The organism is Streptomyces sp. NPDC052301 (assembly GCF_044593395.1).
Classification (GTDB): domain Bacteria; phylum Actinomycetota; class Actinomycetes; order Streptomycetales; family Streptomycetaceae; genus Streptomyces.
On sequence record NZ_JBIUBE010000008.1, the window covers coordinates 1 to 113,777 of the forward strand.

The 113,777-nt window shown below is 70.2% G+C and carries 103 protein-coding genes and 3 pseudogenes (1 of these 106 running past the window's edge); 61 read left to right on the plus strand and 45 right to left on the minus strand.

The window, feature by feature from the left end:
- Positions 1-381: hypothetical protein (locus tag ACIHEJ_RS22795; RefSeq protein WP_400138316.1), on the minus strand; the 381-nt coding region annotated here is incomplete at its 3' end.
- Positions 382-822: 441 nt separating this feature from the next.
- On the opposite strand from ACIHEJ_RS22795, the gene rfbB reads away from it, so the two are divergent.
- The gene (rfbB, locus tag ACIHEJ_RS22800) at positions 823-1,797 is read left to right on the plus strand and encodes a dTDP-glucose 4,6-dehydratase (RefSeq protein ID WP_400138317.1); all 975 of its coding nucleotides are present in this window, start codon (positions 823-825) and stop codon (positions 1,795-1,797) included.
- Complete coding sequence (rfbD, locus tag ACIHEJ_RS22805) at positions 1,794-2,711, plus strand: dTDP-4-dehydrorhamnose reductase (protein ID WP_400138318.1); 918 nt, start codon at positions 1,794-1,796, stop codon at positions 2,709-2,711. Before rfbB ends, rfbD begins: the two co-directional genes overlap by 4 nt.
- Before the next feature lie 90 nt (positions 2,712-2,801).
- Here rfbD and ACIHEJ_RS22810 read toward each other — a convergent pair whose 3' ends face one another.
- From ACIHEJ_RS22810 to ACIHEJ_RS22820, 3 genes are all read right to left on the minus strand, one after another.
- Positions 2,802-4,076 (minus strand): glycosyltransferase, encoded by a 1,275-nt coding sequence (locus ACIHEJ_RS22810; protein ID WP_400138319.1) that lies wholly within the window; start codon positions 4,074-4,076, stop codon positions 2,802-2,804.
- Complete coding sequence (locus ACIHEJ_RS22815; RefSeq protein ID WP_400138320.1) at positions 4,073-4,648, minus strand: tetratricopeptide repeat protein; 576 nt, start codon at positions 4,646-4,648, stop codon at positions 4,073-4,075. The genes ACIHEJ_RS22810 and ACIHEJ_RS22815 overlap by 4 nt, the downstream gene beginning before the upstream one ends.
- A gap of 290 nt (positions 4,649-4,938) precedes the next feature.
- The gene (locus tag ACIHEJ_RS22820) at positions 4,939-6,150 is read right to left on the minus strand and encodes a pyridoxal phosphate-dependent aminotransferase (RefSeq protein ID WP_400138321.1); all 1,212 of its coding nucleotides are present in this window, start codon (positions 6,148-6,150) and stop codon (positions 4,939-4,941) included.
- A 205-nt stretch (positions 6,151-6,355) separates the two neighbouring features.
- Here ACIHEJ_RS22820 and ACIHEJ_RS22825 point away from each other — a divergent pair, with 205 nt between their 5' ends.
- Entirely contained in the window at positions 6,356-7,042 is a 687-nt protein-coding gene (locus tag ACIHEJ_RS22825; protein WP_400138322.1) for a hypothetical protein, read from the plus strand.
- Between the two features lie 204 nt (positions 7,043-7,246).
- On the plus strand, positions 7,247-8,080 hold the full coding sequence (locus ACIHEJ_RS22830; RefSeq protein WP_400138323.1) for a trypsin-like serine peptidase: 834 nt from the start codon (positions 7,247-7,249) through the stop codon (positions 8,078-8,080).
- 6 nt (positions 8,081-8,086) lie between these two features.
- Here ACIHEJ_RS22830 and ACIHEJ_RS22835 read toward each other — a convergent pair whose 3' ends face one another.
- Positions 8,087-9,697, minus strand: coding sequence for an amidohydrolase family protein (locus tag ACIHEJ_RS22835; protein WP_400138324.1), 1,611 nt, complete (start codon positions 9,695-9,697; stop codon positions 8,087-8,089).
- Positions 9,698-9,705: 8 nt separating this feature from the next.
- Positions 9,706-10,977 carry an alanine racemase gene (locus tag ACIHEJ_RS22840; protein ID WP_400138325.1) on the minus strand — a complete coding sequence of 424 codons (1,272 nt, stop codon included), beginning with the start codon at positions 10,975-10,977 and terminating at the stop codon, positions 9,706-9,708.
- 164 nt (positions 10,978-11,141) lie between these two features.
- On the opposite strand from ACIHEJ_RS22840, the gene ACIHEJ_RS22845 reads away from it, so the two are divergent.
- From ACIHEJ_RS22845 to ACIHEJ_RS22865, 5 genes and pseudogenes are all read left to right on the plus strand, one after another.
- Positions 11,142-12,293: a sugar kinase gene (locus ACIHEJ_RS22845; protein WP_400138326.1), complete on the plus strand. Its 1,152-nt coding sequence runs from the start codon at positions 11,142-11,144 to the stop codon at positions 12,291-12,293.
- Entirely contained in the window at positions 12,290-13,054 is a 765-nt protein-coding gene (locus ACIHEJ_RS22850) for an IclR family transcriptional regulator (RefSeq protein ID WP_400138327.1), read from the plus strand. The genes ACIHEJ_RS22845 and ACIHEJ_RS22850 overlap by 4 nt, the downstream gene beginning before the upstream one ends.
- Complete coding sequence (locus tag ACIHEJ_RS22855) at positions 13,051-13,461, plus strand: RidA family protein (protein ID WP_400138328.1); 411 nt, start codon at positions 13,051-13,053, stop codon at positions 13,459-13,461. The genes ACIHEJ_RS22850 and ACIHEJ_RS22855 overlap by 4 nt, the downstream gene beginning before the upstream one ends.
- Before the next feature lie 59 nt (positions 13,462-13,520).
- Positions 13,521-13,928 (plus strand): annotated as a pseudogene (locus ACIHEJ_RS22860) (DUF401 family protein); the annotation flags it as partial.
- 73 nt (positions 13,929-14,001) lie between these two features.
- On the plus strand, positions 14,002-14,553 hold the full coding sequence (locus ACIHEJ_RS22865; RefSeq protein ID WP_400138329.1) for a hypothetical protein: 552 nt from the start codon (positions 14,002-14,004) through the stop codon (positions 14,551-14,553).
- Positions 14,554-14,571: 18 nt separating this feature from the next.
- Here ACIHEJ_RS22865 and ACIHEJ_RS22870 read toward each other — a convergent pair whose 3' ends face one another.
- Genes ACIHEJ_RS22870 through ACIHEJ_RS22880 form a run of 3 tightly spaced genes read right to left on the minus strand, consistent with a single transcriptional unit; the run spans position 14,572 to position 16,130 of the window.
- Positions 14,572-15,009 (minus strand): hypothetical protein, encoded by a 438-nt coding sequence (locus ACIHEJ_RS22870; RefSeq protein WP_400138330.1) that lies wholly within the window; start codon positions 15,007-15,009, stop codon positions 14,572-14,574.
- 57 nt (positions 15,010-15,066) lie between these two features.
- Entirely contained in the window at positions 15,067-15,270 is a 204-nt protein-coding gene (locus ACIHEJ_RS22875; protein ID WP_400138331.1) for a DUF397 domain-containing protein, read from the minus strand.
- Positions 15,271-15,278: 8 nt separating this feature from the next.
- Positions 15,279-16,130: a helix-turn-helix transcriptional regulator gene (locus ACIHEJ_RS22880; protein ID WP_400138332.1), complete on the minus strand. Its 852-nt coding sequence runs from the start codon at positions 16,128-16,130 to the stop codon at positions 15,279-15,281.
- A gap of 191 nt (positions 16,131-16,321) precedes the next feature.
- On the opposite strand from ACIHEJ_RS22880, the gene ACIHEJ_RS22885 reads away from it, so the two are divergent.
- Positions 16,322-16,738 carry an ATP-binding protein gene (locus ACIHEJ_RS22885; RefSeq protein WP_400138333.1) on the plus strand — a complete coding sequence of 139 codons (417 nt, stop codon included), beginning with the start codon at positions 16,322-16,324 and terminating at the stop codon, positions 16,736-16,738.
- A gap of 32 nt (positions 16,739-16,770) precedes the next feature.
- Positions 16,771-17,561 (plus strand): annotated as a pseudogene (locus tag ACIHEJ_RS22890) (hypothetical protein).
- Between the two features lie 544 nt (positions 17,562-18,105).
- On the opposite strand, the gene ACIHEJ_RS22895 reads toward ACIHEJ_RS22890, so the two are convergent.
- The 5 genes from ACIHEJ_RS22895 to ACIHEJ_RS22915 form a co-directional block, all read right to left on the minus strand.
- Positions 18,106-18,537, minus strand: a complete 432-nt coding sequence (locus tag ACIHEJ_RS22895; protein WP_400138334.1) for an SMI1/KNR4 family protein — start codon at positions 18,535-18,537, stop codon at positions 18,106-18,108.
- A 26-nt stretch (positions 18,538-18,563) separates the two neighbouring features.
- Positions 18,564-23,285 carry a putative T7SS-secreted protein gene (locus ACIHEJ_RS22900; RefSeq protein ID WP_400138335.1) on the minus strand — a complete coding sequence of 1,574 codons (4,722 nt, stop codon included), beginning with the start codon at positions 23,283-23,285 and terminating at the stop codon, positions 18,564-18,566.
- Positions 23,285-23,923, minus strand: a complete 639-nt coding sequence (locus ACIHEJ_RS22905; protein ID WP_400138336.1) for a hypothetical protein — start codon at positions 23,921-23,923, stop codon at positions 23,285-23,287. The genes ACIHEJ_RS22900 and ACIHEJ_RS22905 overlap by 1 nt, the downstream gene beginning before the upstream one ends.
- Complete coding sequence (locus ACIHEJ_RS22910; protein WP_400138337.1) at positions 23,920-24,405, minus strand: hypothetical protein; 486 nt, start codon at positions 24,403-24,405, stop codon at positions 23,920-23,922. Before ACIHEJ_RS22910 ends, ACIHEJ_RS22905 begins: the two co-directional genes overlap by 4 nt.
- Before the next feature lie 193 nt (positions 24,406-24,598).
- Positions 24,599-26,317 (minus strand): chitinase, encoded by a 1,719-nt coding sequence (locus tag ACIHEJ_RS22915; RefSeq protein WP_400138338.1) that lies wholly within the window; start codon positions 26,315-26,317, stop codon positions 24,599-24,601.
- 340 nt (positions 26,318-26,657) lie between these two features.
- Between ACIHEJ_RS22915 and ACIHEJ_RS22920 the strand changes: the two genes are divergently transcribed.
- The 14 genes from ACIHEJ_RS22920 to ACIHEJ_RS22985 all read left to right on the plus strand — a co-directional run bounded on the left by ACIHEJ_RS22920 (position 26,658) and on the right by ACIHEJ_RS22985 (position 37,913).
- Entirely contained in the window at positions 26,658-27,485 is an 828-nt protein-coding gene (locus ACIHEJ_RS22920; protein ID WP_400138861.1) for a hypothetical protein, read from the plus strand.
- 61 nt (positions 27,486-27,546) lie between these two features.
- A complete protein-coding gene (cpaB, locus tag ACIHEJ_RS22925) occupies positions 27,547-28,254 on the plus strand; it encodes a Flp pilus assembly protein CpaB (RefSeq protein WP_400138339.1) in 708 nt (235 codons plus the stop codon).
- Between the two features lie 12 nt (positions 28,255-28,266).
- Positions 28,267-29,502, plus strand: coding sequence for a CpaE family protein (locus ACIHEJ_RS22930; RefSeq protein ID WP_400138340.1), 1,236 nt, complete (start codon positions 28,267-28,269; stop codon positions 29,500-29,502).
- A gap of 7 nt (positions 29,503-29,509) precedes the next feature.
- Positions 29,510-29,890: a TadE family protein gene (locus ACIHEJ_RS22935; RefSeq protein ID WP_400138341.1), complete on the plus strand. Its 381-nt coding sequence runs from the start codon at positions 29,510-29,512 to the stop codon at positions 29,888-29,890.
- Position 29,891: 1 nt separating this feature from the next.
- Complete coding sequence (locus ACIHEJ_RS22940; RefSeq protein ID WP_400138342.1) at positions 29,892-30,269, plus strand: TadE/TadG family type IV pilus assembly protein; 378 nt, start codon at positions 29,892-29,894, stop codon at positions 30,267-30,269.
- Positions 30,270-30,287: 18 nt separating this feature from the next.
- Positions 30,288-31,625 carry a CpaF family protein gene (locus tag ACIHEJ_RS22945; protein ID WP_400138343.1) on the plus strand — a complete coding sequence of 446 codons (1,338 nt, stop codon included), beginning with the start codon at positions 30,288-30,290 and terminating at the stop codon, positions 31,623-31,625.
- A 7-nt stretch (positions 31,626-31,632) separates the two neighbouring features.
- Entirely contained in the window at positions 31,633-32,577 is a 945-nt protein-coding gene (locus tag ACIHEJ_RS22950) for a type II secretion system F family protein (RefSeq protein ID WP_400138344.1), read from the plus strand.
- A gap of 7 nt (positions 32,578-32,584) precedes the next feature.
- Positions 32,585-33,472: a DUF5936 domain-containing protein gene (locus ACIHEJ_RS22955; protein WP_400138345.1), complete on the plus strand. Its 888-nt coding sequence runs from the start codon at positions 32,585-32,587 to the stop codon at positions 33,470-33,472.
- Positions 33,473-33,569: 97 nt separating this feature from the next.
- Positions 33,570-34,997: a sensor histidine kinase gene (locus tag ACIHEJ_RS22960; RefSeq protein WP_400138862.1), complete on the plus strand. Its 1,428-nt coding sequence runs from the start codon at positions 33,570-33,572 to the stop codon at positions 34,995-34,997.
- A gap of 12 nt (positions 34,998-35,009) precedes the next feature.
- Entirely contained in the window at positions 35,010-35,756 is a 747-nt protein-coding gene (locus tag ACIHEJ_RS22965) for a response regulator (protein ID WP_400138346.1), read from the plus strand.
- 125 nt (positions 35,757-35,881) lie between these two features.
- The gene (locus ACIHEJ_RS22970; protein ID WP_363217471.1) at positions 35,882-36,079 is read left to right on the plus strand and encodes a hypothetical protein; all 198 of its coding nucleotides are present in this window, start codon (positions 35,882-35,884) and stop codon (positions 36,077-36,079) included.
- Positions 36,076-36,660: a pilus assembly protein TadG-related protein gene (locus ACIHEJ_RS22975; protein WP_400138863.1), complete on the plus strand. Its 585-nt coding sequence runs from the start codon at positions 36,076-36,078 to the stop codon at positions 36,658-36,660. The genes ACIHEJ_RS22970 and ACIHEJ_RS22975 overlap by 4 nt, the downstream gene beginning before the upstream one ends.
- A gap of 34 nt (positions 36,661-36,694) precedes the next feature.
- Positions 36,695-37,276, plus strand: coding sequence for a hypothetical protein (locus ACIHEJ_RS22980; protein WP_400138347.1), 582 nt, complete (start codon positions 36,695-36,697; stop codon positions 37,274-37,276).
- A gap of 13 nt (positions 37,277-37,289) precedes the next feature.
- Positions 37,290-37,913 (plus strand): OmpA family protein, encoded by a 624-nt coding sequence (locus tag ACIHEJ_RS22985; protein ID WP_400138348.1) that lies wholly within the window; start codon positions 37,290-37,292, stop codon positions 37,911-37,913.
- Between the two features lie 4 nt (positions 37,914-37,917).
- Here ACIHEJ_RS22985 and ACIHEJ_RS22990 read toward each other — a convergent pair whose 3' ends face one another.
- Together ACIHEJ_RS22990 and ACIHEJ_RS22995 are read right to left on the minus strand one after the other, a co-directional pair.
- Positions 37,918-38,331 (minus strand): DUF3224 domain-containing protein, encoded by a 414-nt coding sequence (locus ACIHEJ_RS22990; protein WP_400138349.1) that lies wholly within the window; start codon positions 38,329-38,331, stop codon positions 37,918-37,920.
- A gap of 9 nt (positions 38,332-38,340) precedes the next feature.
- Positions 38,341-38,739 carry a DUF192 domain-containing protein gene (locus ACIHEJ_RS22995; protein WP_400138350.1) on the minus strand — a complete coding sequence of 133 codons (399 nt, stop codon included), beginning with the start codon at positions 38,737-38,739 and terminating at the stop codon, positions 38,341-38,343.
- Positions 38,740-38,778: 39 nt separating this feature from the next.
- Between ACIHEJ_RS22995 and ACIHEJ_RS23000 the strand changes: the two genes are divergently transcribed.
- The 6 genes from ACIHEJ_RS23000 (at position 38,779) to ACIHEJ_RS23025 (ending at position 46,678) form a co-directional block, all read left to right on the plus strand.
- Positions 38,779-39,687: an LLM class flavin-dependent oxidoreductase gene (locus ACIHEJ_RS23000; RefSeq protein WP_400138864.1), complete on the plus strand. Its 909-nt coding sequence runs from the start codon at positions 38,779-38,781 to the stop codon at positions 39,685-39,687.
- Positions 39,688-40,219: 532 nt separating this feature from the next.
- Positions 40,220-41,005: a methyltransferase domain-containing protein gene (locus ACIHEJ_RS23005; protein WP_400138351.1), complete on the plus strand. Its 786-nt coding sequence runs from the start codon at positions 40,220-40,222 to the stop codon at positions 41,003-41,005.
- A gap of 660 nt (positions 41,006-41,665) precedes the next feature.
- Positions 41,666-42,439 carry an isoprenyl transferase gene (locus ACIHEJ_RS23010; RefSeq protein WP_400138352.1) on the plus strand — a complete coding sequence of 258 codons (774 nt, stop codon included), beginning with the start codon at positions 41,666-41,668 and terminating at the stop codon, positions 42,437-42,439.
- A 351-nt stretch (positions 42,440-42,790) separates the two neighbouring features.
- Positions 42,791-44,116, plus strand: a complete 1,326-nt coding sequence (locus ACIHEJ_RS23015) for a PhoH family protein (protein WP_400138353.1) — start codon at positions 42,791-42,793, stop codon at positions 44,114-44,116.
- Between the two features lie 398 nt (positions 44,117-44,514).
- Positions 44,515-45,213 carry a transglycosylase SLT domain-containing protein gene (locus tag ACIHEJ_RS23020; RefSeq protein ID WP_400138354.1) on the plus strand — a complete coding sequence of 233 codons (699 nt, stop codon included), beginning with the start codon at positions 44,515-44,517 and terminating at the stop codon, positions 45,211-45,213.
- 139 nt (positions 45,214-45,352) lie between these two features.
- Positions 45,353-46,678, plus strand: coding sequence for an AI-2E family transporter (locus tag ACIHEJ_RS23025; protein WP_400138355.1), 1,326 nt, complete (start codon positions 45,353-45,355; stop codon positions 46,676-46,678).
- A 22-nt stretch (positions 46,679-46,700) separates the two neighbouring features.
- Here the strand turns inward: ACIHEJ_RS23025 and ACIHEJ_RS23030 are convergent, their stop codons facing one another.
- Complete coding sequence (locus tag ACIHEJ_RS23030) at positions 46,701-47,234, minus strand: alkyl hydroperoxide reductase (protein ID WP_400138356.1); 534 nt, start codon at positions 47,232-47,234, stop codon at positions 46,701-46,703.
- A gap of 3 nt (positions 47,235-47,237) precedes the next feature.
- Positions 47,238-47,792 (minus strand): peroxiredoxin, encoded by a 555-nt coding sequence (locus tag ACIHEJ_RS23035; protein ID WP_400138357.1) that lies wholly within the window; start codon positions 47,790-47,792, stop codon positions 47,238-47,240.
- Between the two features lie 139 nt (positions 47,793-47,931).
- Between ACIHEJ_RS23035 and ACIHEJ_RS23040 the strand changes: the two genes are divergently transcribed.
- Complete coding sequence (locus ACIHEJ_RS23040) at positions 47,932-48,870, plus strand: LysR substrate-binding domain-containing protein (RefSeq protein ID WP_400138865.1); 939 nt, start codon at positions 47,932-47,934, stop codon at positions 48,868-48,870.
- An 8-nt stretch (positions 48,871-48,878) separates the two neighbouring features.
- Here the strand turns inward: ACIHEJ_RS23040 and ACIHEJ_RS23045 are convergent, their stop codons facing one another.
- The 5 genes from ACIHEJ_RS23045 to ACIHEJ_RS23065 all read right to left on the minus strand — a co-directional run bounded on the left by ACIHEJ_RS23045 (position 48,879) and on the right by ACIHEJ_RS23065 (position 53,705).
- Complete coding sequence (locus ACIHEJ_RS23045; RefSeq protein WP_400138358.1) at positions 48,879-51,224, minus strand: ABC transporter permease; 2,346 nt, start codon at positions 51,222-51,224, stop codon at positions 48,879-48,881.
- Positions 51,221-51,910, minus strand: a complete 690-nt coding sequence (locus tag ACIHEJ_RS23050) for an ABC transporter ATP-binding protein (RefSeq protein WP_400138359.1) — start codon at positions 51,908-51,910, stop codon at positions 51,221-51,223. Before ACIHEJ_RS23050 ends, ACIHEJ_RS23045 begins: the two co-directional genes overlap by 4 nt.
- Positions 51,907-52,431, minus strand: a complete 525-nt coding sequence (locus tag ACIHEJ_RS23055; protein WP_400138360.1) for a PadR family transcriptional regulator — start codon at positions 52,429-52,431, stop codon at positions 51,907-51,909. The genes ACIHEJ_RS23050 and ACIHEJ_RS23055 overlap by 4 nt, the downstream gene beginning before the upstream one ends.
- Positions 52,432-52,542: 111 nt before the next feature.
- Complete coding sequence (locus ACIHEJ_RS23060) at positions 52,543-52,773, minus strand: hypothetical protein (protein WP_400138361.1); 231 nt, start codon at positions 52,771-52,773, stop codon at positions 52,543-52,545.
- Positions 52,770-53,705, minus strand: a complete 936-nt coding sequence (locus ACIHEJ_RS23065; RefSeq protein WP_400138362.1) for an SPFH domain-containing protein — start codon at positions 53,703-53,705, stop codon at positions 52,770-52,772. Before ACIHEJ_RS23065 ends, ACIHEJ_RS23060 begins: the two co-directional genes overlap by 4 nt.
- 232 nt (positions 53,706-53,937) lie before the next feature.
- Here ACIHEJ_RS23065 and ACIHEJ_RS23070 point away from each other — a divergent pair, with 232 nt between their 5' ends.
- Positions 53,938-56,265, plus strand: coding sequence for a transglycosylase domain-containing protein (locus ACIHEJ_RS23070; RefSeq protein ID WP_400138363.1), 2,328 nt, complete (start codon positions 53,938-53,940; stop codon positions 56,263-56,265).
- A 60-nt stretch (positions 56,266-56,325) separates the two neighbouring features.
- Here the strand turns inward: ACIHEJ_RS23070 and ACIHEJ_RS23075 are convergent, their stop codons facing one another.
- The 3 genes from ACIHEJ_RS23075 to ACIHEJ_RS23085 form a co-directional block, all read right to left on the minus strand.
- On the minus strand, positions 56,326-58,440 hold the full coding sequence (locus tag ACIHEJ_RS23075) for a SpoIIE family protein phosphatase (protein ID WP_400138364.1): 2,115 nt from the start codon (positions 58,438-58,440) through the stop codon (positions 56,326-56,328).
- 295 nt (positions 58,441-58,735) lie between these two features.
- Complete coding sequence (locus tag ACIHEJ_RS23080; RefSeq protein WP_400138365.1) at positions 58,736-59,425, minus strand: DUF402 domain-containing protein; 690 nt, start codon at positions 59,423-59,425, stop codon at positions 58,736-58,738.
- A gap of 84 nt (positions 59,426-59,509) precedes the next feature.
- A complete protein-coding gene (locus ACIHEJ_RS23085) occupies positions 59,510-60,895 on the minus strand; it encodes a class II fumarate hydratase (protein WP_400138366.1) in 1,386 nt (461 codons plus the stop codon).
- A gap of 80 nt (positions 60,896-60,975) precedes the next feature.
- On the opposite strand from ACIHEJ_RS23085, the gene ACIHEJ_RS23090 reads away from it, so the two are divergent.
- Positions 60,976-61,680 (plus strand): nucleotidyltransferase domain-containing protein, encoded by a 705-nt coding sequence (locus ACIHEJ_RS23090; protein ID WP_400138367.1) that lies wholly within the window; start codon positions 60,976-60,978, stop codon positions 61,678-61,680.
- Between the two features lie 204 nt (positions 61,681-61,884).
- Here ACIHEJ_RS23090 and ACIHEJ_RS23095 read toward each other — a convergent pair whose 3' ends face one another.
- On the minus strand, positions 61,885-63,579 hold the full coding sequence (locus ACIHEJ_RS23095) for a fumarate hydratase (protein WP_400138368.1): 1,695 nt from the start codon (positions 63,577-63,579) through the stop codon (positions 61,885-61,887).
- A gap of 168 nt (positions 63,580-63,747) precedes the next feature.
- Between ACIHEJ_RS23095 and ACIHEJ_RS23100 the strand changes: the two genes are divergently transcribed.
- On the plus strand, positions 63,748-64,479 hold the full coding sequence (locus ACIHEJ_RS23100; protein ID WP_400138369.1) for a DUF1707 domain-containing protein: 732 nt from the start codon (positions 63,748-63,750) through the stop codon (positions 64,477-64,479).
- Positions 64,480-64,653: 174 nt separating this feature from the next.
- Entirely contained in the window at positions 64,654-65,028 is a 375-nt protein-coding gene (locus tag ACIHEJ_RS23105) for a WhiB family transcriptional regulator (RefSeq protein ID WP_400138370.1), read from the plus strand.
- Between the two features lie 97 nt (positions 65,029-65,125).
- On the opposite strand, the gene glpX is transcribed toward ACIHEJ_RS23105, so the two are convergent.
- The gene (gene glpX / locus ACIHEJ_RS23110; protein WP_400138371.1) at positions 65,126-66,160 is read right to left on the minus strand and encodes a class II fructose-bisphosphatase; all 1,035 of its coding nucleotides are present in this window, start codon (positions 66,158-66,160) and stop codon (positions 65,126-65,128) included.
- 127 nt (positions 66,161-66,287) lie between these two features.
- Here glpX and ACIHEJ_RS23115 point away from each other — a divergent pair, with 127 nt between their 5' ends.
- Positions 66,288-66,815 (plus strand): DUF4245 domain-containing protein, encoded by a 528-nt coding sequence (locus ACIHEJ_RS23115; protein ID WP_400138372.1) that lies wholly within the window; start codon positions 66,288-66,290, stop codon positions 66,813-66,815.
- A gap of 58 nt (positions 66,816-66,873) precedes the next feature.
- On the opposite strand, the gene ACIHEJ_RS23120 is transcribed toward ACIHEJ_RS23115, so the two are convergent.
- From ACIHEJ_RS23120 to ACIHEJ_RS23135, 4 genes and pseudogenes are all read right to left on the minus strand, one after another.
- On the minus strand, positions 66,874-67,464 hold the full coding sequence (locus tag ACIHEJ_RS23120; RefSeq protein WP_400138373.1) for a malonic semialdehyde reductase: 591 nt from the start codon (positions 67,462-67,464) through the stop codon (positions 66,874-66,876).
- A gap of 143 nt (positions 67,465-67,607) precedes the next feature.
- Entirely contained in the window at positions 67,608-67,835 is a 228-nt protein-coding gene (locus ACIHEJ_RS23125; protein WP_400138374.1) for an exodeoxyribonuclease VII small subunit, read from the minus strand.
- Positions 67,832-69,040, minus strand: a complete 1,209-nt coding sequence (gene xseA / locus ACIHEJ_RS23130) for an exodeoxyribonuclease VII large subunit (protein WP_400138375.1) — start codon at positions 69,038-69,040, stop codon at positions 67,832-67,834. Before xseA ends, ACIHEJ_RS23125 begins: the two co-directional genes overlap by 4 nt.
- Positions 69,041-69,131: 91 nt before the next feature.
- A pseudogene (locus ACIHEJ_RS23135) lies at positions 69,132-69,524 on the minus strand (amino acid permease); the annotation flags it as partial.
- Positions 69,525-69,589: 65 nt separating this feature from the next.
- On the opposite strand from ACIHEJ_RS23135, the gene ACIHEJ_RS23140 reads away from it, so the two are divergent.
- Both ACIHEJ_RS23140 and ppgK read left to right on the plus strand, forming a co-directional pair.
- Positions 69,590-70,615, plus strand: coding sequence for a 4-hydroxy-3-methylbut-2-enyl diphosphate reductase (locus tag ACIHEJ_RS23140; RefSeq protein ID WP_400138376.1), 1,026 nt, complete (start codon positions 69,590-69,592; stop codon positions 70,613-70,615).
- 29 nt (positions 70,616-70,644) lie between these two features.
- A complete protein-coding gene (ppgK, locus tag ACIHEJ_RS23145; protein WP_400138377.1) occupies positions 70,645-71,397 on the plus strand; it encodes a polyphosphate--glucose phosphotransferase in 753 nt (250 codons plus the stop codon).
- Between the two features lie 39 nt (positions 71,398-71,436).
- Here the strand turns inward: ppgK and ACIHEJ_RS23150 are convergent, their stop codons facing one another.
- On the minus strand, positions 71,437-71,817 hold the full coding sequence (locus ACIHEJ_RS23150; RefSeq protein WP_400138378.1) for a DUF6542 domain-containing protein: 381 nt from the start codon (positions 71,815-71,817) through the stop codon (positions 71,437-71,439).
- Between the two features lie 408 nt (positions 71,818-72,225).
- On the opposite strand from ACIHEJ_RS23150, the gene ychF reads away from it, so the two are divergent.
- From ychF to ACIHEJ_RS23185, 7 genes are all read left to right on the plus strand, one after another.
- The gene (gene ychF / locus ACIHEJ_RS23155) at positions 72,226-73,314 is read left to right on the plus strand and encodes a redox-regulated ATPase YchF (RefSeq protein ID WP_400138379.1); all 1,089 of its coding nucleotides are present in this window, start codon (positions 72,226-72,228) and stop codon (positions 73,312-73,314) included.
- Positions 73,315-73,670: 356 nt separating this feature from the next.
- On the plus strand, positions 73,671-74,066 hold the full coding sequence (locus ACIHEJ_RS23160; RefSeq protein ID WP_400138380.1) for a DUF4190 domain-containing protein: 396 nt from the start codon (positions 73,671-73,673) through the stop codon (positions 74,064-74,066).
- A gap of 146 nt (positions 74,067-74,212) precedes the next feature.
- Positions 74,213-74,965 (plus strand): GntR family transcriptional regulator, encoded by a 753-nt coding sequence (locus tag ACIHEJ_RS23165; RefSeq protein WP_400138381.1) that lies wholly within the window; start codon positions 74,213-74,215, stop codon positions 74,963-74,965.
- 387 nt (positions 74,966-75,352) lie between these two features.
- Positions 75,353-75,544 (plus strand): SPOR domain-containing protein, encoded by a 192-nt coding sequence (locus tag ACIHEJ_RS23170; RefSeq protein WP_400138382.1) that lies wholly within the window; start codon positions 75,353-75,355, stop codon positions 75,542-75,544.
- Between the two features lie 30 nt (positions 75,545-75,574).
- A complete protein-coding gene (locus ACIHEJ_RS23175) occupies positions 75,575-76,003 on the plus strand; it encodes a (deoxy)nucleoside triphosphate pyrophosphohydrolase (RefSeq protein ID WP_400138383.1) in 429 nt (142 codons plus the stop codon).
- Between the two features lie 100 nt (positions 76,004-76,103).
- Positions 76,104-76,538 carry an ATP-binding protein gene (locus ACIHEJ_RS23180; protein ID WP_400138384.1) on the plus strand — a complete coding sequence of 145 codons (435 nt, stop codon included), beginning with the start codon at positions 76,104-76,106 and terminating at the stop codon, positions 76,536-76,538.
- Positions 76,539-76,717: 179 nt separating this feature from the next.
- Complete coding sequence (locus ACIHEJ_RS23185) at positions 76,718-79,306, plus strand: SpoIIE family protein phosphatase (RefSeq protein WP_400138385.1); 2,589 nt, start codon at positions 76,718-76,720, stop codon at positions 79,304-79,306.
- A 34-nt stretch (positions 79,307-79,340) separates the two neighbouring features.
- Here ACIHEJ_RS23185 and ACIHEJ_RS23190 read toward each other — a convergent pair whose 3' ends face one another.
- Positions 79,341-80,924 carry a hypothetical protein gene (locus ACIHEJ_RS23190; RefSeq protein WP_400138386.1) on the minus strand — a complete coding sequence of 528 codons (1,584 nt, stop codon included), beginning with the start codon at positions 80,922-80,924 and terminating at the stop codon, positions 79,341-79,343.
- 79 nt (positions 80,925-81,003) lie between these two features.
- Between ACIHEJ_RS23190 and ACIHEJ_RS23195 the strand changes: the two genes are divergently transcribed.
- Genes ACIHEJ_RS23195 through ACIHEJ_RS23205 form a run of 3 tightly spaced genes read left to right on the plus strand, consistent with a single transcriptional unit; the run spans position 81,004 to position 83,430 of the window.
- Complete coding sequence (locus ACIHEJ_RS23195; protein ID WP_400138387.1) at positions 81,004-82,104, plus strand: hypothetical protein; 1,101 nt, start codon at positions 81,004-81,006, stop codon at positions 82,102-82,104.
- Between the two features lie 28 nt (positions 82,105-82,132).
- Positions 82,133-83,110, plus strand: a complete 978-nt coding sequence (locus ACIHEJ_RS23200; protein ID WP_400138388.1) for a phosphotransferase family protein — start codon at positions 82,133-82,135, stop codon at positions 83,108-83,110.
- 5 nt (positions 83,111-83,115) lie between these two features.
- On the plus strand, positions 83,116-83,430 hold the full coding sequence (locus ACIHEJ_RS23205; protein ID WP_400138389.1) for a hypothetical protein: 315 nt from the start codon (positions 83,116-83,118) through the stop codon (positions 83,428-83,430).
- Here the strand turns inward: ACIHEJ_RS23205 and ACIHEJ_RS23210 are convergent.
- From ACIHEJ_RS23210 to ACIHEJ_RS23225, 4 genes are read right to left on the minus strand one after another with little or no spacing between them, the layout of a single operon-like run.
- Positions 83,411-84,181 carry a succinate dehydrogenase/fumarate reductase iron-sulfur subunit gene (locus tag ACIHEJ_RS23210; protein WP_400138390.1) on the minus strand — a complete coding sequence of 257 codons (771 nt, stop codon included), beginning with the start codon at positions 84,179-84,181 and terminating at the stop codon, positions 83,411-83,413. The two genes, ACIHEJ_RS23205 and ACIHEJ_RS23210, sit on opposite strands and share 20 nt — an antisense overlap.
- Positions 84,178-86,133, minus strand: a complete 1,956-nt coding sequence (locus ACIHEJ_RS23215; RefSeq protein WP_400138391.1) for a fumarate reductase/succinate dehydrogenase flavoprotein subunit — start codon at positions 86,131-86,133, stop codon at positions 84,178-84,180. The genes ACIHEJ_RS23210 and ACIHEJ_RS23215 overlap by 4 nt, the downstream gene beginning before the upstream one ends.
- A 23-nt stretch (positions 86,134-86,156) precedes the next feature.
- Positions 86,157-86,978, minus strand: a complete 822-nt coding sequence (locus ACIHEJ_RS23220; RefSeq protein ID WP_400138392.1) for a hypothetical protein — start codon at positions 86,976-86,978, stop codon at positions 86,157-86,159.
- A gap of 46 nt (positions 86,979-87,024) precedes the next feature.
- On the minus strand, positions 87,025-87,315 hold the full coding sequence (locus tag ACIHEJ_RS23225) for a hypothetical protein (protein WP_400138393.1): 291 nt from the start codon (positions 87,313-87,315) through the stop codon (positions 87,025-87,027).
- 314 nt (positions 87,316-87,629) lie between these two features.
- Here ACIHEJ_RS23225 and ACIHEJ_RS23230 point away from each other — a divergent pair, with 314 nt between their 5' ends.
- The 7 genes from ACIHEJ_RS23230 to ACIHEJ_RS23260 all read left to right on the plus strand — a co-directional run bounded on the left by ACIHEJ_RS23230 (position 87,630) and on the right by ACIHEJ_RS23260 (position 98,517).
- Positions 87,630-89,807, plus strand: coding sequence for an ABC transporter family substrate-binding protein (locus ACIHEJ_RS23230; RefSeq protein ID WP_400138394.1), 2,178 nt, complete (start codon positions 87,630-87,632; stop codon positions 89,805-89,807).
- A 139-nt stretch (positions 89,808-89,946) separates the two neighbouring features.
- Entirely contained in the window at positions 89,947-91,854 is a 1,908-nt protein-coding gene (typA, locus tag ACIHEJ_RS23235; protein WP_400138395.1) for a translational GTPase TypA, read from the plus strand.
- Positions 91,855-92,258: 404 nt separating this feature from the next.
- Positions 92,259-93,293: an ABC transporter permease gene (locus ACIHEJ_RS23240; protein WP_400138396.1), complete on the plus strand. Its 1,035-nt coding sequence runs from the start codon at positions 92,259-92,261 to the stop codon at positions 93,291-93,293.
- Positions 93,294-93,431: 138 nt separating this feature from the next.
- On the plus strand, positions 93,432-95,240 hold the full coding sequence (locus tag ACIHEJ_RS23245; protein WP_400138397.1) for an ABC transporter substrate-binding protein: 1,809 nt from the start codon (positions 93,432-93,434) through the stop codon (positions 95,238-95,240).
- Positions 95,241-95,327: 87 nt separating this feature from the next.
- The gene (locus ACIHEJ_RS23250; RefSeq protein ID WP_400138398.1) at positions 95,328-96,308 is read left to right on the plus strand and encodes an ABC transporter permease; all 981 of its coding nucleotides are present in this window, start codon (positions 95,328-95,330) and stop codon (positions 96,306-96,308) included.
- Positions 96,309-96,318: 10 nt separating this feature from the next.
- Positions 96,319-97,383: an ABC transporter ATP-binding protein gene (locus ACIHEJ_RS23255; RefSeq protein WP_400138399.1), complete on the plus strand. Its 1,065-nt coding sequence runs from the start codon at positions 96,319-96,321 to the stop codon at positions 97,381-97,383.
- Positions 97,384-97,395: 12 nt separating this feature from the next.
- Positions 97,396-98,517, plus strand: a complete 1,122-nt coding sequence (locus ACIHEJ_RS23260) for an ABC transporter ATP-binding protein (protein WP_400138400.1) — start codon at positions 97,396-97,398, stop codon at positions 98,515-98,517.
- A 105-nt stretch (positions 98,518-98,622) separates the two neighbouring features.
- Here the strand turns inward: ACIHEJ_RS23260 and ACIHEJ_RS23265 are convergent, their stop codons facing one another.
- From ACIHEJ_RS23265 to ACIHEJ_RS23290, 6 genes are all read right to left on the minus strand, one after another.
- Complete coding sequence (locus tag ACIHEJ_RS23265; protein WP_400138401.1) at positions 98,623-99,363, minus strand: class I SAM-dependent methyltransferase; 741 nt, start codon at positions 99,361-99,363, stop codon at positions 98,623-98,625.
- Between the two features lie 231 nt (positions 99,364-99,594).
- Entirely contained in the window at positions 99,595-100,638 is a 1,044-nt protein-coding gene (locus tag ACIHEJ_RS23270; protein WP_400138402.1) for an ABC transporter ATP-binding protein, read from the minus strand.
- A gap of 26 nt (positions 100,639-100,664) precedes the next feature.
- A complete protein-coding gene (locus tag ACIHEJ_RS23275; protein ID WP_400138403.1) occupies positions 100,665-101,690 on the minus strand; it encodes an ABC transporter ATP-binding protein in 1,026 nt (341 codons plus the stop codon).
- Between the two features lie 9 nt (positions 101,691-101,699).
- On the minus strand, positions 101,700-102,680 hold the full coding sequence (locus ACIHEJ_RS23280) for an ABC transporter permease (RefSeq protein WP_400138404.1): 981 nt from the start codon (positions 102,678-102,680) through the stop codon (positions 101,700-101,702).
- Positions 102,681-102,762: 82 nt separating this feature from the next.
- Entirely contained in the window at positions 102,763-104,544 is a 1,782-nt protein-coding gene (locus ACIHEJ_RS23285) for an ABC transporter substrate-binding protein (RefSeq protein WP_400138405.1), read from the minus strand.
- Between the two features lie 74 nt (positions 104,545-104,618).
- Positions 104,619-105,647: an ABC transporter permease gene (locus ACIHEJ_RS23290; protein ID WP_400138406.1), complete on the minus strand. Its 1,029-nt coding sequence runs from the start codon at positions 105,645-105,647 to the stop codon at positions 104,619-104,621.
- A 466-nt stretch (positions 105,648-106,113) separates the two neighbouring features.
- On the opposite strand from ACIHEJ_RS23290, the gene ACIHEJ_RS23295 reads away from it, so the two are divergent.
- The 5 genes from ACIHEJ_RS23295 to ACIHEJ_RS23315 are packed head-to-tail and all read left to right on the plus strand — an operon-like array spanning position 106,114 to position 111,677.
- The gene (locus tag ACIHEJ_RS23295) at positions 106,114-107,739 is read left to right on the plus strand and encodes an ABC transporter substrate-binding protein (protein ID WP_400138407.1); all 1,626 of its coding nucleotides are present in this window, start codon (positions 106,114-106,116) and stop codon (positions 107,737-107,739) included.
- Positions 107,740-107,744: 5 nt separating this feature from the next.
- Positions 107,745-108,665 (plus strand): ABC transporter permease, encoded by a 921-nt coding sequence (locus tag ACIHEJ_RS23300; protein ID WP_400138408.1) that lies wholly within the window; start codon positions 107,745-107,747, stop codon positions 108,663-108,665.
- The gene (locus ACIHEJ_RS23305) at positions 108,658-109,638 is read left to right on the plus strand and encodes an ABC transporter permease (protein ID WP_400138409.1); all 981 of its coding nucleotides are present in this window, start codon (positions 108,658-108,660) and stop codon (positions 109,636-109,638) included. The genes ACIHEJ_RS23300 and ACIHEJ_RS23305 overlap by 8 nt, the downstream gene beginning before the upstream one ends.
- A gap of 4 nt (positions 109,639-109,642) precedes the next feature.
- Positions 109,643-110,626, plus strand: coding sequence for an ABC transporter ATP-binding protein (locus ACIHEJ_RS23310; RefSeq protein ID WP_400138410.1), 984 nt, complete (start codon positions 109,643-109,645; stop codon positions 110,624-110,626).
- A complete protein-coding gene (locus tag ACIHEJ_RS23315; protein ID WP_400138411.1) occupies positions 110,610-111,677 on the plus strand; it encodes an ABC transporter ATP-binding protein in 1,068 nt (355 codons plus the stop codon). Before ACIHEJ_RS23310 ends, ACIHEJ_RS23315 begins: the two co-directional genes overlap by 17 nt.
- Before the next feature lie 148 nt (positions 111,678-111,825).
- On the opposite strand, the gene ACIHEJ_RS23320 is transcribed toward ACIHEJ_RS23315, so the two are convergent.
- Positions 111,826-113,777, minus strand: partial view of a prolyl oligopeptidase family serine peptidase gene (locus ACIHEJ_RS23320; protein WP_400138412.1) — the 3' portion only. 175 nt of this gene lie beyond the right edge of the window; the window shows 1,952 of its 2,127 coding nt (coding positions 176-2,127); its start codon lies off the right edge, out of view — the gene reads right to left on this strand; the stop codon is at positions 111,826-111,828.

The following is a 113,777-nucleotide window of genomic DNA, read 5'->3' on the forward strand; positions in this document are numbered from 1 at the left end:
GCCGGTCCGCAGGGCTTCCAGGGTGACATCGGCGCCCAGGGTCCGCAGGGTGCGCTGGGTGCGCAGGGTGTCGCCGGTCCGCAGGGCTTCCAGGGTGACATCGGCGCCCAGGGTCCGCAGGGTGCGCTGGGTGCGCAGGGTGTCGCCGGTCCGCAGGGCTTCCAGGGTGACATCGGCGCCCAGGGTCCGCAGGGTGCGCTGGGTGCGCAGGGTGTCGCCGGTCCGCAGGGCTTCCAGGGTGACATCGGCGCCCAGGGTCCGCAGGGTGCGCTGGGTGCGCAGGGTGTCGCCGGTCCGCAGGGCTTCCAGGGCGATGTCGGTGCGCAGGGTGTTCAGGGTGCGCTGGGTGCACAGGGTGTCGCCGGTCCGCAGGGCGCGCAAGGTGCTCAGGGCGCGGTAGCCACCACCGTCGTGGCCGGGGCCCCGGGAATCACGTCGACGGCGATCTGCCCCGCGGGCCAATCGGCACTGGGCGGCGGTTACCAGGCCGCTGCCGGCTCCGCCGCGAGCGAGAACGAGCCGATGGGCACCACGGGGTGGCAGGCCACCAGCCACGACGGCACTGTTCTCACGGCCGTCGTGATCTGCAGCCCGTGACCGGCTGCTCGGCCGCTGCATGAGCGACGGTGCCCCGAGGCCTCGCCCCGGGGCACCGTCCGCGTTCGGTCCCGCCGAGCTGCCTTCCACGACATGGACCTGAATCAGGCCAGCCTGCATGAAAGACGCACCGGCCTTGAGTAGCGTGAGGAATGCGTTCCGGACGACCGGCACACTCCGGCTCAGAACGCTGAGCAGTAAAGCCGGTAATAAAATCGGAGAAGTATGCGTATCCTAGTGACCGGCGGTGCCGGATTCATCGGATCTGAATATGTCCGCCAGCGGTTGGCATCCGATCCGACGGCCCGGATCACCGTTCTCGACAAACTCACGTATTCCGGGGTCGAAGCCAACCTCGCGCCGGTGTCGGAACACCCCGGTTACTCCTTCGTTCAGGGCGACATTTGTGACCCCGAAATCGTCGATCAGGTGATGGCGGGCCAGGACGTGGTGGTGCATTTCGCCGCCGAGTCGCACGTGGACCGGTCGATCGATGGCGCCGGCCCCTTCGTTCGTACGAATGTGCTGGGCACCCAGGTGCTCCTGGACACGGCCTGCCGCCACCGCGTCGGCCGGTTCGTCCAGGTGTCCACCGACGAGGTGTACGGCTCGATCGCGGAAGGCTCGTGGAACGAGGAATGGCCGCTCGCGCCCAACTCCCCGTACTCCGCCTCGAAGGCCGGATCCGACCTGCTGGCGCTCTCCTACCACCGCACCCATGGCCTGGACGTGGTGATCACCCGCTGTACCAACAACTACGGGCCATACCAGTTCCCCGAGAAGCTCATCCCGCTCTTCATCACCAATCTGCTCGACGGGAAGACCGTCCCCCTCTACGGGGATGGCCGCAACATCCGTGACTGGCTGCACGTCTCCGACCACTGCCGGGGCATCGACCTGGTGCTGCACGGTGGCACGTCCGGGGAGATCTACCACATCGGCGGCGGGACCGAGCTGAGCAACCACAAGCTCACCGGTCTGTTGCTGGACGCGGTCGGCGTGGGCTGGGACCGGGTCGAGCGGGTGGCCGACCGCAAGGGGCACGACCTGCGCTACTCGCTGGACGACGGCAAGATCCGCGAACAACTCGGTTACGCTCCGCAGGTCTACTTCGCCGAAGGCCTGGCCGGCACGGTCGCCTGGTATCGCGCGCACCGCTCGTGGTGGGAGCCGCTCAAGGAGAAGGCCGCGCTGCGATGAGCGCCGAATGGCTGGTGACCGGAGCGCGCGGGCTGCTCGGGCAGGACGTGCTGGCCGAACTCGCCACCCACCCGGACATCGTGGTCACCGCACCGAGCCGAGACCAGCTGGACATCACCGATCCGGCCGCCGTGCGCGCGGCCGTCAAGGGCCACCGCGTGGTCGTCAACTGCGCCGCCTGGACGGATGTCGACGGCGCCGAGGGATCCGAGGCGGCGGCCACGGCCGTGAACGGCACAGGCGCAGGGAACGTGGCACGAGCCTGCGCGGACAGCGGCGCGCTGCTGCTGCACGTCTCCACCGACTACGTGTTCCCCGGCGACAGTCGCCGCCCCTACCCCGAGGACGCCCCGACGAGGCCTGTCAACGCGTACGGGCGCAGCAAACTCGCGGGGGAGCGGGCCGTCTCCGCACTGCTGCCGTGCACCGGCTACCTCGTGCGCACCGCCTGGCTCTACGGTGCGCACGGCCGCAACTTCGTGGCGACCATGCTCGAACTCGCCGCCCGGCGCGAGACGCTGGACGTGGTCGCCGACCAGCACGGACAGCCGACCTGGTCCCGCGCGCTCGCCCGGCAACTGGTCGTCCTCGGCCGTGCGGCCCTGGCAGGGCGGGCACCCGCCGGCGTCTACCACGGCACGGGCGTCGGCCAGACGACGTGGTACGGACTGGCCCGGGAGACCTTCCGCCTCGCCGGCCTGGACCCGGAGCGGATCCGTCCGGTCGGCTCGGAGAAGTTTCCGCGCCCCGCCGCCCGCCCGGCGTTCGGGGTCCTCGGCCACGACAACTGGGCCCGCTGCGGACTCGCACCGCCGGCACGTTGGGACGACCAGCTGACCACGGCCCTCGCCGAGCCTCCCTTCGCCGCTCTGTCCGCCGCGGCGCGCATGAACAGCGCGCGTCTGCGGGTGTGACAGGGCTCTGACCAGCGGCAGTACGGTCTCCCCACACCGAAGCGCCCTGCGGGACCTGACGGCCCGCAGGGCGCTCTTCCATGAGGAGCCCTAGACCAGCAGCGGTCCTCCGCACCGCTCGGCGCCCTCCTTCATCGCGATGAGGTTGGCGACGACGTAGGAGATGTTGTTCTGGGAGTGCCACTCGGTCGGGAAGTAGGTGACCAGCCGCGACGACTGGAACTTGGCCCGGATCTCCGGCACGAAGGTCCGGTACTGGTTGTCCGTGTAGTACCAGAACGAGTTCTCGTTGTAGAAGGCGACGTGGGTCGGGTCCTGGTACGCGCCGCGGCCGTCGGAGCTGGGCGTCATGGTGAGGAGCATGCCGCCCGGGGCCAGCAGCCGGTACAGTTCGTTGATCAGCGGCACCTTCGCGGGCACGTGCTCCAGGAAGTCCACCGCCCGCATCAGGCCGACGGAGTTGTCCGGCAGGTCCAGCTTGTCGGGCAGGGTCGCGACGATGTCGACGCCGTCTCCCGCGTACTGGTCCACGCCCAGATAGCCCGGCGGCTTCCGGTGGGCCGCGCCCAGATCCAGCGCCATCAGTCCGCGCCGGTGCGTCCAGGCGAGAGCGTTGGCCTCGATGTACTTGTCGTACAGGGCGACCGTCTCGCGCTGGATGTGCGCGTTGATCTGGGGGTCGCGCTGGGTGTTCGCGGGGTGCATCCGCTGCAGGTACAGACAGCGCGGGATGTGGTGGAAGTCGCCGAGGTGGAACAGCCGGCACATCAGGTCCTGGTCGTCCAGTACCGTGCGCGTGGCGTCGTACCCGCCGGCCTTCTCGTAGCTCTCCCTGCGGAAGGCCCGGACGTGGTTCGGCGCGTACCAGATGTAGGAGACGTTGTGGGGCGTGGGCTCCATGGAGATCGCCTGGAGCAGCTTGCGGCCGTCGACGCGCACGTCCTCGTACTTCCAGCCGTACGTCTCGTTGAAGCGGCTGTCGTCCCGCTTGCCGTCCTCGGTGATCTGTGCCGTGTTGCTGTAGGCGAAGACGGCCTCGGGATGTGCGTCGAACGCCTTGGCCAGCTCCGCCAGGCACGCCCTCGCCAAGAGGTCGTCGTGGTCGAGTTCGACGAGGATCTCGCCGCGTGCCAGCTCGCAGGCCCTGCGTTTGGCCGCCCCGACGCCGCGGACGTTGTCCGCGATCTCCACCCTGACCCGGTCGTCGTGCCGCTCCGGGCGCCACCGGGCGCCACTGTTGAGCAGCACGACCCACTCCCAGTCCGCAAAGGTCTGTGATTGCAGGGACTTGAGACACTCATCGAGAAAGCGGGGCTGGTGGCTGGGGGTGAAGACGGAGATTCTGGGTGTTGCAGTCGACGTCATCTGGCACCTGCCTGGCTCGATGTCGGTGAAGGGCTTACGTCGTCCCGGTACGGCTCCGGCACCTGGGAGTGCAGCGAAGGGTCGGCCGCGACCGCGCGGCGGAACTCGTCCTCGGCCTCGTCCTCACGCTTCTTGCTCGCCAGGATGAAACCGAGTTGGAGATGGGCCGTGGCGGCCTTGGGGGTGGAGGCGATGGCACGCTTCAGGAGTCCGGCGGCCCGGTCGGGGTCGCTCGACTTCAGCAGGACCGCCTCGTTGTAGAGGGCCGAGGCGTAGGTGCGGTCGATCTGCAGCGCCTTGTCGTAAGCCTTGATCGCTTCAGCGGTCCTGCCCTGCTGGTATGCGACGACCCCCAGGTCGTACCACGCGACCTTGTTGTGCGGATCAAGTGCCAGCACCTGCTGGTAGGTTCGGCCGGCTCCGGCGAAATCGTGGTACTGCGCCTGCAGATTGGCTGCCCTCAAAAGCGCGTCAACCTGTTGGGGCTTGGCGGGCGCCGACGCGCCTTTGGTCGCCGGGGCCGAGTGGGCCAGTATCGTCCAGACGGTCACTCCGGTGACAAGCGTTGCCATTCCGGCCAGTCCTGCCCACAAATTCCTACGTTTCACTTTGTCACATTTCGCGGATCGTGAGGGACGGTTGGATGGGGCTGATCTCACCCTCATCCAGGCCGACGTTACGAGTCCGCTGCCGTTGACACGGCCATTCGGTAGGCACTTTGAGTTGTGGACCACTCGAATGTACGCAGGAGAAATGTTTTTCTGGCCGGGGTCGATTCCGTAACCCCGAGTGGTGGCCGGTCATTGAGCACCCGGCTCGGCAATTCTGGGGGGTTGCTCGTCAATTCACCCGTCGGTGCTTCTCATGGCTGGTTGTAGCCGTCCAGGAAGTTCCCGATCCGGGTGATCGCGTCCCTGAGGTCCCCGGCCGACGGCAGCGTCACGACGCGGAAGTGGTCCGGCTCGGCCCAGTTGAAGCCGGTGCCGTGGACGACCATGATCTTCTCCTGGCGCAGCAGGTCCAGGACCATCCGCCGGTCGTCCCTGATCTTGAAGACCTTGGGGTCCAGGCGCGGGAAGAGGTACAGCGCGCCCTTGGGCCGTACGCAGCTCACGCCCGGGATCTGCGTCAGCAGCTCGTAGGCGGTGTCCAGCTGCTCCTTCAGCCGGCCGCCCGGCAGCACCAGGTCGTTGATCGTCTGCCGTCCGCTGAGCGCGGCCACGACTCCGTGCTGGCCCGGCATGTTGGCGCACAGCCGCATGTTGGCCAGGATCGTCAGGCCCTCGATGTAGGAGTCGGCGTGGGCGCGCGGGCCGGAGACCGACATCCAGCCGACGCGGTAGCCGGCCACCCGGTACGCCTTCGACATGCCGTTGAAGGTGAGGGTGAGCAGGTCGGGGGCGACCTTCGCGGTCGGGGTGTGCGTGGCACCGTCGTAGAGGATCTTGTCGTAGATCTCGTCGGAGCAGACCAGCAGGTTGTGCCGGCGGGCGATGTCGGTCAGCCCCTTGACCATCGCCTCGTCGTAGACCGCGCCCGTGGGGTTGTTCGGGTTGATGATGACGATGGCCTTGGTGCGGTCGGTGACCTTGCGCTCGACGTCGGCGAGGTCGGGCATCCAGTCCGACTGCTCGTCGCAGCGGTAGTGCACGGCCGTACCACCGGAGAGGGAGACGGCGGCGGTCCACAGCGGGTAGTCGGGGGCGGGTACGAGGACCTCGTCGCCGTCGTCGAGCAGGGCCTGCATGGCCATCACGATCAGCTCGGAGACGCCGTTGCCGATGAAGACGTGCTCGACGTCCGTCTCGATGCCGAGGGTCTGGTTGTGCATGACGACCGCGCGGCGGGCGGCCAGCAGGCCCTTGGCGTCGCCGTAGCCGTGTGCGCTGGAGACGTTGCGGAGGATGTCCTCCAGGATCTCCGGGGGGCACTCGAAGCCGAAGGCGGCGGGGTTGCCGGTGTTCAGCTTGAGGATGCGGTGGCCCGCCGCCTCAAGCCGCATGGCCTCCTCGAGAACCGGGCCCCGGATCTCGTAACAGACGTTGGCGAGCTTGGTCGACTGGATCACCTGCATGTCGTGAGCTTACGACCCGGCCCCGGGTCCTGTGTCGTGTTTTCCGCCACGTGAGACACGGAGGTTTGCCCGGATATCGCCGTGGGCTGTCTCAGGAGTCGCTCGCCTCCCTAGAATGCGGTGCCGCTCCGCTGGGGGCGGGGCCGTGGGGCGGCGGATTCCGGAACGGTGAAAGGGGCGGACGGGGATGCACAGGGGGGCGGACATGAACAGTGCCGGCATGCCCGGCGAGAGCCCGGACGGGGAGCCCCAGGTACCCCCGAACGTGTACCTCCCGCAGTCGCCACCGGCGCCGTCGTACGCGGAGTACACCGATCCCGCCGCCGCCCACGGCTGGCAGAACGCGTACGACGAGACGCGCGAGCTACCCCCGCTGACCGAGTTGACCGACGAGTCGCCGCCCGGCGAGGGGCGGGCCGCACGCCGGCGCGCCGAGCGGCGCACCGGCGGCCGCCGCCGGGTGACCGTCGTCGCCGGGGTGCTGGGGGCGGCCGGTGCGGCCGCGGTGCTCGCCGTGCTGGCGGGCGGCTCGGATTCCCCCGCCCCCGACGGGCCGGGCCGGGCCGGCGGCAAACGCGTCGCCGTCGACGACTCCGCCTCCGCGAGTGCCGGCACGGACGCCGGCTCCCCGTCCGCGTCCGCCCCGCCGGCCGCCGGCTCCCCCTCGGTCGCGCCCGGCGCGCCCACGTCCCCGGCCGTCCAGGCGTCCCGGACGGGATCGACCGGTACTGCGTCGGCCTCGGCCGGTGCCACGGACCCCACGACGTCCCAGCCGCCCGCACCCACGGGCACCGCGAGCGGCCCGACGGCCTCCGTGTCCTCCGCGTCCTCCACGACCGGCGCCCCGGGCGGCTGGGGCCACGGCCACGGGGGCGGCAGGGGTCACCACTGACCGGTGCCCGCCGGGGCCGCGCCGACCCTGAGGGACATCAGGCCGGTCGACCGGCCGGTGCGCCGTGTCCCCGCGCACAGGGAAACCCCTACGACCTGAGCCCGCGTCTTGTTCCGACCCCTCCGTCATGCCGACAATGCGCATGACAAACGAGCGGGCGGCCGGAACTCTCCGGTCGCCCAAGTCGTCAGAGGGGACCCCCACATGAACAAGCCTCTCCTTGCCGCCCTCTCCTGCCTGGCCATGGCCGGGCTGGGCGCGACCCCGGCCGTCGCCGCACCGCACACCGCCAAGGCCGCCGCGGTCACCGTCAACTTCGCCGGCACCGTCTCGCTCAGCAACTGCTCCGGATCCGTCATCCGCTTCCCCAACTCCGCGGACACCGACCCGGCCCTCGTCCTGACCAACGGCCACTGCCTGGAGACCGGCTTCCCCGAGCCCGGCGAGGTCATCACCGGCCAGTCCTCCAGCCGTAGCTTCGGCCTGCTGAACGCCTCCGGCAGCAGGGTCGCCACCCTGCGCGCCAACCAGGTCGTCTACTCGACCATGACGGACACGGACGTCACCATCTACCGGCTGACCACCACATACGCGCAGATCAAGAGCGCGTACGGGATCAGCCCGCTCACCGTGAACGACACCCACCCCACCGCCGGCACCGCCATCAAGGTCGTCTCCGGTTACTGGAAGCGCACCTACAGCTGCAACGTCGACGGGTTCGTGTACCGCCTGAAGGAGGGCGACTGGACCTGGAAGGACTCGCTCCGCTACACCTCCTCCTGCAACACGATCGGCGGCACGTCGGGCTCCCCGGTCATCGACACCACCACCGGCAAGGTCGTCGCCGTCAACAACACCGGCAACGAGGACGGCGAGCGGTGCACCGAGAACAACCCCTGCGAGGTGGACGAGAACGGCAACGTCACCGTCCGCCAGGGCATCAACTACGCCGAGGAGACCTACCAGATCCCGGCCTGCTTCACGACCGGCAACAAGCTGAACCTCAGCGCCTCCGGCTGCGTCCTGCCGAAGCCGTAGGGGCGCTCACACCGGGGTACGGCGCACCGACCGGCCCGCGAGCACGTCCGTGCGCCTGCCGTTCTCGATGACGAACCGGCCGTCGACCAGGACGTGCGGGATCCCGGTCGGCAGCCTGCGGGGCTCGGCGAAGGTCGCGCCGGGCGCCACCGTCTCCGGGTCGAACAGCACCAGGTCGGCCCGGTACCCCTCGCGCACCAGCCCGCGGTCCGGCAGACGCAGCCGGGCCGCGGGCCGCGAGGTCAGACGCGCGACGCACTCCTCCAGGGAGAGCACCCCCAACTCCCGTACGTAGCGGCAGAGGTAGCGCGGGAAGGTGCCGTAGGCGCGCGGGTGCGGCTTGGCGCCCTGGAGGATGCCGTCCGAGCCGCCGGTGTGGGCGCGGTGCCGCATGATCGCGCGGACGTTCTCCTCGTGGCCGACGTGCTGCAGGATCGTCGTACCGAGCCGGTCCTCGACCAGCAGCCGGCGGGCGGTCGCCCAGGGGGTCTCACCGTGCAGGGCCGCCGCCTGCCGGACCGTACGGCCGACGTGATCCCCGAGGGCCGGGTCGCCGACGCCGGAGATCTCGATCGTCTCCCACTCCACGGGCACGCCGTGGCAGCCGTCCGAGCCGGTGACCTCCAGGTCGTGGCGGATCCGTTCGGCCGTCGCCGGGTCGGTGAGCCGGGCCAGCACCCGCTCCGGACCGCCTTCGTTCGCCCAGCTCGGCAGCAGCGCGGCCAGGGTGGTGCAGCCGGGGGTGTAGGGGTAGGTGTCGAGGGTGATGTCCGCGCCCTCCTCCAGGGCCCGGTCGAGGAGGTCCAGCAGCTGCGGGGCCCGGCCCCGGTTCACGCCGAAGTTCATCGTGGCGTGGGCGAGGTGCAGCGGGCAGCCCGCCTCCCGGGTGAGGGCGACCATCTCCGCGTAGGCCTCCAGCGCGCCGGCGCCGTAGGAGCGGTGGTGCGGGCAGTAGTAGCCGCCGTACGACGCCACCACCCGGCACAGCTCGGTCAGTTCGCTGTCGGCCGCGTACATCCCGGGCGTGTAGGTGAGCCCGGAGGACAGCCCGACCGCGCCCTGCTCCAGCCCCTCCGCGACCAGCTGCCGCATCCGGTCCAGCTCGCGCGGCGTCGCCTCCCGGTCCTCCCAGCCGACGACGAGCGCGCGGACCGTGCCCTGCGGGACGAGGTACGCGGCGTTCACCGCGACACCGCGGTCCAGCCGGTCCAGGTACTCGCCCACCGACCGCCAGTCGAGGTCGACGTCGTCGCCGTACCCGTTCCAGCCGCTGATCGCCCGCCGCACCTCCTCCAGCGTGCGGTCGTCGACCGGCGCGTACGACAGCCCGTCCTGCCCGAGGACTTCCAGGGTGACCCCCTGAGCGGCCTTCGCGCTGTGGTCGGGGTCGCGCAGCAGGGCGAGGTCGGAGTGGGCGTGCATGTCGATGAAGCCCGGGGAGAGGGCCAGGCCCTCGGCGTCCAGCTCGCGCCTCGCACGCGGCCGCTGGCAGCCCGCCGCCGCGGCCTCCTTGACGATCGAGACGATCCGGCCGCCGTCGACCACGACGTCGGCGCGGTAGGAGTCCGCGCCGCTGCCGTCCACGACGTCGGCGTCCCGGATGACCAGGTCCTCCACAGGACCTCCTAGAAGAACGTGCGGATGTAGTCGACGACCGTCCCGTCCGCCTCGGCCACCGGGATCAGCTGCCACTTGTCGAAGGACGTGCACGGGTGGGACAGACCGAAGCCGATCCAGTCACCGACCTCGACGTCCGCGCCCGGAGCGGTGCGCAGCCACAGATGCTGGTCGGACAGGGCGCTCACCTCGATTCCGGTCGCCGGGTGCTCGGCACCGTCCCGGCGTACCACGTGCGCCACCGGACGGTCGAGGTCGTAGGCCGCGTCCCGCTTGCCCGCGTTGACGAACGCCTGATCGGGCGACGGTCGGGAGACGACCTGCGCCCACAGCCGGAACGCCGGCTCCAGCGCGCCCTCCTCGGGCACCCGGTTGAACGGGGTGAGCCTGTGGTAGTGCACGTCGTCGTGCGAGACGTACGCCCCGGAGCGCAGCAGCTTCAGCGCGGGCCGCGACAGCTCCGGCACCCCGGCGAAGACATCGGCGACGGCGTCGAACCACTCGCTGCCGCCGGCGCTCAGCACGATCTCGTCGGTGTCCGCGAACCGCCCGCCCTTGTCGAACTCCACGGCGAGAGCGACCAGCCGCTCCAGCCACCCCCGCACCCGCTCGGGCGAGGCGTCCGGCACCTGCGCCTCGTACCCCGCCACGCCGACGAGCCGCAGGGTGCGGACGCCCGCCACCGCGTCGGCGACGGCCACGGCCTCCGCGTCGGTGCGCACCCCGGTCCGGGCCCCCTCGCCGGCGCCCAGCTCCACGACCACGTCCACCGGGCGGCCGGCGTCCCGCAGGGCCGCGTCCATCAGTTCCACCCCGCGCACGGAGTCGACGTAGGCGACGAAGCGGAACTCCGGGTCGGCGTCCAGCTCGGCGGCGATCCAGCGCAGGGCCGCCACGTCCACCAGCTCGTTGGCGAGGAAGATCCGCCCGATCCCGAAGGCCCGGGCTACCCGTACCTGGTGCGGCGCCGCCAGCGTGATGCCCCAGGCGCCGTGCCGCAGCTGACGGTGGAACAGCTGCGGGGCCATGGAGGTCTTGCCGTGCGGGGCGAAGGCCAGGCCGTGCCGGGCGGTGTAGGCCTCCATGAGGGCGAGGTTGTGCTCCAGGCGTTCGGCCGACAGCGCGAGGACGGGGGTGGTGAAGCCGTCGGCCGGCCGGAAGAGGTTGCGGCGCTGGGCGGTCAGCTCGGCGACGGTGAGGCCGTCGGCGTCCGGCGGGAGGCCCTTGAAGCGGTGGTCCACGCGTTCCTCGGCCAGGCGGGCGAGCGCTTCGGTGCTCATGAGCCCCTCTCTCGGCTGTTGCAAGCTGTGCAACAGCCATTGCGTGCGTTGCTTACTGGTGTCTAGCATCTCGCCGACACCGGGTCAACGGAGCCGCCGCCCGGGCATCGACAGGAGTCATCATCGACGACGCTGCTTACATCCCGGCGGTTCCGCGAGGACTCGTGGATGTCGTCGCGCTCGGCGAATCCATGGTCACCTTCCTGCCCGGCCGGCCCGGACGCCTCGCGGACGTCCCCTCCTTCCACCGTGCGATCGGCGGAGCGGAGTCCAACGTGGCGTGCGCGCTGGCCGCTCACGGGCATACGGCGCGGTGGGTGAGCCGGGTGGGGGCGGACGGCTTCGGCGACCACGTCGTCGAGCGGATCGCCGGACACGGCGTCGACGTCTCCGCGGTGCGCCGGGACCCGGACCGCCCCACCGGCGTCTACTTCCGCACCGCCGGCGACCGGGGCACGGACGCGCACGAGGTGGCGTACTACCGAGCGGGCTCGGCTGCCTCGGCGATGTCCGTCGAGAACGTGGACATGGCGGCGGCACGGGCCGGACGGGTGCTGCACCTGTCGGGGATCACACCGGCGCTGTCCGCGGAGTGCCTGCACCTGATCCGGGAGCTGACGGCGTCCGGGGTCCGGGGCCTGACGGGGCCCGGCGTCCCGGAAGCGGCCGGGCCCGGTGTCCCGGAAGCGGCCGGGCCCGGTGTCCCGGAAGCGGCCGGGCCCGGTGTCCGGGACCTGACCGGGCCCGCCGTGCGGGCGTTGACGGCGCCCGGCCCCGCCCGCCCGCTGCTGTCCTTCGACGTGAACCACCGCCCGGCCCTGTGGCCCGACGCCGACACCGCCGCCCGCGTCCTGCTCTCCCTGGCCCGCCGGGCGGACCTCGTGTTCGTGGGCGAGGACGAGGCGGAGCAGGCGTGGGGGATCACCGGGGGGCCGGAGGCGATCCGGAAGGCGCTGGCGGAGCCGCGGGTGCTGGTGGTGAAGCAGGGAGCGAGGGGAGCGACAGTGTTCGAGGGCGAGGCGGAGACCCGCGAACCCGCCCCCGTGGTCGACGTCGTGGCGACCACGGGCGCCGGAGACGCCTTCGCCGCGGGCTTCCTCTCGGGCACGCTCCGCGGGCTCCCCGCCAGGGACCGCATCCGGCACGGCCACCTCTTCGCGGCCGCCACCCTCACCGCCCCCACCGACCTCGCCGCACCCCCCACCCGCGGCCACGCCGACCGCCTCACCGCCCTCGACGACGACGCATGGGGGAGACTGCGACTCGGCCCCGGCTGGACGCAGACCGAAGAGGCCGAGAAGGAGGCGACCCCATGAGCCAGACAGTAGACCGCGCCCTGAGCATCCTGCCCCTGCTCGCGGAGGGCCCCGCCGACCTCGGCCAGGTCGCCGACCGCCTGGGCGTGCACAAGTCCACGGCCCTGCGCCTCCTGCGCACCCTGCACGAACACGGCCTGGTCTACCGCCAGTCCGACCAGCGCTACCGCCTCGGCGCGCGCCTCTTCGCCCTCGCCCAGGAGGCGATGGAGAACCTCGACATCCGCGAGATCGCCCACCCCCACCTCGTCCGCCTCAACGAGTCCTGCGGCCACACCGTGCACCTGGCCGTCTACGAGGAGAACGAGGTCCTCTACATCGACAAGGTGGACAGCCGCTACCCCGTCCGCATGTACTCGCGGATCGGCAAACCCGTCGCCATCACCGTCGCCGCCGTGGCGAAACTCCTCCTCGCCGACCTGCCCGAAGCCGAGCGCCGCGCCCTCGCGGAGCAGCTCGACTACCCCCTCTACACGGCCCGTTCCACCGCCAACGCCCCGGCCTTCCTGCGGGAGTTGGAGAAGGTGCGCGAACAGGGCTGGGCCACCGACCTCGGTGGCCACGAGGAGTCCATCAACTGCGTCGCCGCCCCGATCCGCGGCGCCGACGGCCGGGTGGTCGCCGCGCTGTCGGTGTCCGCGCCGAACGTGGTCGTCACCGCCGAGGAACTCCTCACGCTGCTCCCGCTGGTGCGCCGTACCGCGGACGCGATCAGCGGCGAGTACTCCGGCAGAACCCCAGTGAAGGGCACCACCGAATGACCGAGAAGATCGCGCTCACCCCGAAGACCCACACCACCCCGCCCGCGAAGTTCTCGCACGGCGTGCGGAAGGGCAACATCCTCCAGGTCGCCGGCCAGGTCGGCTTCCTGCCCGCCCAGGAGGGCAAGCCCCCGACGCCGGCCGGTCCCACCCTGCGCGAGCAGACCCTGCAGACCCTCGCCAACGTCAAGGCGATCCTCGAGGAGGGCGGCGCCTCCTGGGACGACGTGATGATGATCCGCGTCTACCTGACCGACGTGGACCACTTCGCCGAGATGAACGAGATCTACACCTCCTACTTCGAGGAGCAGGGCCTCACCCAGCCGCCCGCCGCCCGGACCACGGTCTACGTCGGTCTCCCGGCCGGCCTCCTCATCGAGATCGACGCACTCGCCGTACTCGGCTGACCTCCTGACGCTCTCCCGAACCGCCGTACACGGCACGGCGCCCTCCGGCGCGCCGTGCCGGCGCGGGCGGGATCTTCGGCGCGGTCCTGAAGGCGAGCGGAGTCGCCCAGGCCCTCTCCGACACCTTCCACGGCGTGGGCCTGCCGGTGATCGTGCTGTCGTACCTGATCTCGCTGGTGCTGCGGGTGGCCCAGGGCTCGGCGACGGTGGCGATCGTGACGACGGCGGGCATCGTGGCCCCGCTGCTGACGGAGGCTCGCCACTCCCAGGCCTTCGCCGCCCTGGTCATCATGGCCATCTCGGCCGGCTCCATCTTCGCCTCGCACGTCAACGACGGCGGCTTCTGGATGGTGGCGAAGTACTTCGGCATCAGCGAACGGGACACGCTGCGGACGTGGACGGTACTGGAATCGGTGCTGTCCGTGGCGGGGTTCGTGGCGGCGGCCGGGGTGAGCGTCTTCGTGTGAGTGTGGCGTGAGTGAGTACGGAGATGGGTGGGCTGACTGGTTCCCGCACAGGGAAGTCGTCCATACTGCCGCCGTGGAGCAGCGCACAGGAGAGAGCAGCAAGCCGTCCGAGGCCGAGCCGTTGAAGGTCGAGCCGGTGACGGGCGCCGGGTTCGACCCGGCGTTCATCCCGGGGATCACGGTCCCCTCCCCGGCCCTGGCCAAGGAGGAACCGGAGGACGCCGAACCGGAGGACACCGAACCGGAGGACTCGGCCGTCGTGGCCGAGGACGCCGGGGAGGCTGAGGAGGCCGACCGGACGGAGACCTCGGAAGAGGCCGACACCTCGGATGAGGCCGGCGAAGGCCCCACCTTCGAGGCCTCCGACCGGCGTGCCCGGATCGTGGCCGACCGCAAGGGCGTCCGCCTGCGCCTCGACGAGGAGTCCTGCGAGTTCCGCTGGGACGAGATCGCCGCGGTGGAGACGGAGTCCCCCCGCTTCGGCAAGCGCTACACGGTCACCGTGCACACCCCCGACCGCCGCTGGTACCCGATCGAGATCGAGGCCACGGCCAAGTCCCGCTTCAAGGAGTGGGACGAGGAGCTGGACGCGGTGCTCGACGCGTACTTCGAGGACGCCGACTAGCCGGCCAGGGACGTGCGGCTACTTGAGCGTCTTGCAGAGCTGCGTCGAGTAGCCCTTGAACTGGATGCAGATCTTGGTGTTCTTGGGGAACACCGGGCCCTTGTGCGTGGCGGCGTTCCAGTCGACCTCCATGAAGTAGCCGAAGTCCTTGGCCTTCTTCCAGCTCTTGCCGACGTGCTGCTTGCCGCCGGGCTTCTGGTACAGCCAGCGGGCGTAGAACGCCTTGTTCGAGTTGGTCTCCTTGGTCGCGTCGACCCAGGAGACACCCCGGCTGCTGGAGCCCTTCTTGTACCAGTAGTGGATCGCGATGCCGTACGCGCAGCCGTGCGTGGTGGAGCAGCCCCTGGTGTCCTTGTCGACGTAGGAGGCCGCCGAGGCGGGACCCGCCGTCGCGCCGACAGCGAGGGCGGCGGCACCCGCCGCGACCGCGACGCGTGTGGCCAGTCGTGTGGTCACGCTGATTCCCCGTTCCTGTGCGAAGTTGCCTGAGAGACGATCTTCGCAGACCGCGGCCTACCGGCCGGCGGGCGCGTACGGGTCCTTCATGGCGTCGATGAAGGGGGCGAAGGCGGCGACCGGGAAGGTGAGGGTGGCCCGGGCGGGGGCCTTGGAGTCGCGGATGGCTATGTGGGTGTCGAGGTGGGCTACTTCTACGCAGGCGTTGCCCTCGCCACCGCCGGAGTAAGAGGACTTCCGCCATGTGCGAGAGGTGGTCATGATGCGCCTCACAGCTCCTTCGCCAGCTTGTGGATGAAGTCACGGGAACGCTCGGGTTCGAGTGACACCGCTTCCACCTTACGGAAGAGCGTTCGAAAGCGGCCGAGTTGTGCTTCGGCGTCGATGAGCAGCGTGCCATGGGGACCGTCGCGTACGACGGTGTCCAACTGCGGGACGGGGCCGCCCGCATACACCATGGCGCTCCCGGCGCCGGCGAACGAGTCCAGCTCGAAGGGGATGACGCGCACGGTGACGTGTGCGACGGCGGACAGCTCCAGAATGCGGGTGAGTTGCGCTCGCGTGGCGGCCCGGTCACCGACCCTGATGCGCAGCGCCGCCTCATGGATGAGGGCCTCGTACGGGACCGGGTCGGGGCGCTCGATGACGACCCTCCGCCGCATACGGTGCTCCACCCGGCGTTCCAGTTCGCTCTCCGGAAAGTCCGGGTTCACGTACGAGAAGAGGGCGCGCGCGTACTCCTCGGTCTGGAGCAGGCCGGGCACGTGCAGGAAGTCCACGTCCCAGCGGTAGCTCGCGTGATGCTCCAGCTCGGAGAGGTCCAGGAACGAGTTGGGCAGCGAACCCCGGTACTGCTCCCACCAGCCGCACGTCCGGTCTACGGCCATGCCCACCAGAGCATCGACCAACTCCGTGTCCGGGCAGGCATAGTGAGCGGCGAGCCGCCGAACGCGCTCTGCACTCACTCCCGCCGTACCGAACTCGATCTGACTGACCTGGGCGGAGTCCGTCCCGAGCAGCGCGGCGGCTTCACGCCCCTTGAGTCCCGCGGCCTCTCGTAGTTTCCGCAGCTCGCAACCCAGACGCGCCTGACGTGCCGTGGCTTCTTTCCTGCGCGCCATGTCTTCCTCCCGCGCCAACGAGCCCCGTTCGAGGGCAGATTACGGCAATGACTTGCATGGTCCCAAATTATGGCCCTACCGTCGGTGACGCGATGCACACGCAGCGGAAGCGCACCGCTCCGTCCTGCCATGACGGCTGCGGCAATGCCACCGCGCGCCGAATCCCCTTCATTGAACGGAATTGACGAGGCATGCCCGAAAGCGAGTCCTGGGACTACACCCTCTACATCCCCAACGACCTCAGAGCCGTGACCGTCTGCCGCCGCACCCTGCGCCTGATCCTCACCCTGCACGGGTTCATCGGGATCGCGGACACGGCGGAGCTGCTGGCGGCGGAGCTGGTCTCCAACGCGGTACGGCACACGAAGGGACCGGCGGCCCTCAGGGTCCGCCGGACCCCGGAGGGCATGGTGTGGATCGGCGCGTGGGACACCGACCCGGCACCACCGGACCCGCCCCGCCCCTTGGAACAGGTGGCGGAGCTGGAGTGGGAGGACGGGCGGGGGCTGGGTCTGGTGCGGGCCTGTGCGGAGTACTGGGGGTGGCAGCCGGCGGCGCGGTTCGGGGACCGGGGGAAGTACGTGTGGTGCGAACTCGCGGTGGCCTAGCTCGTTGATCCCCACGATGGGAAGGAGAGCTGATGGTCGGCTCGTCGCATGAGGCGCTGCACCGGATCTTCCAGAAGGATCCGACGCTGCTGACGAGGGCGTTACAGAAGGTCCTGCACGTCCCCTTCCCCGAACCGAGGGAGATCGCCGCGCTCAACATCGATCTCACCGAGATCGAACCGGTCGAGCGCCGCGTGGACACGCTGCTTCGGGCGGAGACGGATGAGGGCACGTATCTGCTGGTGGTGGAGTCGCAGGGGAAGGTGGACGAGCGGAAGCGGGGCAGCTGGCCGTACTACCTGTCGTACCTGTACGAGAAGTACCGGGCCCGGACAACGTGCCGGTGATTGCGGACGAGCGGCAGGCCGAGAAGGATGTCCCCCTTGCGGTGCTCTCGGCCATGACGCACGGGCGTGGACCGCAGGCTGCGGCCATACTGGAATCCCTGGCCGCCGCCCTGCGGACCATCGACTCGGACACCGCCGCGGTATTCGTGCAGTTCGTCGACTCCTGCCTGGCTGACCCCCAGGCGCAGCAGATGTGGGGGGACCTGATGACGGCGATCCAGTACTTCTGGCGACACCCGCTGGCGGAACAGGTACGCGAGGAAGGCCGAGAACAGGGCCTGGAGCAGGGCCGAGAGCAGGGCCGTATCGAGGCTCTCCAAGGGATGATCACTCACCTGCTTGAATGGCGTGACATCCCGGTGCCCGACACCGCCCGCCAGCGAATCGACGCCTGCACGGATCTCGCTCAGCTAGAGGTCTGGGCCCAGCGGGCCGTACATGCCACCGACGCCGTGGAGCTGTTCAGCACGGAGTGAGCAAGTGCCGGCCGGCCGCTCGCTTCTCGGCGAGTGGTCCGGAGAAGGCCAGGCACGGGAAGTCCACGTCCCAGCGGTAGCTCGCGCGATGCTCCAGCTCGGAGAGGTCCTCGAACGACGGCGGCGGAGTAGGTCTCCAATGCCGTACGGCACACGAAGGGCCCAGCGGCGCTGAGGGTGCGCCGTACGGCAGAGGACATGGTGTGGATCAGAGCGGGGACACCGACCCCGCACCGCCGGGTCTTCCGCGTCCGCTGGAGCAAGTGGCCGGGCTGCCGGTTGAGCTGGGGCTGGTGAGGGTGCGCGCGGAGTTCTGGGGGGCGGCAGCCGGCGGCACGGTTCGGGGACCGGGGGAAGTATGGCTGGGGGCGCGTGAGCCACCGGGCCGTCCTTGAGGCATGCCCCAGATCCAAGGCGTCGAGGCAAGAGGCGTAACGGTTCTCGCAGACGGGGCTTCGGCGCACATGCGGATGGGGGCGTGATCCGCCGACAGGTCGTTGCGGGCCCTCGATGTGGGTCGCCACCCCGGCCGGGGCGGGAGGGATTAGCGGTACCAGTCCTCGTCGTCACTCGCGAGTGCGTTGCGCAGGTAACTTTCGAGCGATGGTGCGACCCAGGTGCGACTGTCCGTCTCGTGGTCCCATACGAAGACGTCATCGCGAGCTGGGGTGCGCACGAAGGCGAATTGGTCACCGCCCCCGTTGTCGCCGAAGAAGAGAAGAGCGTCGAACGGCATGTACAGGTTACGGAACTCCTCGTTGTGACGGAATGACTGATTCTCTTCCAGGATTTTGTCGGCCGTCCAGACCACCTCGGTTCCGTAACCGGCTTCAATGCCGTTCGTCTCCGACAGGAGTTCGAGCAAAGAGGCGGGCAGTTGTTGACCGATTTGCTCCTCGAGGGCGGTCAGGGTGTCGGATGCCGCCGGGTCTTGCAGCTCTACTTCATGGAATTCCAAGGCGAGTTCTCGCCACATGAGTTCCGTTCTCCGTTTCTGTCGAATTATCGAATGCGAGGGTTGAACCAGTGCCCCAGCATATCATCCACTTTAGTGACATGTTCGAGCACTTGCTGTCGTGTTGCCGTAGGGTGGGCTCGGTAGAAATCGTTCCAGGACTTACGTATCTCGCTGAGGTGGATTCTACTGTTGATGTCTCCCTTTGGTATTCCGCGCAGATTTTCGAGAGAATGTATCTCATCCGCCTTAAACAGGTTGGGGTAGCGTTTCAGGACCTGTTGCTCGATGGCGTGATGGACGACGACTTTTCCCTTGAGTTTCGGATGTGCATCAAAAAAGGTCTGCTTGTATTTGTGGTTGGTCGTGCTTCCGACGGATCCTTCCTTTCGAGTAGGAATCTCCTTGCCGAGAGGAGTTGTCTTGTCGTTCTTGGCATTCTGTGCGGCAGTCTTGCAGGGAGTCAGCCCCAGGGGGTCAGCCCAGAGATGCGGGTTGTGCACATATGAGGATGGATTCGGGGAAGGTGTCAGGCCCAGCGGGTCAGGTGTGAGGTACCGGGCGGTTTCTGGATCGTATTGGCGGAAGTGGTTGTAGTGGAGGCCCGTTTCGGGGTCGTAGTACTGGCCTGGAAAGCGCAGGGGGGTGTAGGTCACGCTGTTTGCTGGCCAGGCCGTAGTGCCCCAGAGGGTGCTTCGGGCGCGCCAGGCTATGTTGCCTTGTTCATCGATGAGTTCGCTGGGGGTGCCGACGAGATCAGTGACGATTGCGAAGAATCGGGAGTCGATTTCCTCCTGTGAGTCTTCGGTCGCGGTGATCCGTTCCGATTGGGCGAGGGGCAGTAGGTCTTGGTGGTCCCAGGTGAGGGTGACCGGGTTGGGGAGGTCGGGGGACGTGGTCGTTTGTTCGCAGAGGGTCGTGCCGTCCCACGTGAAGTCGACGCGTTCGACGACCGTTTGGCCGTCCTCCGCCAGGCGGAGTTTGGCCGTGCGTCGGTCCAGGGGATCGTACGTGTAGCGCCAGCGGGTGCCGTCCGGGGTGATCACTGAGGTCAGGCGGTCCTCGGTGTCCCATTCGTAGCGCCAGGTGTCCGGCCTGCGGGACAGGCGGGTTTTCTGGCGCAGGGTGATGCGGCCCAGGGCGTCGTGTTCGTAGCGGACGTTGCCGGCTCGGGTGATGTGGGTGCCCGTGTAGGTGCGGGGGCCGGTTGCCTCTGCGCCGGGATGGGTCGTGGGCCAGCTCGCCTGGGTTTGGTTGCCTGCCTCGTCGTAGGCGTAGCGCTCCGTCCAGCCGGCCGCGTGGACAGCCGTCACCCGGCCCGTCGCGTCCAACTCGAAGCGGCGGCTGCCGGACAGGTGGTCGTCTATGCCGATCAGGTTGCCGTCGGCCCTGTAGGTGTACGTCCGCTGTTGGATCCTGCGGGCCTGGGTGCCGGTCACCGACTGGGTTGTCAGGCGGCCCATCGCGTCGAAGGAGTGCTCCAGCGTGACCGTGTCGCCGAACTGACGGGTGAGCTCACGGCCCGTCTCGTCGTACGTGAAGTCGATCGAGCGGCCCGATGCCACCATGCCGGTGCGGCGGCCTGCCGGGTCGTAGGACCAGGTGGAGACCGCACCCGCGGGCGTCGTGCGGCCGGTGCGGCGGCCCAAGGCGTCGTACGTGTACGTCACCGTGCGGCCGTCGACCGTCTCCGAGTGCAGGCGGCCGTAGCGGTCTCGCAGCAGCGTCAGCATGGTGCCGTCAGGGCCCGTCGCCTGGGCTAGCTGGTCCGTGAAGTCGTAGGCAAACGTCGTGACCAGCCCCGCCGCGTCCTTGCGGAGCACTTGGCCCAGCTCGTTGCGTTCGAAGGAGGTCACCTCGCCGAGAGCGTTCCTTCGCGTGGTCAGACGGCCCGCTGCGTCGAACTCGTACGTCAGCGTGCGGTCGTCGAAGTCCGTCTCCGTGACCAGGCGACCGGTGGCGTCGTACTCGTACTCCCACGTCAGGCCCTGCGGGTTGGTGACCTGCGTCAGGCGCAGTTCCGTGTCATGGGCGAACTCGTAGCGGACGCCGTCCGGGCCCGTGCGGGCCGTGAGTAGGTCGAAGTGGGTGTATTCGAAGTGGGATACACCGCCCAGGGAGTCGGTGTGGCTGGTGCAGTTGCCCTCGCCGTCGTAGGTCCACGCTTCCGTGGTTCCGTCCGGGGCGGTGCAGTGGGTCAGGTGGCCCTCGGTCGACCACTGCAGTCGGGTTGTGGCTCCTGAGGGGTCGGTGATGGTGACCGGGCGGCCTTGGGCGTCACGTTCGTAGCGGGTCACCGCCCCGAGTGGGTCCGTCACCTCCAAGGGGAGACCGGCCCGGTCACAGGCCACGTTTGTTTCGTTGCCCAGCGGATCCGTCACCAACGTCAGACGGCCGGCCTCGTCGTACGCGAACCGCGTGGTCCGGCCCGCCGGGTCCGTCACCGACGTGCGGTTGCCCCGGTCGTCGTACGTCTGGCGGATCACCGTGCCGTCGGGGTTCACCACCTTCAGCGGCAAGCCCAGGACGTTGTACTCCGCCCTGGACTCACGGCCGTCAGGGCGGACCATCCGCGTGAGGTTGCCCGTCGCGTCGTACTCGAAGGTCGTCGTGTGGCCCAGCGGGTCCGCCGTGGAGAGCAGGCGGTTGTAACGGTCTCGGACGTAGCGGGTGGTCGCGCCGACGGCGTTCGTCTCGGCGATTACCTGGCAGCGAGCGTTGACCAGGTAGTGGGTGGTGTGGCCGTGGGAGTCGGTGATGGTTGTGGTGCGCTCTCCGGTGTCCGGGTCCACCGGCCCGTAGGCGAAGGCGGAGCGCAGGTGGCCGGCGTCGCCGGATTGGTGGGTGCAGCGGTCCTCGTCGTCGTAGACGTAGGTGAAGTGGCTGTCGTTGGTGTCCGTCCAGGAGGTGATGCGGCCTTGGGCGTCATAGCCGAAGACGGTGGGGTGGCCTGAAGAGTTGTAGACCTCGGTGAGGTGGCCGTCGGTGTAGCCATAGCGGATCAATTCCTGGTCCGTGCCGTCCGCTGCGGCGCCTGCCAGGTGCAGCGCGGTGATCCGGCCGTCGGCGGCCGACAGCAGCAGGCGGTAGCCGCCGCTGTGAGTGACGGCGCGGGGCGTGCCGTCGGTGCCGTGATCGAAGGTGATCCAGTTGCCGTTGCGGTCGTCGATCTGTTCCAGAACCGCCAGGCACTCGGAGCGGTCAGCGAAGTGGCGTACGTGACCGGAGTCGGGGTCGGTGAGGGTGTAGCCGTCCTCGACTCGGTCCAGCAGCCAGCGTGGGCCGTGGGTGGGCAGCGTCGGCAGGCCCGGGGCCGGGTGCGGGTAGGCGAGGGCCAGGCCGTCCTCCCCCACGAAGACCACGCCCTCCTGGTCGATCTCCAGGCGCTGGTCGAGCGTGGAGGACCAGGTCGGGCCGAACCAGCCCCCGAGCCGGTACGCGGACTCGAACTGGCGCCTGACGATCAAGGGCAGGGCGCCCGGAAGGGAGACATCGGTCTGCGGCAGCACCATCCGGCCGGTCGCGACGTCGACCGGGTCCTTCTCGCAGACCTTCTCGACCGGGCGCCGCGAGACGTCCTCCGCGCCCTTGTCCACCGTGTCCCGGGCGGTCTTGCGCAGTCCTTGCTCGGCGGCCGAGCGCATCATCCCCGCCTCCGCCGCGTCCCGGGCGAGGCCGGCTTCCATTCCGGCGCCGTCACCGAGGAGGAGCTGGGGCAGCATGCGGCCGCCGAACTCCGAGGGGTCCTTGCGGAACTCGTCCCAGGTCTGTTTCAGGGCGCGGTCGGGGTGTGAGCCTGTGGAGACCAGGCCCGAGAGGGTCATGCTGATGTTCTGCAGGTAGGCGGCGGGGTGGGTGACGTTGTAGGGGTCGGTGGGGTCCAGGCCGCGGACGAAGGTGATCAGGCCGGCGGTGCCCTTGATGACACCGCCGTCGAAGTGGAGGAGCTCGGTGTGCGCGGCGTCTGAGCCGTCCCCGAGGTTCGCCTTCAGACGGGTGAGGGGCGGCGGCTTTGCGGGAGCGTGGGCCAGGGCCTTCTCCACTGCCTTGGCGGCGCCCTCGGCGGCTGTGTTGCGCTGGGTGCGGGCCTCGTGGAGGACTTCCCTGGCGCGCTGGATGTCCGCCAGTCCGGGGTCGTGGAACTTCGCCGGGCGGGGGCCGGGGTCGTCGCCCGATTTCAGGGCCGCGTTGTAGGTGTCGACCTTCCTGTTGTAGGCGTCCGCCGCCGTCTTGGAGGCGTGGGTGCCCTTCTTGTACAGGTTCAGGGCGTGCTGGGCCTGCTCCTGTGCCCAGGTGACGGTCTCGGCGTAGGCGTCGAGGGTGGTGGCGGCGTCACGGCAGGCGTCCGCCGCGTGCAGCCATTTCACCGGGTGCATGGCGAACTTCTTGCGGAAGGTGTCGGCCGCCTCGCCCTGCCAGGACGACGAGTCCAGCTTGCGCATGCCCTGGCCGACGTTGTCGAAGGCGCTGTGGAAGTCCTTCAGGTGGGTGGCGGAGGCCCGGATGGCCTCAGGGGCGCCGTGGACCAGTTCCGAGGCCAGCTCGGTCTCGCCGAGCTGTTTCTCGCCAGGGGTCGCACCGAGTTCCGAGGCGGCGTAGTCGCCCACGGCCCTGACGACGTCGGCGTACTTGTGCTCCCCGACATAGTCCAGGGCGTCACCTGCGACGTCCGTGACCTTGTCGACGCCTTTGCCGACCATCTTCTTGCCGGAGTCGTAGAGGTCCTCGCCCGCTCCTAAGAGCGAGTTGGTGACGTCTCCCAGGCCCATCAGCCTTCACCGCCCTGCTGCCCGGCGGCCTTGGCTCGGGCTTCGGGGGAGGGGCCGAGGGTCTCGTCCAGGAACTGGTTGTACTCCGCGTCCGACATGCCGCTGGGCCGCAGGCCCAGGTTGTCCGCGGCCTGGGAGGTCATGAAGTCCCGGTCGGCGTCCAGCCAGCCCTGCTTGCTGTTGGCCAACGCCTGGTCGAAGGACTCCTTGCTGTAGTCCGCCCCGCCGGCTGCCCCGGACTCGACGATGTCCCCCCAGCCCATTTTCTCCACGTCGGCCTCGGAGGCGTACGGATTGCCGATCAGTGAGTTCGCACCGACCTTCAGCGCGCCGCTGACGTACTGGTCCGTCTCGTAGAACGTTCCCGCGGACAGGCCGACACCCTGCGCAAAGGCGTTGCCCTCCGCCACCAGGGCGCGCACGCCCCACTCCCAGCGCTCGCAGAACGACTTGAACTTCCCCGTCAGGTCGTCATGCCCCAGCTCCATCCCGGACAGCTCCATGTCCGAAAAGCCACGGCCCGCTCCCGCCCAGCTGTCGATGCCGAGTTCCTTCAGCTCGTCGAGGGTCTGGGTGATGCCCTGCGCGATCAGGTTCAGCCGGGTTGCCTTGATGTCCTTGCCCTCGGTCCCGCTCACCGCGACCCCTCCCCGTTCGACTCGACAGCGGCCCGGTCCACGGCCATCGCGTCCGGCACGACCCCCGCCACCGGAGGGAACAGCACGCCCTCGCCCTCGCTGCCCACATCCAGGGCCACCCCGCACGGCACCCCGACCGTCGGCACACCCGCGTCCAGCAGTCGTGCTCCCAGCCACCGCTGATAGGCCCACTCCCGCTCGCCCTCACCGCGCGCGACCGCGAAACGGGCCAGCGCCGACTCGTGCGAGAACGCGTAGATCCAGCGGACACCGCCGAAGTCGGCCGTCAGGAGCGCCTCGCCGGCCTCGTCCAGCGGCACCAGCACCGGCGTACGGCGGAACTCGCCCAGCAGCGCGGCGAACTCGCGGGATGGTTGTGGCTGCTCTGGCACAGACGCGGGCGCGAGACTCGTCCGGTCAGGGGGCGCCGCGTGTTCGGATCCAACCATCTCCGCGTAATCGGACAGCCTTGACCTGCGCATTCCTCCCACTGAGTGGGCGTCACCCCCGTGGTCCGCCATACGTCGGATCATCACACCGACGTGTTGCGGATCGCAACGCGGTACCGCGCTTGCCGAGCAGGTTCGGCCGGATCCGAACCCCCTCTCCCAAGCTGACAGCGCCCGGACCCCACCGGGCCCGGGCGCTGCAAACGTTGCTCAGGAACCGCTCACCTCACGGCAGCGCATGCACATGCGCCCCCACCGCGTTCGACCACGCGTTGCCCGACGACGCGTCCCAGTTCGTCGACCAGGTCATCGCGCCCCGCAGGTCCGGGTAGGTCTTCGACGGCTTGAAGGAGCCGCAGTTGGTGCCTGCCGTCAGGCAGTCCAGGGCGTTGTTCACCACCGTCGGGGAGACGTAGCCGCTGCCCGCCGCGCTGGTCGAGGCCGGGAGGCCGAGGCCCACCTGGGACGGGGAGAGACCGCCCTGGAGCTGGATGCAGGCGAGGGCCGTCAGGAAGTCCACCGAGCCCTGGCTGTACACCTTGCCGTCGCAGCCCAGCATGGAACCGCTGTTGTAGTACTGCATGTTGACGACGGTGAGGATGTCCTTGATGTTCAGGGCCGTCTGGAAGTAGGCGTTCGACGTGGACTGCATGTCGATCGTCTGCGGGGCCATCGTGATGACGAGGGACGAGCCCGCCTTCGACGACAGGGCGCGCAGCGCCTGGGTCATGTAGGTCGCGTTCAGGCCGTTCTCCAGGTCGATGTCGACGCCGTCGAAGCCGTACGTCTGCATCAGGGAGTAGACGGAGTTCGCGAAGTTCGTCGCCGAGGCCGAGTCGTTGATCGACACGGTACCGTTCTGGCCGCCGATCGAGACGATGACCTTCTTGCCCGCCGCCTGCTTGGCCTTGATGTCCGCCTTGAACTGGTCCACCGTGTAGCCGCCGAGGCCGGAGGAGTCGAGGGTGAAGGACACCGCGCCCGGGGTCGAGGTCGCGTCCGCGAAGGCCACCGCGATGATGTCGTACGAGGACGGGACGTCCGACAGCTTCTGGACCTTGGCGCCGTTGTTGAAGTTCTGCCAGTAGCCGGTCACCGCGTGCCTGGGCAGACCCCCTCCGCCGCCACCGGTGCCCGAGGACGCCGTCGTGCCCGTCACCGCCGCCGACTTCGCCGACTCGCCCGCCGCGTTCGTCGCCGTCACCTGGAAGGCGTACGAAGTCGACGCCGACAGGCCGGTCACCGTCGCCGACGTGCCCGTCACCGACATGACCTTCGTGCCGTCCCGGTAGACGTTGTAGCCCGTCGCGCCCGACACCCCGCTCCAGGACAGCGCCACCGACGAGGACGTCGTGCCGGAGACGGACAGACCGGCCGGCGCGGACGGGACGGTCGGGGCCGGGTCGCCGCCCCCGCCGCCGTCGGGTCCGTAGACCGAGACGTCGTCGGCGTAGTAGGCGGCCTGGCCGTACCACCCGTGGGTGTAGACCGTGACCGAGGTCGTCGACGCGCCGGTGGTGAAGGTCGTGGACAACTGCTTCCAGGACGTGGTGTCGGGGGTCCAGGTCGAGACGTCCGTCGTGCCGGTGCCGGTCACGCCCAGGTAGGAGTAGCCGCCCTGCACCCAGGCGCTGAGCGTGTACGTCGAGTTGGGCTTGACCGCGACCGACTGGGTGCACTGGGCGTTGTCCTGCCCGGCCGGAGTCGCCTTGAGGGCGGAGGAACCGGAGTGGGCGGGGGAGGAGACCGTCGTGCCGCTGCCGGCCGAGCACGTCCAGTTGGACAGGCCGGACTCGAAGCCCGCGTTCTTGACGTTGTTGACGTCCGCCGCGGAGGCGGGCGTCGCGGAGGCGAGGCCCGCGACCGAGAGGGCCAGGGCGGTGGCGGCGGACCATGTCACGAGCCGCCGTCTGCGGGGTCTGGGTATGCCTGGAGCGCGGTCCACTGGTTCCTCCGGTGGGGGAAGACGGGCGGGGAGGGGATGAACGACGGTGGCCACCGCTGGGGTACAAGTTGGTCCAGACCAATCTCCGTGTCAATAGGTCCAGACCAGAGGGGGTCGCATATGGCTGCTCAACCTGTCCGCTTTTGGCAGGAGTTGCTCCAGGAGAGTTCCATGCGAGCTTCACAAACGCTGTTCTCCGGCCATACGGCCGTGGATACAGTGCTCAGGTAGTCACGCAGTGAAGTCGGCCCGGCGTACGAGAGTGACACCGGCGGGCCGGCCGGGTGTGAAGAGCGGGGAGCTGCGCGTGCCAACTGCCATCGCCGTGACCAGCGCCGACATGGCGCTGCCAGCACAGGACGAACGGACCGTGCCCGCCGTCGTGTTGAGCGACCTGGACCGGCGCCCGCTGGAGCAGGTCCTCACCGAACTGCAGGCCCTGACCGAGCAGCACGGGTACGTGATCGTCGTCTGCTCCCCGGCCACGCCGGAGCCCGTCCTGAGGCGACTGCACACCCTGCGCGCGCTGCTGGAGAGCGACCGCATCGCTTTCTTCCGGCCCGAGTTGCCGCCGCTCGGCATCGCCGTCCTGGCCCGGCAGCTGCGGCAGCTCGCCTCCTGCGACCTGAGCCCGGGTGTGCTCGCCTCCGCCGGGCGGCTGCTCACCCACTACCTGCACGCCGGTGCCGTCCTCGGCTCCGTCGCCAGGCTGGACCGGGTGCCGGTCGGACTGAAGGCGCACGCCAAGTCGTGGATGCCCGGCAGTCAGTTCGCCGTGCTCGCCCATCCGGAGCCGCAGCTCGTCAAGGTCGAGCCCGACGTCACCCTCATGGGGCCCGAGTTCAACACCTGGATGGTTCTCGCCAGGGGGCAGTTGCAGAGCGACTGGGTCGCCGGGCTCGGCACGCGGTGGAGCGTGCACGGACTGCGCGAGGTCCCGCTGCCCGCCGAGTCCGCGGTGTGGTGGGGGACCGGCCGGATGGTCGAGTTCTGCAGCTACCTCGCCGACCTCTCCGTCCTCTACCAGCTCGTCACCTCGGTCCGGCAGACCGGCTGCCACTGGTGCGGCCTGGACGTCATCGGCGACCGCTGCGTCTTCTGCTCCGCCCTGCCACCGGTGTACGAGCCACCCGCACCCCGCGCCCTGGAGCAGCGCGCGCCCGCCTGACCCGCGTACCGGACCACTCACATCCCGCTCGACCGATTCCCCCAATGAGGTTGCACGGTTCATGAACTCCCGTCAGCGCCGCGGCGTGATACTCCTGATCCTGTCGGTCCTGTGCGCTCTCGGCGCGTTCGCCGGCGTGCTCTCCGTCGTCCACGACGCGAATTCCAAGGTCGGCCCCGAGGTCACCGCCTACCGGGTGCGGTCCGAGGTCAAGCCGTACACGACCCTGGACGCGGGACAGTTCGAGAAGGTCGCGATGCCCAGGCGGTGGCTGTCGGGCACCGCCGTCACCGACCTCCACCAGATCCAGGGCAAGATCGCCGTGACCACCCTGCGGGCCGGTTCGCTGCTGCAGACCGACATGATCGTCGACCAGCCCGCCCTCCAGCCGGGGCAGCAGGAGGTCGCCATCATGATCGACGCGGCCACCGGCGTGGCCGGGAAGATCACCCCCGGGGCCAGGGTCAACGTGTACGCCACCTTCCAGGGCAAGAAGGAAGGCGACCCCGACCAGTCGAAGATCATCGTCACCAACGCGCGTGTCCTCGACGTCGGCCGGATCACCGCTCTCGACCCCGACAGCAGCAAGAACCAGCAGCAGCCCAGCGAGGCCGTCCCCATCACCTTCGCGCTGTCCGCCCTCGACGCCCAGCGCATCACCTACGCCGAGTCCTTCGCCCAGCGCGTCCGGCTCGCGCTGGTGGCGCCCGGCGGCGAGACCAGCGTCCCCGACAAGGACCGCACCTACGAACTCGCGACGGACAAGTGAGAGGCGGCCCGCATGCCCACCAGGATCCTCCCGGCGGGAGCGGACCCGGACGCGGTCCGCTCCCTCACCACCCTGCTCAGCCAGCTCCCCGACGCCGAACCCCAGCCACCGGTCACCGACTCCACCCAGCTGGTGGACCTCCTGGCCCGGCTCGCCGCCGAGTCGATCGACGAACTCCCCGAAGTGGTCGTCGTCCATGAGCGGATCGGACCGGTCCCGGCCCTCGAGCTGATCCGCGAGGTCGCCCTGCGCTTCCCCGCCGTCGGCGTCATCCTCGTCACCACCGACGCGAGCCCCGGCCTGTTCGCCGCCGCCATGGACTCCGGCGCCCGGGGCCTGGTCGCGCTCCCGCTGTCGTACGAGGAACTGGCCAGCCGCGTGCAGGCCGTCGCCCAGTGGTCGACGGGCGTACGGCGCCATCTCGGACACGGCGGCGAGGTGTTCGCCGGCGTGGGCGGGACGGTCGTCACCGTCAGCGGGGCCAAGGGCGGGGTCGGTGCGACCCTGACCGCGATCCAGCTGGCCCTCGCCGCGCAGGCCTCCGGCCGCCCCGCCGCCCTGGTCGACCTGGACCTGCAGACCGGCGACATCGCCTCCTACCTGGACATCCAGTTCCGCAGGTCCGTGGTCGACCTCGCCGCCATCACCGACATCTCGCCCCGCGTCCTCGCCGACGCCGTCTTCCGCCACGACACCGGGCTCGCGCTCCTCCTCGCCCCGGCCGAGGGCGAACGCGGCGAGGAGGTCACCGACCGCGCCGCCCGCCAGATCGTCAGCGCCCTGCGTTCCCGCTACGAGGTGGTCGTGGTGGACTGCGGCGCCCAGCTCAGCGGGGCCGGAGCGGCGGCCGTCGAGATGGCCGACACCGCGCTGCTGGTGACCACCCCGGACGTGATCGCCGTACGCGCCGCCAAACGGACCGTACGGATGTGGGACCGGCTGCAGATCCGCAAGGCCGAGGAGACGACCGTGGTCGTCAACCGGCACACGCGCAGCGCCGAGATCCAACCCGCCCTCGTGCAGCGCATCACCGGCACCGCCCTGGCGCGTACGGCCGTACCGGCCAACTTCAAGGAGCTGCAGGCCGTCGTGGACGCGGGCCGGGTCCACGAGCTGGACGGCAAGAGCACCGTGAAGCAGGCGCTCTGGGGGCTCGCCGGGGAGCTGGGGCTGGCGAAGGCGGCCGAGGGGGCCTCGCACCGGGGCGCCGGCCGGGGAGCCGGCGGCTTTCGGCGGCGGAAGGAGTGAGCGCCCGATGAGACGGCCGGAGCGGGACCGCGGTCAGGTCAGCATCGAGTTCCTGGGCATGGCGCCGCTGATCATCCTCACGCTGGTGCTGATGTGGCAGGCCGTGCTCGTGGGGTACGCCTACACGCTCGCGGGGAATGCAGCCGACGAAGGGGTGCGTGCGGGCACGGCAGCGCCTCGGGGGGAGCGGTTCGGGGTGTGCGAGCAGGCGGCGTTGAAGCACCTGTCGGGGGCGTGGCGAGGGGGTGCCAGTGTGGAGCGGTGCGGTGGGACCGGCTATGTGACGGCTGACGTGGCGATCAAGGTCCCCGTCCTCTTCCCCGGCTCGATCGACTTCCCGGTCACGGTGCACGGCCACGCCGGCGCCGTGGAGGAGGTGAAGCGCTGAGATGCCGTACCGCCGCCGACGCTGCGACGACCACGCCCGCGGCCGGGGCCGCGCCCGCGACCGGGGCCAGGTGGCCATCGAGTACCTGGGGTTCATCCCGGTCCTGCTGATCGTCGGGCTGGCCGGGTTCCAGATAGGGGCCGTCGCCTACGCCGCCGAGCAGGCCGGTACGGCGGCCCGGGCGGGGGCGCGGGCGGCCTCCTTGCGGCAGTCCTATGCGCAGGCCTGCGCGGACGCGGTGAGCGGCGGCATCACGGTGAGCTGCTCGTCCGCCGAGGGGGCGGACGCCGTCACCGTCACCGCGACCGTCCACATCCCCAGGATCGTCTGGGACCTCGGCAACGCCACCAAGTCCGCCACCATGCCGCTCGACCACTAAGCGAGGAGTCGCCGACCCATGAGTCTGCGGGCACGCATCAGCACTCCGGAGGAGCACGGCAGCCGGGGCGAGGACGGGCACCTGGTCGCCTCCTACCGGGCCAAGCTGCTGGAGGAGATCGACCTCGCGGAGATGAGCTCGCTCGCGGCGGCCGAACGCCGGGCGCGGCTGGAGCGGGTGCTCGGGCACATCATCAGCCGCGAGGGCCCGGTCCTGTCGACGGTGGAGCGCTCCCAGCTGATCCGCCGGGTGGTGGACGAGGCGCTCGGCCTCGGCATCCTGGAACCCCTCCTCGAGGACGCGTCGATCACCGAGATCATGGTGAACGGCCCCGACGCGATCTTCGTCGAGCGCGGCGGACGTGTGGAGCAGCTGCCCCTGCGGTTCGTCTCCTCGGACCAGCTGATGCAGACCATCGAGCGGATCGTGTCCACGGTCAACCGCCGGGTGGACGAGTCCAACCCGATGGTGGACGCGCGGCTGCCCTCCGGTGAGCGCGTCAACGTCATCATCCCGCCGCTGTCGCTGACCGGCCCGATCCTCACCATCCGCCGCTTCCCGCGCTCCTTCACCCTCCAGGAGCTGATCTCCTTCGGCTCGCTCGACGAGCACATGGTGTACCTGCTGGCGGGCCTGGTGCAGGCGAAGTTCAACATCATCGTGTCGGGCGCCACCGGCACCGGCAAGACGACCCTCCTCAACGCGCTCTCCGGGCTGATCCCGTCCCACGAACGCATCATCACCATCGAGGACTCCGCCGAACTCCAGCTCCAGCAGACCCATGTGGTCCGCCTGGAGTCCCGGCCGCCGAACGTCGAGGGCAAGGGCCAGGTCACCATCCGCGACCTGGTCCGCAACTCCCTCCGGATGCGCCCCGACCGGATCGTGGTCGGTGAGGTCCGCGGCGGCGAGTCCCTCGACATGCTCCAGGCCATGTCGACGGGCCACGACGGATCGCTGGCGACCGTCCACGCCAACAGCGCCGAGGACGCGCTGACCAGGCTCCAGACCCTCGCCTCCATGTCCGACGTCGAGGTCCCCTTCGCCGCCCTGCACGACCAGATCAACAGCGCGGTCGACGTCATCGTCCAGCTCACCCGGTTCGCCGACGGCGCCCGCCGCATCACCGAGATCGCGCTGCTCGACAGCCACGGCGGGGAGCCGTACCGGCTGGCGACCGTGGCCCGCTTCGACGCCCGGCCCATGACACCGGACGGCCGCGTGTACGGCGCCTTCGCGTACTTCCCCCTCCCGCGCCGCACCGCCGACCGTCTCTACATGGCGAGCCAGCCCGTCCCGCAGGCCTTCGGTGTCGCCCACTCCGTCGACCAGCTCGCCACCCGAGAAGCCAGGTGAACCACCCATGGAACTCCACACCCTCGTCCAGCTCACCACCGGAGTGACGCTGCTGACCTGCGTGCTGGCGGTGGCCGGCGTGCACGCCTACGCCTCGGGCCGGGCGCAGCGTGCCGCACTCGTCGACCGGCTCACGCACACCGGCCCCACCTCGGCGACCGGCCGCAGGCGCCGCTTCCGCGACCTGGACCGGCGGCTGCGCCGTACCCGCCTCGGCCGTTGGCTGGAACTCCGCCTGGCGACCACGGGCCTGGACGTCACACCGGGCGAGTTCTTCGTCTACATGCTCGCCGCGGTCGCCGCGCTCTGGCTGATCGGCCAGGCCGCCCTGGCCCCCTTCTTCGGACCGATCGCCGGGCTGCTGGGCATCGGTGCGGCGGTCCAGTTCCTCAACTGGCAGCGGCAGAAACGCATCGAACGGTTCATCAACCAACTCCCGGAACTGGCCCGCATCCTCGCCAACGCCACCCAGGCAGGCCTCGCGCTGCGCACCGCGATCGGCATGGCGGCGGAGGAGCTGGAGGCACCCGCCGGAGAGGAACTGGCGCGAGTGGCCGATCAGCTGGCGATCGGCCACTCCCTGGATGACGCGCTCGGTGAACTCGCCGGCCGCCTCCCGTCCCGCGAACTCGTCGTCCTCGTCACGACGCTGGTGCTGTCGAACAGGGCGGGCGGCCAGGTGGTGTCCGCGCTGCGGAACCTGACCGAGACGCTGGAGGAGCGCAAGGAGACCCGGCGCGAGATCCGCACCCAGCTCTCCCAGGTGACCATGACGTCGTACGCCGTCCCCGTCCTCGGCATCGGTGCGCTGTTCCTGATGAACGGCGTCAAGGACGGCGCCCTGGCCCGGATGACCGGCTCACCGGTCGGCCAGGCCTGCGTCGTCATCGCCTTCGCCCTGTACGCCGTCGGCTTCGTCCTCATCCGGCGCCTCAGCCGGATCGACGTGTGAGGGGCCCATGGGATTCCTGTTCGCACTGCTGATGGGCGTCGCCGTCGGGGGCGCCTTCGCCGGCATCCGCATGTACCGCGCGGAGGCCAGGCTCCCCGGCGACCTCGCCGTCGCCCTGGAGGTCGGGGCCACCCGCACGGGTGCGGTGGGCTCCGTCATCGACCGGATGGGGATGCGCTACGCCCCCGCCGTGCTGCGCCTGATGGGGCCCCGGCTGGTCGCCAAGTACCGCCGCAAGATCGACCTCGCGGGCAATCCCGGTGGCCTGACCATCGACCGCTACGCGGCCCGCCGTGCGGTCTACGGCGCGCTGGGCGGCGTCGGCTTCCTGGTCTTCCTGCTGCGCGGCCAGTGGTTCGTGGCCCTGCTGCTGTTGCTGTTCGGGGCGTTCTGGACGGAGGTCGGCATCTGGTCGGCGATCCGCGTCCGCAAGGACGTCATCGAGCGCACACTGCCCGACTTCCTGGACGTGCTGGCGGTCGTGGTCAGCGCGGGCCTGGGCTTCCGGCAGGCCCTGGACCGGGTGGCCGCGCACTACGAGGGCCCGTGGGCCGACGAACTCCGCATCACACTCCGCCAGATGGACCTGGGCATGAGCCGCCGCGAGGCCTTCGCGGAGCTCAGGCGGCGGAACGACTCGGAACAGGTGGCGATGTTCGTGACGGCCCTGCAGCAGGGCGAGGAACTGGGCGCGCCGATCGTCGACACGCTGGTCTCCCTGGCCAAGGACATGCGCCGCACCGACGCCCAGAACGCCCGCCGCAAGGCCGCCCGCGCGGTGCCCAAGGCCACGCTGATGATCACCACGTTCATGGTCCCGGCGACGATGCTCCTGCTGGGCGCGGGCCTGCTCCTGGGCTCCGGCGTGGACTTCGGCTCCCTCACGGGGAAGTGAGGGGCGGGTCGTGGCTGCGACGGGGATGACGGGGCGCGGGCGCGGTGTCTCCTGCACGGGCCGGCTGAGGACGCTCGCGGAGCGGGCCGTACGGCGCATGGGGGCGGCGGAGGGGGCGGCGGAGGGGGTGGCGGGCCCGGAGGCCGGCGGTACCACCGGGCCGACGGAGGCGGCGGTAGGTCCGACGAGGACGACGGCCGGGGTTGCCGTCGAACCGACGGGGACGGCGGCCGGGGAGCCGGCGGGTGCGTCGGACGGAATCGTCACCGAGCCGTCCGCGCAGCTTTCCGAGAAGCTCCAGGTGCGCGCACTGCAGGCCATGTGCCGGCAGGTCTTCGGCTTCCGGCTCGCGATGATCGTCCTGGCCGCACCCGCCGCCCTCCTCAACGCGGCCCCGGGTCTGGGCGCCCGCCTGGTCGGCGCGGCCGTGGTGGTCACCTTCATGGGGTCGTACGTCCTCCTCCGCGACTGGGAACGCTTCGGCCCCCTCCTCCTGCGCCACCCCACCCTCCTGGCCGCCGACACCCTCTTCGGCTCCCTCCTCCTGGTATCGGCGGGCCCGGACACCACCCTCGCCTACGTCAGCGTCTGCACCCCGCTGCTGGCCGGGCTGGTCTACAGCTGGCGGGGCGCGGCCTGCTTCGCCTCGCTGCAGGCCCTGATCCTGCTCCTGGTCCACGCCACGCTGAAGGCCGACCGGCACGCCCCCGTGGCCGAGGCCCTGCTCCTTCCCGGCCTGTGCGTGATCGCCGGCGCGATGGGATCCACCCTGCGCAACCTGATGCTCCGCTTCGGCACCGCGACCCAGGCACTGACGACGGCCCAGGCACGGCTGGCGGCGGCGGAGGCGGTCAGCGCGGAACGCGCCCGGCTGGCCCGGGAGATGCACGACTCCGTGGCCAAGACCCTGTACGGCGTGGCCCTGGCGGCCGACGGCCTGGCGACGACCGCCTCGGCTTCCGCGCCCGACCCGGACCGCATCAAGGGCCAGGCGGAACTGGTGTCCCGCTCGGCGCGCAGAGCGGCAGCTGAGTCGCGGGAACTGCTGACGGAGCTACGGCGGGAGACGCCGGGGCACCTGGCGGACAGGTCCCTCTGCCAGGAACTGATGGCGCGTACCCGGGACTTCACCACCCACACGGGCCTCCAGGTGTCGTGCGACTGCGGCCCACCCGACTGCCCGCTGCCCCTCCTGCCCGCGGCCACGGTCCGCCACCTCCTCGCCATCACCACGGAGGCACTGGAGAACGCCCACCGGCACGCGACCGCGACCCGAGTGGACGTGCGCGTAACGGTCCAGGGCGACCTGCTGCGCCTCACGATCCACGACGACGGCCGCGGCCTCCCGCCCGGCACGACACTGGAACGGCTGCGCGCCTGCGGCCACTTCGGTCTGCTCGGCATGGTCGAACGGTCCGCACAGACGGGCGCCCGCATCCGCATCGGCCGTGGTGGCCACGAACGCGGCACGGAGGTACGCGTGGAGCTCCGCTTACCGTCCCCCTCCCCACCTTCCGCCCCCTGAGAGGAGGCCCCGATGCAGCACCCTCACTTTCCCCCGCCCGCGCCGGCATCACCGCCCCTGCGGCTGCTGGTGGCCGACGACAATCCCGTGGTCCGCGCCGGCCTCACGGCCCTGCTGTCGGGCCGTGCGGACACCACGGTCGTGGCGGAGGCGACGGACGGCCGCGAGGCGTACGAGGCGGCGGTACGGCACCGCCCGGACGTGATCCTCCTCGACGTCCGCATGCCCGGAGTCGACGGAATCTCGGCATTGCCGCACCTGGTACGGCTGGCCCCGGTCATGATGCTCACCTACAGCCACGAGACGGAGACCGTGCGGGAGGCGCTGCGGCTGGGGGCGGGGGGATATCTGGTGCACGGCGAGTTCACGACGGAACAGTTGGTGCGGGCGATACGGGACGTCCGGGAAGGACGGCCGCATGTGACGCCGGGAGCGGCTGAGGCGTTGCTGACGGGATTGCGGGCGAGTGCACCTGCACACGGTGAGGGTGAAATCGTAGCGGATGCAAGGAGAATCACCACCCAAGCCCTTTCGCAATTGCAACCACCTGTGGGACAGTCGTCTCGGTCGCGGTTCCGGTTGAGCGAGAGGGAGGCCGAGATCATGGACCTCATCGCTTCCGGCATGACCAACCAGCAGATCGCCGCGGCCTGCTTCATCAGCGAGAAGACGGTGAAGAACCACATCAACCGCATCTTCGCCAAGCTCCAGAGCACGACGAGGTCCCAGGCCGCGGCGAAGTGGCTGGGGGTGGCGTGACGTGGGGACGCGGGGGAGTGCGGGCGGCGGGGAATGGGTCCGGGGTTGGGTCCTGGGGCCCTCCGGAGGACGGCGCGTTGCGGCATACGTTGTCCGGATCGGAGGCGAACCCGGAGGGGACCACCATGAGCAACTGGTTCAACACCACCGTCGCGTATCTGCAGGCCCGCGTTGCTCGCAGCGACAGGGGCCAGACCGCGGTGGAGTACCTCGGCATCATCGCGGTGGTCGTGGCGATCGTGCTGGCGATCACGGGTACGAGCATCGGGCAGACGATCTTCGATGCGATCCGGAACAAGATCAGCGAGGTCACCGGCGGCTGACCTGTCGACGGTCCGACGCAGGGCAGGCCTTCCCCATCTACATCACGGTGGTGGCGGGCCTGCTCTTTCTCGCTCTCGCCTACCTCGCGGTCGGGCAGGCGTCAGTGAACCGGGGTGGGGCCCAGACGGCCGCGGATGCGGCGGCCCTCGCGGCGGCCCAGAACGTGCGGGACCAGCTCACGGCTCAGTGGGAAGAGGTTCTGAGCGACCCGAAGAAGTGGCAGGTCATTCTCGAAGGCAGGTCGCCGGTCGACGATCCGTGCGGGCGGGCCGGAGAGCTTGCCTCCCAGAACGATGCCCAGCTCAATGCCTGTTTCTCTCCTGAGCTGTTGAAATACCAAGCCGACGTGACGACCACCAAGTCCGTCGGCCGCTCCGTCGTACCCGGATCCGAGAACTACAGGTCGAAGGCTTCCGCCACCGCCGAGATCGAACCCCTCTGCAAGTTCCCCGACGAGGGTGCCGACGGCGACAAGCTGCCCCCACTCACCTGCAAGGACAAGGTCTGGCATCTCAAGCCGGACGACACCACCGGGCTCCCGAAGCCCGAAGACCTCTTCGACGTCCACCTGGCGGACTGACGAGCGAACGACCGATGACGAAAGAAGCGGAGCGATGAGCATGCGGTTCACTGCGAAGGTCCGCAGGGGGATGGTCGCATTGGCCGTTGCGGCTGGTCTGGCCGTCGGCGTGGCCGGTTGCGGCGGAAGTGGCGGCGACGACAAGACGCCGGAGCACTCAGCGTCCGCTTCCACGGCGTCAGGGTCCGACCCGACCACCCAGCAGGGCCAGTCGGACCAGCCGCAGGCCGAGCTGAAAGGTTCGGATGGCCTGCTTCTCCAGATCACCTCCGTGCAGCGTGATTCCGGCGGCTTCGTCACGGTGAACGGCACCTTGAAGAACGACGGGGCCAAGGATCTGCTCATTCCGGCAGCCCTGAGTGGCAACGAAACCGAGATCACCAAGAACGGCCCGTCCTTGGGGGGAGCCACCCTCGTCGACTCCAAGGGGAAGAAGCGGTACTACGTACTGCGCGACACCGAAGGGCGCCCCCTCACCACGACCGGCCTGGGTACGCTCAAGGGCGGTCAGTCCCTCCCCGTATTCATGCAGTTCCCTTCTCCACCCGGGGACACCGCCGAGGTGACCCTCCAACTGCCCACGTTCTCCAGCGGCACCGTCAAGATCTCCGGATGAGGGTGAGGCCCAAGTGACCACCACCCGCCTCACCCTCACCACCGCGGCACTCCTCGTCGCCGCGACCCTCTGCGCCACCCCGCCGGCCCAGGCCGACGACACCGACCCCAGTCAGCCCCCCGTCACCGAACCCTCCGCCACCGCCCCGGTGAAGATCGACCCCACCGACCCCGACCTCAAGCTCCCCGAAGGCGCCACCCTCGCCGCCCCCAAGGTGCTGGACATCAAGTCGGTCGTCGAGGACCAGAGTGGGGACGAGCGGCGTGAGGACACCAACGCCGACGTCACCTTCGCGCTCCAGGCCGAAGTCCTCTTCGGCAAGGACAGCGCCAAGCTCGGCGACGAGGCGAAGGCCCGTATCGCCACCATCGCCGAGGAGATCAGGAAGCAGAACGCCACCCAGGTCCGCGTCTTCGGCTTCACCGACGACCTCGGCTCCTCCGCCCACGGAGACGTCCTGTCCAGGCAACGCGCCAACGCCGTCCAGGCCGTCCTGGACCAGGACCTGAACGACCCGGACGTCACCTTCGAGGTCCGCGGCTACGGCGAGCAGTACCCCATCGCCGACAACTCGACGGAGGAAGGCCGCAGGAAGAACCGCCGGGTCGAGGTCACCTTCCCTCGCACCCAGGAGTGAGCCGCTACGCGCCCACCTCGTACTCGAACCAGATCCGATGGGTGCCGTCCGCGTCGATCTCCAGACCGCCGGCCCCTCGGATCCCCGCCAGCGCCCCGGTTCCGCTGCCCGGCACGATCACGAAGAAGTCGGCCTCCCTGCCCTCCCCGAGGGTCGTCCCGGAGTGCGCGAAGTTGAACGCTCCGCTCCGCTCACCCAGTGCCCCTTCGAAGGACTCCATGGCGACATACGTCCCGGTCGCGCTGCCCTGGTCGTAGGCCGCGGTGAACAGCGTCCCCGACACCCCGGTCACCTCCCCCTCGTACCGCTTCCGCATGGTGGCCACCCCGACCGGCACCGCCGTCTCGACCACCGGCTCCGGCAACCGAACCTGGGCCGGAGTGAACTCCTCGACCGTGAACGTTCCTGAAGCTCTCATGCCGGAATGCTAGGCCGGACCACTGACAACGCCCCCGGCCTCGACTCTCACCCGCACCCCCGCCCGCAGCCCCCATCCCGCCATCACGCCGGCCTCCGCCTCCAGGACGTGCCGGGCCCGGAGGCGAGGAAGTCCCAGGCGGCCGGGGGGCATCGTGCGGACGGCGAGGACGGTCAGACGGCGGTCCAGGTAGGCGACGTCGATCGGGATGCGCATACCGAAGGTGTGCACCCCGCTCGCCGGGGACAGCAGCAGCGCCCCGTCGACCGCGTCCCGGCCCAGCAGTCCCTTCGTCCGGGTCCGGTAGGAGGCGGCGATCTCCAGGGGAAGGACGACCGCCGCGTCCTCGCCGCCCTCCGCGCTCGGCACGACCAGCCTTCCGGCGCCGTCCCGCCAGCGTCTGCCCACGTCCCGTCTTTCCACCAACTCGCGTTGCCCGAAACTCGGTTGCTCCCTCACTTCCTCCCCACTAGGAAGAGTCCCATGACTGGACTCGGTGTCGTCTTCCGCCCTCAGCTTCCGCCCGAGCGCCTGCGGGCGGTCGCCCGTGTCGCGGACGACGCGGGGCTCGAGGAACTGTGGCTGTGGGAGGACTGCTTCCTGGAGGGCGGGATCTCGACCGCCGCGGCCGCGCTCGCCTGGACCGAGCGGGTACGGGTCGGCGTCGGACTGCTGCCCGTGCCCCTCAGGAACGTGGCGCTCACCGCCATGGAGGCCGCCTCCCTGCACCGGATGTTCCCCGGCCGCGCGCGTCTCGTCGTCGGCCACGGCGTGCAGGACTGGATGGGGCAGGTCGGCGCCCGCGCCGCCTCCCCGCTCACGCTCCTCGGCGAGCATCTCGACGCCCTGCGCGCGTTGCTGCGCGGCGAGCGGCTCACCGTGCGCGGCCGCTACGTCTGCCTCGACGACGTCGCTCTCGACTGGCCCCCGGAGGGGCCGGCACCCGTCCTCGCCGGCGCCACGGGCCCGCGCACGCTCCGCCTCTCCGGCGCCAGGGCCGACGGCACCGTTCTCACCGCCTCCACCTCGCCGGACGGCGTACGGCAGGCCCGGCGGCTCATCGAGGAGGGACAGAAGGAGGCGGGGCGCGGCGAGCCGCACCAGGTCGTCGTCTATCTGCTCGCCGCCACGGGAGCCGGCGCCGACGCCCGGCTGCGGGCCGAACTCGTCGCCGAGGGGCTGGGGCCGACGTCCGGGGCCGGGGTCGCGGGTGACGCGGACGCCGTGGCCGCGGCCGTACGACGGCTCGCCGAGGCCGGTGCCGACACCGTGGTGCTGCAGCCGACCGGGGACGAGCCCGACCCGGAGGGTTTCGTGCGGTTCGCCGCCGAGGAAGTCCGCCCGCTGGTGCCGTGACCGCAGGTCGCGAGGCGTTGTCAGCGGCGGCTGCCGCACGGCCCGTCGGCGGCGAGAACCGCCGATGACGACCGCCCCCCGTCTCCCGGCCGCCCGTCCGCCGACCCCCCCGCGGTCCTCCCCGCTTCCTGGCAACCGCCCTTCGAGCCGGCCCGGGGAGCGCTGCGGGCCGGCAGCCGGCCCGGTGCTGCACGTCCCGGAGGGGACGGTCGTCGCGGCCGGACGCAACCGCACCCGGGAACCGGACGCGGCTGCGGGCGGTGCAGCACGCCGGAGCGGGTGCCGGACGGCGTGGGCGGTGCGGTACACGCCGGAGCATGCGCCCGGCGGCGTGGGCGCGCGGGAGGCCGTGCGTCCGCCGGAGGCCGGCGTGTTCGCCGCACCGGCCGCCCGGGCGGCGTACACCCTGTTCGCCCCGTCTTGAGCCGGCCCTCCGGCTCGCCTCCCTTCCACTGACCCGCCGCCCACTCCCTCCCCACCCCGGGCGAAATCGAGCGGCCCCCGTCCGCAGCGCCCTGCGATCATGGAGGGCATGGCAGGAAACCGTTCCTTCGAAGAGCTCGTGGCCGAGGGTGTCGCCGTGCCGACCGAGGGGTGGGACTTCTCGTGGTTCGAGGGGCGGGCCACCGAGGCGCGGCCGTCGTGGGGGTACGCCCGTTCGGCGGGGCAGCGGCTCGCCGGGGCCGAGGCCGCCCTCGACATCCAGACCGGCGGCGGTGAGGTGCTGGACTTCGCGCTGGGCACGGCCGAGCCGGCCCGGCCCGGGCTGGTCGCCGCGACGGAAGGCTGGCCGCCGAACGTGGCCAAGGCCACCGCCCTGCTGCGGCCCCGCGGTGTCGTGGTGGTCGCCGCCGCTGACGACGCGGCACTGCCGTTCGCCGACGAGGCCTTCGACCTGGTGCTCAGCCGGCACCCGGTACGCCCGCACTGGGACGAGATCGCCCGGGTGCTGCGGCCCGGCGGCACCTACTTCGCCCAGCACGTGGGACCCGCCAGCGTCTTCGAGCTGGTCGAGTTCTTCCTCGGGCCGCAGCCGGAGGAGGTGCGCAGCGCCCGGGATCCCGAGCGGGAGCGGGCCGACGCCGAGGCGGCGGGCCTGGAGGTGGCCGGGCTGCGGGCGGAGCGGCTGCGGATGGAGTTCCACGACGTCGCCGCGGTCGTGCACTTCCTGCGCAAGGTGGTGTGGATGGTCCCCGGTTTCACGGCCGAGGCGTACCGGCCCCGGCTCCGCGCCCTGCACGAACAGATCGAGCGGCAGGGGCCGTTCGTGGCGCACAGCGCCCGCCATCTGCTCGACGTCCGGAAACCGCGGTCCTGACAGACGGGACGAAAGGGGCGGGAAGGCCGCCCTGTTCACCCGGTGTTCGCCCGGGGTTTCCACATCGTTATCGGCGGCGGTTCACATCCGTCCCGCGGGTCACGTAAGTTCAGACCAAGGTTATTCGCGTCAGCAAAGCTGCGCGGGCGGCGCCGCGCAGTGGAGGGGGCTGCGCGGGGCCGTGAACCCGAACGGCGCCGGTCCGGCCCGTAGTGGAGCCGTCAAGTCCACCGTTCGCCGACGGGGTAGCCCGTCGGAGGGACTCGCGGACAAGTCAGCGAACTATCCCCACAATGGCGCAAACCCTGCGATTCCCTTCGCATCTGGCCGGTTTCGCCTGTGATTTCGCTGTGAATCGGCCAGGAAACCCCCCTGAATCGAGCATTCCGCGCCCACCGGGGTGTCGCCGGGTGACTTCGGAGAGTAGTTGTGCGGCGCCGATGCACCCACCATCCCTTACGAAGGGTTATGGTGGAAACCCCCCCTCGGGCCGGTCCGTCTCCCCCCCACGGACCGGCCCGTTTTTCGTTGCGGACTTCCGGAACCTCTCCAGGGGAGCCGACGTCCCGTCCAAGGGGCCCGTGCCGTGCCCAAGCCCCCGGCAGGGGTAGGCTCGGCGGCTCCGGCACCCCTATCCCGCGCCAACCCCCGGAGGGCCACGTGAACCTGCGCGACAAGCTGCGCAGCCTGCTCGTCAGGCTCTACGCACGCCGGGTGGAGGGTCACCTGGACCACGATCAGGTGCCCAAGCACATCGGCGTCATCATGGACGGCAACCGCCGCTGGGCGAAGGCGTCCGGCTCCACGACCGTCCACGGCCACCGGGCCGGTGCCGAGAAGATCGAGGAGTTCCTCGGCTGGTGCACCGAGACCGACGTCAAGGTCGTCACCCTGTGGCTGCTGTCCACGGACAACTTCGACCGCGCGCAGGACGAGCTCGTCCCCCTGCTCGGCATCATCGAGGACGTCGTCCGTACCCTCGCCGCCGACGGCCGCTGGCGGGTGCACCACGTCGGCACGCCCGACCTGCTGCCCTCGCCGATGCAGACCGCGCTGAAGGAGGCCGAGGAGGCCACCGCCCACATCGACGGAATACTCGTCAACGTGGCCATCGGCTACGGCGGCCGGCAGGAGATCGCCGACGCCGTGCGGTCCATGCTGATGGACGCCCACGACAAGGGCGTGTCCATGGAGGCCCTCGCCGACTCCGTCGACATCGACATGATCGGCCGTCACCTCTACACCGGCGCCCAGCCCGACCCGGACCTCGTCATCCGCACCAGCGGCGAGCAGCGGCTGTCCGGATTCATGCTCTGGCAGACCGCCCACTCGGAGTACTACTTCTGCGACGTGTTCTGGCCCGCCTTCCGCAAGGTGGACTTCCTGCGCGCCCTGCGCGACTACGCCGCACGTCACCGCCGCTACGGCGGCTGACCGCACACCGCACCGCCCCGTCGCCGCCCGGCGCCGGGGCGGTTGCCGTATACCCCGGTTCGGGTGGAAGTAACAAGGAGTTCACCGGCGCGCTGTTGGCTGCATTTGCATGGCGGCGCATGTTCGAGGGCATAAGCCAAGCAGGTCGACACCCGAACCACGGGTGTCGGATCTCAGCGGACGGCTCGGGGCCGTCCGCCCGGGAGGCCCTTTGCACCAGCCGGACCGTGCGGTCACTGCACGGAAACAGCCGCGGAGGGCCGGTTCTCGGCCCGCCATGCGCAGGGGCCGTCGACCGGTCCAGCTCCACTTCGTCGCTCCCCGACCTCATCCGAGGGGGTACGTCCTTCCGTGGTGACCAGCACAAAGCGCCACAAGCCAGACCGGCGCACCTATGTTCTCGACACCAGCGTCCTGCTGGCCGACCCGAACGCCCTGACCCGCTTCGACGAGCACGAGGTCGTGCTCCCCATCGTGGTGGTCACGGAGCTGGAGGCCAAGCGGCACCATCCGGAGCTCGGCTACTTCGCCCGCCAGGCGCTGCGCCTGCTGGACGACTACCGGGTGAAGCACGGTCGCCTCGACGCCCCCATCCCGATCGGGGAGCTGGGCGGGACCGTCCGTGTCGAGCTCAACCACTCGGACCCCAGCGTGCTGCCCACCGGCTACCGCCTGGGGGACAACGACTCCCGCATCCTCGCGGTGGCCCGCAATCTGCAGGCCGAGGGGTTCGACGTCACCGTCGTGTCGAAGGACCTGCCGCTGAGGATCAAGGCCTCGTCCGTGGGCCTGCTCGCCGAGGAGTACCGGGCCGAACTCGCCATCACGGAGAACTCGGGCTGGACGGGGATGAGCGAACTGACGCTCCCCGGCGAGCAGGTGGACGTCCTCTTCGAGGAGGGACACGTGTACGTGCCGGAGGCCTCCGGCCTCCCCGTGCACACCGGCCTGACCATCCAGTCCGAGCGCGGCAAGGCCCTCGGCCGGGTCACCGCCGAGGGCAACGTCCGCCTGGTCCGCGGCGACCGCGAGGCGTTCGGCATCAAGGGCCGCAGTGCCGAGCAGCGCATCGCGCTCGACCTGCTGCTCGACCCGGACGTCGGCATCGTCTCGATGGGCGGCCGGGCCGGCACCGGCAAGTCGGCGCTGGCGCTGTGCGCGGGCCTGGAGGCGGTCCTGGAGCGCCGTCAGCACGAGAAGGTGATGGTCTTCCGGCCGCTGTACGCGGTCGGCGGGCAGGAGTTGGGCTATCTGCCGGGTTCCGAGGCGGAGAAGATGAGCCCGTGGGCGCAGGCCGTCTTCGACACCCTCTCGGCGGTCACCAGCCGCGAGGTCATCGAGGAGGTCACCGCGCGCGGGATGCTGGAGGTGCTCCCGCTCACGCACATCCGCGGCCGTTCGCTGCACGACGCGTTCGTGATCGTGGACGAGGCGCAGTCGCTGGAACGGAACGTGCTGCTGACCGTGCTGTCCCGGATCGGCGCCAATTCGCGGGTCGTTCTGACCCATGACGTGGCACAGCGGGACAATCTGCGCGTCGGGCGCTACGACGGTGTGGTCGCCGTCGTGGAGAAGCTGAAGGGACACCCGCTCTTCGCCCATGTCACGCTGAACCGGTCCGAGAGGTCCCAGATCGCGGCCCTTGTGACCGAAATGCTCGAAGACGGCCATATCTGAGCCGTAACAACCCAGTTGGCGCCGTCCGGTAAAGGTCAGAAGCCTAGCCGGGCGGCGCCTTGGCGTGTGGAGCTTTCCGGAAATCCCCAGGGCGAAACGGGATGTGAGCTTTCACACGCAACTCAGAATTGCCACCCGGCGTCCGGTTACGGCAGAGTCTCAGTCCTGTCAGGCCCCGCATACGACACACCTGTACCCCCAGCGGTACAGCACCACAGAAGCACCATCAACTCCATAGAGTTCGTCGTATGCCGCCCGAGCACCACGTGGCGCTCCCTTCCGGGGAGTTGCCCACCGGGCCCGCGCCTCCCGTGACCCCGCAGTTGGGAGGCCAGTGTCAGGGGGCACGATTGCGTCCGCCAGGGTCACCGAAGCGGGCGATGCTGGAAGGAAACCGTGTGAGCCGGATTTCGGTCCGGGGATTCGCAGTGGCCTCGGCCACCGCGGTCACCGCCGTCGGAAGCGTCGTCGGAGTTGCCTCGGGCAGCGTCGCGCAGAACAACGACGCCGAGCCGACGGCCGCCGACACCACGCTCCTCGCGGACATACCCGCGGGTCAGCAGGCCCAGGTCCAGTCCGCGTCCCTGACGCAGCAGGCCGACGCACAGGCCATCGCCGCGGACGCGAGCGCCAAGAAGGACGCCGAAGCGGCGGCCCGTAAGGCGGCTGCCGAGTCCGCGATCGCGAAGAAGGCCGCTGCCGAGAAGGCGGCGAAGGAGGCCAAGGAGCGCGCCGAGGCGAAGACCGAGGCCGCGAGCCGCGACAGCGCCCGCGACTCCTCCAGCTTCCCGGTCCAGAGCAGCTACACCGTCGCGCAGATCCAGGCGATGGCGCGTCAGATGGTGGCCGGCGACCAGTTCCAGTGCTTCAGCAACATCGTGGACCACGAGTCCAGCTGGAACTACCACGCGGTCAACGCCTCCTCCGGTGCCTACGGTCTCTTCCAGGCCCTGCCCGCTGGCAAGTACGCCTCGGCAGGTGCCGACTGGCAGACCAACCCGGCGACCCAAATCAAGTGGGGCCTCAACTACATGAACAGCCGGTACGGCAGCCCCTGCCAGGCCTGGTCGTTCTGGTCGGCGAACCACTGGTACTAGTCCGGCCCGCTCCCGCTCAACCTTGCGCAGCCCCTCCCCGTCCTCAGGGGAGGGGCTTTCGCCCTGTACGGTCGTATGCGAACGACTCCAGGGGGGAGTGGTGGCGAGCGCCCGGGAACGCGGGGGAAGAGGACGGATGATGTCGCGAGTGCCAGGGTGGCTCGGCCGGCTCGGTGCCGGCCTGACCGAGATGGGCGAGCGGCTGGACGAGCGCCGCGCGGAGGTCGAGCAGGAGCACGACGGCCGCCCCGACGGCACCGGACCCGCACCGGCCGGCGCCGCCGCCCCGGCGAAGCCCGCTCCCCGGCCCGCGCCTCCGGCCGGTCCCCGCCCCGATCCCGCCGAGGCGGTGCCCTGGGGTGTCCGGGTCGCGGCCGAGGCCGGCTGGCGGCTGCTGATCCTCGCCGGCACCGTGTGGGTGCTGATGCGGGTCATCAGTGCCGTGCAGCTGGTGGTGTTCGCCTTCGTCATCGCCCTCTTGGTGACCGCGCTGCTGCAGCCGACGGTCGCCCGGCTCACCCGCCGCGGAGTGCCGCGCGGCCCGGCCACCGCGCTCACCGCCATCTCCGGCTTCGTCGTCATCGGGCTGATGGGCTGGTTCGTGACCTGGCAGGTCATGGAGAACATCGACACGCTCTCCACCCAGATCCAGTCCGGCATCGACGACTTGCGCGACTGGCTGCTGAAGAGTCCCTTCCACGTCACCGACAAGCAGATCAACCAGATCGCCAAGAACCTCCGCGAGGCGATCGGCGCCAACACCGACCAGATCACCTCCGCGGGCCTGGAGGGCGTTCAGGTCATCATCGAGGCGCTCACCGGCATCCTGCTGGTGTTCTTCTCGACGCTCTTCCTGCTCTACGACGGCAAGCGCATCTGGGAGTGGTTCCTGAAGCTGGTGCCCGCCGCCGCCCGCCCGGGCGTGGCCGGCGCCGGCCCGCGCGCCTGGCGCACCCTGACCGCCTATGTGCGCGGCACGGTCCTGGTCGCCCTGATCGACGCGATCTTCATCGGCATCGGCATCTACTTCCTGGACGTGCCGATGGCCGTCCCGCTGGCCGTCTTCATCTTCCTGTTCTCCTTCATCCCGCTCGTCGGCGCGGTCGCCTCCGGCGCGCTGGCGGTGATCGTGGCCCTGGTCACCCAGGGTGTCTTCACGGCTGTCATGACCCTGGTGGTGGTCCTCGCGGTCCAGCAGATCGAGGGTCATGTCCTGCAGCCGTTCATCCTCGGCCGCGCGGTCCGCGTCCACCCGCTGGCGGTCGTGCTGACCGTGGCGGCCGGCGGCATGGTGGCCGGCATCGGCGGCGCCGTGGTGGCCGTACCGCTGGTGGCGGTGACGAACACGGTCGTGGGCTATCTGCGGAAGTACTCGGAGGAGGTCCCCCGGCAGCGGGACGGTGCCGGCCCTCAGGACGACGTGACCGTGGCGGAGAACGCGGAAGACCCCGCCCACCAGGAGTGAGCGGGGTCTGACGAAGCGGGCCTCACTCGGCGAGAACCGCCTCGGCGTCCAGCGTGACGCCGACCGCCTGGATCACGGAGGCGATCTTGAACGCCTCCTGGACGGCCTCGCGCTCCACGCCGGCCTTGCGCAGCACCTGCTCGTGCGAGTCCAGGCACATGCCACAGCCGTTGATCGCGGAGACCGCGAACGACCACAGCTCGAAGTCGACCTTCTCCACGCCCGGGTTGCCGATGACGTTCATCCGCAGACCCGCGCGCAGGGTGCCGTACTCGTGGTCCGACAGCAGGTGGCGCGTCCGGTAGAAGACGTTGTTCATCGCCATGACGGCTGCTGCCGCCTTGGCGGCCTGGTACGCCTCCGGCGTCAGGTTCGCCTTCGCCTCCGGCTCCAGCTCACGCAGCACGATCGGGGAACGGGAGGCGATGGCGGTCGCCAGCACCGTGCCCCACAGCTGCTGCGCCGGGAGGTCGGAGTTGCCGATGACCGAGCCCAGGTTGAGCTTGAGGTCCTTGGCGTAGTCCGGGACGCGGGACTTCAGGGAGTCGAGCGACATGGGTCACTCACCAGCCAGCAGCGCGACCGGGTCCAGGGTGTCCTCGCCCTTGGTCCAGTTGCACGGGCACAGCTCGTCGGTCTGCAGGGCGTCCAGCACCCGCAGGACCTCCTTGGGGTTACGGCCCACGGAACCGGCGGTGACCATGGTGAACTGGATCTCGCGGTTCGGGTCGACGATGAAGACGGCGCGCTGCGCGAAGCCGTCCTCGCCCTCGATGCCGAGGTCGCGCATCAGCTCGTGCTTGGAGTCGGCAAGCATCGGGAACGGCAGGTCGGTCAGGTCCGGGTGGTCCTTGCGCCAGGCGTGGTGGACGAACTCGGAGTCACCGGAGAAGCCGAGGATCTGGGCGTCGCGGTCGGCGAACTCGTCGTTCAGCTTCCCGAACGCGGCGATCTCGGTCGGGCAGACGAAGGTGAAGTCCTTCGGCCATGCGAACACGACCAGCCACTTGCCCTCGTAGGACTTGTGGTGGATCTGCTCGAACTCCTTGCCCTTCTCCAGCGAGACGCAGGCGGTCAGTTCGAACTCGGGGAACTTGTCACCGACAGTGAGCACATGCTCTCCTTGCAGCGAGGAAAGACCCCTTTTGAGGATCTTTCCCATGGGTTGGACGTTGTCGATGTTGGCACAGGGTGGATTGATTAGGGAAATAGCTACACTCGGTCATGTTGATCGGAGGTGGCTATCAGTGACCATGAGTAACGGCAAGCAGAGGCAGCCGACCCTCGCCCAGCTGCGTGCCTTCGCGGCCGTCGCCGAGTACCTGCACTTCCGGGACGCGGCGGCGGCCATCGGGATGAGCCAGCCCGCCCTCTCGGGCGCGGTCTCGGCGCTGGAGGAGACCCTCGGCGTGACGCTCCTCGAGCGTACGACGCGCAAGGTGCTGCTCTCGTCCGCCGGTGAACGGCTCGCCGTACGGGCCAAGGCGGTGCTGGACGCGGTCGGGGCGCTGATGGAGGAGGCCGAGGCGGTCCGGGCGCCGTTCACGGGCGTGCTGCGCCTCGGGGTGATCCCGACCGTGGCGCCGTATCTGCTGCCGACCGTGCTGCGGCTGGTCCACGACCGCTACCCGTCCCTCGACCTCCAGGTGCACGAGGAGCAGACCGCCAGCCTCCTCGACGGCCTCAACTCCGGTCGCCTCGACCTGCTGTTGCTGGCGGTCCCGCTCGGCGTGCCCGGCGTCGTCGAACTCCCCCTGTTCGACGAGGACTTCATGCTCGTCACCCCGATCGACCACTGGCTCGGCGGCCGGGAGGGGATCCCCCGCGAGGCGCTGAAGGAGCTGAACCTGCTGCTCCTGGACGAGGGGCACTGCCTGCGCGACCAGGCCCTCGACATCTGCCGGGAGGCCGGCCGCGCGGACGCGCCGGTCACCACCACCGCCGCCGGCCTGTCCACGCTGGTCCAGCTGGTGGCGGGCGGCCTCGGCTGCACGCTGCTGCCGCGTACCGCGTTGAAGCTGGAGACGGCGCGCAGCAGCCAGCTCCTCACCGGCTCGTTCGCCGATCCGGCTCCGAGCCGGCGCGTCGCCCTCGCCATGCGGACGGGGGCGGCGCGCTCCGCGGAGTACGAGGAGCTGGCTGCTGCTCTGCGGGACGCCCTGCGGGTGCTGCCGGTGAGGGTTCTGGACTAGGAGCTCGCCTACTCGGTGCGCAATCCTTCCGGCCGTACCAGCCGCATCAGCGGCGGCAGGCTCAGCAGCGTCACCGCGAGGACCACCCCTGCCCCGGCGCCCGTCATCGCCAGCACGCCCGACCAGTCCACGGACACGGTCGTGCCCACCATCTTCAGCAGTACCGCGCCGAGCGTCAGCCCGACGGCCGAGGCGAGCAGCAGGCCCAGGGCGACCGGGATGGCCGTCTGCCACAGCACCGACACGCCGAGGGTGCGTCGCCGGGTGCCGAACGCGACCAGCGCCGACAGCAGTCGCTTGCGCTCGCGCAACTGCTCCAGCTGGGAGACCAGCAGGCTCAGGCCGATCAGCGCCAGCACACAGATGGCGCCGGCGAACGTCCCGGTGCGGATGGAGGTGAACTTGTTCGACTCCTCGGTGGCCGACCACAACATCGTGTCCGCCATCGGGTCGATCGCCGCCGCCGTGTTGCGGACGTACTCGCGCACGTCCGGGACCGACTCGTCGATCGACACGTACACCGACCCGCTGAACGCCACGGTGCGGCGACCGGGCGCGGCGGACGGGGTCAGCAGGAACCCGCCGATCTTGTTGCCGTCCGGGGAGGTGATGGCGCGGACGTGCTTCAGGCCGCCCGGTACGGTCCAGGTGATCTCCGGCCGCTGGTGGACGCCGAAGTTCATGTCGAGCCAGACCCGGCGGCCCGTCCTGGCCAGCTTCGCCGTGTCGGCGTCGGAGGTGCTGTCGGACCCGGTGGCCACGAAGACGTCGCCGTCGTGGCAGCTGGGCAGCCGGGCCAGCTCGCGCAGGGCCGCGCAGTCGCCGACCGTGACGCCGGTCGAGGCCGTGGGTCCCTTGCCGTGCCAGCTCCGGTCGCCGACGTCGGCGCTGCCCAGTGCGACGGCCTTGCTCACGCCCTCGGTGGCGGCGAACTTCTTGGCGGCCGTGGTGAAGTCGACCCCCCGTGACAGGTTGACCTGCATCTGCGCCCGAGTGGTGTCCTGTCCGGTGACCTTGGTGTAGCCGCCCTGGACGCCCGCGAACAGCATCTGTATCGCGATCGCCCCGGCCACCGCGACCGCGATGCCGTTCACCATGCGGGCCGCCGAGTCGCTCTTCAACTGCAGCCGTCGTACCGCCAGCTGCCAGGCCGCCCCGCCGGCGCCGAGCCGGGCCACCACCGCTTCGACGACCCACGGCAGCAGCACGGACACACCGAGGAGCAGCAGCAGGACGCCCCCGATCACCTGGTACTCGTTGAAGTAGCCGTTCTCCGAGCCCTTCCCGATCATCGGGGCGAGCAGCCCCAGACCGGCCAGCGGCAGCAGCAGCCGCCACCACAGCCGGCGGCGCCTGGCCTTGGCCGTGCGGACCACGCCCAGCGGCTCGATGACCACCCCGCGCAGCGCGAACAGGGTCACCAGCACCGCCGCCGCCGGAACGGCGATCGCGACCAGGACGACCAGGGTCGGCGAGGGGTTGAGGTAGCTGGGGAACACGCTGACGCCCATGATCTCGACCGAGCCCGCGAGCTGCCGGCCGAGCAGGAAGAAGACCGTGCCGAGGGCCAGTCCGACCAGGGACCCGGCCAGGGCCTCGCCCGCCGCGACGCGCCGGGTCATCCGGCTGTCGGCGCCCACCAGCCGCAGCGCGGCCAGCCTGCGGTCGCGCCGCTCCCCGCCGAACCGTACGGCGGCGGCGATGAACACGGCGACCGGCATCAGCAGCACCACGAAGACGACCAGCACCAGCAGCAGCAGGACCGGGTCCAGCCGTTTCGTCTCGGTCCGCTTCGGCGGGCCGAACGTGTCGATCCGGGCCGTCTGCCAGCCGTTGATCCGCGGGGCCAGGTTCTTCGCGCCGGCGTAGTAGGCGAGTTCGTGCGAGCCGATGAGGCCGCTCTCGCCGATCGTCCCGACGATCCGGTACGGCAGCCGCTCGCGCAGCAGCTTCCCGCTGTCGGAGGCGAGCAGGTGCTTCAGCGCGGGGGAGACGACCATGTCGCCCGGCGCCGGGTACGCCGACAGGCCCGGCGCGATCGGTGCCCGCGGTCCCTCGGGTTCCACCAGCCGGCCGCGCACGTCGCTGCCGCGGAACGTCGAGTTGGCGTCGGAGATCACCAGGGTGTCAGCGGCCTTGGGCCGGGACGGACCGTAGGTGTAGTCCAGGCGGGCCGCGTCGCGGTCGTGCCGTACCGCCATCGCGTTGGGGATCGCGGTCGTCAGCAGCAGCAGCGCCACGCCGAGGCCGACACCGACCGCCGTCAGCAGCACCCGGATCCAGCCCTCGCGCCCGCCGGTGAAGGCGAACCGGACCCCCATGCCCAGATCCCTGCACCACTGGCGGCTGTTCATATGGCGCGCTCCATGTCCCGGGACTTGCCGTCGCGTACGACGATCTCGCGGTCGGAGTAGGCGGCCACCCGGGCCTCGTGCGTGACGAGGACGACGGCTGCGTTGGTGGAGCGGGCCGCGTCGGTCAGCAGCTCCATCACGCGCTCCCCGTTGAGGGAGTCGAGCGCGCCGGTCGGCTCGTCGGCGAAGATCACCCGGGGCGTCGTGACCAGCGCCCGCGCCACCGCGACGCGCTGCCCCTGGCCGCCGGAGACCTCGCCGGGCCGCTTGTCCTTGAGATCGTCCACCTCCAGCCGCTCCATCCAGCCGAGCGCGGCCTTCTCGGCCTGCTTGCGGGAGGTGCCGTTCAGCCGCAGCGGCAGCGCCACGTTCTCCACACAGGTCAGCTCCGGGACGAGCTGGCCGAACTGGAAGACGAATCCGAACTCGCTGCGGCGCAGCGCGCTGCGTTCGGAGTCGGACATGCCGGCCAGTTCGCGGCCGTTGTAGAGGATGGAGCCCGAGTCGGGCGGCACGATGCCGGCGAGGCAGTGCAGCAGCGTCGACTTGCCGGAGCCGGAGGGGCCCATCACGGCGACGACCTCGCCGGGGTGGATGGAGAACTCGGCGCCGTCCAGCGCGAGCGTGGGGCCGTAGGCCTTGCGCAGGTCGTCGGCGACCAGCAGGGAACCGGCGGGATGGGTCATTTGGCCACCGCCTCACGAAGCTTGTCGAGGCGCGCCGCGGTCAGCTCCAGCCAGCGCAGGTCGGCCTCGAGATGGAACAGGGCGTGGTCGCAGATCAGCTGGTCCGCGAGGTCGCCCTTGCGCTTGCGGTCGGTCAGGATCCGCATGCTGCGCAGATGCTCGGCGCGCTGGGTGTCGAGGATGACGGCCGCGTCGCGGTGGGTGAGGAGAGCGAGGACGACCTTGGTGTAGAGGGTCGACTGGAGGTACTCCTCCGGCTTCTCCGGGGTCTCGAGCCAGCGCTCGACGTCGGTGACGCCCGCGTCGGTGATGGCGTACCGCTTGCGCTCGGGACCGCCGCCCGCCTCGATGCCGTCGACTTCCACGAGGCCGTGCTTCAGCAGCCGGGACATCGTGGAGTAGACCTGGCCGTAGTGCAGCGGCCGGTCGTGACCGAACTTCTCGTCGAAGGCGCGCTTCAGGTCGTAGCCGTGGCGCGGTCCCGACTCCAGGATCCCCAGAAGGGTGTGACCGATGGACATGCCCCGCACTCTACACACGGTGTATACGCGGGATGTATACGTGCCGTGTGCAGACCATGGCGGGGGGTGCACAGGCGCAGGTGGGGCCCGGTGGGGGCCCGATTGTCACGGTTACGAAACAGGCGGCCGGCCACGGCGCGGAAGCGGCCCGGTGTCTTTGGGCAGACGCCCCGCCTCGGCCAGTGCCTTCCGCAGCAGGAACTCGATCTGCGCGTTGGCGGACCGCAGCTCGTCACCGGCCCACCGGGCGAGCGCCTCGTACACCGACGGGTCCAGCCGCAGCAGCACCTGCTTGCGCTGCTGCGGCTGTCGCCGCTTCGGGGACTCCGAGGATTCCGTCACTGGTAGAGCGTCCCGGTGTTGAGGACCGGCTGCGGGGCCCGGTCGCCGCACAGCACCACCATCAGGTTGGAGACCATCGCCGCCTTGCGCTCCTCGTCCAGTTCCACGATGTCCGCCTCCGCGATCCGGCCGAGTGCCGCCTCGACCATGCCGACCGCGCCGTCCACGATCTGCCGCCGGGCGGCCACGACGGCGCCCGCCTGCTGCCGCTGGAGCATCGCCGAGGCGATCTCGGGAGCGTACGCGAGATGGGTGAAGCGCGACTCGATGATGTGCACTCCGGCCGCCTCCACCCGTGCCTGCAGCTCGACGGCGAGCTTCTCGGTGATCTCCTCGGCGTTGCCGCGCAGCGACAGGCCGTCCTCGTCATGGGCGTCGTAGGGGTACTCGATCGCGATGTGCCGCACGGCCGTCTCGGTCTGCGTGGCGACGAACTCGGCGAAGTCGTCCACCTCGAACGTGGCCTGCGCGGTGTCCTGGACCTTCCAGACCACGACCGCGGCCAGCTCGATCGGGTTGCCGTAGGCGTCGTTGACCTTCAGGACGGCGGTCTCGTGGTTGCGCACCCGGGTGGAGATCCGGGTCCGTGAGGTGAAGGGGTTCACCCAGCGCAGACCGTCCTGCCGGATCGTGCCCCGGTAGCGCCCGAAGAGCTGGACCACGCGGGCCTCGCCCGGCGCGACCGTGTTCAGGCCGCGCATGGCGATGACGGCGGCCAGGAAGACGACGACCCCGGCGATGATCAGCCCGCCCTTGGCGCCGGCGGCGGAGACCGCCGAGGCGCCCGCGAAGAGGGCGACGGCGACGGCGAGCCCGAGCAGCCCCAGCAGCAGGGCGAGCCCGCCGCCGATGCTGTGCGCATTGAACTCCCGCACCCGCGGCGCGGGCAGCTCGGGTACGTCGGCGGTGGCGGCCGGGTCGGATGCGGACATGGCGGATCCCCGTTTCTCGTGCGGCCCGCCTCGGCGGGCCTAGCTTCCTTCTAGCTAAGTGATATCACTTTTATGGCCGGAGGCAACCCCATGGCCTCCAGATCCGTCGGTTCCCTGTGGGGCGGGTGCTGATTGTCACGTCCGTAAAAGAGCGGATCGGACGCCCTTTGTCATATAGACGGGTGTTAGCTTTCGGAGCTGACCCCGAGACGGAAGCGGAGCACAGGGACTCATGGGACGAGCGGAAGAGAGACGAGCGCGACAGCGCGGTGGCCGCCGCGCGGCGCCCAAGCGCCCCCGCTCCTCGACACCCGCGGCAGGCGTGGCCGGCACCGGACCCGCATCCGGCGGCAAGCCGGCCAAGAGCTTCATACGCCGGCTCTTCACCTGGAAGAAGATCCTCGGCACGTTCTTCGGCCTGTGCCTGCTGGTGATCGCGGCCTTCATCGGGCTGTACATGTACGTGGACATACCGGCGGGCAACGCCGACGCCCAGTTGCAGAGCAACATCTACAAGTACAGCGACGGCACGATGCTCACCCGCACCGGCCAGCTCAACCGTGAGAGCGTCGACCTCTCCGACGTCCCCAAGGACGTCCAGCACACCTTCGTCGCGGCCGAGAACAAGTCCTTCTACCACGACGCCGGCGTCGACCTGAAGGGCACCGCCCGCGGTGTGCTCAACACCGTCATGGGGCGCGGCACGCAGGGCGGTTCGACGATCACCCAGCAGTACGTCAAGAACTACTACCTGGACCAGAACCAGACCGTCTCGCGCAAGCTGAAGGAACTGGTCATCTCGCTGAAGCTGGACCGCCAGAAGTCCAAGGAGTACATCCTGGCGGGCTACATCAACACCAGCTACTACGGCCGCGGCGCCTACGGCATCCAGGCCGCGGCACAGGCGTACTACCACAAGGACGCCAAGAAGCTCTCGGTCCAGGAGGGCGCCTACCTCGCCGCGCTGCTCCAGGCGCCGAACCAGTACGACTGGAACCAGGCGACCGACACGGGCAAGAAGCTCGCGGTGGCCCGCTGGAACTACGTCCTGGACAACATGGTCAAGCAGCACTGGCTGGACGCGGGCAAGCGCCAGGGCCTGACCTTCCCGAAGCCGAAGGAGCCCAAGGCGGCGCCCGGCATGAAGGGGCAGACCGGCTACCTGGTGGACGCGGCCAACACGGCGCTGGAGAAGCGGCTGGTCGCCCAGGGCAGCGCCGCCACCCTCGGGGACGCCGAGGCGCTGGTGCGCAAGGGCGGCTGGACCATCACGCTCAACATCGAGAAGAAGAAGCAGCACCGGCTGGAGCAGGCCGTCAAGGAAGAGCTGACCAGCAAGCTCGATGCGAAGAAGCGCCCGGTCGACGGCGACGTCCAGCCCGGTGCCGTGTCCGTCGACCCGAAGACGGGCAAGGTCGTGGCCATGTACGGCGGCACGGACTACTTCAAGCACTTCTACAACAACGCGACCCGCCGCGACTACCAGCCGGCGTCGACCTTCAAGCCGGTCATCCTGGCCGCCGCGATCCAGGAGGCCGCGACCACCCAGGACGGCAAGGCGATCTCGGCCGACACGGTCTACGACGGCACCAGCGGCCGCCAGGTCCTGGACCACGGCACCCGGGTCGGCTTCGGCCCGCCGAACGAGGACCACCGCGACTACGGCCCCATCACCGTCCAGCAGGCCATGAACAACTCCGTCAACTCCGTCTTCGCGCAGATGGGCATGGACGTGGGCATGGACAAGGTGATGAGCACGGCCAAGGACCTCGGCATGGACACCGAGGGCATGGAGCCCGTGCCCGCCCAGACCCTGGGCTCGATGGGCGCCAGCCCGCTGGAGATGGCCGGGATCTACGCCACCTTCGCCAACCACGGCACCAAGGTGACCCCGACGATCGTCAAGTCGGCCGAGAACAAGAGCCACCCCGACATCGAGTTCCCCGACCCGATCGGCGGCCCGGTGATCAGCCGGACCACAGCCGACACGGTGACCTCGGTGCTCACCGGCGTGGTCGACGACGGTACGGCTAAGACGAACGTGGCGAAGAACCCGCTGCGCACCGGCCAGCAGGTGGCCGGCAAGACCGGTACCTCCGACGAGGACAGGTCCGCCTGGTTCACCGGCTACACCCCCGACCTCGTCACCTCCGTCGGCCTGTTCGGCGAGAACAAGAACCACCGGCACGTGTCCCTGACCGGCGCGACCGGATTGATCCCGCCCCGCATCAACGGCGGTGGCTACCCGGCGCAGATCTGGGCCGACTACACCTTCGGCGTGACGGACGGGGCTGCCCGGTTCGACCTGAACACGGACCAGGGCGCGGCCGTCGAGCCGAGCACGACCCCGACCCCCAGCCGGACCCCGTCCCAGACGCCGTCGCAGACGCCGTCCAGCTCGGCGCCGACGTCCGAGTCGCCGTCGCAGACGCCGTCCCGGACGCCGTCGCAGACCCCGTCCCAGACACCCAGCCAGACCCCGAGCCAGAGCCCGACGACCAAGGAGCCGACGGGCGGGGAGAGCTCACCCGAGGATCCGCTCGACCTCGGCGACCAGTAGGAGACACACGTGAGGGGCGCCCGGTGCTCACCGGGCGCCCCTCACGCATGTGCCGGGCCCTCAGCCGCGGTTCAGCTCGAACCAGACCACCTTGCCGGTGCTCAGCCGGGTCGCACCCCAGCGCCGGGCCAGCTTGTTGACCAGGTACAGACCGCGCCCGCCCTCGTCCGTGGCCCGGGCCTGCCGCAGCCGCGGAAGCTGCGGCACGTCGTCGCCGACCTCGCAGCGCAGCACGTTCGTGCGCAGCAGCCTCAGCGTCACCGGCCGGGAGGCGTACCGCACGGCGTTCGTCACGACCTCGCTGACCAGCAGCTCCACCGAGTCGGTCAGCTCCTCCAGGTCCCAGCGGGCGAGGGCACGCCGGGCCAGCCTGCGTGCCTGGCCCGGAGCGGAGTCCTCCGGGGACAGCGTCCAGTACGCCACGTCGCTCGGCGCGATCCCGTCGAAGCGGGCCGCGAGCAGCGCGATGTCGTCGTCCCGGTCGCCCGGGCCGAGCATGTCCAGCACCTCGTCGCACAGCGCCTCGAGCGGCGGCGGATGGTCGGGGCCGGTCAACTGCGCGGTCGCGGCGAGCCGTTCGCGCAGCTGCTCTATCCCGGTCCACACGTCCCGCAGCCGGGACTCCACCAGGCCGTCGGTGTAGAGCAGCAGCGTCGCCCCGGCGGGTGCGTCCAGCTCGACCGCCTCGAAGTCGACCCCGCCGACCCCGATCGGCGCGCCCGGCGGCACCCGCAGCACCTCGGCCCGGCCGCCCAGGTGCAGCAGCACGGGCGGCGGATGGCCGGCGTTGGCGATGGTGATGCGGTGCGTGACCGGGTCGTAGACGGCGTACAGGCAGGTCGCCATGCGGTCGGTGCCGAGCCGCTGCGCCTGCTCGTCCAGGTGGTGCAGGACCTCCTGCGGCGGCAGATCGAGCCCGGCCAGGGTCTGCGCGGTCGTCCGCAGCTGGCCCATGATCGCCGCCGACGTCATGGAGTGCCCCATGACGTCACCGACCACCAGCGCGACCCGGCTGCCCGGCAGCGGGATCGCGTCGTACCAGTCGCCGCCCACCCGCGCGGTCTCCGCGGCCGGCAGATACCGCGAGGCCAGCCGCACGCCGGTCGGGCGGGGCAGGGTCTCGGGCAGCATGGTGCGCTGCAGCTCGTCGGCGATGTAGGCCTCCCGGCCGTACAGCACCGCCTTGTCGATGCCGAGCGCGCTGTGCGTGGCCAGCTGGGCGGCGACCAGCAGGTCGTCCGCCTCGAACGCGAGCCGCTCCGGGCGGCGCAGGAACAGCGCCGCGCCGATCACCCGGCGCCGGCCGCGCAGCGGCGCGAGGATCGCGTGCTGCCCGGACGGCACGACCGCCTCGCTGCCCTCGCCGAGCAGCTCGGGCAGCGCGGCCCGGGCGGCGGGCGCGTCGGCGAACACCGGCCGCACCCCGCGCAGCACCTCGTTCAGCGCGCCGCCGGGGCGCACCTCGCACAGCTCGGTCGTCAGCGACGACAGGTCCGCCAGCGCGGTCGGCTCCGGATCCGGGTCGAAGGCCGGCGGCAGCGGCACACCGTCGGTGTCCCGCTCCTGAGGGATCCGGTCGGTACGGCGCAGCCGCAGCACCACCGGACCGGTGGGCCGCTCGTCGCCGACCGGCAGCGGGTCGCGCAGATAGACCAGGATCGCGTCCGAGAAGGTCGGCACGGTGGCCCGGCACAGCCCCATCACGATCTCGTCCAGATCGAGACCGCGGGCGATCCGCCGGGTGGCCGCGCCGACGAACCTGAGCCGGTCGCCGTCGCGCCGCATCGGCATCGGCCGGCCCGGCGGCAGCCCGCGCCCGGTACGGCGCTCCGGGCCGCCCGGCGTCCGGTCGGACTCGGCGGCGGGCTGCGGCGGGATGCCTTCCGGTGCGGGACGCGGGCGGTGCGTGCCGGGCTCGGTGGTGGCGGGCTGGGAGTGCTCGGGGCCGTTGACTGGGGGCTCCTTCCCCTTGCCGACTGGGGACTCCTTCCCCGTGCCGTCCTTTCCCTGGCCGCAGGGCGTGGCCGTGCCCGGCCCCGAGGGCGCGCCGTCGGCCCGGGCCTGCACCGGTAAGGCGGGGGTGCCGGGCGGCTTCTGGGTACGCAGGAGCGCCCCGCGGGCCTCCGCGGGGTCGGCGCCCTGGGGGCGCTCGAAGGAGGTGGGCTGCTCCGTCACGCGTGTCGCATCCATCCGTCCGGGGCCATGGGCCTGCCGCGCAGTTGGTCCCGCAGAAATCCCGATACCCGCAATACGTGCCCCAGGAACGGAATTCCCGCGTGGTCAGAGGTTGTTCCTGTGTCACCGTCGGTGCCTGCACGGCCGGCGGTGGTGGTGCCCTGGTGCGCCTCGCTCACGTGCTGCCGCCCCTCGGTGACGATCGATCAGGCCGGGTGCATGCTCCGGTAGTTGCTGTGATGCGCCCTTGCGGAGGACGATCCTACGTTTCTTGCCGGGGGGCGCATCAAGGGTCTCATGAGGACACGTGCGCGGGCGTACGGTCCCAGTCCTCGGGGAGTGACGGTACCTCCCAGGAGGGATCCGGGCGCCAGTGCTGCCAGCCGTCCGGGAACGGCGGTCCCCAGGCGCGGATCACCTCGACCGCGTCCCGCCCGGCCGCCCGCACCCGCTCGGCGGTCTCCTCGTCCATCAGCCCGTCCCGCTGGGCCTGGGCGAACTCGTCCTCGTCGCGCCAGTGCCAACTGCGATCCGGGTGCACGGAGATGTCCAGGAAGTAGTCCTCGGAGTCCACCCCGCCCGCCCAACGTGCCAGCGGCTGCTCAAGATTGACGTACCAGTTCTTGAAGCGCCAGCCCGGCTCCCAGAAAAGCCACACCGACCAGGGCCGGCCCGGCTGGGCCAGCTTCAGCACGCCCGTCCCGAACCACCGGTCCCGCTGCACCGTGCGCGGCTTGGTGTAGCGGGACTCCAGCGGTTCCACGTGCACGGGCGTGCCGTCGGCCAGGACCGGCTTGACGCACTCGGTGCCGGGCGCGAGCCACACCGCGAGCAGCTCCGCGTCGTCGCGCACGACGGTGACGGGTCGGGCGATGTGGACGTGCTCACCGGCGTTCTCCCGGTAACGCCACAGGATCTGGGTCCCGGGGGTCCAGTACGCCGCAGGGGTGGCTGCCATCCGTCTCATCGCTCCGTCGTCCGTCATGCACAGATATTAGGTGCCGTAGGCATACGACGCTGCGGTGCGCATCACGGTTCTGTGGCCGTGGCCGGAAAGGAACGCTCGCGGTTACGGGTGCGTCATCCGCAGGACGTCCAGCGCCTCGTCCAGCTGCTCCCGCGTCAGATCGCCGCGCTCCACGTACCCGCCCTCCAGGACCACGTCACGGATGGTCCTCCGCTCGGCGAGCGACTTCTTGACGACCTTCGCGGCCTCCTCGTAGCCGATGTACTTGTTGAGCGGGGTGACCACGGACGGGGACGACTCGGCGTACTCGCGGGTGCGTTCACGGTCGGCGGTGATGCCGTCGACCGTCCGGTCGGCCAGCAGCCGCGAGACGTTGGCGAGCAGCCGGACGGACTCCAGGACGTTCTTGGCGATGACCGGCAGCATCACGTTCAGCTCGAAGTTCCCGGCGGCACCGGCGGTGGCGATGGTGGTGTCGTTGCCGATGACCTGGGCGGCGACCATCAGTACGGCCTCCGGTACCACGGGGTTGACCTTCCCCGGCATGATCGAGGACCCCGGCTGCAGATCCGGGAGCCGGATCTCGGCGAGCCCGGTCCGCGGCCCGGACGACATCCAGCGCAGATCGTTCGCGATCTTCGTCAGTCCGACCGCGATGGTCCTGAGCTGCCCGCTCGTCTCCACGATCCCGTCCCGGGCGCCCTGCGCCTCGAAGTGGTCGCGGGCCTCGGTGAGGGGCAGCCCGGTGGCCCGGGCGACCTCCTTGATCACGGCGGCGGAGAAGCCGGGCGGGGTGTTGATCCCGGTGCCCACCGCGGTGCCGCCCAGCGGCAACTCGGCCAGGCGCGGCAGGGAGGCCTTCAGCCGCTCGACGCCGTACCGCACCTGGGCCGCGTACCCGCCGAACTCCTGCCCCAGTGTCACCGGCGTCGCGTCCATGAGATGGGTCCGCCCGGACTTCACGACGTCGGCGAACTCCTCGCTCTTGCGGGCGAGGGAGGCGGCCAGATGCTCCAGGGCCGGGACGAGGTCGTGCGTGACGGCGGCGGTGGCGGCGATGTGGATCGACGACGGGAACACGTCGTTGGACGACTGCGAGGCGTTGACGTGGTCGTTGGGGTGCACGTCCCGCCCGAGCCGCTCGGTGGCGAGGGTGGCGATGACCTCGTTGGTGTTCATGTTGGAGGAGGTCCCGGAGCCCGTCTGGAACACGTCGACGGGGAAGTGCTCGTCCCACGCGCCCTCGGCGACCTCCCCGGCCGCCTCCTGGATCGCCTTCGCCACGTCCTGGTCCAGCACACCCAGCTCGGCGTTCACCTTCGCCGCCGCCGCCTTGATCCGGGCCAGCGCCTCGATGTGCGCCCGCTCGATCCGCCGGCCGGAGACGGGGAAGTTCTCGACGGCACGCTGCGTCTGGGCCCGCCACTTGGCGTCCGCCGGGACGCGGACCTCGCCCATGGAGTCGTGCTCGATGCGGTATTCGCTCATGCCGGGTACAGCGGTCGGAGGGGCATGGTTGTTCCGGGGCTGGGCCGGCCGGGTGGCCACGGCGGTGCCAGACTGGGCCGATGGATCATGTGGAGATCGCGGGGGACCTGGTCCGTGACCGTTTCCCGAGGGCCCGTGCCGCCTTCCTGGCCGGCAGCGTCCTGACCGAGCGCCGTACGCCCGCTTCCGACCTGGACATCGTGGTCCTGCTGGCCGGGCCGCCCGCTCCGTTCCGGGAGAGCCTGGTGCACCGGGGCTGGCCGGTGGAGCTGTTCGTCCAGACGGAGGCCGACTGGCGGGGCTTCGCGGAACGGGAGACGGCCGAGCGCGCGTCCCCGCTGCTCGCCATGTGCGCGGACGGCCTGCTGCTGGCCGACGCGGACGGGCTCGGGGCCGCGCTGCAGACCGAGGCCCGCGAACGGCTGGGCGCCGGGCCGCCTCCGGTGCCGGCCACGGAGCTGGAGGACCGGCGGTACGCGCTCACCGACACCCTGGACGACCTGCGGGGCTGCACCGACCCGCTGGAGCGCACGTATCTGGTGGCCGAGCTGCTGCGGCGCGCCTCGGAACTGGCGCTGCTCGCGGGCGGGCACTGGCTGGGCGGCGGCAAGTGGCTCTCCCGGCGCCTCGCCGCTGCCGACCCCGCGCTGCACGACCGGCTGACGACGGGCGCGGCAGCGGCGATCACCGGCACGCCCGAGGGCCTGGACGCCTTCACGGCAGCGGTGCACGAGGCCCTGTCCCGGGCCGGCGGACCCCTGTGGGCCGGGTACAGGCGCGGCTGAGGACGTGGACGTGCAGGAGCCCCCGGTCCACGGCCGGGGGTTCACCGCGGTTCCACGGGGGCTCGGCCGAGACCCGGAACACGCACCGGGACCGACGTGAACGTCGGCACCATCCAGTCCGTCCGGCGTTCGAGGACCAGGCCGTCGTGCCGCACTGCGGACCCGGGGCTCAGCCCCGGGTCCGGTCCCGCCGCACCCCGGGTACTAGGCCAGCCCGGGCCCGCGCACCGGGATCGACGTGAACGTCGGCTGCGGGGCCGGGTCTTGGAAGAAGTCGTTGCCCTTGTCGTCCACGACGATGAACGCGGGGAAGTCCTCGACCTCGATCTTCCAGACCGCCTCCATGCCCAGCTCCTCGTACTCCAGGACCTCGACCTTCTTGATGCAGTCCTGGGCGAGGCGGGCGGCGGGGCCGCCGATGGAGCCGAGGTAGAAGCCGCCGTGGGCGTCGCACGCGTCCGTGACCTGCTTGCTGCGGTTGCCCTTGGCGAGCATCACCTTGGAGCCGCCCGCCGCCTGGAACTGCTCCACGTAGGAGTCCATGCGGCCGGCCGTCGTCGGGCCGAAGGAACCGGAGGCGTAACCCTCGGGGGTCTTCGCCGGGCCGGCGTAGTACACGGGGTGGTCCTTCAGGTACTGCGGCATCTCCTCGCCCGCGTCCAGCCGCTCCTTGATCTTGGCGTGCGCGATGTCGCGGGCCACGACCAGGGGGCCGGTCAGGGAGAGGCGGGTCTTGACCGGGTACTTGGTCAGCTCGGCGAGGATCGTGTCCATCGGCTGGTTGAGGTCGATCCTGACCACGTCCGAGGACTCGTCCAGGCCCGCGGCGGAGCCGCTGTCCAGCTCGGCGTCCGTCGTCTCCGGCAGGAAGCGCGCCGGGTCGGTCTCCAGCTGCTCCAGGAAGACGCCCTCGGCGGTGATCTTCGCGACGGCCTGGCGGTCGGCCGAGCAGGAGACGGCGATGGCGACCGGGCAGGACGCGCCGTGCCGGGGGAGACGGACCACGCGCACGTCGTGGCAGAAGTACTTGCCGCCGAACTGCGCGCCGATGCCGATCTTCTGCGTCAGCTCGAAGACCTTCTGCTCCAGGTCCTTGTCCCGGAAGCCGTGCCCGAGCTCCGAGCCCTCGGCCGGGATCTCGTCCAGGTAGTGCGCGGAGGCGTACTTCGCGGTCTTCAGCGCGTACTCGGCGCTCGTACCGCCGACCACGATCGCCAGGTGGTACGGCGGGCAGGCGGCCGTACCCAGCGAACGGATCTTCTCCTCCAGGAACTTCATCATGGAGGCCTCGTTCAGGACGGCCTTCGTCTCCTGGTACAGGAAGGACTTGTTGGCGCTGCCGCCGCCCTTCGCCATGAACAGGAACTTGTAGGCGCCGCCGTCCGTCGCGTACAGCTCGATCTGCGCCGGGAGGTTGGAGCCGGTGTTCTTCTCCTCCCACATGGTGAGGGGAGCCATCTGCGAGTAGCGCAGGTTCAGCTTCGTGTAGGCGTCGTAGATGCCGCGGCTCAGCGCCTCCTCGTCGCGGCCCTCCGTCAGCACGTTCTGCCCGCGCTTGCCCATGACGATCGCCGTGCCGGTGTCCTGGCACATCGGCAGCACGCCGGCCGCCGCGATGTTCGCGTTCTTCAGCAGGTCCAGCGCGACGAACTTGTCGTTGCTCGACGCCTCGGGGTCGTCGATGATGCGGCGCAGCTGGGCGAGGTGGGCCGGGCGCAGGTAGTGCTGGATGTCGTGGATGGCCTCCTCGGCCAGCTTGCGCAGCGCCTCCGGCTCCACCGTGAGGAACGTCCGCCCGTCGGGCCCCTCGACCGTGGAGACGCCCTCGGACGTCACCAGCCGGTACGGGGTGGTGTCCTCTCCCTGGGGGAGCAGATCGGTGTACGCGAACTCAGGCATCTCAGCCCATTCCTCACTCTGACGGACGGTCGCCCGTCGACGTCGGCGGGCTCCACCAGCCTAGAACCTGCCGCCGACACGGAACCTGTGAGGTAAGGCTCAGTTCGACACGCCCGGGTTCCGCACCACCCCTAGTCGCGATCTATCGCGTTTCGGTACTCTGCTGTCGTGGACCTTCAGAAGCCCGCCCGAACCCAGGACGCCGCGCCGCGCGTCTCCGCCCTGCGTGCCTCGGACGCCGACCGCGACCGGGTCGCCGACATCCTGCGCGAGGCCCTCGCCGAGGGCCGGCTGACCGCCGAGGAGCACGCCGAGCGCGTCGAGGGGGTGCTGCACGCCAAAACGGTGGGCGAGCTGGAGGTCTTCATCCAGGACCTGCCCGCCGCCCATCAGCGTCCGGCCGCCGCCTACGCGCCGGCCCCGCCCCGTCCGACGCCCGGCGCGGTCCCGGCCGAGGCCGACGCCAACGTGGTCGCCGTCTTCAGCAGCGCCGTACGCCGGGGCCGTTGGCGCGCCGGCCGCCGGCTGCACGCGTACTCGATCTTCGGCAGCGTCGAGATCGACCTCAGCGAGGCGATCTTCGAGTACCAGCAGGTCGTCATCAAGGCCGTCTCGGTCTTCGGAGACATCCAGATCCGCGTCCCGGAGAACGTGTCCCTGCGCGGCACCGGGGGCGGCGTCCTCGGCAACTTCGAGGTGGACACGCTGGACTCGGTCGAGGGCGACGCGCCGGTCGTCTACGTCGACGGCTGGGCCGTACTCGGCAACGTGGAGGCGCGTCCGAGGCGCGGCAAGCGCGTGGCGGACATCCTGGACCGCGTGCAGGGCAAGATCGACCGGAAACTGGAGCGGGTCCAGGACAAGGTCGACAGGAAGCTGCGCAAACACCTGGACCGTTGACGGTCGCGAATCCGCCGGTACCGGAGGGGGCCGGTCCTGCGGCGACAGAGGTGCGGGGGGCGTGAACGAGCCGCCACGCGCCTGCGGTTGGGAACGCTGTGCATAGGCGCGCGCACAGCGGGTAGGCCTTGCGTCATCGTCTCTCGCTCGCGAAGCCGTCGTCAGGAGTAGACCGTGCTGCAACCGCCGCATTCGTCCCTGCAGGTAGCTGCCGTTCCGGCCCCGCGGGTGCCGGCGCGAGACAGGGACCAAGACGCTCCCTGGCACACCGAGGCGGTGTGCCGGCGCGACGAGGCCGGTCTGTTCTTCGCTCCGTCGAAGGAACCGACGGCGGCGCGCCTGAGCCGCGAGGAGGCGGCCAAGCGCGTCTGCGCCCGCTGCCCGGTCATGGTCGAGTGCCGCGAGCACGCACTCCTCCAGCCCGAGCCCTACGGCGTCTGGGGCGGCCTCACGGCGGCCGAACGCCGGGTGGTCCTGGCGAGGCGCCGCAGGCGGGAGGTCGAACTGAAGAAGGCGACGAGGGCGACGGCCAACCGCATAGCCGGATAGGCGAAGGAAGGGCGCCCCCTCCGCACCGGGGGCGCTTTCTCACTTCAGGGGCGCGGGGGCCCTTGTCCCGCGGGCGCGGGGTCCACCGGGCGGCTGCTCACTTGGCCCGGTCGAAATCGACCGCGCTGTACGCCCGCAGCTTCCTCAGCCGGTGCTCGGAGTCGATCTTGCGTACCGTCCCCGACTTCGACCGCATCACGATCGACTCGGTCAGCGCGGTCTCCGACCGGTACCGCACACCCCGCAGCAGCTCACCGTCGGTGATACCGGTGGCGACGAAGAACACGTTCTCGCCGGAGACCAGGTCGTCGGTCGTCAGCACGCGGTCCAGATCGTGCCCGGCGTCGATGGCCCGCGCACGCTCCTCCTCGTCCTTGGGCCACAGCTTGCCCTGGATCGTCCCACCCAGGCACTTCACGGCACAGGCCGAGATGATGCCCTCGGGCGTACCGCCGATGCCGAGCAGCAGGTCGACACCCGTGCCCTCGCGCAGTGCGTACACCGAGCCGGCGACATCGCCGTCGGAGATCAGCTTGATGCGCGCGCCGGCCTCCCGGACCTCCCTGATCAGGCCCTCGTGCCGCGGCCGGTCGAGGATGACGACGGTGACGTCCTCCGGCGTGGCCTTCTTCGCCTTGGCGATCCGCTTGATGTTCACGGCCACGGGCGCGTCGATGTCGACGAAGTCGGCGGCCTCGGGGCCGGTGACCAGCTTGTCCATGTAGAACACGGCGGACGGGTCGAACATGGCGCCGCGCTCGGCGGCGGCGAGCACGGCGATGGCGTTCGGCATGCCCTTGGCCGTGAGCGTGGTGCCGTCGATCGGGTCGACCGCGATGTCGACCTCGGGGCCGGTGCCGTCGCCCACGTGCTCCCCGTTGAAGAGCATCGGGGCCTCGTCCTTCTCGCCCTCGCCGATGACGACGACGCCGTTCATCGAGACGGTGGAGACGAGGGTCCGCATGGCGCGCACGGCGGCGCCGTCGGCGCCGTTCTTGTCGCCGCGCCCCACCCAGCGGCCCGCGGCCATGGCGGCGGCTTCGGTCACCCGGACGAGTTCCAGGGCGAGGTTGCGGTCGGGAGCCTCGGAGGGAACATCGAGCTCGGACGGCAGGTGATGATTTTCGGTCATCGGAGCGCACCTTTCTGATACGACGACGGCCGGATGAGGGTGTTGCCCTTGACTCTATCGTTGAGCAGACAAAATGAGCAGGGGACCCCACGGATGAGCGCTTGGGGCACCTGCGACGATAGAGGGCGTGGCAGGTTCGAACGGCAAGCAGAAGACGGTCCGGGACATGGTTCTCTCCCTGGCCCTGATCGGCATCGCGGCGGTGGCCGTCTGGCTCTTCGGCATCCCGCACGACGATCACGCTCCCGACATCAAGCGGGTCGACTACCAGGTCGACCTGCTCACGGCCCGTCGCGCGGCGAGCTACCCGGTGGCCGCCCCCGAGGGCCTGCCGAGCACCTGGAAGGCGACCTCCGTGCGCTTCCAGGGCGAGGAGTCCGACCGCTGGCACCTGGGCTTCCAGACGCCGGACGGCCAGTACGTGCAGCTCGAGCAGTCCGCGCAGAAGCGCTCCGCCTTCATCGACACCGCCAGCCAGGGCGCGTCGGCGACGAAGCGGACCGAGCGGATCGGCGGCCGCACCTGGACCCGCTACACCGGCGGCCGGTACGACGCCCTCGTGCTTCAGGACACGCCCGGCTCCACGACGGTGGTGGCCGGCACCGCGTCCTTCGGCGAGCTGACGAAGATGGCGGCGGCGCTGAGGACGAAGTGACCCACGCACATGGCTGAGGCCCCCGGCATCGCCGGGGGCCTCAGTCATGTGCGGCTGCTCAGACGGTCGTGACGACGTCCTCGTAGGCCAGGCGCGGCGAGCGCGGGAACCAGGCGTCCTCACCCGGCTTGCCGATGTTGACGACCATCAGCGGGGTGTGGTCGTCGTCGAGGAACTCCTTGCGGACGCCCTCGAAGTCCAGGCCGGTCATCGGGCCGGCGGCGAGGCCCGCGGCGCGGACGCCGATGATGAAGTAGGCGGCCTGCAGGGTGGCGTTCAGCGCGGCGGCGCCCTCACGGGCCGGACGCTCGCTGAAGAACACGTCCTTGGCCTGCGGGAAGTGCGGGAAGAGGGCCGGCAGCTCCTCGTGGAACTCGTTGTCCGCGGAGAGGATCGCGACCAGCGGGGCGGCGGCCGTCTTCGGCTGGTTGCCCTCGGCCATGTGCTGCACCAGGCGCTCGCGGGCCTCGGGGGAGCGGACCAGGGTGATGCGCAGCGGCGACTGGTTGAAGGCGGTGGGGCCGTACTTGACCAGGTCGTAGATCGCCTGGACCTGCTCCTCGGTCACCGGCTCGTCGCTGAAGGTGTTCGCGGTGCGGGCCTCGCGGAACAGCAGGTCCTGGGCGGCGGGGTCAAGAACGAGAGACATGCGTTGACTTCCTAAGCGGTGTCGCGATCCGACGTACCGGACCGTGGTCCGGATCGGCTGACGGGACGACACTACGCCAGTGAAGTTCAACCTTCAACAAAAGTCGGGCCGCGGTGATCCGCTTCACAGCCCCGGAGCGACGCCTACCCGGCGTCCTCCTCCTCGCCCCCCTCCTCGGCCAGCGCCGCGTCCAGCCGGGCCCGCGCCCCCTCCAGCCAGCGCCGGCACACCGTGGCCAGCTCCTCACCGCGCTCCCACAGCGCGAGGGACTCCTCCAGCGTCGTACCGCCCGCCTCCAGCCGCCGTACGACCTCGATCAGCTCGTCCCGCGCCTGCTCGTACGAGAGCGCCTCGTCCACCTTGCCGGTCATTCGCCCACCTTCACTGTGAATTCGCCGTCGGCGACGCGGGCCCGCAGCGCCTCGCCCTGGGTGACCTCCTCCGGGTCACGCACCACGTGCCCGTCGGACTTCTGGAGCACCGCGTAGCCCCGCTTGAGCGTGGCCGCGGGGGAGAGGGCCACCACACGCGCGTGCGTGTGCGTCAGCTCCGAGTCCGCGCGGTCCAGCAGATGGCCGAGGGTGCGCCGGCTCCGCTCGACCAGGGACGCCACGTGATCGGCCCGCTCGTCGATCATCCGGTGCGGATCCTCGATCGAGGGCCGGGCCAGCGCGTGCGCCAGCCCGCGCTCCTCCCGCTCGAGATACGCGTTCATGCACCGCCGGGCGCGGTCGCGCAGCATCCGCACCCGCTCGAACTCCTCGCCCACGTCCGGCACGACCTTCTTGGCCGCGTCCGTCGGCGTGGAGGCGCGCAGGTCGGCGACGTGGTCGAGGAGAGGGTTGTCGGGTTCGTGCCCGATGGCGGAGACGACGGGCGTACGGCACTGCGCCACGGCTCGCACGAGCTGCTCGTCGGAGAAGGGCAACAGATCCTCGACGCTGCCGCCGCCACGCGCGACGACGATCACGTCCACGTCCTCGATCTCGTCCAGCTCCTTCACCGCCTGCACGACCTGCGGGACGGCGTGCACGCCCTGCACGGCGACGTTGCGCACCTCGAAGCGGACGGCGGGCCAGCGGTGCCGGGCGTTTTCCAGCACGTCCCGCTCCGCGGCCGAGGCCCGCCCGCAGACGAGGCCGATCAACTGCGGCAGGAACGGCAGCGGCTTCTTCCGCTCCGGCGCGAACAGCCCCTCGGCCGCGAGTGTCTTCTTCAGCTGCTCCAGCCGGGCCAGCAGCTCGCCGACGCCGACGGGCCTCATCTCGGCGGCGCGCAGGGAGAGCTGCCCACGCGGGGCGTACCACTCGGGCTTCGCCAGCACGACGACGCGGGCGCCCTCGCCGACCACGTCCGCGACGGAGTCGAACACCTGCCGGTAACAGGTCACGCTGACGGAGACGTCGTACGACGGGTCGCGCAGCGTCAGGAACACGACCCCGGCACCGGGCCGCCGCGACAACTGCGTGATCTGCCCCTCGACCCACACCGCCCCGAGCCGGTCGATCCAGCCCCCGATCAGCCGGGAGACCTCACCGACGGGGAGGGGGGCTTCGGGCGAGGTGTTCACAGCCATGGGCTCGAGCGTAACGGTCCCCTACGACACCGGGTCCGCAGCACCGGTGGGCTCAGTCCCGCGCCCCGGGAAGCCGCGGCACGGCTGCTCGCACCCCGGGGACCAGCGCGTTCATCGCGATCCCGGAGAACAGGCAGGCCACCGCCGGGATCAGCACGTAGTCCAGCATCGCCATCCACCCGGCGACGAACCCGGCCCCCCTGCCGGGCCCCACGCGCGCGTAGGCGAACACCGACCCCGCCCGCGGTACGACCCGCACCATCTGCGCATAACTGAATGCGGTGAATCCCATGGCGACCGTCGCCACCACGTAGACCAGCGCCACCGCACCGTGCGACGTGGCGTCCAGCGAGCCGAACACCCCGACCGGCGCCATCGGCGCGATGAACAGCAGCCCGTAGGCGACCAGGTCCCGGGGACCGAGGCTGCGCCGCAGCCGTCGGCGCGCACCGGTCGCGGAGGCGGTCGTTCCGGTGTCGGACATGCGCCCCACTCTTCCCCGCACCGCACGGGGCACGCGATCTCGGCGCCGCCGAACGCACCCTTACGATGGGACCCATGACCGCTTCGACTGGCCGCCGTGTCCTGCTCGCCGCCCCCCGTGGCTACTGCGCCGGTGTGGACCGCGCCGTGATCGCCGTCGAGAAGGCCCTCGAGCAGTACGGGGCCCCGATCTACGTCCGGCACGAGATCGTCCACAACAAGTACGTGGTGCAGACCCTGGAGAAGAAGGGCGCCGTCTTCGTCGAGCGGACGGAGGAGGTGCCGCCCGGCAACATCGTGATGTTCTCCGCGCACGGCGTCGCCCCGGTCGTCCACGAGGAGGCCGAGCGGGGCCGCCTCGCCACCATCGACGCCACGTGCCCGCTGGTCACCAAGGTCCACAAGGAAGCCGTCCGCTACGCCAAGGAGGACTACGACATCCTCCTGATCGGCCACGAGGGCCACGAGGAGGTCATCGGCACCTCCGGCGAGGCCCCCGACCACATCCAGCTCGTCGACGGCCCCGAGGACGTCGCCAAGGTCGAGGTCCGCGACCCGTCGAAGGTCGTGTGGCTGTCGCAGACCACCCTCTCCGTGGACGAGACCATGGAGACCGTCGACGCCCTGAAGACGAAGTTCCCCGGGCTCGTCTCCCCGCCCAGCGACGACATCTGCTACGCCACGCAGAACCGTCAGCTCGCCGTGAAGCAGATGGGCGCCGAGGCCGAGCTGGTCATCGTCGTCGGCTCGCGCAACTCCTCCAACTCCAAGCGGCTGGTCGAGGTCGCCAAGCTCGCCGGGGCCCGCGACGCCTACCTGGTGGACTTCGCCGACGAGATCGACGAGGCCTGGCTGGACGGCGTGACCACCGTCGGCGTCACCTCCGGCGCCTCCGTCCCCGAGGTCCTGGTCGAGCAGGTCCTGGAGTGGCTCGGCGAGCGCGGCTACGCGGACGTCGAGATCGTCAAGGCCGCCGAGGAGTCCATCACCTTCTCGCTGCCCAAGGAGCTCCGCCGCGACCTGCGCGAGGAGGCCGCCACCCTGGTCGCCGAGCGCGGCGGGTCCGGACCCGAGGCGGCCTCCGGGGCGTGACTGTCAGTCGCCCGTCGTAACGTGGAGCCATGCAGATCTTCGGCGTGGACATCGGCGGATCCGGGATCAAGGGCGCCCCTGTGGACCTGGACAGGGGCGATCTGGCCCAGGAGCGCTGCAAGGTGCTCACCCCGCACCCGGCGACGCCCGACGGCGTGGCCGACGGGGTCGAGCAGGTCGTGAACCACTTCGGCTGGACCGGCCCGGTCGGGCTGACCTTCCCCGGAGTGGTGACGGGCGGCGCCACGGTCCGCACGGCGGCCAATGTGGACAAGAGCTGGATCGACACGGACGCGCGCGCGTTGTTCAGCGGCAGGCTGGGCGGGCTGCCGGTGACGGTGGTCAACGACGCGGACGCGGCGGGCGTCGCCGAGATGCAGTTCGGTGCCGGCCGCGGCAGACGGGGCACGGTCGTCCTGCTCACCTTCGGCACCGGTATCGGCAGTGCCCTCTTCGTGGACGGCCTCCTCGTCCCGAACACGGAGCTGGGCCACCTCGAGCTGAACGGCCACGACGCGGAGAAGAAGGCCTCCAGCAAGGCCAAGGAGGACCACGGGCTGAGCTGGGAGCAGTGGGCGAACCGCGTCCGGAAGTACCTGGCGCACGTGGAGATGCTCTTCTCGCCGGAGCTGTTCATCATCGGCGGCGGAGTCAGCCGCAAGGCGGACAAGTTCCTGCACCTCATCGAGGGCATCAGAGCCGAGATCGTCCCCGCGCAGCTGCAGAACAACGCGGGGATCGTGGGGGCGGCGATGCGAGCGGCCCAGGAGAGCCGGCCCTGAGGGCGGTGGACAGCGGGCGGCGGGCAGCCGGTGTACGGCTCACCCCCGCCGCCGGCGCCGCCGTACCCACCGCACCCGCCGTACGAGCGCGATCAGCCCCGCGGCCAGCGTCCCCCCGTACAGCCACCCCGCCTGTGTGGCGAGCCCGGTGACCAGCCCCATCAGGCGGCCGGCCAGCCCCCCGCCGCCGTCGGCGACGGTGAGGAGGCCCACGGCGAACGCGATCGGCACGACCACGGGAGCGGTCAGCAGATCCCCCTCCCGCACCCACAGCGCGGTCAGCACGCACACCGGCAGGAACAGCACCCCGTACACCGCCGGTGCCCCGTCGAACAGCAGCTGGTCCAGGCTGCCGAGCAGCAGCATCACCGCCGCGCAGAACAGCCCGGTGCCGAGCCCGGTGAGCCGCGGCTGCGGCATCCGTCGGCCCGTCGGCACCGGTCGCGCGACCCGGGCGGGCCTGCCCCCCTGCTCGAACCCGTCCCCCTGCCCGGCCCGGGCCCCGCGCTCCGGCCGCGCGGACCGGGCCGCTGCCTGCCCCGGCCGGTGCTCGTCGCCCGGCCGCCGGCCGGCCTGCCCGGGCAGCTGCCGCGGCGGCGCGCCGCGTCGCGATCCGTCGTTCGGGGGTCGAATTCTGCGTTGCTCCACTGGACCAACCTAGGTCTGCTTATGTGCCCGGTCGCCCGCCAGACACGCCGATGAGCGGAGGTTGGCCGGGCGTTCGACGCTCCCGCGAGGCCGTCGCCCGGAACGCCGTAGACTGGTGGATCGGCCAGTGTGTCTGGCCCCTGGCAGCCCCTGGCCCTCTCATCTACGGGAAGTCGCAACGTGTCGCTCACGATCGGAATCGTCGGCCTGCCGAATGTCGGCAAGTCGACCCTGTTCAACGCCCTGACCAAGAACGACGTGCTGGCGGCCAACTACCCGTTCGCCACGATCGAGCCGAACGTCGGCGTCGTGGGCGTCCCCGACGGCCGCCTGGCCAAGCTGGCGTCGATCTTCTCCTCCGAGCGCATCCTTCCGGCCACCGTCGACTTCGTGGACATCGCCGGTATCGTGCGCGGCGCCTCCGAGGGCGAGGGCCTCGGCAACAAGTTCCTCGCGAACATCCGCGAGTCCGACGCGATCTGCCAGGTCATCCGCGCCTTCAAGGACGAGAACGTCGTCCACGTCGACGGCAAGGTCTCACCGAAGGACGACATCGAGACGATCAACACCGAGCTGATCCTCGCCGACCTCCAGACGATCGAGAAGGTCCTTCCGCGCCTCCAGAAGGAGTCCCGGATCAAGAAGGACGTGGCCCCCAAGGTCAAGGCCGTCGAGGAGGCCAAGGAGATCCTGGAGAAGGGCGACACGCTCTTCGCCCACGGCATCGTCCAGGGCACCGAGCGCAACGAGCTCCTGCACGACCTGCACCTGCTGACCACCAAGCCGTTCCTGTACGTGTTCAACGTCGACGAGGACGAACTGGTCGACGAGGAGTTCAAGAACGAGCAGCGCGCCCTGGTCGCCCCCGCCGAGGCGATCTTCCTCAACGCCAAGCTGGAGGCCGACCTCGCCGAGCTGGACGAGGAGGAGGCCCTGGAGCTGCTGGAGTCCGTCGGCCAGCACGAGCCGGGTCTCGCCACCCTGGCCCGCGTCGGCTTCAACACGCTCGGCCTGCAGACCTACCTGACGGCCGGCCCCAAGGAGTCCCGCGCCTGGACGATCAAGAAGGGCGCCACGGCCCCGGAGGCGGCCGGTGTCATCCACACCGACTTCCAGAAGGGCTTCATCAAGGCCGAGGTCATCTCCTTCGACGACCTGGTCGAGACCGGCTCGGTCACCGAGGCCCGCGCCAAGGGCAAGGCCCGGATGGAGGGCAAGGACTACGTCATGCAGGACGGGGACGTGGTGGAGTTCCGCTTCAACGTCTGACGCCGCGAGCGGGCCGGGCTCCGGTGAACCCGGCCCCTTCTTCCTTCCGGTTCGCGCCGGCTCCCAGCTGCTCCTCGGCGGGACGGGCTTGTCGAGGTCCAGGCGGACCTCGAACGGTACAGAGCGCTCCAGGGTGCCGGAGCGGTTTCCGCACCGGCGGGGCGGTCGCCCCGGCGCGCGACCTCCACACGGCGGCGGGCAACTCCCGTGCCACGCCGAGCTCCTGACCGGCCGGCACGTCCGGGGCCCCCGGACGGCGTTCCGCCCCCTTCGCGCGCGCCGTCCACCCTGCGCGCAGTCGTCCGTCAGATCTCCCCGGCCCACGCCGGCGCCACCACCCCTGGAGCACGGTACCGGTGTCCATACCTCCGCCCCCCGGCCCCGACCAGCCGCAGCAGCCCCCGTACTCCCCGTACGGTCCCTACCGGCCGTGGACCCAGGGCTACCGCCCCTACAACCGTCCCGCACCCGTCAACGGACTCGCCATCACCTCCCTCGTGCTCGGTGTGCTGTGCTGTCTGCCCGGCCTCGGGCTGGTGTTCGGGCTGATCGCCCTGTGGCGGATCCGCCGGCGCGGTGAGCGCGGCACCGGACTCGCGGTCGGCGGGGCCGTTCTGTCCGCCATCGGGCTCGTGCTGTGGGCGCTGATGCTCGCCACGGGCGGCGCTTCCGACTTCTGGCACGGCGTCAGGGACGGCGCACGCGACGGCGCGAGCATCTCGACGACCGGGAGCACCGGCGTGCAGGTGTGATCGCGCCCATACGGGGGACAAGTGCCTGGGTAAAGCCCTCCCCACCCCCATGTCATCACATCGAGTGATTCTCTGGCCTTTGCTTGCATGGCACAACCCACCGTTGCCAGGCTGTTGCTGTCTGTACAACCTGATGGGAGCGGCCAGTGACTTTCGGTGAGCAGCCGGCGTACCTGCGCGTCGCGGGTGATCTCCGCAAGAAGATCGTCGACGGTTCACTGCCACCCCACACGCGGCTTCCCTCCCAGGCCCGCATCCGCGAGGAGTACGGCGTCTCGGACACGGTCGCGCTGGAGGCCCGCAAGGTGCTGATGGCCGAGGGGCTGGTCGAGGGCCGCTCCGGCTCGGGGACGTACGTGCGCGAGCGGCCCGTGCCCCGGCGGGTGTCCCGCTCCGGCTACCGGCCGGCGGGCGGCGCCACGCCCTTCCGGCAGGAGCAGGCCGACGCCTCGGTGCGCGGCACCTGGGAGTCCAGCAGCGAGCAGGCCGAGGCCGGGGCCGCCATCGCCGAGCGGCTCGCGATCCCGCTGGGTGAGCGGGTGATGCGCACCAAGTACCTGTTCCGGGAGGCCGGTGAGCCGATGATGCTCTCCACCTCCTGGGAGCCGCTCGCCGTCACCGGCCGCACGCCCGTGATGCTGCCCGAGGAGGGCCCGCTCGGCGGCATGGGCGTGGTCGAGCGGATGCGGGCCATCGACGTCATCGTGGACAACGTCACCGAGGAGGTCGGCGCCCGCCCGGGCCTCGCCGAGGAACTCCACGCGCTCGGCGGAGTCCCCGGCCACGTGGTCGTGGTCGTCCAGCGCACCTACTACGCCTCCGGCCGCCCGGTGGAGACCGCCGACGTGGTGATCCCGGCCGACCGGTACCGGGTGGCGTACCACCTGCCCGTGAAGTGAGGGCGCCGCACTCCCCGCGCCTGCGCGCCCCTGAGGTGAAGTAGCGCACACCCCGGCACGCCTCGCGGCCGGCCGTCCCGGCCGTCCGGCGCCGCTCCGGCTCTGTCCGGCCGCCGCAATCCGGCCGTTTTGCCAGGTGACCCCAGGTCCCTCCGGTATGCCCCGACCCGAGGCAGTCGTGTTCGCGGGGGCGCGTTCGGTCTCGTGCGCCCCCGGCGTTCTGGCTGGTTGCGTACCTCTTTGTGAAAAGGCGTATTCGCTGCGTGAAGGTTGGGCGTACGCTCGGGCATATGCGGATCGGGGTTTCCTCAGGCGGGCCACGGCGGGGGCCTGGGACGGGAAGCAGGTGGGGCGGTGCGAGAAGGGGCGGGGAGGGCGGTGGGGGCCATGAGTGAGAACGCGGTGTCCCTGCCCTGGATCGTGATACGGCAGGACGACAACGGCAATCGCTACCGCGTCGGCCGGTACGCCACCCGTGCCGAGGCCCAGCAGATCGCCGACAGCCTCGACGACCGGGGCCACAAACAGCTCTACTGGGTCGAGCGCATCGGCCCGGACGGGGACGGCACCCACAACTGACGCCCCACGCCCTCCCGTAGGCTCCGACCCATGACGCCCGATACACAGCGGACGGACCCGGTCGTGGTGGTGGGAGCCGCACTGCTCGACGACGGCCGGTTGCTCGCCGCCCGTCGCAGCGCACCGGCCGAGTTGGCCGGGCGCTGGGAACTGCCCGGCGGCAAGGTCGAACCGGGCGAGCGGCCCGAGGACGCCCTGGTGCGCGAACTGCGCGAGGAACTCGGCATCGACGCCGAAGTGGCCGAGCGGGTGCCGGGGGAGTGGCCGCTGAGGGCGCCGTACGTCCTTCAGGTGTGGACCGCCCGCCTGCTCCCCGGCTCCCCCGCGCCCCGTCCGCTGCAGGACCATGACGACCTGCGCTGGCTCACCCCGGACGAGGTCTGGGACGTGGTCTGGCTGGACCAGGACGTGGCGGCGGTGCGCGAGGTCGCCCCCCGCATCGACGCCCGCGCCCGCTGAACTCCCCCGTACGCCGTTCGTGCCACAGTGCGCCCTCTCGTACGGTACTGCCCACCGGATATCGGGTATGTGCCCATTAACCCCACGAAACCGGACATGGGTGCGCTTGCTGGCCTGGGAAGTGATCGGCGTGATCGACACCGATGGCGATTGCGCCGAGTGGACGTTTCCCGCGGAACCGGGCGCCGTGCGCGCCGCCCGTGCCGCGGTCCGCGGCCAGTTGCACGGCTGGGGCCTCGACTGCGTCGCCGACCTCGCCGCACTGCTGGTCAGCGAGCTGGTCACCAACTCCCTGCGGCACGCCACCGGCCCCATCGGGGTACGGCTCGTGCGCCCGGGCGCACTCGACGAGCCACTGCTGGTGGAGGTCTCCGACCCGCTCCCGGACCCGCCGCGCGAACGCGTCGCCCACCCCGAGGACGAGAGCGGGCGCGGACTCCAACTGCTCGCCGGTTCCTCGCGCCGCTGGGGCACGCGACCCGGCTCGAGCGGCAAGACCGTGTGGTTCGAACTGGCGGTGCCCGGGACTGCGTGATTCGACGGCGTGTTCCCTGGTTAGAAGAGTGGAAGTGTTGTCACGGACCGGTCCGAAAAAGACCTGGACCGAGCTGTGATCGTGAACACCGTGTCGTGCGACGCCGTAGTGCTGGATACTGCGGGCAGCCGCCCCCGGTGACCGGTGCCGGACGCGGTGAGCTGGAGGGGACGGTTCGCGTGAGCGAGATACCAGCGAAGGCCACGGAGTCCGAGGACCCGTCGGACGGCGCGAGGGACCAGGCCGCGGAGGGTACCGCGGCAGCCGGCGACGCCATGTGGCAGAGCAGTCCGCCCGGTTCCATCTACGACTACATCAGGGTCGCGTCCTTCTCCATCAGCCCCGACGGGTTCGTCGACCAGTGGAGCCTGCGCGCCGAACAACTCCTCGGCATCCCCGCGTCGCGCGCCGTCGGCATGGACCCCATAGAGGCGTTCATCGACCCCGATCTGCGCGACCGCGGCCAGCGCAAGATGGCCGAGATCCTCGACGGGCGCGAGTGGACCGGGGTCGTGCCCTTCCGGATGCCCGACGGGGCGGAGGGCGTACGCGGCACGGACGGTCTGGCCGAGGTCTACGTCATGCCGACCCGGACCGCCGAGGGCGACAAGGCCGCCGTGTGCATCGTCGTCGACGTCCGCACTCTGCGCAGCATCGAGACCGACCTCGCCGCCTCGCAGGCCATTTTCGGTCAATCCCCGTTCGGCTTCCTGCTGATCGACACCGACCTCAGGGTCCGCCGGGCCAACGAGCGGTTCGCCTCCATCTTCGGCGGAGCCCCGGACGACCACCGTGGCAAGGGAGTTCACGACTATCTGCCGCGCGCCGAGGCGGAGCGGGTTTCGGCCACCCTGCGCCGGGTGCTGGAGAGCGGTGAGTCCATCACCGACATGCACGTCACCGGCTTCGTGCCCGGATCCGAGGAACGCCGGCACTGGTCCGTCAACCTCTACCGCGTGCACAGCGGCAGCGGCCGGCCCATCGGCATCGCCTGGCTCGGCACCGACATCACCTCCCGCCGTGCCGCCGCCCGCGAGGCCGCCGCCGCCCGGCGCAACCTCGCCCTGCTCAACGAGGCGGGCGCGCGCATAGGGAACTCCCTCGACCTGGAGACCACGGCCCGCGAACTCCTCGACGTCGTCGTCCCCGGCTTCTGCGACCTCGCCACCGTCGACCTCTACCAGGGACTGCTGGCCGGCGACGAGACCCCGCCCGGCCTCGCCGACGGCAGCGCCGAACTGCGCCGGGTCGCCTCCGCCAGCGCGGTGGCCGGCGCCCCCTTCACCGGCTCAGGTGAGCCCGTCGAGGTCGGCGCGGTCCACCACTTCCCCTTCAACTCGCCCTGCGCGGACGCCCTGCGCACCGCCCGCCCGCGACGGGTGCCCGCCGAGGAGGGCGGCCTCGTGCAGTCCACGCTGGCCGTGCCGATGGTCGCCCACGACACGGTCGTCGGACTCGCCCAGTTCGCCCGTACGAAGGGCAGCGAGCCCTTCGGCGACCGGGACCGGGACCTGGCGGTGGAGCTGGCCGCACGGGCGGCGGTGTGCATCGACAACGCACGCCTGTACCGCAGGGAGCACGAGCGGGCGCTGATACTGCAACGCTCCCTCCTGCCGCCGGGCGCCCCCGAGGCCTCCGGCCTGGACATCGCCTGCCGCTATCTGCCGGGCAACGCGGCGACCGAGGTGGGCGGCGACTGGTTCGACGTGATCGAACTGCCGGGACACCGTACGGCGCTGGTCGTCGGCGATGTGATGGGACGAGGGCTGCGGGCGGCCGTGGCCATGGGCGAACTGCGTACGGCCGTACGCACCTTGGCCCTGCTGGACCTGGAACCGGCCGAGGTGCTCTCGGCGTTGGACGAGATCGCGCGGGGGCTCGGCACCCCGGGCGGCGTCCAGCAGGCCACGCGCACGGCCCGTCAGCCCCGGGACGCCGACCTCTCCGAGGTGTACCTGGCGACCTGTGTGTACGCCGTGTACGACTCGGTGACCAGACGCTGTACGTTCGCCAACGCCGGTCATCTGCCACCGGTGCTGGTCGAACCCGGCGAGGCGGCCCTGATGCTGGACGTGCCGCCCGGGATGCCGCTCGGAGTGGGCGGCGAGCCCTTCGAGGAGGTCGAGGTCGAGCTGCCGGAGGGCGCGCTGCTGGCCCTCTACACGGACGGCCTGGTCGAGTCCCGTGACCATCCCCTCGACGAGGGGCTGCAGGCCTTCGTCGGCGCGCTCACCGACGCCTCCCGACCGCTGGAGGACGTCTGCGACCACGTCCTCAACACCCTCGACACCCACCACGGGGAGGACGACATCGCCCTGCTCATGGCCCGGGTGCAGGGGCTGCCCGCCGACTCCGTCGGCGACTGGACGCTGCCGCGGGAACCCCGCAGTGTGGGTCGGGCCCGCGAGTACGCGCGGGCGCAGCTGCTCAGCTGGGACCTGGAGCCGCTGGTCGACACGACGGAGCTGCTGGTCAGCGAGCTGGTGACGAACGCGCTGCGGTACGGCGAGGGAGAGATACGGCTACGGCTGCTGCTGGACCGGACGCTGGTGTGCGAAGTGTGGGACTCCGGGCTGGTGCAGCCGAGGCGGCGGCGGGCACGGGACACCGACGAGGGGGGCCGCGGGCTGCAGCTGGTCGGGTTGCTCAGCGCCGCGTGGGGCTCCCGGCGGACGCCGCGCGGGAAGACGGTGTGGTTCGAACTGCCGCTGCCGGGTGGCGAGCACGGCCTCACGGACCCGGCGGAGGCCCTGCTGAGCCTCTTCTGAGCAGGGCCGGCTCCGCCGTCGAGCAGCGCACGCCTCAGGCGAGTCCGTGGCGGCCCCTGGTGTGGGGGCCGCCGTAGCTCGCCGAGGGCCCGGCATTCTGTTCCGTTGCCAGGAGGATGCCGCCCAGGACCGCGCCGGACAGGCCGGCCGAGTCCGCGCCGGACGGCCCCGCCACGACCGTGCCGGTGCCCGCGAACGGGGTTCCGTGGGTGCGGACGTCCCGCTCGGCCAGCTCCCGTGCCTCCAGCGCCGCGGCGTCGGCCCGGCCGAGGTCCCCCGCGCCCAGCTTCCGTACCGCCTCCGCCAGGCGTGCCCGCGCCTCCGCGCCCACCGCAGCCCGGTGCACCGTGACGAATTCCTCGGCCCCGGCGACAGAACCCCGTGCCACGAGCAGCGCCGCGGTGTCCAGGACCCCGGTGCGGCCCACGTCCAGGCGCCCGGCGGCGCGGACGATGCGGCGCAGGGCGTCCAGCGGGTCGTAGGGGCCGCCGGTCACCTCCTGGCGCACCGCGGCCAGCACCCCGTCCGCTCGGGCCAGGCGGGCGTGCAGCTCGCCGGAGGTCAGCGGCGACCGCGTACTTCCCTTCCGGACCACCGCCAGCTCCGCCTCCGCGCCGGTCAGCGCGGCCGGCACCAGCTCGGCCGCCTCCCGCAGCTCCGCCGCGAGCCGCTCGACGCCGCCCACCAGGACCCCGGCCTGGGCCACCGCACCCTCGGCCGCGCGCAGCGGCCCGGCGGTCCGCTCCGGCTCGCCCGTGTCGGCGGCCCGGCGGGCCTCGTTGAGCCGGGCGGTGGCGAACACCAGCCGGTCCTTGGCCTGTTCGACGTACCCGCTGACCGGCCCGGTGGCCGAGGGTGTGTACCGGTCGTGCAGGGCGATCACGGTGTCCTGGGCGGCCACCGTCCGCGCCGTCAGCTCCCGGAACCGGTCCTCGGCGACCTCCAGCGCCGCCCCGGACCCCGGCCCCTCCAGCCCCCGCAGCCGGTCCAGTCCCGCCGCCTCGGCGTCCAGCCGCCGCCCGGCCTCCGCGCACCGCCCGACCACCCCGACCAGCGCCTGCCGCCGGGCGACCGCGTCCTCGGGCACCCCCTGTTCGTAGCGCCGCCATATCGCGAACGCGGCCGACAGTTCGGTCTCGGCGGCCCGCAGGGCGTGCCAGAACGGCTCCGTCTCCTCGCCTCGGTCCGGCAGGAAGGACAGCTCCTCCCGGCTGGTGCGCACGCAGTCGTCGGCGAGGACCAGCGCGGCGCGGGCCTGCCGTTCGGTGTCGGCGGGGGTGGGCGCGGGCGGGTGCGCGGAGACGAGCCCCGGGGTGGTGCGGGTGCGGGCCCGGCGGGTACGGCGTACATAGCCGTAGCCGGCCAGCAGTACCGCCGCGGCCCCCGCGACGAGCGGCAGCACCAGGTCGGCGGTCGACGTCCCGTCCTGCTGCGGTGCGGCGGCGCTCGCGACGGTCCCGACGGAAGCCCCGGGAACCGGATCATGGCTGCCGACCGTCATCACCGGCAACATCAGCCACCCCGCCCCCACAACGGCTCCCAGCACGGCATGCGCCACCCGCACGCGTATGTGGACCGCGGCGCGCCGGGGCCGGCCCCGGATCAGGGAGGACGTCACATTTCGGAGCGTATGGGCAGGTAGGCGCCGACGCGACCGGTGCGGATACGGGTGGGGGACGAGAGAGCAAGGGGCAGGAATGGACGGGGGAACGGATGCGTCCGCGGGACGACAGGCGGAACCGGTGGAACGGCGAGCCGAACCGGCGGAAGGACGGCCCGAGGGCGGACGGCGCCGTCGCCGCCGCCGTGTCCTCACCGCCGTGTTGCTGCTTCTGCTCCTGCCCGTGCTCTGTCTGCTCACCGCGGAGACGGCCCTTCGCCTCAACTACACAGGCAGCCTGAGGCCCGGCACCACCAGCCGCCACCAGGACGCCCTCTGGCTGGGTCACGCCTGGGTCGACGGCCGCAAGACCGACGCGGACGTCACCGCCCTGGCCCACCGCCTGAAGGACACCGGCATCCGCGACCTGTACGTCCACGCGGGACCCCTGGAGCACGACGGCACCCTGCCGGAGTCCGACCATCCCGAGGCAGGCCGGCTGATCTCGGCCCTGCACCGCGCCGCACCCGGTGTCCGCGTCCAGGCCTGGCTCGGCGACAAGCTGGCCACCGAGAGCCCCGACGGCCTGCACCTGGAGCGCGCCGCCACCCGAGCCGCCGTCGTCCGCTCCACCCGTCAGATCCTCGCCGCCGGTTTTCAGGGCGTCCACTTCGACCTGGAGCCGCTGCACTCCGGTGACCGCGACTACCTCACCCTCCTCGACGATCTGCGCCGCGTCATCCACGCCCGGCACGCCCTGCTCTCCGTCGCCGCCCACCAGATCGACCCGCTGCCGGCCTTCCACTCCTTGTGGGGCGCGACGACCAACCACCCCAAGTGGTGGTCGCAGGCCTACTTCGGGCAGGTGGCCCGCCGCGTGGACCAGATCGCCGTCATGTCGTACGACACCATGCAGCCGCTCCAGAGCCTGTACGGCGGTTATGTCGCCCAGCAGACCAGCCTCGCCCTGGAGGTCACCCCCGAGACCACCGATCTCCTCATGGGCCTGCCCTTCTACCACGAGAACCGGTTCGGCCACCGGGCCCGGGCGGAGACCGTCCCGGCCGGCGTGCGGGGCGTCCGCCTCGGTCTGTCCCGCACCGACGCCGACCGGGTCCGCTTCGGTGTAGCCCTGTACGTGGACTTCGCCGCGACGGACGCGGACTGGCGGGCGTACGAGGAAAAATGGGTCCGCTGAGCGCCGCCGCTGCGGAACACTCGGACCGGTGACCAGGACACGACAGCCTCGGACCGTCGCCGACCTCGTCCCGCTCGTCCGCGCCGCCCTCGGCCGCCACCGCACCTTGAGCGCCGTCACCCGGCTGCGCGGCGGCTCCAGGAAGGGCGTCTACCGGCTCACCCTCGACGACTCCCGCACGGCCGTCGCCTACGTCTGGTCCCCGGACGAGGACTACTGGGACCAGCCGGAAGCCCCCGACCTCCGCGACCCCTTCTCACCCGCATCGGGTCTCGACCTGTTCGCCGCCGCCCACGACCGCCTCCGGGCGCTCGGCGTCCGCACCCCGCGCCTGCTGCACATGGACCCCGAGGCGCGTGCGGCCGTGGTCGAGGACCTGCCCGGCGGCAGCCTGGAGGAGGCCCTGAACCGGGACCCGGAAACGGCCCGTCCGGCGCTGGACGGGCTCGCCGAAGCACTGGACGCCCTGCGCGGCTGCCGCACCACCGCCCTGGGCAAGGTGGCCGTGGCCGGCAACGCCCCCTCCCCGCCGGGTCGTTCCTGCGCGCGGCTGGTCGCCGACCGCGCCCTGTCCGACATCGCCGAGACCGCCGTGCGCGAGCCGCGCGTCGCCGCCGCCCGGGACCGCCTGCAGGAGGCCGTGCGGGCCCTCGCCGGCGCGGTGCGCTCCCGCACCGAACACTCCCTCGTCCATGGCGAACTCGGCCCCGACCACGTCCTGCTGGACGCCGACGGACGGCCCGCCCTGATCGACGTCGAAGGGCTGATGTACTTCGACGCCGAGTGGGAGCACGTCTTCCTGAACCTGCGTTTCGGCCCGCACTACGACGTGCTGCGCGCCCCCGGTCTGGACGAGGACCGCCTGCGGCTGTACCGGCTGGCGATGCACCTGAACCTCGTCGCCGGTCCGCTGCGGCTGCTCGACGGGGACTTTCCCTTGACGCAATCCATGCGCGGTATCGCGGAGCACAACCTGGTGCGGGCCCTGGCGCTGGTGGGAGCATGACGGTCATGCACATGTTCTTGGTGGTGGCCACAGTGCTGATCGTGGCGCTCATGGTGGCATTCGGCGTCGCGGGCATCACGACCGGCTGGGTGGTCCCGTTCGGCAGGCGCCGGATCCTGCGGCCGAAGCTGTGGGGGTACAGCCAGCTGATCGGCGCGGTCGGACTCTCCCTGTGGATGTTCCTCGGACTGATCCCCCGCAGGTTCGACCTCGTCCCGCTCATCGGCTGGTTCGTGTGGATGGGAGCGCTGGGCCTTCAGACACTGGCCCAGCGCCCCGGCCGTGCGCCGCGGGGCGGCGTCACGAAGGCCGCCTCCTGATCTTCGAGCCCAGCCACACCAGCGGGTCGTACTTGCGGTCCACGGCCCGCTCCTTCAGCGGGATGAGGGCGTTGTCGGTGATGCGGATGCCCTCGGGGCAGACCTCCGTGCAGCACTTGGTGATGTTGCAGTAACCGAGGCCGTGTTCGTCCTGGGCCGTGCGCTTGCGGTCCAGGCCCGTCTCGGCCGCCGCGTCCAGCGGGTGCATGTCGAGTTCGGCGACGCGCATCAGGAAGCGCGGACCCGCGAAGGCCGTCTTGTTCTCCTCGTGGTCACGCACCACATGGCAGGTGTCCTGGCACAGGAAGCACTCGATGCACTTGCGGAACTCCTGCGAGCGGTCCACGTCCTCCTGCATCATCCGGTACTCACCCGGACCGAGACCGGCGGGCGGCACGAACGCCGGGACCTCCCTGGCCTTCTGGTAGTTGAACCCGACGTCCGTCACCAGGTCACGGATGACCGGGAAGGCGCGCAGGGGAGTGACCGTGATCGTCTCCACCCGGTCGAAGACCGACATGCGGGTCATGCACATCAGCCGGGGGCGGCCGTTGATCTCCGCCGAGCACGAACCGCACTTGCCCGCCTTGCAGTTCCACCGCACGGCCAGGTCCGGGGCCTGCGTGGCCTGGAGGCGGTGGATGATGTCCAGCACCACCTCGCCGTCGTTCACCTCGACGGTGAAGTCCTCCAGGCCGCCGCCCTCGACGTCGCCCCGCCACACCTTGAAGCGGGCCTTGTAGCTGCTCACTCGTACAGCTCCTCTTCGGCGAGGTACTTGACCAGCTCTTCCTTCTCGAAGAGGGCGAGCAGGTCCGGGCGGATGGGTTCGGTGGTCTCGCGGGCCAGACGGATCTGGCCCCGGGCCGGGTCGGTCGCGGCGAGGCCGCCGGTGGGGTCGGCCAGGGTGCACAGCAGGTTCGCGTTGCGCCAGGCGCGGTCCATCGTCGGATGGTCCTCGCGGGTGTGCCCGCCGCGCGACTCGGTCCGCTCCAGGGCCGCACGGGCCACGCACTCGCTGACCAGCAGCATGTTCCGGAGGTCCAGGGCGAGGTGCCAGCCGGGGTTGAACTGGCGGTGGCCCTCCACACCGGCCCGGCGGGCCCGCACCCGCAGCTCGGCGAGCTTGTGCAGGGCCTGCTCCATCTCGCCCTCGCGGCGGATGATGCCGACCAGGTCGTTCATGGTCTGCTGGAGTTCCTGGTGGAGGGCGTACGGGTTCTCCGGCGGGCCCGCCTCGCCCTCCGTCTCCGCCGAGAACGGCCGCAGGGCCTCCGCCGCCGCCGTGTTGACCTGGGCGTCGTCCACCGGCGGGCGCCGGTCCGCCAGCCCCTGCGCGTACTCGGCCGCGTGCCAGCCCGCGCGGCGCCCGAACACCAGCAGGTCGGACAGCGAGTTGCCGCCCAGCCGGTTCGAGCCGTGCATGCCGCCCGCCACCTCGCCGGCCGCGTACAGCCCCGTCACCCCGCGCGCCGCCGCCGTGTCCGAGTCGACCGCGATGCCGCCCATCACGTAGTGACAGGTCGGCCCGACCTCCATCGCCTCCGCCGTGATGTCGACGTCCGCCAGCTCCTTGAACTGGTGGTACATGGACGGCAACCGGCGCCGGATCACCTCGGCGGGCATGCGCGTGGAGACGTCGAGGAAGACCCCGCCGTGCGGGGAGCCCCGGCCCGCCTTCACCTCGGCGTTGATGGCGCGGGCCACCTCGTCGCGGGGGAGCAGCTCCGGTGGCCGTCGGTTGTGGTCCGGGTCCTCGTACCACCGGTCGCCCTCGTCCTCGGACTCGGCGTACTTCTCCTTGAAGACGTCCGGGACGTAGTCGAACATGAACCGCTTGCCCTCGGAGTTCCGCAGGACCCCGCCGTCGCCGCGCACCGACTCGGTGACGAGGATGCCCTTCACCGACGGCGGCCAGACCATGCCCGTCGGGTGGAACTGCACGAACTCCATGTTCACGAGCGGTGCCCCGGCCAGCAGGGCCAGCGCGTGACCGTCACCGGTGTACTCCCAGGAGTTCGACGTCACCTTGAAGGACTTGCCGATGCCGCCGGTCGCGAGGACGACCGCGGGGGCCTCGAGGACGAAGAAGCGGCCGGTCTCGCGCTCGTAGGCGAAGACACCGCAGACCCGGCCCGCGGCGGAGCCGCTGTCGGACGCCGTCTCCTTGAGGACCCGGGTGACCGTGCACTCCTGGAAGACCTTCAGCCGTGACTCGTGGTCCCCGGTCTCCTTGAAGTCCTCCTGCTGCAGGGCGACGATCTTCTGCTGGAGCGTGCGGATCAGCTCCAGGCCCGTACGGTCGCCCACGTGCGCCAGCCGCGGGTACTCGTGGCCGCCGAAGTTGCGCTGGGAGATCCGGCCGTCCTTGGTCCGGTCGAACAGCGCGCCCCAGGTCTCCAGCTCCCACACCCGCTCCGGGGCCTCCTTGGCGTGCAGCTCGGCCATCCGCCACTGGTTGAGGAACTTCCCGCCGCGCATGGTGTCGCGGAAGTGGACCTGCCAGTTGTCGTGCTCGTTGGCGTTGGCCATGGCCGCCGCGATGCCGCCCTCGGCCATCACCGTGTGCGCCTTGCCGAACAGGGACTTGCAGATCACCGCCGTACGGGCGCCGCGCTCCCGGGCCTCGATCGCGGCTCGCAGCCCGGCGCCGCCGGCACCGACCACGACGACGTCCCACTCCTGCCGGTCCACCACGGGCATCAGTCAGTCCCTCACTGGAATCTCTAGAAGAAGCGCGGATCGTCGAAGACCCCGGACGCGACCAGGTAGACGTAGAAGTCGGCGAGCGCCACGCTCAGCAGCGACGCCCACGCCAGCTGCATGTGCCGGGCGTTGAGCCTGCCGACGAACTGCCACGCCTTGTAGCGCACCGGGTGTCTGGAGAAGTGCTTGAGCTTGCCGCCGACGATGTGCCGGCAGGAGTGGCAGGAGATGGTGTACGCCCAGATCAGCACGATGTTGGCCAGGAACACCAGGGTGCCGAGACCCATGTGCCCCCAGCGGTAGTGCGGGTCCCGGAAGGACAGCACGGTGTCGTAGGTGAGCACGCACGCCACCAGCAGGGCGGCGTAGAAGAAGTACCGGTGGATGTTCTGCAGGATCAGCGGGAAGCGGGTCTCGCCGCTGTACTTCCGGTGGGGTTCGGCCACCGCGCAGGCGGGCGGGGACGCCCAGAAGCTGCGGTAGTACGCCTTGCGGTAGTAGTAGCAGGTCAGCCGGAAGCCGAGCGGGAAGATCAGGATGATGATCGCGGGCGAGATGCCCCACCAGCTCCCGAAGAGGTCCCAGTTCGGCCCGGCGTGCATGGTCCGGCAGTTCTGCGCCAGGCAGGGCGAGTAGAACGGCGACACGTACGGCGCCGCGTAGTAGTCCGCGTCGGCGAAGGCCCGCCAGGTCGAGTAGACGATGAAGGCCAGCAGACCGGCCGCGGTGACGGCGGGCGCCAGCCACCAGCGGTCGGTCCGCAGATGCGGTGCGGCGATCTCGGCCCGCGCACCGGTGCGCACGCCGCCGCTGTTCTGTTGGGGTTCCGTACCAGTGGCCAAGGGATGACTCCGGTCGGTTCAGGGGTCGGGGGCGAGCCGGCCGCGGTCAGGGTGCGTGCCGGTCGCGGGCGCCCAGGCCCTCGTCGTCCGAGTCCGTCCACAGGCTGATGTCGTAGGGCGTGTCGGAGATGGTGACGAGGTCGGGCCGGCGGGCCGCGGCCGGGGTGCTGGCGGCCTCCCGCAGCAGCGCCACGCTCTCGCGCAGGTGGTCGGCGTCCAGCCGGACCCGGCGCATCTCCAGGCCGCCGCCGCCGAGCTGGTTCTCCAGGCGTCCCAGCGACCGGTGCAGATCGTCGAGAGAGCGCTGGACCGAGGTGATGTCGTCGTGCACGGACATGACGTGTCCTCACTTCCGCGGGTCCGTCGGGCCCTGGGCGGCGACGTTCATGCGCCTTGGAGTGTTGCGCGTCACACCTGTCGCTGTGAAGGGATGTGCATCGATTGGCCGAGGCGTACGGATGCATCCCGGGGTGTGTTGCGCCGCACGGGTGGGCTTACTGACCGTCGTCGCCGTGTCGCCCGCTGTGGCCGGATCCTTTCCTCTTCAGTGGCTGCATAGATCTGATCAGCTCCATATACCGCCAAAAGTGATCAGCTCCATATACCGACAAATGTGAGCATAAGGCCCGCGGCTTTCCGGAGGTAGCAGAGATGTCCCACGACGGCGTTGACCAGCGCCCCGAAGGGGGCCCAGCGCGGCCTGTCCAGCGGAGCCTCCTCACCTTCCTCACCGTCGGCGCGCTGGCCGTCCCGCTCCTCGCCGGCTGCGGCTCCGACGGGGACGATCCGGCGGGCAAGCCCCTGGCCGGACAGGACATCGCCCCGGTCGCCCGCGACCTGGTCGCCGACGGCGGCACCCTGAAGTGGGCCGTGGACGCCCTCCCGGAGACCTTGAACACCTTCCAGGCCGACGCCGACGCCGGCACCACCAGGGTCGCCCAGGCCGTGCTGCCGTCGATGTTCCGGCTCGACGCGAGCGGCCGCCCGGTGGCCAACCCCGCCTACCTGGAGTCGGCCAAGGTCATCGAGACCGAGCCGCGCCAGGTGGTGCTGTACAAGCTGAACCAGCAGGCCGTCTGGAGCGACGGCCGGGAGATCGGCGCGGCCGACTTCGTCGCCCAGTGGCGCGCCCTGTCGGGGAAGAACAGCGCCTACTGGACCGCCCGCAACGCCGGCTACGACCGCATCGAGAAGATCGAGCGCGGCGCCAACGACCTCCAGGTCCGGGTCACCTTCTCGCGCCCCTACGCCGACTGGAAGTCGCTGTTCTCCCCGCTGTACCCGAAGGACGTCATGGGCACCCCGGACGCCTTCAACGACGGCGCCCGGCGCAAGCTGGCCGTCAGCGCGGGCCCCTTCAAGGTGGACAAGGTCGACACCGCCAAGAAGGACGTCGTCCTCACCCGCAACCCGCGCTGGTGGGGCAAGCCCGCCAAGCTGAACCAGATCGTGCTGCACGCCGTGACCCGCGACAAGCGGGCCGCCGCGCTCGCCGACGGCAGCGTGGACCTGGCCGAGATCGACGCCGCCGACGCCCAGCGGATCGGCCTCGCCGCGCGAGAGAAGGGCACCGGGACACCGCTGCAGGGAGCCGGGAAGACCTCCGTGAAGAAGCTGCGCTCCTGGGCGCTCGCGCACGGCTTCGACTCCGACGAGGTGAAGGCCGGCAAGCAGAAGCTGAGCAAGGCGATCAGCACGTACCTGGACCAGCAGCAGTCGCTGCGCGACGTCGCCGTGCGCAAGTCGCTGGAGCCCGCCTACACCCAGCTCGCCCTCAACGGCTCCGAGGGCCCGCTCACCGACGAACGCGTCCGCCGGGCCGTCGCCCGCGCCCTGGACCGCGAGGAACTCGCCAAGCTGGTGCTCACCCCGCTGGGCCTGCCCGCCGTCCCGGTCGGCAGCCACCTCGCCCTGTCCGGACAGGCCGACTACGCCGACAACAGCGGAGCCATCGGCGGCCAGGACACCAAGGAGGCGCAGGCACTGCTCACCGACGCCGGCTGGGTGGCGGGCGGCCCGATCAAGGAGGAGAAGAAGGGCGGGAAGGCGGCCGGGCCCGAGGCCGGGGCGTCCGGCAAGGCCAAGGAGAAGCGGTCCGACGGCGGTGACGACGGGGAGTACATCGTCGGCGAGGACGACAAGAGCGAGAGCCACGGGGAGCAGGACGACCGGCATCTGGCGCAGGAGGGCAAGCACGGGGGCGCGCCGGGAGCGTACGCCCCGCAGGGCACCGCCGCCCCGGCCGCCGCGCCGGCCGGGCCGCTCGCCAAGGACGGCAAGGCGCTCGCGCTGCGCTTCGTGCTGCCCTCCGGGCCGGGCTCCGAGACCCTGGAGACGGTCGCCGACAGGATCTCCTCGATGCTGCAGCGGGTCGGCATCCGCACGACGATCACCAAGGTCCCGGACGACAGCTACTTCAAGGACCACATCGCCTCCGGCGACTACGACCTCGCGCTGTACTCCTGGCCGTCGTCGGCGTTCCCGGCGACGGACGCCCGGCCGATCTACGCGAAGCCGTTGCCGGCGGCCGACGGCTCGGTGAACGTCGAACAGAACTACACCCGGGTCGGGACCGACCAGGTGGACCAGCTCTTCGACCAGGCGGCCTCCACGCTGGACGACGGCGAGGCGCGGGACCTGATCAGAAAGGCGGACGCCAGGATCTGGGCGTCCGCTGGATCGATTCCGCTCTATCAGCGGCCCCAGCTGGTGGGGGCGCGGAAGACGCTGGTCAACGTGGGTGCGTTCGGATTCCAGACGCCCGTCTACGAGGACATGGGCTTCCTGAGGAAGGGGGCCAAGGGCCCCGCCGCTCACAAGGCGAAGTGACCCGGAAGGCCCTGCGGAGGCCGAGCCCCGCAGGGCCACGTACCATGGGGTGAGGCCGTGGCGTGTCCAGCCCGGCAGGGCCCGCGCCCCACAGACGTAGGCGCAGGGCAATCCTCATACTCCGGGAGTACGGCAGCTTATGGCCACGCGCCACGACATCCGCAACGTCGCCATCGTCGCCCACGTCGACCACGGCAAGACCACCATCGTCGACGCGATGCTGAAGCAGGCCGGTGCCTTCGCCGCCCACCAGCTCGACCAGGTAGACGACCGCGTCATGGACTCGAACGACCTGGAGCGTGAGAAGGGCATCACGATCCTCGCCAAGAACACGGCGGTGAAGTACCACCCCAAGGACGGTGGGGAGCCGATCACGATCAACATCATCGACACCCCCGGCCACGCCGACTTCGGCGGCGAGGTCGAGCGCGGTCTGTCGATGGTCGACGGTGTCGTGCTGCTGGTGGACGCCTCCGAGGGCCCGCTGCCGCAGACCCGCTTCGTGCTCCGCAAGGCGCTGCAGCAGCGCCTGCCCGTCATCCTGTGCATCAACAAGACGGACCGCCCGGACTCCCGCATCGACGAGGTCGTCAACGAGACCTACGACCTCTTCCTCGACCTGGACGCGGACGAGGACCAGATCGAGTTCCCGATCGTCTACGCCTGCGGCCGTGACGGCGTGGCGTCGCTGACGAAGCCGGAGGACGGGACCGTCCCGGCCGACTCCACCAGCCTCGAGCCGTTCTTCTCCACGATCCTGGAGCACATCCCGGCCCCGACGTACGACGAGGCCGCGCCGCTCCAGGCCCACGTCACCAACCTCGACGCCGACAACTTCCTCGGCCGTATCGCGCTGCTCCGCGTGGAGCAGGGCGAGCTGCGCAAGGGCCAGACGGTCGCCTGGATCAAGCGTGACGGCTCCATCAGCAACGTCCGCATCAGCGAGCTGATGATGACCGAGGCGCTCACCCGCAAGCCCGCCGAGATGGCCGGCCCGGGCGACATCTGCGCGGTCGCCGGTATCCCGGACATCATGATCGGCGAGACCCTGGCGGACACCGAGAACCCGGTCCCGCTCCCGCTCATCACGGTCGACGAGCCCGCGATCTCCATGGTCATCGGCACCAACACCTCGCCGCTGGTCGGCCGCGGCGGCACCGGCAAGGGCGCGGACGCGAAGTCGGCCGTCAAGGACCGCAAGGTGACCGCCCGCCAGGTGAAGGACCGCCTGGACCGCGAGCTGATCGGTAACGTCTCGCTGCGCGTGCTGGAGACCGAGCGTCCGGACGCCTGGGAGGTCCAGGGCCGTGGTGAGCTGGCGCTCGCCATCCTGGTCGAGACGATGCGCCGCGAGGGCTTCGAGCTGACCATCGGCAAGCCCCAGGTCGTCACCAAGGAGGTCGACGGCAAGGTCTACGAGCCGGTCGAGCGCATGACGATCGACGTGCCCGAGGAGCACATGGGCGCGGTCACGCAGCTCATGGGCGTCCGCAAGGGCCGGATGGACAACATGTCCAACCACGGTTCCGGCTGGGTCCGCATGGAGTTCGTCGTGCCGTCGCGTGGTCTCATCGGCTTCCGGACCGAGTTCCTGACGCAGACCCGCGGCACGGGCATCGGCCACTCCATCCACGAGGGCCACGAGCCCTGGTTCGGCACGCTGCAGACCCGTAACAACGGCTCCCTGGTCGCCGACCGCGCCGGTGCCGTCACCGCGTTCGCGATGACGAACCTCCAGGAGCGCGGCGTGCTCTTCGTGGAGCCGGGCACCGAGGTGTACGAGGGCATGATCGTCGGCGAGAACTCCCGCTCCGACGACATGGACGTCAACATCACCAAGGAGAAGAAGCTCACCAACATGCGGTCCTCGACGGCCGACGTGGCCGAGTCGATCGTGCCGCCGCGCAAGCTGTCGCTGGAGCAGTCGCTGGAGTTCTGCCGTGACGACGAGTGCGTCGAGGTGACCCCGGAGGCCGTTCGCATCCGCAAGGTGAACCTGGACGCCCGCGAGCGTGCCCGCGCCGCGAGCCGCGCCAAGCACGGCTGATCCCAGAGCCGGTCGAGCCCGGGTGCCCCCACGACGGGGGCATCCGGGCTTTTTGCAACCCGTTTTCGGGGGCCCAATGTCCGGCATGCGGAGATCGTTGCCCGATACCCATGTAACAAGTCCGTTTCGTGGCTTCTTCCGTCGGACTGTTTGTCCAGATTTTGGAAGATGTGGCGGCGATCCGTGACTGAATTGAGATCTACGGGCGGTGGTCGGTGGTCGACCCATGGCAGATAGTTAGCCGCGAAGCGCTCGGGTCAATGGGTCTCGCACTGTGGGGACAGTGCGCCGACTCACGAGCACCAGGGGATTTCTGTCCCTCCGTCAGGGGTGTCGGAGGGCTGTGGAATCCCTCTCCAGTTGGTGAACGCGTGGAGTCACTCATATCTTGAAACGGACGAACCGTGACAAGTCCTATCGATGTTGAGGGCGGCGGGACTTCGGTCGTCGTCGACGGCGCACCAGGGCCGCAGACGAAGACGGAGACCGTCAAGCTCGAAGGCCGGTCCCCCGGCCAGCTGATGTGGATGCGCTTCAAGCGCGACCGCACGGGCGTGATCTCGGCCTACGTCGTGGGTTTCTTCTTCCTGACAGGGCTGCTCGCCCCGCTGATCTCCAAGCTGTACGGCAAGAACCCGTACACGGTGTACGCGGACGAGCGCCCGGAACTCTTCGACAGCGCCGGCGTGCCGGTGCAGCCCAACGGCGGTATCAGCGGGCAGTTCTGGTTCGGCCTCGAACCCGGCAACGGCTACGACGTCTTCACCAAGCTGATCTACGGCATCCGCACGTCGCTGATGATCTCGGTGGCCGTCACCCTCGCGGTCGTCGTCACCGGCATCCTGCTCGGCGTCACCGCCGGCTACATGGGCGGCAAGACCGACTACTTCATCGGCCGGGTCATCGACTTCCTGCTCGCCTTCCCGGCCCAGCTGTTCTTCATCGCGAGCATGCCGGTCGTGGTCTCCCTGTTCGTCAGTCCGCGCGACGAGACACCCACCTACGTGCGGGTGATCGCGCTGATCCTCGTCCAGTGGTTCCTGGGCTGGATGGGTCTCGGGCGCATCCTGCGCGGTACCGCACTCGCCCTGCGCGAACGGGAGTTCATCGAGGCGGCCAAGGTCAGCGGTGCGTCGCCGTGGCGGATCATCCGCAAGGAGCTGCTGCCCAACATCGTCACTCCGCTGCTGGTGCAGGCGACTTACCTGCTGCCGGGCTTCGTGACGGCCGAGGCGGGCCTGTCCTTCCTGGGCGTGGGCATCGTCGAACCGACGCCGGACTGGGGGCAGATGTTCTCCAAGGCGTCCACCGAACTGGTGATGCAGAACGACATCACCTACATGTTCTTCCCCGGCGTGTCGATGATCATCTTTGTCGTCGCCTTCAACCTGCTCGGGGATTCGGTCAGGGACGCGTTCGATCCGAAGACCGCGCGCTGACCGTTCACTGCACCACTTCTTCCGTACACATTCCATTGCACCAACTCCACTGCACCGCACTGCACTTCCTGCGGTCCCTTTCGCACTGGTGAGACACAGAACGCACTGGTGACACACAGATGGGTGGGAATCTTCGTGATGAGTAGGGGCGGACGCCACGCATACGGCGCACTCTCCGTGCTCGCGGCCGGAGCTCTTGTGCTCACCGGTTGCAGCAAGGGCGGCAGCGACGACGGCACCGACGGCAAGAAGGACCAGGAGAACGCCAAGAGCCAGCAGGCGGCCATCAAGTTCGGTGACGCGGCGGACTCGACGGGTCCGGCACCCGAGGTGCCCGGCGCCAAGTCCGGCGGCACCATGGAGGTCCTCCAGCGCGACAGCTACGCCCACCTCGACCCGGCGCAGATCTACGTCTCCGACCAGATGTCGCTGGCGCAGCTGATCCACCGCGGCCTCACCGGCTACAAGGCGACCGGCAACGACGGCAAGCAGCACGAGGTCGTCGGCGACCTGGCCACCGACTCGGGCACCACCACCGACGGCGGCAAGACCTGGAAGTACACGCTCAAGGACGGCATCAAGTTCGCGGACGGCACCCCGATCACGTCCAAGGACGTCCGCCAGTCCATCGAGCGGCTCTTCGCCCCCTTCATCACCCAGGGTCCCAGCTACCTCCAGCAGTGGCTGGCCGACACCTCCGGCGCCGACTACCGCAAGCTCCTCAAGGACGGCCCCTACAAGGGCAAGCACCTGCCGAACAGCATCCTGGAGACGCCCGACGGGAAAACGATCGTCTTCCACTTCAAGAAGGCGCACCCCGACCTGCCGTACGCGCTCGCCATGGCCGGCTACTCCGTGGTGTCCGCCAAGGGCGACACCAAGCAGCGGTACGACAAGGCGCCGGTGACCTCCGGCCCGTACAAGATCCAGTCGTTCAAGTCCGGCAAGTCGATGGTGCTGGTCAAGAACCCCAACTGGGACGCGAAGACGGACCCGATCCGGCACCAGTACGTGGACCAGTTCAACTTCCAGTTCAACCAGCAGTACGAGACCTCCACCAAGGCCCTGCTCGCCGACAGCGGCGCGGACCAGGCCGGCGTCAGCTTCAACAACCAGGTCGACGCGGGCAACCTGTCCCAGGTGCTGCGCGACTCGAAGCTGAAGGCCCGCACGGTCTCCGGCTACCAGCCGTACGTCGGCCAGATGAACATCAACATGAGCAAGCCGGAGCTGAAGGACATCCGGGTCCGCCAGGCCATCGCCTACGCCCTCCCGGTCACCCCGTTCGTCCGCGCCTACGGCGGCACCGACGCCATGGAGGTCGCCGGCGGCCTGATCAGCCCGACCGTCAGCGGCTACGACGCCTCCTTCGACCCGTACGGCAAGAAGAAGAAGCCCGCCGGTGACGCGGACAAGGCCCGGGAGCTGCTGAAGAAGGCCGGCAAGCTCAACATGAAGCTGACCTTCGGCTACATCAACACCAACGAGGGCCAGCAGTACTCCACCGCCATGGCGGCGGGCCTGAAGAAGGCCGGCTTCGACGTCCAGCGGCAGGAGATCCCGGCCGAGACCTACTACGACCAGGTCTCCAAGCTGAACAACCCGTACGACATCTTCCACACCGCGTGGGGCGCCGACTGGCCGTCCGCCTCCACCGTCATCCCGCCGCTGTACGACGGCCGGCAGATCGCCGACGGCGCGGCGAACTACTCGCAGATCAACGACTCGCACGTGAACAGCGAGATCGACCGCATCAACCAGATCACCGACCCGGTCAGGTCCGCCGCCGAGTGGGAGAAGATCGACAAGTACCTCCTCACCAAGGTGGTGAACGAGGTCCCGACCGGCTACTACAAGCAGACCCAGATCGCCGGTTCCAAGGTCGGCGGCCTCGTCTACGACGACGTGATCGGCGGCATCGACCCGCGTCGCCTCTACATCAAGTAACCGTCCCCTGCCGGTCCCCGGCGCGCCCGCCCCGTCCGGGCGCGCCGGGGACCGCCCGGACCGCCGACGTCTGAGAGCTGCCCTGTCATGCTGCGCTTCCTCGTCCGCCGGATCATCGGTGCCGTCGTCATTCTGTTCCTGCTGAGCATCGTCACGTTCGTGCTGTTCTTCGGGGTGCCCCGGGACCCGGCACTGCTGATGTGCGGCAAGACCTGCAACCCGGACAGCATCGCGAACATCCATCATGTGCTCGGCCTGGACAAGTCCATCCCCGAGCAGTACTGGATCTTCCTGCACAACATCTTCCTGGGCAGCGACCAGTTCGCCCAGGGACCGTGCCCGGCCCCGTGCTTCGGCTACTCGTACCACACCAACGAGCAGGTCTGGGGCACGCTGATGGACCGCCTGCCCACCACCGTCTCGCTCACCCTGGGTGCGGCCGTGTGCTTCCTGTTCGTCGGCCTCGGTACCGGACTGCTCGCCGCCTGGCGGCGCGGCACACTGATCGACAAGACGGCCACCGCGGGCGCCATGGTCATCAGCTCGCTGCAGATCTACTTCCTCGGCCCGCTGGCCCTGGCGATCCTGGTGTACCAGACGCACTGGTTCGACAAGCCGGCCTACAACGAGTTCACCTCCGACCCGGCAGGCTGGCTGGGCGGCCTGATCATCCCCTGGGTGGTGCTCTCCACGATCTTCGCCGCGCAGTACACCCGTATGGCCCGGTCCTCGATGATCGAACAGCTCCAGGAGGAGCACGTCCGCACCGCCCGCGCCAAGGGCATGTCCCGGCAGTACGTCTTCTTCCGCTACGCCTGGCGCGGCTCGCTCATCCCGATCGTCACCATCTTCGGCATCGACCTCGGCTCCCTGCTCGGCGGCGCCATCATCACCGAGTACACCTTCAGTCTGCCGGGTCTCGGTCAACTCGCCGTGCAGTCCGTCTTCTTCAGCGACCTGCCGCTGCTGCTCGGCGTGATGCTGTTCGCCGCCACCATGATCCTGCTGTTCAACATCATCGTCGACGCCGCCTACGCCTTCATCGACCCGCGCGTGCGGCTGTCCTAGGAGCACTGTCGTGACCACTCTGACCAAGGAGGCCGGTGCCCCGAACCCGGCCGGCACCGGTCCCCTGCTCTCGGTGCGGGACCTGCACGTCAGCTTCAAGACCGAGGACGGCGTCGTACGGGCCGTGGACGGGCTCTCCTTCGACGTGGAACGCGGCAGGACGCTCGGCATCGTGGGGGAGTCCGGCTCGGGCAAGTCGGTGACCAACCTGACCATCCTCGGCCTGCACAACCCCATGTTCACCACGGTCGAGGGCGAGATCCTGCTCGACGGGCGGGAGTTGACCACCGCCCGCGAGTCGGAGCTGGAGAAGTTGCGCGGCAACAAGGCCGCCATGATCTTCCAGGACCCGCTGACCGCGCTCTCGCCGTACTACACCGTGGGCCGGCAGATCGCCGAGCCGTACATGAAGCACACCGGGGCCTCCAAGAAGCAGGCCTGGGAGCGGTCCGTGGAGATGCTCGGCAAGGTCGGCATCCCCAACCCCCGGGAGCGGGCGAAGGACTATCCGCACCAGTTCTCCGGCGGTATGCGCCAGCGCGCGATGATCGCCATGGCCCTGGTCTGCGACCCGGATCTGCTGATCGCCGACGAGCCGACCACCGCCCTGGACGTCACGGTCCAGGCGCAGATCCTGGATCTGCTGAAGGACCTGCAACAGGAGTTCGGATCGGGCATCATCTTCATCACCCACGACCTGGGGGTGATCGCCGACATGGCCGACGACATCATGGTGATGTACGCGGGCAGCGCGGTGGAGCGGGGCACGACCGAGGAGGTGCTGCGCTCGCCCCAGCACCCGTACACCTGGGGCCTGCTGAACTCGATGCCGCGGCTGGACTCCGACCTCGGCGCCCAGCTGTCCCCGATCCCCGGTGCCCCGCCGTCACTGCTCAACCCGCCGTCCGGATGCCGGTTCCACCCCCGCTGCACCCATCAGGACCGGGTGGAGGGCAGGGACCGGTGCGTGAACGAGCGCCCGCTGCTCGCCCCCGACCGGGCGTCGGCGTGCCATCTCACCGCCGACCAGAAGCGGACCGTCTTCATCGAAGAGATCAAGCCCCGTCTGGGCTAGGAGGACATCGTCATGACGGAGGACATCGTCCTTCCGGCCCCGCACGGCGACGGCACCGTCGCGGACGTGCAGCCGCTGCTGCGGGTCGCGGGGCTGACCAAGCACTTCCCGGTCAAGGGCGGCTTCCCGATCCGCCGGACGGTCGGCCACGTCCAGGCCGTGGACGGCATCGATCTGACCGTGCACGCCGGGGAGAGCTTCGGCCTGGTCGGCGAGTCGGGCTGCGGCAAGTCGACCACGGGCCGGCTGATCACCCGGCTGATGGAGCCCACGAGCGGCACGATCACCTACGAGGGCCGGGACATCAGCCGGGCGACCCGCAAGGAACTCGCCCCGATCCGCTCCGAGATCCAGATGATCTTCCAGGATCCGTACTCGTCGCTGAATCCGCGGCAGACGGTCGGCAAGATCATCGCGGGTCCGATGGAGATCAACGGGATCGAGCCCGAGGGCGGCCGGGAGAAGCGCGTCCGGGAGCTGCTGGAGATCGTCGGTCTCAACCCCGAGCACTTCAACCGCTTCCCGCACGAGTTCTCCGGCGGGCAGCGCCAGCGCATCGGCGTGGCCCGCGCCCTCGCGCTGGAGCCGAAGCTGATCGTGGCGGACGAGCCGGTCTCCGCCCTGGACGTCTCGATCCAGGCGCAGGTCGTGAACCTGCTCCAGCAGGTGCAGAAGGAACTGGGCATCGCGTTCCTCTTCATCGCCCACGACCTCGCGGTGGTCCGGCACTTCTCGCAGCGCGTGGCGGTGATGTACCTCGGCAAGATCATCGAGGTCGGCGACCGCGAGTCCATCTACATCCGCCCGCGCCACCCCTACACGCACGCCCTGCTGTCGGCGGTCCCGGAGGTGAACCTCACGGAGGAGGAGGCCGTCCCGCGCGAGCGCATCCGCCTGGCCGGTGACGTGCCGTCCCCCATCTCCCCGCCCTCCGGCTGCCGCTTCCGCACCCGCTGCTGGAAGGCCCAGGACCGGTGCGCCACCGAGGAACCGCCGCTGATCCAGATCGCCGGCAACCGTGCCGGCCACCTGACGGCCTGCCACTTCCCGGAGGAGCCCAGCATCGAGGCCCGCGACGAGGACATCGTCCTGGACCCGGCGCTGGTGGCACTGGAGGAGGAGACGACGGACTAGGCCCCGATCCGGGAGAGGCCGTGGCCAGGGCCTCTCCCCGGGGACTTGCCGGGGCCGCGGGGTCCGGTGCGCCGGGCGGAGTCGGCCCGGCCCGAAGGGGAGGCCCTAGACTGCCTCGGCCACGGTGATGATCTCAGGGCCGGCGGGGGTGAGCGGCTCCCGGTCCCAGCCGCCGTACTGCGCCTCGACGCCCAAGCCGGCGTCGGTGAGGAAGCTGCGCAGTGTCCCGTTGTCCAGGAAGCGCAGCACGCTGCGGCTGACCCGCGGGGCCGGCCAGCCGTCGCCCTCGTACGTCTCCGTGAACCGCACCCGATCCCCGACGGGCCCGCCGCCCTGGACCTCGTGCCACACCCGCACCGGCTTCCCGTCGGCGGCGGTCACCTCGTGCACCTGCTCCGGGGTCCACCGCTCCCAGGCGCGGGCGGCCGGATTGCGCGTCTCGAACACGAACCGTCCCCCAGCCCCGAGGGCCGCCCGGACCGCCCGCAGAAAGACCCGGATCTCCTCGTCCCCGAGCAGTTCCTGGAAGGCGTGTCCGGTCATGACGACGAGGTCGAACTCCCCGTCCCACAGCCGGGTCCGCATGTCACCGAGCACCCACTCGACGTCCGGCTCGGCCCGCCGGGCCTGGACGAGCATGGCGGCGGCCGGATCGAGCCCCATCAGCCGGCCCCGGTGCCCCTCGGCCCGGGCCCGCCGCAGCAACCGCCCGGTGCCGCAGCCGACGTCCAGCACGGCCCGGGCCTCTCTCACCAGACCGAGGTAGAAGTCGTCACCCGGGCCCCACGGGTTGAGGCTGTCGTACAGCGCGGCGAGCGAGAGATCGGCGAACGATTGGTCTACCACCGCGGCAGTCTGACACACGTTGCTGAACGGTGCGTCAGGTTCCGGCGCAGTTCTTGAGCGAGTCTCAACTCCCGTGCCGTACGGCGTCGATGGGGGAGGAGGGACAAAGGCGAAGGCCCGCACTTGGGAAGGTGCGGGCCTTCGTTCCCTGGAAGCGGACGTTCGCGGGCTCGGGTCAATGGGCCGGTGACAGTCCGTTCCGCGAGGGGGCGGCTGACGGAAAGGGGTGTGTCAGGCCGCCGCCTCGGGGTCCTTGGCGAGACGCGGAGCCGGGATCGTCCCCGCCGTCTCAGGATAGTGGCACGCCGTCAGGTGACCGGGCTTGTTGCCCTCCACCTGGACCAGCGGCGGGGCCTCCGACGCGCACTTCTCCGTCGCCTTCCAGCAGCGGGTGCGGAAGCGGCAGCCGGTGGGCGGGTTGATCGGCGAGGGCACGTCGCCGACCAGGCGGATGCGCTCGCGCGGCTCCGCGTCCGCCGTCGCCTCGGGCACGGCGGACAGCAGGGCCCGCGTGTACGGGTGGCGCGGGTTGTCGTACAGGTCCGCGCGGTCCGCGATCTCGACGATCTTGCCGAGGTACATGACCGCGACGCGCTGCGAGAAGTGCCGCACGATCGCGAGGTCGTGGGCGATGAAGACGAACGCGATGCCCAGCTCCCGCTGGACCTTCTGCAGCAGGTTCACGACCTGCGCCTGGATCGAGACGTCCAGGGCGGAGACCGGCTCGTCGGCCACGATCAGCTTCGGCTCCAGCGCGAGGGCGCGGGCCACGCCGATGCGCTGGCGCTGCCCGCCGGAGAACTCGTGCGGGAAGCGGTTGAAGTGCTCGGGGTTGAGACCGACGATCTCCAGCAGCTCGCGGACCCGGTTCTCCCGGCCGCCCTTGGGGTCGATCCCGTTGATCTCCATCGGACCGGCGATGATCTTGCCGACCGTCTGCCGCGGATTCAGCGAGGCGTACGGGTCCTGGAAGATCATCTGGATCTCGGAGCGGATCGGGGCGAGTTCCTTGCGGCCGGCGTGCGTGATGTCCTGGCCGCGGTAGGTGATCTTGCCGCTGGTCGGCTCCATCAGCCGGGTGATCAGCCGGCCCGTGGTCGACTTGCCGCAGCCCGACTCGCCGACGAGGCCCAGGCTCTCGCCCTCGGCGACCTGGAAGTCGAGCCCGTCGACCGCCTGCACGGCGCCGACCGTACGGCGGATCGGGAAGCCGCCCTTGATCGGGAAGTGCTTGGTCAGTCCGGAGACGTCCAGGAGGGGGTTCGTGTTGCTCATGGTCGTGAAGTCCCGTCTGCTGTCCGTCAGTGGTGCCGGGTTTCGGCGAAGTCGGCGAAGAGTTCCCGCTTCTGCTCCGCGGTGAGGTGGCAGGCCGCGCCGCGGCCGTCGGTCACCTGGAGCAGCGGACGCTCGGTCGAGCACAGCCCGCCGGCGACCTTCTCGGCGAAGGCACAGCGCGGGTGGAAGCGGCAACCGGAGGGCGGGTTCAGCAGCGAGGGCGGCGAGCCGGGGATCGGCGTCAGCGGCACGTCCACCGAGCCGTTCAGGCTCGGCATCGAGTTCAGCAGGCCCAGGGTGTAGGGGTGGTCCGGCTTGCGGAGCACCTCCTCCTTGGTGCCGCGCTCCACGCACCGGCCGCCGTACATCACCAGCACGTCGTCGGCGATGTCGGCGATCACACCCAGGTCGTGGGTGATGAAGATGATCGCGGTGCCGAACTCCTGCTGCAGGTCCTTCAGCAGGTCCATGATCTGCGCCTGGACCGTCACGTCGAGGGCCGTGGTCGGCTCGTCCGCGATCAGCAGCTCCGGGTCGCAGACCAGGGCCATGGCGATCATCGCGCGCTGGCGCATACCGCCGGAGAACTGGTGGGGGTAGTCGTCCACACGGACGTCCGGCTGGGGGATGCCGACCCGGCGCAGCATCTCGACCGCGCGCGCCCGGGCCTCCTTCTTGGAGGCACCGGTGTGCTTGCGGTACGTCTCGGAGATCTGCGCGCCGATGGTGTGGTACGGCGAGAGCGAGGCAAGCGCGTCCTGGAAGATCATGGACATCTTGTTGCCGCGCAGCTTCTCCAGCTCGGACTCCGTGGCGGAGATCAGCTCCTTGCCGTCGAGCAGGATCTCGCCGTCCATGGCGGTGTTGCGCGGGTCGTGCAGGCCCAGGATCGCCATGTTGGTGACGGACTTGCCGGAGCCGGACTCACCGACGATGCCGAGGGTCTTGCCCCGCTCCAGGTCGAAGGAGAGCCCGTCGACGGCCTTGACGACGCCGTCCTCGGTGGAGAAGTGGACCTTCAGGTCGCGCAGGGAGAGAAAGGGGGTGCTCATGGTCTCTCCTTATGCGAGGCGCACGCGCGGGTCGATGAGGGCGTACACGGCATCGACGATGATGTTGAAGACGACGATCGCGGCCGCGGCGACCAGGACGACCCCGAGCAGCATCGGCAGGTCGTTGGTGCTGACGGCCTTCACCGAGAGCTTGCCGATGCCCTGGATGCTGAAGGTCGACTCGGTGATGATCGCGCCGCCCAGCAGCGTGCCGAGGTCGAGGCCGAAGATGGTGATGATCGGCCCCATCGCGCCGCGCCAGGCGAAGCGGAAGAACACCGTCTTGCGGGAGAGTCCCTTGGCGCGGGCCGTGCGGACGTAGTCCTCGCTGAGCGACTCGACCATCTGGGAGCGCGTCATACGGGTGTAGTTGGCGGTGAAGATCAGCGACAGCACCAGCCACGGCACCAGCTGGCCCTCGAACCACTTGCCCGGGTTCTCGGTGATCGGCGTGTAGTTGGCCCGGTCCAGCAGGTGCAGCTGGTCCACCAGGAGGTACGTGGCGAAGACGCCGATGACGTAGATCTGCATCGAGGACGCGATCAGCGAGGCGGAGCTGGCGATCTTGTCGAGGGGCTTGCCCTGCTTCACCGCGGCCAGCATGCCGGTGCCGACACCGAACACCAGGAAGACGACGGAGCTGCCGAGCGCCAGCGAGATCGTGGCCGGGAAGCGGTCCTGGATCGTGCCCAGGACCGGCTCGCGGTTCTGGAACGAGTAACCCAGGCACGGCGCGTCGCAGTGCCCGAAGGAGGCGTAGTCACGCCCCACGAAAATGCCCTTGAGCCAGTCCCAGTACTGCACGGGGAGCGAGTGGTCGATCCCCAGGTTCTTCTTCACCAGGGCCAGGGTCTCGGGGGTGCAGACCTTGCCGCACGCGAGGCGGGCGGGGTCGCGCGGAGCGGCGTAGAACAGGACGAACACCAGGGCGCTGATGATCAGCAGGATCACAGCGGCGCCGAGGGTCCGGCGGATGAGGAAGCGGAGCATGGCAGTTGGGTTTTCCTGACGGGATGCCGTAGGGGGTGAGACGGCGGGGCGGCGTCGTGGCCGCCCCGCCGGGATTCGTACGTCAGGCCTTCACGAAGGTCTTGTACAGCAGGGTCGCGGAGAAGTTCGGGTCGAACTGGGCACCGCCCACCTTCGAGCCGTACACGTAGAAGCGACGGGTGAACGTCTCGGGGATGATCGGCGCCACCTCCGACATGATCTTCTTGTCCAGCGCCTCCCAGGCCTTGCCGGCCTCGGTCTGGTCCGGGATCACCGCGTTCTTCTTGATCGCGTCGTTGATCCAGCCGATGTTGGTCTGGGACACGTTGTTCTGGCCGTTGCCGATGGCGGCACCGTCGAACAGCGGCTCGATCATCGTGTAGGCGGTGGGCCAGTCCGGGGACCAGCCGAACCACATCACGTCGAAGCTGTTGTCGATCTGCTGGATCTGGTCGTAGTACGACGTGGAGTCGATCGGCTTGATGACCGGGGTGAAGCCGGCCGCCTTCAGCGCGTTCTCGATGACGACCTTGGTCTTGTTGTAGGTCGGGTCCTGCGGGAAGGCGTAAACCACCTTCACGCCTTCCTTGCCGGCCTCCTTCAGCAGCGCCTTGGCCTTCGCCGGGTCGCCCGCGGGCTTCTTCAGCTTGCCGTACACGTCGGACTTCTCGTAGCCGATGATGTCGGGGCTGAGGATCGAGGTCGCGATGTCACCGGCGGACGGGCCGCCGTAGATCTGCCGGATCTGCTGCAGCGGCCAGGCGTGGATCAGGGCCTGGCGGACCTTGAGGTCGGTGACGCGCTTGGTGTTGATCGCGTAGTAGTAGGTGCCGGTCAGCAGACCGTTGAAGGTGCGCTTCTTCAGCTCCGGGTCGGTGAGCACCTTCTGGATGCGCTCGGCCGGGACGCCCTTGTAGATCGAGACCGCGTACTGGTCGTTGCCCTGGTTGGAGATCAGGCGGTCGGTGCTGTCGAGGGTCTCGATGCCGAAGAGGAACTCGAAGCCGTCCGGGTAGGCGTTGCGGATCGAGTCGGTGGCCGGGTCCCAGTACTTGTTGCGGGTCAGCACCATCGACTTGTCGGTGGTGTGCGCCTTGATCTTGTACGGACCGCAGGCGGCCGGCTTCTTGTCGTACTTCTCCTTGGTGTCCAGCTTCGGGGACGTGGCGGCGTAGGAGTGCATCGCCAGGGTGAAGTTGAAGTCGGGCTTCGCCTCGGCCAGGTGGAAGGTGATGGTCCGCTTGGCCTTGTCGGTGACGATCGAGTCGAGGTGCTTGCCCTTGTACGGGCCCTCGTAGGCGTCACGCCACTTGGCGCCCTTGCCGGTCAGCGCCATCTGGACGTAGGTGCCGGACTCGGTGACGAACGGGGCCCACAGGCGCTCGATGCCGTGGCGCACGTCCTCGACGGTCAGCTCGCTGCCGTCCTCCCACTTCAGACCCTCCTTCAGCGTGAAGGTCCAGGTCTTGTTGTCCTTGGAGGCGGTGCCGGTGTCGGTGGCCAGGTCACCGACGAGCTTCTGGTGACCGGAAGAGTCGATCTTGTAGCCGGTCAGGCAGCGGTGCAGGAGCAGCGCGACGGTGGAGTTGTACGCGTAGTAGATGCGCTGCGGGTCGAGGTGCGAGAAGTCGTCGGGCGCGAGGCCGTAGATCGTGCCGCCCTTCTTCGCACCGTCGATCTCGGGGGCCGGGCCGGTGGAGTCGGCCTTCGTGCCGATGGTGACCTTGGCGCCGGTGTAGCTGGTGGCGCCGGCGTTCGGGGTGCCGTTGCCGCCCCCGCCGCCGCTGCTGCACGCGGACAGCAGCGTCGAGCCCGCGGCCGCGACAGAGGTGGCGATGACGAAGTTTCTGCGGGAGAGAGACATGGCTGACCCGTTCGTAGTGGATGACAGGTGGTGCTTGATCCCGGCCGGGCCCCGTCGCCCGGGCCGGGAGGTACTCAGCGCTTGGTCTTCGGGTCCAGGGCGTCGCGGACCGAGTCGCCGAGCAGGTTGAAGGCGACGACGAAGATCACCATGGCCAGGCCGGGGAAGAGCATGAAGGTGATGTCGTCCTGGTAGTACTTGGCGCCGTTCTGGATCATCACGCCCCAGTCGGGGGTCGGGTCCGAGAGGCCGACACCGAGGAAGGCGAGACCCGCTTCCGCGGTCACGTAGGTCGGGAGGAGGAGCGTCGCCTGGATGAGGATCGGCGTCCACAGGTTGGGCAGCAGTTCCTTGAAGATGATCCGGGCCGGGGAGGCGCCGGTGACCTTGGCCGCCTCCACGAACTCGCGCTCGCGCAGGGCGAGCACCTCACCGCGCAGCAGACGCGCGATGGAAGCCCAGCCGAAGGCCGTCATCACGAGGATCAGGCTGGTGACGGTCAGCCAGACCGGGGTGTTGTCGGTCGGCGGAACGAAGATCGCCATGACCACGGGCCAGAAGGCGATGAAGAACAGCGTCTGCGGGAACGCCAGCAGGATGTCGATGACCCGGCCGACGAGGTAGTCCGTCTTGCCGCCCAGGTAGCCGGCGGTGATGCCGATGACGACACCGAGCAGGGTCGTCAGCAGTGCGGCGGCGGTGGCGATCAGCAGAGAGTTGCGGATGCCGTAGAGCAGGAAGGTCAAGACATCTCGCCCGAGCTGCGGCTCGATGCCGAGCCAGAAGTCCGAGCTGATGCCGCCGTTGGGCTTGACCGGGTTGTTGAACTCGTTGAGCAGACCCGGGATGTTCATGCCGTACGTGGTGTACGGGTCCTTGCCGTACACCTTGGCTATCAGCGGCGCGGCGATGCCCACGACGAAGAAGAAGATCACCACGAGGGCGGATATGACACCCGTCCGGTCCCGCTTGAATCGGGTCCAGGCCAGCCGTCCCGGTGAGCGGCTCTCAGTGCCCTTGGGGTTGCCGGGCTTCGCCGATGCGGCGTTGTCTTCTTTGGTCACCTCGAGTGGGGCGGCCGAGGAAGGGGTTGCGGGGGTCATGATGCTCCGTGCCTTGTGGGTCAAGGCTCCGCAGGGCGCTCCCCTACGGGCTACGCCGGACTTTTTCAACGCAATTCATTCAAGGTCAATAAATTCTGGTCCGGCTTGGGTTTCTCTTTACCTTCTTTGCCTGTACTTGATCATTCCGTAGCTACGCGGGTAGCGCGCTGTAATCAATCCGTGCTTCACATTGGACTAACTGGACTAATCGGGCAAGAAGTTCGATATGCGGACGGTAGTGTGTCGAAATGCGTACATCGACGCGTCGCAATCCAACGTTTCGGCATCGTTGCGCGGAGATGTGTTGCGCCCTCGACCCAAGATCGTCCCCATGCACCCCGACGGGTGTCTGCATTCGGACGACGTGTCCCCCTAAAGGCCCCTCACGGGGACGCCACACATGCGGTATGTGTCGTATGAGCCGATATTGGCCGGTAATGGTTGGGTGATCACGAGGAGGGACACCATGCGGGGAATGACGCACGCCCGCTGGGCCGCCGGCGCGCTGGCGCTGATGCTCGCCGCCACCGGCTGCGGGGGCGGGGGCGTGGGCGCGAGCAGCGGCCGTGCGGTGCTCAGCTCCTCCTGGGGCGACCCGCAGAACCCGCTGGAGCCGGCCAACACCAACGAGGTGCAGGGCGGCAAGGTCCTCGACATGATCTTCCGGGGTCTGAAGCAGTACGACCCGAGGACCGGCAAGGCCAAGAACATGCTCGCCCAGTCCATCGTCACCACGGACTCGCAGAACTACACCGTCAGGCTGAAGAGCGGCTGGACCTTCTCCGACGGCCAGAGAGTGACCGCCCGGTCCTTCGTGGACGCCTGGAACTACGGGGCGAGCCTGCGGAACAACCAGAAGAACGCCTATTTCTTCGGCTACATCGACGGATACGACAAGGTCCACCCGTCCCACGGCACGCAGAGCGCCGACACCCTGTCGGGGCTGCGGGTGCTGGACGACCAGACCTTCACCGTCCGGCTCAACCAGAAGTTCTCGGGCTTCCCCGACACCCTCGGCTACGCGGCCTTCGCCCCGCTGCCCCACCTCTTCTTCACCGACCACGCGGCCTGGCTGAAGAAGCCCGTCGGCAACGGCCCCTACACGATCGAGTCCTACATGAAGGGCTCACAGATGTCCCTGAAGAAGTGGGACGGCTATCCCGGCCCGGACAAGGCCCAGAACGGCGGAGTCGAGCTCCGGGTGTACACGGACAGCAACACCGCCTACACCGATCTGATGGCCGGCAACCTCGACCTCGTCGACGACGTCCCCGCCGCCCAGCTGAAGAACGTCAGGAGCGACCTCGGCGACCGCTACCTCAACACCCCGGCCGGCATCCTGCAGACCCTCGCCTTCCCCTACTACGACAAGGCGTGGAACAAACCCGGTTCACAGAAGGTCCGCACCGGCCTGTCCATGGCGATCAACCGCAAGCAGATCACCGACACCATCTTCAAGCGGACCCGCACCCCGGCCACCGACTGGACCTCCCCGGTGCTCGGTGCGGCCGGCGGCTACAAGGCGGGCCTGTGCGGCAGGGCCTGCGAGTACCACCCCGACGAGGCCAGGAAGCTGATCCAGGAGGGCGGCGGCATCCCCGGCGGCCAGGTCAAGATCACCTACAACGCGGACACGGGCTCGCACCGCGAGTGGGTGGACGCCGTGTGCAACTCCATCAACAACGCGCTCGGCAACGACAAGGCCTGCGTCGGCAACCCCGTCGGCACCTTCGCCGACTTCCGCGGCAAGATCGGCCAGCACCGGTTGCCCGGCCCGTTCCGGGCGGGCTGGCAGATGGACTACCCGCTCATCCAGAACTTCCTCCAGCCGCTCTACTACACCAACGCCTCCTCCAACGACGGCAAGTGGTCCGACCGGGACTTCGACAGGCTGGTCGACCAGGCCAACCGCGAGACCGACACCGCCAAGTCCGTCGCCACCTTCCAGAAGGCCGAGGAGGTGGTACGGGACAACATGGCCGCCATCCCGCTCTGGTACCAGAACGGCAGCGCCGGCTACTCGCAGCGGCTCTCCCATGTCTTCCTCAATCCCTTCAGCGTTCCCGTCTACAGCCAGATCAAGGTCAGCTGAGCCGCATGGGGCGCTATGTCGTCCGGCGACTGCTCCAGATGATCCCGGTGTTCATCGGCTCGACCCTGCTGATCTTCCTCATGGTGAACGTGATGGGCGACCCCATCGCGGGACTGTGCGGCGAGCGGGCGTGCGACCCGGCGACCGCCGCCCAGCTGAAGCGCGAGTTCGGCCTGGACAAGCCGCTCTGGCAGCAGTACGCGACCTACATGGGGAACGTCTTCACCGGAGATTTCGGTACGGCGTTCAACGGCCAGCCGGTCACCGAGCTGATGGCGACGGCGTTCCCCGTCACCATCCGGCTGACCGTCGTGGCCATCCTGTTCGAGATCGTCATCGGCATCACGCTGGGGGTCGTCACCGGCATGCGCCGAGGTCACCCCGTCGACACGTCCGTCCTGCTGCTCACCCTGGTCGTGATCTCAGTCCCCACCTTCGTCACCGGTCTGCTGCTGCAACTGCTGCTCGGCATCCGCTGGCAGTGGATCAGTCCTTCGGTCCGCAACGGCACCATCGACGAGCTGATCGTGCCCGGCCTGGTGCTGGCCTCGGTGTCGCTCGCCTACGTCACCCGCCTCACCCGCACCTCGATCGCGGAGAACAAGCGGTCCGACTACGTCCGCACGGCGGTCGCCAAGGGCCTGCCCCGGCGCCGGGTGATCGTCCGGCACCTGCTGCGCAACTCCCTGATCCCCGTGGTCACCTTCATCGGCGCCGACATCGGCGCCCTGATGGGCGGCGCCATCGCCACCGAGCGGATCTTCAACATCCACGGCGTCGGCTTCCAGCTCTACCAGGGCATCCTGCGCCAGAACACCCAGACGGTCGTCGGCTTCGTGACCGTCCTCGTGCTGGTCTTCCTCGTCGCCAACCTCCTCGTCGACCTCCTGTACGCCGTACTCGACCCGAGGATCCGCTATGCGTGAACAGCCGTACGAGCCCGAGGGTGCGATCGCCGGCACCGGGATGGGCGGCGCGATGGACCTGGGCGCGAGCGAGGCCGTCACCCTGGAGAAGGTGCCGGGGGGACCGGGGGGAGCCGGCCCGGCGGGCCGACCCCGCTCGCTGTGGTCCGACGCCTGGCGGGACCTGCGCCGCAACCCGGTCTTCGTCGTCTCCGCCCTGGTCATCGTCTTCCTGGTCTTCATCTCCCTGTGGCCCTCGGCGATCGCCTCCGGCAGCCCCCTGAAGTGCGACCTCGCCAAGGCCCAGGACGGCCCCGGACCGGGCGCCCCCTTCGGGTACGACGGACAGGGCTGCAACGTCTACACGCGCACGGTGTACGGCGCCCGCACGTCCGTCACGGTCGGCGTGTGCGCCACGGCCGGGGTCGCCGTCATCGGCGCCGTGCTGGGCGCCCTGGCGGGCTACTTCGGCGGGCTCTGGGACTCGGTGCTGTCACGGATCACCGACATCTTCTTCGCCATCCCGGTCGTCCTCGGCGGGCTGGTGCTGCTGTCGGTGGTGACCAGCAACACGGTCTGGCCGGTCATCGGCTTCATGGTGCTGCTGGGCTGGCCGCAGATCTCGCGCATCGCGCGCGGCTCGGTCATCACCGCCAAGCAGAACGACTACGTCCAGGCCGCCCGCGCCCTCGGCGCCTCGAACTCCCGGATCCTGCTGCGCCACATCGCCCCGAACGCCGTGGCCCCGGTGATCGTGGTCGCGACCATCGCCCTCGGCACCTACATCGCCCTGGAGGCGACGTTGTCGTACCTCGGCGTGGGATTGAAACCGCCCAGCGTCTCCTGGGGCATCGACATCTCCGCCGCCTCCCCCTACATCCGCAACGCCCCCCACGCCCTCCTCTGGCCGTCGGGCGCCCTGGCCGTCACGGTCCTGGCCTTCATCATGCTCGGCGACGCGGTCCGCGACGCTCTCGATCCGAAGTTGAGGTGAGGCCGTGCTGCTCGAGGTGCGGGACCTGCAGGTGGAGTTCCGGGCCCGGGACGGGATCGCCCATGCCGTCAACGGGGTCAGCTTCGGCGTGGACGCGGGGGAGACGCTCGCCGTGCTCGGGGAGTCGGGGTCGGGGAAGTCCGTCACCGCGCAGGCCGTCATGGGCATCCTCGACATGCCACCGGGGAGGATCACCGGCGGGCGGATCCTCTTCCGGGGCCGGGACCTGCTCACGCTGAAGGAAGAGGAGCGGCGCAGGATCCGGGGCGCCGGCATGGCGATGATCTTCCAGGACGCCCTGTCCGCGCTCAACCCCGTGCACTCCGTGGGCGACCAGCTCGGCGAGATGTTCGTCGTGCACCGCGGGATGTCGAAGAAGGACGCGCGGGCCAAGGCCGTCGAGCTGATGGACCGGGTGCGGATCCCGGGCGCCGCCCAGCGGGTGCGGGACTATCCCCACCAGTTCTCCGGCGGCATGCGCCAGCGCATCATGATCGCCATGGCGCTGGCCCTGGAACCGGCGCTCGTCATCGCCGACGAGCCCACCACCGCCCTGGACGTCACCGTGCAGGCCCAGGTCATGGACCTGCTCGCGGAGCTGCAGCGCGAGTACCGCATGGGGCTCATCCTCATCACCCACGACCTGGGGGTCGTCGCGGACGTGGCCGACCGGATCGCCGTGATGTACGCGGGGCGGATCGTCGAGTCCGCCCCCGTCCACGACATCTACAAGGCGCCCGCCCACCCCTACACCCGGGGCCTGCTGGACTCCATCCCCCGCCTGGACCAGAAGGGCCAGGAGCTGTACGCCATCAAGGGCCTCCCGCCGAACCTGACGCACATCCCGCCCGGCTGCTCCTTCCACCCCCGCTGCCCGATGGCCCGGGACGTCTGCCGCACCGACGAACCCCCGCTGTACCAGGTCTGTGAAGAGCGCGGCAGCGCCTGCCACTTCTGGAGGGAGTGCCTGCATGACCTCGACCACTGAGCCGATCCTGGAGGTCAGCGGCCTCGTCAAGCACTACCCGCTCACCCGGGGCATCCTCTTCAAGAAGCAGATCGGCGCGGTGAAGGCCGTCGACGGCGTCGACTTCACGCTCGGCACGGGCGAGACCCTCGGCATCGTCGGCGAGTCGGGCTGCGGCAAGTCGACGGTCGCCAAGCTGCTCTGCAACCTGGAGCGGCCGACGGCCGGCTCCATCCGGTTCAAGGGCGAGGACATCACCCGGCTCACCGGCCGCGCCCTGAAGGCCGTACGCCGCAACATCCAGATGGTCTTCCAGGACCCGTACACCTCCCTCAACCCCCGGATGACGGTGGGCGACATCGTGGGGGAGCCGTACGACATCCACCCCGAGGCCGCGCCGAAGGGCGAGCGGCGCCGCCGGGTCCAGGAGCTGCTGGACGTGGTCGGCCTCAACCCGGAGTACATCAACCGCTATCCCCACCAGTTCTCCGGCGGTCAGCGTCAGCGCATCGGCATCGCCCGGGGTCTGGCCCTGCGCCCGGAGGTGATCGTCGCCGACGAACCGGTCTCCGCCCTGGACGTCTCGGTGCAGGCCCAGGTGATCAACCTGCTGGACCGGCTGCAGGCGGAGTTCGACCTCTCCTACGTCTTCATCGCCCACGACCTGTCCATCGTCCGGCACATCTCCGACCGGGTCGGGGTCATGTACCTCGGCCGGATCGTGGAGATCGGACGGGACACCGAGATCTACGACCACCCCACCCACCCCTACACCCAGGCCCTGCTCTCCGCGGTCCCGGTCCCGGACCCCGAGGTCCGTGAACAGCGCGAGCGCATCATCCTCGTCGGTGACGTGCCGTCCCCGACGGACATCCCCTCCGGCTGCCGCTTCCGCACCCGCTGCTGGAAGGCGCAGGAGCGCTGCGCCCGGGAGGTCCCGGCGCTCGCGGTGCCCGCCTGCTTCCGCGACACCGCCGGTCCCGCGGCCCATGACTCGGCGTGCCACTTCGCGGAGGAGAGGACGGTGGTCCCGAGGGAGCCGGCGCGAGGGAACGGCAACGGGCCGGGGTGACGTGATGCACCCCGGCCCGTCCACGGCACCCGCACGGCCGTACGCTGATCAGCGTCCCGTGTCCGTATATCGGTGCCGCTTCCGCCGAGTTGCCTGCGTGTTAACGCGGTTCGCGGTCAACTCGGCCCGTGGTCGGCGCAGTTCCCGGCTAGCGGGCCGCCGGGGGCAGCGAACGCCGCAGGAAGTCCAGCTGCAACCGCAGCAGGTTCTCCGCGACCGCCTCCTGCGGGGTCATGTGCGTCACCCCGGACAGCGGCAGCACCTCGTGCGGGCGCCCGGCGGCCAGCAGGGCGGAGGACAGCCGCAGGGAGTGGGCGACGACGACGTTGTCGTCCGCCAGCCCGTGGACGATCATCATCGGCCGGTGCGGCTCGGCCGGGTCGACCAGGCCCGCGTCGTCGATCAGCGAGTTGCGGCGGTAGCACTCCGGCTGCTCGTCCGGGTGGCCCAGGTAGCGCTCCTGGTAGTGGGTGTCGTACAGCCGCAGGTCGGTCACGGGCGCGCCGACCACCGCCGCGTGGAAGACGTCCGGGCGGCGCAGCACCGCGAGGGCCGCCAGATAGCCGCCGAACGACCAGCCCCGGATCGCCACCCGGCCCAGGTCCAGCGGGAACTCCCCGGCGAGGGCCTGCAGCGCGTCGACCTGGTCCTGGAGCACGACGGCCGCCAGGTCGTCCCGGACCGCCTTCTCCCAGGCCGGCGAGTGCCCCGGGGTGCCACGGCCGTCGGCCACGACCACCGCGAAGCCCTGGTCGGCGAACCACTGCGAGGTCAGGTGCGGGTTGTGCGCGGCGACCACCCGCTGGCCGTGCGGACCGCCGTAGGGGTCCATGAGGACCGGCAAGGGAGCGTCACCGTGGTAGTCCCGTGGCATAAGCACGGCGCACGGAATTCGTCGTGCGCCCCCCTGGGTGAGGGTCACGCGGGGGGACAGACCGGGATTTTCTGCGTACGACCGGACAGTCGCCAACGGTTTTCCGTCATGCAGCACCTGGACAAGGGCGCCCGGCCTGTCCAGTGCCGCGGACATCAGAACCGTCACCTCCCCGGCACGGACCGCCGCGTGCACCCCGGGCTCCTGCGACACGCGCTCCACGCCGAGTTCGTTCACCCGGTACACATGGACCTCGCCGATCTCCGGCGCCTGGGCCTCCGCACCCGCCGAGGCGGAGACCAGTACGTCGTGAGCGCCCACGTCCAGCACCGCGCGAATGTGCAACTGGCCGTTGGTCAGCGGCCGTTCGCCGACCGTCAGCACCCGTGCGCCCCCCTCGTCCGCGATCCGGACAAGCTGCCCGGACGGGCTCCAGCAGGGCACTCCAGCGAACAGTTCAAGCCAAGTTGGATCTTCGTCCGCGTGCACCATCCGGGTGGCCCCGGTGTCCGGGTCGACAGCAAGGAACAGCTGGCTGCGCTGGTCCCGCGCCTGTACGAGCAGCAGTGGCGCACCCGCCTCTGACCAGTGCACTCGAGCCAGATACGGATAGCGGGACCGGTCCCACGCGACCTCCGTGCTCGTTCCGTCCAGGCCGAGCACGAACAGCCGTACGTCCGCGTTCGGGGTGCCGGCGGCCGGGTAGCCGACAGCGCGTGGCTCACGTCCGGGGTGTGCCGGATCGGCGATCCACCACCGCCGTACCGGCGTGTCGTCCACGCGCGCCACGAGCAGCCGGCGTGCGTCCGGCGCCCACCAGAAGCCCCGCGAACGGCTCATCTCCTCGGCCGCGATGAACTCCGCGAGGCCGTAGGTGACGTGCTCGGACTCCGGCTCGGCGAGAGCGCGGTCGTCCTCGCCCTCGGCGCCCACCACGCGCAGTGCCCCGTTCGCCACGTACGCGATGTGCCGGCCGTCCGGCGCCGGACGCGGGTCGATCACCGGTCCCGGGACCCGCAGTTCACGTGCCGTGCCGGCCCGCAGCTCGGCCGTGAACAGCCGCCCTGACAAGGCGAAAGACGCCAACTCCAGGGTCGCGTCGGTGGCGTAGCCGACGATGCCGGCACCGCCCTCCCGGCTGCGCTCCCGGCGCGCACGCTCCTCGGCGGACAGCTCTTCGCCGGCCCCGCCGAGCAGGGTGCCCGGGTCGGCGGCCAGCCGTTCGC

What these genes read in the sequence shown, in the direction of transcription:
- ACIHEJ_RS23270 (WP_400138402.1), bottom strand. Translation starts at nt 100,638, where the DNA reads ATGAGCAACACGAACCCCCTCCTGGACGTCTCCGGACTGACCAAGCAC.
- ACIHEJ_RS23045 (WP_400138358.1), bottom strand. Translation starts at nt 51,224, where the DNA reads ATGAACAGCCGCCAGTGGTGCAGGGATCTGGGCATGGGGGTCCGGTTC.
- ACIHEJ_RS22810 (WP_400138319.1), bottom strand. Translation starts at nt 4,076, where the DNA reads ATGACGTCGACTGCAACACCCAGAATCTCCGTCTTCACCCCCAGCCAC.
- ACIHEJ_RS22825 (WP_400138322.1), top strand. Translation starts at nt 6,356, where the DNA reads ATGAACAGTGCCGGCATGCCCGGCGAGAGCCCGGACGGGGAGCCCCAG.
- ACIHEJ_RS23030 (WP_400138356.1), bottom strand. Translation starts at nt 47,234, where the DNA reads ATGTCGCTCGACTCCCTGAAGTCCCGCGTCCCGGACTACGCCAAGGAC.
- ACIHEJ_RS23225 (WP_400138393.1), bottom strand. Translation starts at nt 87,315, where the DNA reads ATGTCCGTGCACGACGACATCACCTCGGTCCAGCGCTCTCTCGACGAT.
- ACIHEJ_RS22910 (WP_400138337.1), bottom strand. Translation starts at nt 24,405, where the DNA reads ATGCGCAGGTCAAGGCTGTCCGATTACGCGGAGATGGTTGGATCCGAA.
- ACIHEJ_RS22970 (WP_363217471.1), top strand. Translation starts at nt 35,882, where the DNA reads ATGAGCAACTGGTTCAACACCACCGTCGCGTATCTGCAGGCCCGCGTT.
- ACIHEJ_RS23250 (WP_400138398.1), top strand. Translation starts at nt 95,328, where the DNA reads ATGCTGCGCTTCCTCGTCCGCCGGATCATCGGTGCCGTCGTCATTCTG.
- rfbD (WP_400138318.1), top strand. Translation starts at nt 1,794, where the DNA reads ATGAGCGCCGAATGGCTGGTGACCGGAGCGCGCGGGCTGCTCGGGCAG.
- ACIHEJ_RS23205 (WP_400138389.1), top strand. Translation starts at nt 83,116, where the DNA reads ATGCACATGTTCTTGGTGGTGGCCACAGTGCTGATCGTGGCGCTCATG.
- ACIHEJ_RS23070 (WP_400138363.1), top strand. Translation starts at nt 53,938, where the DNA reads ATGGGACGAGCGGAAGAGAGACGAGCGCGACAGCGCGGTGGCCGCCGC.
- ACIHEJ_RS23300 (WP_400138408.1), top strand. Translation starts at nt 107,745, where the DNA reads ATGGGGCGCTATGTCGTCCGGCGACTGCTCCAGATGATCCCGGTGTTC.
- ACIHEJ_RS23085 (WP_400138366.1), bottom strand. Translation starts at nt 60,895, where the DNA reads ATGAGCGAATACCGCATCGAGCACGACTCCATGGGCGAGGTCCGCGTC.
- ACIHEJ_RS23125 (WP_400138374.1), bottom strand. Translation starts at nt 67,835, where the DNA reads ATGACCGGCAAGGTGGACGAGGCGCTCTCGTACGAGCAGGCGCGGGAC.
- ACIHEJ_RS23315 (WP_400138411.1), top strand. Translation starts at nt 110,610, where the DNA reads ATGACCTCGACCACTGAGCCGATCCTGGAGGTCAGCGGCCTCGTCAAG.
- ACIHEJ_RS22920 (WP_400138861.1), top strand. Translation starts at nt 26,658, where the DNA reads ATGGCGCTGCCAGCACAGGACGAACGGACCGTGCCCGCCGTCGTGTTG.
- ACIHEJ_RS23245 (WP_400138397.1), top strand. Translation starts at nt 93,432, where the DNA reads ATGAGTAGGGGCGGACGCCACGCATACGGCGCACTCTCCGTGCTCGCG.
- ACIHEJ_RS23025 (WP_400138355.1), top strand. Translation starts at nt 45,353, where the DNA reads ATGTCGCGAGTGCCAGGGTGGCTCGGCCGGCTCGGTGCCGGCCTGACC.
- ACIHEJ_RS22990 (WP_400138349.1), bottom strand. Translation starts at nt 38,331, where the DNA reads ATGAGAGCTTCAGGAACGTTCACGGTCGAGGAGTTCACTCCGGCCCAG.
- ACIHEJ_RS23150 (WP_400138378.1), bottom strand. Translation starts at nt 71,817, where the DNA reads ATGCCGCAGCCGCGGCTCACCGGGCTCGGCACCGGGCTGTTCTGCGCG.
- ACIHEJ_RS23120 (WP_400138373.1), bottom strand. Translation starts at nt 67,464, where the DNA reads ATGTCTCTCGTTCTTGACCCCGCCGCCCAGGACCTGCTGTTCCGCGAG.
- typA (WP_400138395.1), top strand. Translation starts at nt 89,947, where the DNA reads ATGGCCACGCGCCACGACATCCGCAACGTCGCCATCGTCGCCCACGTC.
- ACIHEJ_RS23275 (WP_400138403.1), bottom strand. Translation starts at nt 101,690, where the DNA reads ATGAGCACCCCCTTTCTCTCCCTGCGCGACCTGAAGGTCCACTTCTCC.
- ACIHEJ_RS23080 (WP_400138365.1), bottom strand. Translation starts at nt 59,425, where the DNA reads ATGACGGACGACGGAGCGATGAGACGGATGGCAGCCACCCCTGCGGCG.
- ACIHEJ_RS22980 (WP_400138347.1), top strand. Translation starts at nt 36,695, where the DNA reads ATGAGCATGCGGTTCACTGCGAAGGTCCGCAGGGGGATGGTCGCATTG.
- ACIHEJ_RS23055 (WP_400138360.1), bottom strand. Translation starts at nt 52,431, where the DNA reads ATGTCCATCGGTCACACCCTTCTGGGGATCCTGGAGTCGGGACCGCGC.
- glpX (WP_400138371.1), bottom strand. Translation starts at nt 66,160, where the DNA reads ATGACCGAAAATCATCACCTGCCGTCCGAGCTCGATGTTCCCTCCGAG.
- ACIHEJ_RS22950 (WP_400138344.1), top strand. Translation starts at nt 31,633, where the DNA reads ATGGAACTCCACACCCTCGTCCAGCTCACCACCGGAGTGACGCTGCTG.
- ACIHEJ_RS23095 (WP_400138368.1), bottom strand. Translation starts at nt 63,579, where the DNA reads ATGCCTGAGTTCGCGTACACCGATCTGCTCCCCCAGGGAGAGGACACC.
- ACIHEJ_RS22840 (WP_400138325.1), bottom strand. Translation starts at nt 10,977, where the DNA reads ATGAGCACCGAAGCGCTCGCCCGCCTGGCCGAGGAACGCGTGGACCAC.
- cpaB (WP_400138339.1), top strand. Translation starts at nt 27,547, where the DNA reads ATGAACTCCCGTCAGCGCCGCGGCGTGATACTCCTGATCCTGTCGGTC.
- ACIHEJ_RS23295 (WP_400138407.1), top strand. Translation starts at nt 106,114, where the DNA reads ATGCGGGGAATGACGCACGCCCGCTGGGCCGCCGGCGCGCTGGCGCTG.
- ACIHEJ_RS23290 (WP_400138406.1), bottom strand. Translation starts at nt 105,647, where the DNA reads ATGACCCCCGCAACCCCTTCCTCGGCCGCCCCACTCGAGGTGACCAAA.
- ACIHEJ_RS23040 (WP_400138865.1), top strand. Translation starts at nt 47,932, where the DNA reads ATGAGTAACGGCAAGCAGAGGCAGCCGACCCTCGCCCAGCTGCGTGCC.
- ACIHEJ_RS22895 (WP_400138334.1), bottom strand. Translation starts at nt 18,537, where the DNA reads ATGTGGCGAGAACTCGCCTTGGAATTCCATGAAGTAGAGCTGCAAGAC.
- ACIHEJ_RS22830 (WP_400138323.1), top strand. Translation starts at nt 7,247, where the DNA reads ATGAACAAGCCTCTCCTTGCCGCCCTCTCCTGCCTGGCCATGGCCGGG.
- ppgK (WP_400138377.1), top strand. Translation starts at nt 70,645, where the DNA reads ATGCAGATCTTCGGCGTGGACATCGGCGGATCCGGGATCAAGGGCGCC.
- ACIHEJ_RS23090 (WP_400138367.1), top strand. Translation starts at nt 60,976, where the DNA reads ATGGATCATGTGGAGATCGCGGGGGACCTGGTCCGTGACCGTTTCCCG.
- ACIHEJ_RS22935 (WP_400138341.1), top strand. Translation starts at nt 29,510, where the DNA reads ATGAGACGGCCGGAGCGGGACCGCGGTCAGGTCAGCATCGAGTTCCTG.
- ACIHEJ_RS22900 (WP_400138335.1), bottom strand. Translation starts at nt 23,285, where the DNA reads ATGGGCCTGGGAGACGTCACCAACTCGCTCTTAGGAGCGGGCGAGGAC.
- ACIHEJ_RS22930 (WP_400138340.1), top strand. Translation starts at nt 28,267, where the DNA reads ATGCCCACCAGGATCCTCCCGGCGGGAGCGGACCCGGACGCGGTCCGC.
- ACIHEJ_RS22965 (WP_400138346.1), top strand. Translation starts at nt 35,010, where the DNA reads ATGCAGCACCCTCACTTTCCCCCGCCCGCGCCGGCATCACCGCCCCTG.
- ACIHEJ_RS23305 (WP_400138409.1), top strand. Translation starts at nt 108,658, where the DNA reads ATGCGTGAACAGCCGTACGAGCCCGAGGGTGCGATCGCCGGCACCGGG.
- ACIHEJ_RS23215 (WP_400138391.1), bottom strand. Translation starts at nt 86,133, where the DNA reads ATGCCCGTGGTGGACCGGCAGGAGTGGGACGTCGTCGTGGTCGGTGCC.
- ACIHEJ_RS23260 (WP_400138400.1), top strand. Translation starts at nt 97,396, where the DNA reads ATGACGGAGGACATCGTCCTTCCGGCCCCGCACGGCGACGGCACCGTC.
- ACIHEJ_RS22955 (WP_400138345.1), top strand. Translation starts at nt 32,585, where the DNA reads ATGGGATTCCTGTTCGCACTGCTGATGGGCGTCGCCGTCGGGGGCGCC.
- xseA (WP_400138375.1), bottom strand. Translation starts at nt 69,040, where the DNA reads ATGGCTGTGAACACCTCGCCCGAAGCCCCCCTCCCCGTCGGTGAGGTC.
- ACIHEJ_RS23195 (WP_400138387.1), top strand. Translation starts at nt 81,004, where the DNA reads ATGGACGGGGGAACGGATGCGTCCGCGGGACGACAGGCGGAACCGGTG.
- ACIHEJ_RS22820 (WP_400138321.1), bottom strand. Translation starts at nt 6,150, where the DNA reads ATGCAGGTGATCCAGTCGACCAAGCTCGCCAACGTCTGTTACGAGATC.
- ACIHEJ_RS22815 (WP_400138320.1), bottom strand. Translation starts at nt 4,648, where the DNA reads ATGGCAACGCTTGTCACCGGAGTGACCGTCTGGACGATACTGGCCCAC.
- ACIHEJ_RS22880 (WP_400138332.1), bottom strand. Translation starts at nt 16,130, where the DNA reads ATGGCGCGCAGGAAAGAAGCCACGGCACGTCAGGCGCGTCTGGGTTGC.
- ACIHEJ_RS22945 (WP_400138343.1), top strand. Translation starts at nt 30,288, where the DNA reads ATGAGTCTGCGGGCACGCATCAGCACTCCGGAGGAGCACGGCAGCCGG.
- ACIHEJ_RS23140 (WP_400138376.1), top strand. Translation starts at nt 69,590, where the DNA reads ATGGGACCCATGACCGCTTCGACTGGCCGCCGTGTCCTGCTCGCCGCC.
- ACIHEJ_RS22850 (WP_400138327.1), top strand. Translation starts at nt 12,290, where the DNA reads ATGAGCCAGACAGTAGACCGCGCCCTGAGCATCCTGCCCCTGCTCGCG.
- ACIHEJ_RS22940 (WP_400138342.1), top strand. Translation starts at nt 29,892, where the DNA reads ATGCCGTACCGCCGCCGACGCTGCGACGACCACGCCCGCGGCCGGGGC.
- ACIHEJ_RS23280 (WP_400138404.1), bottom strand. Translation starts at nt 102,680, where the DNA reads ATGCTCCGCTTCCTCATCCGCCGGACCCTCGGCGCCGCTGTGATCCTG.
- ACIHEJ_RS22875 (WP_400138331.1), bottom strand. Translation starts at nt 15,270, where the DNA reads ATGACCACCTCTCGCACATGGCGGAAGTCCTCTTACTCCGGCGGTGGC.
- ACIHEJ_RS23285 (WP_400138405.1), bottom strand. Translation starts at nt 104,544, where the DNA reads ATGTCTCTCTCCCGCAGAAACTTCGTCATCGCCACCTCTGTCGCGGCC.
- ACIHEJ_RS23170 (WP_400138382.1), top strand. Translation starts at nt 75,353, where the DNA reads ATGAGTGAGAACGCGGTGTCCCTGCCCTGGATCGTGATACGGCAGGAC.
- ACIHEJ_RS23005 (WP_400138351.1), top strand. Translation starts at nt 40,220, where the DNA reads ATGGCAGGAAACCGTTCCTTCGAAGAGCTCGTGGCCGAGGGTGTCGCC.
- ACIHEJ_RS23050 (WP_400138359.1), bottom strand. Translation starts at nt 51,910, where the DNA reads ATGACCCATCCCGCCGGTTCCCTGCTGGTCGCCGACGACCTGCGCAAG.
- ACIHEJ_RS22855 (WP_400138328.1), top strand. Translation starts at nt 13,051, where the DNA reads ATGACCGAGAAGATCGCGCTCACCCCGAAGACCCACACCACCCCGCCC.
- rfbB (WP_400138317.1), top strand. Translation starts at nt 823, where the DNA reads ATGCGTATCCTAGTGACCGGCGGTGCCGGATTCATCGGATCTGAATAT.
- ACIHEJ_RS23230 (WP_400138394.1), top strand. Translation starts at nt 87,630, where the DNA reads ATGTCCCACGACGGCGTTGACCAGCGCCCCGAAGGGGGCCCAGCGCGG.
- ACIHEJ_RS23175 (WP_400138383.1), top strand. Translation starts at nt 75,575, where the DNA reads ATGACGCCCGATACACAGCGGACGGACCCGGTCGTGGTGGTGGGAGCC.
- ACIHEJ_RS22960 (WP_400138862.1), top strand. Translation starts at nt 33,570, where the DNA reads ATGGGGGCGGCGGAGGGGGCGGCGGAGGGGGTGGCGGGCCCGGAGGCC.
- ACIHEJ_RS23065 (WP_400138362.1), bottom strand. Translation starts at nt 53,705, where the DNA reads ATGTCCGCATCCGACCCGGCCGCCACCGCCGACGTACCCGAGCTGCCC.
- ACIHEJ_RS22885 (WP_400138333.1), top strand. Translation starts at nt 16,322, where the DNA reads ATGCCCGAAAGCGAGTCCTGGGACTACACCCTCTACATCCCCAACGAC.